An 82,545-nucleotide genomic window follows, 5' to 3' on the forward strand; every position below is an offset into this window, starting at 1 on the left:
GTTTGGCACAAGCTTAAACACATCATCGTAGCTTAGGCAGGTAAATGTGGCTTTTTGTGCTTTTTCGGCAAAAAAGTACATTTCTTTTTCTGGAAAATAAGGCTTTTTATACTTACCAAATGGCACGTTAAAAATGCCTTTAAGATTATACCTGCACAATCCATTGTAACCATGGCGATTCATGTATAAAAAGAGCATTGCGCGCTCATATACATCATTGCTTTTATTAAACTGTACACGGTATTCGTAGTAAGCGTCTGGATGGTTATTTAAATCAACAAACAGCTTTTTAGAGTCACTTATAAACTCATCAGGTGAGCGCTTGAGCTCTTTGTATAAGTTAATTAAGTCAGCATTTATGTCGTTAAGTAAATAGCGTTTAAAATTACTGTTTAAGAATACTGAGCCTGCACCTACAAACGGTTCTACCAAGGTTTCAGCATGTTTGCTGGCTTGAGATAATCGTGCATTAATATCTTCAACTAGGCTGTATTTACCGCCAGCCCATTTAAGGAAGGCTCTACTCTTTTGTTGCATTGGTTCTTAACTTCAATCTGCTGTAGCGCGATTTTACACTAAAGTGAGTCAGTTTACTGATCAAGTCGTGCAATTTCTTGTTTTATTTTGCTGATTTTTTTATAAAAAGGCTTGTTCTTTCTAAGCGTACTTGGCAAGGCAGACAACGCACTTTTAGCATCAGCGAGTGATACATAACTGCCAAGAGTAGCTACCCACCATACTTTATTGTTCCGCTTAGTTTTATATACCCTAGCCCGCTGGCTTAAACTATGTTGAATAATAAACTCACGAATGATTTTTTCCTGTGTCACAGCAAGCAGCTGCACAGTTGTATTATTATCTGGCTGAGCTAAATACCACGCGTTATCTGATACGTTATTTGAGGTTTTAGACTGTGGGCTTTCTTTATCGTCACTTTCAATTGGCTCAATAGCCTCAGGAGTGTTTGAGCTTTGTGGTAACGCCTCGCTTTGCTCACTTTGAGCGCTTTGTTGAGCCTGACGCGTTAGGCTTTGCATTATCGCCGGCACATCGTTTTTATGTGGCGCTTCACTCCCTTGTGATTTATCGCTGACCGGCTCTAAAGGCAAATCCGCTTTTGAAATATCAGCATTGTCATTACTGACTTCTTTATCCGCTCTTGGGATAGCGGTAATTTTAGAAGCAGGAATAGCGGTATCTATGTCTTGGCTTTGTTGATTTTGATAGTACGTTTGCCACCATTGGGTCATGTCATTTTTATAGAGCAGCCCAATAATTAGTAACATAATAATAATTAACAACGAGATTAAATGTATACGCCATGACACTGTATCTTTTTTTACAATATCAGCCACATGCTCCGTTGGCTGCCATGCTAATAATAAGCTGGGGTTGCCTTTTGCTTCATTTAAAAATGCGCTAAATACGGGGTCTTCATCGTACGGTAAATTAGGAAAATACCAGCTCATCAACTGTTTAGATTCTCTGGAAGATAAAGGCTCTAAGTAAATTTCAACGGCATTATTAATAGCCAGCTTTGATTGCGAGGCTAGCATAATATAAAGCGTTATAGGGCTATTTTTGGCAAGTAACTCTAACTCTTGTAATAACTCTTCAGATAAATGCCTTGCATTATCGAGCACCCATAAACAGGCCTCGCACGGCTGTTGTTCTAGCAGTTGGTAAAAGTTTTCACTTAACGATAAATCGTGGTCAATCAGCGGAGAGTTAAAGCTTTGCTCTAATATATCACTCATCAGTGATACATCATTTACACTGGCACTTACTTGTACAAATGCTTTATTAAAACTGTTGTATTTGTCGGTGATGAAGGTTTCGAGCATATAACTTTTGCCAAGGCCTGAGGTGCCTAGCAATACAATTAAGTTTTGCCCATATTCAAATTGCAGCGCGATTCTATCCACCAACGCCGCACGGCTTGGTAAAATTTGCGCCTGCATTATTGCTCGATTAACGCTCTAACGTGGTCATCTGATACGTCATCTACTAATGCGCATTGACCAAATTCTGTCGGTAAAATAAAACGGATAGTGCCCTTTTTATTTTTTTTGTCTTTGCGCATATGCATCAAAAACTGCTCAGCAGTCATTTCTGCTGGGATCTCAGTAGGCAAATTATAAAGCTTGAGTAGCGTTACAATTCTATCTACCTCATCTTGCGACAAATCACCGCGTGTATGGGCTAATTTAGCAGCCAGTACCATTCCGGTCGCAACAGCCTCACCATGCAGCCATACGCCATACCCCATTTGCGCTTCAATTGCGTGAGCAAAGGTATGCCCTAAATTGAGTAACGCACGAAGGCCATTTTCTTTTTCATCTTGTGCAACAATAAGCGCTTTAATTTCACAACATCTATAAATGATATGCTGCAAACTGGCTTCGTCTAATTGCTGTAGCTTTTCTGCATTTTGCTCAATAAAAGCAAAGAGCTCGGTATCGTAAATCAGACCATACTTGATAACTTCGGCCATGCCCGCTGCAAATTCACGCGCCGGTAATGTATGAAGTGATTCAGTATCAATAAAAACAGCTTGCGGCTGATAAAATGCCCCAATCATATTTTTACCCAGTGGGTGGTTTACAGCTGTTTTCCCCCCAACAGAGGAGTCAACTTGTGATAGTACCGTGGTAGGAATTTGAATAAACGGTACACCGCGTTGATAGCATGCAGCTACAAAGCCTGTTAAATCGCCAATAACACCGCCACCTAATGCTATTAAGCAGGTATCTCGACCGCAATTATTTTGCAATAAAAAAGCAGAAATTTTCTCAAACCATTCAAGTGATTTGTATTGCTCACCATCTGGAATGACAAAAGAAAGAGGGTCTAGCTCAGCTAACGAATCTAGCAGTCCTTGCAAATATAAAGGGGCAACTGTGTCGTTAGTGATAATGATAGGCCGACAATCACCAATGTGGTGAACAAGGCGGCCATTATCTTGAAGTGCAGATTGACCAATAAAAATAGGATAACTTCGCTCGTCCAAATTAACAGTTAATTCAAGCATGCTTTGTTATTTCCTTTATTATTGGTTTTTAAAAATCTAATTTCTCGATGATTTGGTTAGCAACAACTTTAGCGCTTTGCTCATCGGTGCGTACAACAAAATCAGCAACTTCTTTGTATAGTGGCTCGCGTTCTTCTGCTAAGCGCTCTAGTACATTACGAGGTGCTTCTTCAGTTTGCAGTAATGGGCGACGCTTGTCGCGTTGCGTGCGTGCAACTTGCTTTTCTATAGGTGTCTCTAGGTATACAACGATACCGCGAGCCGAAAGCTTGTTTCGAACTTCTTTACTCATTACTGACCCACCACCGGTTGCAAGTACAATACCTTGCATTTCGGTTAAGTCGCCAATAACAGATTCTTCACGAAGTCTAAAGCCTTCTTCACCCTCAAGATCAAACACCCAGGCAATATCTGCACCGGTACGGCGTTCGATTTCTTGATCAGAATCGACAAATTCAAGGTGTAATTGGTCAGCGATGTGACGACCAATCGTGCTTTTGCCAGCCCCCATGGGGCCAACTAGAAATATATTACGTTTCTCAGCCATATCTTTTAGTACAAACGAACTCTAAAATTTGAAATAAAACCCCGCCTAACGACCTGGCCCCAAAATTAAGGAGGGGATTATCTCAGTAATTGGCCGGGTATTTCAAGTCTATTACAATAAAAAGCCATATAACGAGCAATTATTATCAATAAACACTCGTTGGCGAACATAAAACCACTAAATTTTAGTCTATTTGTATTTTCGGTGTCACGAAAATAAGTAATTCACGTTTCTCATTAAACTCGCTGGTGCTCTTAAATAAGCGTCCAACATAGGGAATATCACCAAGTACAGGTACTTTATTTGTGGTATTAATTATTTGCTGCTGAAAAATACCACCCAGCACAACGGTTTGGCCGTTATCAACCAGCACTTGTGTTTCAATTTGTTGAGTGTCTATCGACACCGCTTCACCTGTTCCGGTTTGGACCGTTTCGCCACGAGTATCTTGTGTAATAACTAAGTCTAAAATAACTTTGTTGTCAGGCGTTATATGCGGTGTAACCTCAAGGCTCAATACCGCTTTTTTAAAGCTTACAGTAGTAGCACCACTTGAGGCTGATTCGGTATAGGGGATTTCAGTACCTTGCTCAATACGTGCTTTTTGCTGATTAGCCGCAGTAATGCGCGGGCTCGCAATAATCTCACCTTTATTTTCTTCCTCTAAAGCGCTTAGCTCTAGATCAATTAAGGTGCCATTCGCCAACTTTGCTATGTGTAAACCAATACTCGCCGCAGGGTTAGTAATAGGTAGGTTTACATTAAGACGGTCTGATAAGTCAGGAATAGTACCATTTGAGATAGACTCTGCACCTTCAAGCGAGCCTGAAATACCATCACTATCTTGTTGGTCGCTAAATCCCCAACGTACACCTAAATCTTCTGTGACGTTATCGCGTACCGTTACCATACGTGATTCAATAACAACTTGTTGCACTGGGATATCAAGTGTTTCAATCATACGACGGATACTTTCAATACTCTTCGCTGTATCTTTAATAAGTAAGGTATTGGTACGCTGGTCGACCGATACACTGCCACGAGCAGAAATGATACTGTTCGTGTCGGTTTTAAGTAAATCCGCAAAGTCTTCAGCTTTAGCATAGTTTAAACGAATATACTCACTGTAAAGCGGCTCTAAATCTTCGACCTTTTGTTTAGCTAGTAAATCTTTCGCTTCACGGGCGGCTAGCTCTTCAGCTGGCGCCACCATCAATATAGAGCCATCCATGCGCTTATCAAGGCCTTTAATACGCAGCACAACATCTAAAGCCTGATCCCATGGAACGCCATCTAAACGAAGCGTGATGTTGCCGGTTACTGAGTCACTCGTTACTAAGTTAAACTCGTTATAGCCCGCTATTATTTGCAGTACAGCTCTAACCGAAATATCTTGGAAGTTTAAGGTCATTGGACGACCTTGGTATTCTTTGCCCCCATCTAAATAAGCATTTTGCGTTTCATCTTTTTCAATCGTTAACGTTAAAATGTTATCTATTTGCTGGTAGGTAAAGGTAAAAGCAGCATTAGGCTCAATAACCACACGACTTAGGCTATCTTCTTTAAAGGTTTCAATGGTACTTACAACAGTGCCAAAATCTAATACATCTAGTTCATACAGTAAGTCGTCTAAAATATCTGTATGATGAAACTCTGCAATTATTTTTCCACCGCTTTCATGTACTTCTATTGCAGCTTGCGTGTCTTGCAAAAATACTAAAACTTTTGCTTCACCTTTTTCACCACGGCGAAAATCAATAGATTGAATCCGGTTAATATAAGCGCTTGAGGCATCATAACCATTGCTGCTTTCATCAGAAGCTTGTTCAGTAAGTGGGTTATCCGATACGCGCAACGACACTAAGTTATTATTAACTTGAGTTTCGTATATTTTTAAACGTTCCAAATTTACCGTAACTTTTAAGCCTTGCTCTGTCTGTACGCTGCTAACACTATTAATACCTGCGTGATCGACCGGTACATTTTCAAGGCCCTGCTCTAATTCAACACCATCAAACAGCATCTCTATACGCGCTGGTGTATTATGTACCTGAATTTTAGGTTGTTGTGTTAGCTCTTCGTCGAATACAAGTTGTAACTCGGTCTCGCCTTTAAGCAATGGGTTATAGCGTACATCATAAAGTAATGGCGCTGCACTAGCTGTTTTTGCAACAAAAAGAGCCAATATGACAAAAAACATCGTTTGAAAACGATGATGCCAAAGTACATCCTTATGCATGTGTGTTTCACCTTTTTTATTATTAATTTGCGCCATTATTTGCCGCCTCTAACATTTCCAATTTAGTCAGCCGCTCTTTCCAACAACCCGACCCATCAGGGATTAATTCAACTAATTCTACATAATCACTACTTACAGATTTAACCTTACCGTCGTATGTCCCTAAGTAGTTATTTACCGTTACCCTATGCAGCGTCTCATCTGCTGCGGTGATCAATGCCCACATTTGTCCGTTAGAGCCTAACGTCCCTTTCATAGATAGGTTATCGAGCGGGTATTTTTCTAGCGGCTCTCTCACTCTATCAGGGTCAGGGTGTAAACAATTTTTAATTTGCGTCAGTTTATTTTGAATAATTTCAGGCTGTGGTGCTACAAAAGGGCTTCGCAATTGCGATGCGTTATATTCAAAATGTTCAAACTGAGTTAATTCAGGTATTTCTTCAACTTTAGCCGTGGTACTGGCTTTAACTTGGTCAATAAACTCTTTTTGCTCAGACGTATCGTCATTACAACCTGCTAAAAATAAAATAGACAGCGATAATAAAGGGACTAATCTCACTTTTTAACCCCTTCTTCATAACGATATGTTTTTGCTACTACACTGAATGTTAGTTGCTTTTCCCCAGATGATACAATCGAAAAGTCATGTAAACTAACAATTCGTGGTAATTGGGCTACTTTTCCAACAAATTCACCGAACTCATGGTAAGTACCTATTACTTCAATTTTTATAGGGAGCTCTGTGTAAAACTCTTTTTCGACTTCCGGTAACCAACCTATTTTTAAAAATGTTAAACCGCTAGTAGTCCCTACATAAGATAAATCATCAAGTAGACCCGGTGTTTCATTTGATGTGGGTAGTCGCTTTAACAATTGAGAAAACTTATCTTCCATATCAACCATCTGCTGACGGTATATATCAAGTTTACTTGCTACAGCATATTTAGTTCTATAAGTGCTACGTAATTCCACTTCTTTTGCTACAGCACTGTGGTAGCTGTCTATTTCGTCAGATACCAATAAGCTGTAGCTAAAAAATAACACTAAACCGGCGACAAATAAGCAACTAATTGCTTTTACTGCAACAGGCCACTCACCAATATTGTCGAGCTCAATTTCATTCCAATCTATTTCATTTAGAGCTTTTAAATCAAGGTTCATCACTTACCTCACCAATTTCATCAAATGGTTTTACATAAAACTCCATATTAAAATCACTGAGTAACCGTGATGTCTGATCGCCCGCTACAATACCTTGCATGGTGGGTCTTTCTAATAAGTATGAGCCTTGCACCTGACGCAGCATCGTAGATAAGCGATTGTTTGATTCACTTCGACCAAGTACATGTATTTGGTTACCACGACGCTCAAGCTTAGTGAGATATACCCCTTGAGGAACAATTTTCGCCACCTCATCCATAATTTGAGTGCCTAAATTACGACTGCTTTGCAACTCTTCGATTAATCGCATACGTTGTTGTAAATTTTCTTTTCGTTTATCAAGATCTCGAATTTCACTAATTTTTTTATCAAGCATGCTTATTTCTGAACTGAGATAGTTATTTTTTAAGTTTTGGCCATCTTTTAAACCAGCATAAAAAGAACTAAGCAGGTACATACATGCAAAGCAACCAATTACTACCGCAACTATAATTGTGATGAACTTCTTTTTAGACTCTTCACGTTGCAACTCGCGCCAAGGCAGTAAATTTATATGTGGCATGATGAAAAGCTCCTTAATGCCAAACCAGTAGCAATTGCAAACTGTGTTCTATTTCGCTGCATAATATTTCGATCTACTTTTGGTGAAATTTCCATATTTGCAAACGGTTCAGCTACAACAGCATGAATACCCAGCTCTTCTATTAACAAACGATCGAGCCCTTCGATCATCGATGTGCCACCGGTTAGTACAATATAATCAACTTGATCTTTACCTGTGGTTGTTAAAAACATTTGTACCGCACGCCGCACTTGCTGCAATAATGATGTTTGAAACGGTGCAAGTACTTCAAAGGTATAGTTAGGGGGTAAATCACCTGTTGTTTTACCTATCTCAGCCTCATCAAAGCCCTTGTTGTAGTATGACACGATACTATTGGTGTATTGGTCACCACCAAACACTTGGTCGCGGGTGTAAATTGTTTCACCGGCTTGCACCACACTTACCAACATCAACACCGCGCCAATATCTACCACTGCAACACACTTATTAAAGGCGTCACTTGGAAGTTGCTGATAATACACATCCATCGCTCGGCTCAATGCATAGCTTTCAACATCAACCACTTTAGCGGTTAAGTTGGCAGCTTCAAGTGCACCTACACGCGCCTCAACGCTCTCGGTACGCGCAGCAGAGAGTAGTACATTCATTTTACTGGGATCGGCTTCATTAGTAGAAAGCTTTTCGAAATCTAAGCTCACTTCGTCGAGGGGATATGGGATTAAGCTGTCAGCCTCAATTTCAATTTGTGACTCTAATTCAGCGTCACTTAATGAAACATCCATAAAAATTACTTTAGTGATAACGGTTTGTCCTGATACAGCGACTGCCGCAGATTTTAGCGATTTTGGTAGTTTTCTTTTTAATTTTGTAATCACATTACCAATTGCTTCAATATCTTGAATTGAGCGCTCGCTCATCGCGCCTTTAGGCATAGGTTCAATTGCAAGTGCTTCTAGTCGAAATCCCGTTTCAATTTCACTTAAAAGCACTGCTTTGATAGAGTGCGATCCGATATCAATTCCGACCATCGCAGCTGATGGCTTTTGAAATAGTTGACTTAGCATGTTTGCAACTTGACCTTTGTTTTAATAATAAACAAGTTATAATTTTTTTAGTAAAAAATATTATTCATTTTTTAATCAATATATACTAGCAGTCTAAACTCGCAATTGGGAGTCCATTTAGGGAAATATAAGTGATTTTATTAAAACGAACATTACAATTTTTTATCATTTGCACGTTAATTGGTCTGATCACTTTAATCAGCCTTTATTATTACGTTAAACCTGATATCCCCAGTGTGCAAGTTTTAAAAGACGTGCAATTACAAACCCCTATGCAGGTCTTTACAAAAGATGGACTGTTAATCAATCAATTTGGTGAAAAACGCCGCATCCCTGTCACCATAGACGAAATTCCGCAACCTTTAATTGATGCCTTTTTAGCAACAGAAGATAACCGTTTCTATGACCATATAGGCATTGATCCCATAGGTATTGTTCGATCCGCTATTGTCTTAATTTCAACAGGTGAAAAAAAACAAGGCGCGAGTACAATCACCATGCAGCTCGCTCGTAACTTTTTCTTAACACGAGAAAAGGCATATATTCGTAAAGTTAAAGAGATTTTTATAGCGCTACATATTGAAAGTGTATTAACAAAAGACGAAATTCTTGAGCTTTACCTTAATAAAATAGAACTAGGTAATCGTGCATTTGGTATTGGTGCAGCTGCTCAAGTTTATTACGGTAAAGAGCTAAAAGACCTCACTCTTGCACAAATGGCAATGATTGCAGGTTTACCTAAAGCGCCCTCTGCGCTTAACCCTATTCGTAACCCCATAAGAGCTAAAGCACGTCGTAATGTAGTGCTTGGTCGCTTACTTACAGAAAACTATATAACACAACAACAATACAACGAAGCAACCAGCCAACCTATCACCGCGTATTTTCACGGAGCCGAGATAGACCTGTACGCGCCTTACATCTCTGAAATGGTTCGTGCAGAGATGGTTAAGCGTTACGGTGTAGATAAAGCATATAATTCTGGTTTTAAAATATTTACCTCTGTAGAGTCTAAAGTACAAAAGGCTGCGCAAACGGCTTTAGTAAATAATTTACATAACTACGATATGCGCCATGGCTTTCGTGGGCCTGTAGACGTGCTATGGGACCCAGAAACACAACCAGCCTTAGGTGAGCAACAAATCCTAGAAAAGCTAAAACCAGTTAAAGAAATTGCTGATTTGCACGCTGCGGTGGTATTAAACGTATCTGAAAAAACCGCTGACGTTATTTTAAAAAATGGCCAATACACCACACTTAATTGGGATAATTTAAAATGGGCGCGCAAATATATTACTCGCTACCGTCAAAGTTTTGCTCCTAAAGCCGCTACTGACATTCTTACCCCAGGCATGCAAATATGGCTGCGTAAAAATAACGACGACAGTTACCTGCTAAGCCAAATACCTGAAGCGGCCAGTGCACTTGTTTCACTCGACCCACAAGATGGTCGTATTAAAGCCATAGTGGGCGGTTACAGTTTTGAACAAAGCCAATACAATCGAGCGGTACAAGCTAAACGTCAAGTTGGCTCTAATATCAAACCCTTTATTTATTCTGCTGCGCTTGAAAATGGCTATACATTGGCCTCTATTTTAAACGATGCGCCAATAAACCAATGGGATAAAAGTTTAGGTGTAGCGTGGCGGCCAAAAAACAGCCCTGCGGTTTATAATGGCCCTATACGTATTCGCCGTGCACTAGCACAATCTAAAAATGTTATTTCTGTGCGTTTGCTGCGCGGTGTAGGGCTGCAGCGCACGGCCGATCACTTACTTAAGTTTGGCTTTAAAGATGAGGACATTAACCGCAGTGAATCCTTAGCATTAGGGAGTGCATCAATCACGCCATTAGAGCTTGCTCGCGGCATGAGCACATTTGCTAATGGTGGCCACTTAATTGAACCTTACTTTATATCTGAAATTCAAGATGCCTATGGTAATGTACTATTTAAAGCATCCCCTGCTCTTGCTTGCGATGAAGACGAGCTATTACCCGTCTCTCAAGCAACGGATAGCTTTGCCAACAATAACCTAGATACCGATACAGCAGATGAGCAAGCCATACAACCACGTTGTGCACCGCGTGTTATATCAAAGCAAAATGCTTTTTTAATTGCTGAGGCAATGCACAGCGCTGTATGGGGTGGCGGTAGTTGGACACATAAAACAGGCTGGAGCGGGACTGGTTGGCGTGCGCAAGCATTAGATAGGCGCGATCTATCGGGTAAAACAGGCACAACGAATGACTCTGTTGATACTTGGTTTAGCGGCTTTAACCGCAATGTAGCAACGTCTGTATGGGTGGGTTTTGACAACCCAGGAAACTCGTTAGGACGCTCAACCTATAATAACAACCTAGATAGTAGCCAGATCTCTGGTGCTGAATCAGGTGCTAAAACGGCACAACCAGCTTGGATTGATTTTATGAAAGTGGCCCTTGAGGGCACACCAGAAGCGCCAATAGAGCCCCCTGAAGGACTCGTTTCAATTCGTATCGATTTAAAAACAGGTTTGTTAAGTCATAAAAACGACTACACCAGTCGCTTTGAATATTTTGAAAAAGGCACAGCCCCAACAAAATATGTACTGTCTCAGCCAACTGATATTTTTGAAGAAGATACAAAAACAGAAGAAGAGTTATTCTAAAAATCAAAAATGGCAGCTTATACCAATCCACATAATTAAGTGATCTATTTTGAGGATGGATAAACGTGTTGATAGCAAGGCAAAAAATTCGCTATTTAGTTGTTCTAAATGAGAACTTTTTTAACGCAGATAGCGACACGTTTAGCCCCTGAAAATGATTAAGTGTTATTGCGGATTGGTATAGCACACGCTGCCGTTTTACTATTAATATTTGGCCCCGCTATTTTAGGTTTTTAACTAACCAAAATAAATCAGAGTGCACTCCCGCGGCGGTCACTTCTTTGCCTGCCCCAGGGCCTTGTATTACTAAGGCGTTTTCGTTATACCACTGGCTATTAATAACAAAGATATTATCGCCAGGTGTTAAGTTAGCTAAGGCATCCCCTTTAGGCGCGTAAGTTATACCTACCTTCGCCGTTACTTTTCCCGGCTCTAATGCCAATAAGCCTGTATACCTAAGTACAGCATTTTGCGTATTTGCCGCATCGCCATGGTGCTTAATAAAGGCATTTAACTTATCTTTATTCGCTAAAAAATCATCCCATGAGCCTTGGGCTAACTCATCAGGCATCAATGCTTGTAAGCTTATATCATCTAAATCTAATTCAATGCCAAGCTCGCGCGCAAGTATCAGTAATTTACGTTGCATATCGCGACCTGATAAATCCTCGCGCGGATCAGGCTCTGTAAAGCCCATTTTTTGCGCTTCAAGAACAAGATCAGAAAATGCCACACTGCCATCGTACTTACTGCACAACCACGAGAGTGTGCCCGAGAAAACACCTTCAATCCGCGTAATTTTATCGCCACTATTTTGTAAATCGGCCAATGCAAAGTTAATTGGTAGCCCAGCCCCTACACTGGTGTTATAGCGCCAATGCAAGTTACGCTCGCTAATACTTTGGCGCAGCGCGTTATACCAATTTGTTGCAGCCGTGCCCGCGTACTTGTTAGCACTTATTAAATGACAGTCTCGCTCTACAAAGTCGGTGTATAATTGGCTAAATTGCTCGCTTGCCGTTATATCAACAACAACTTTGTGCTCGTAATCAAGTTCGTTTAATGCACTTAATAAATCCGTCTGCTCATAAGCAACGGCATTATGCTGCCATTGTTTTTTCCATTGCCCAAGCGTAATACCCGAGGCATTAAATAGCATATGTTGCGAGCGAATTAACCCAACTAGCTTAATACTATAATCGCCCGACAAACGCTTAAATTGAGCTTCTAGCTGGCTTAAAAATTCATCGCCTACATTACCTAAACCAGCCACAACTAGGGCAATCTCTTGGCCTTTATTAATTAATTTTTCGTGCAATAAACTAAGTACATCGCTTTCTATTAACTGATCAGTTAACAGCAATGTATAGCCTGTATCTTGATGAATAAAACGAGGGTGAATACTTTGCTGATTTAAAACCTCAGCCGCTAATGTACTTAGGGTGTAAACATCTTGCGTAGGTGCAACAACCGCGCAGCCATTTAAATTAGACTCGCTTATGTTTGCTCGCCCAGCAAAATAACTCACTACTTGATGCGTTGCTCCCGCGGGCACAACTAAGTATGTATCGCCGTTGTGTATAAAATGATGAAGGCTGTGTTGAATAAGTTGGCTAACATGCGCCACTTCACCCGCGTTAATACCTTCTACAAGTAGTAAATCAACGTTTTGTAATGTAGTAATGAAACGTTTTTGCTTAGCTTTGCCTTGTTTTACAATATTGGTAGGGGCAGTTTGCACATCAAAACTGCTACGCACAGCCAGTTTAATATTACTATGTTTTAAAGGCGAAAGCGTTTTTGCATGTAACACAGGGTTACCCAACCGAGCTAATAGGTTAGCTTGTTCACGGCACACCTTGTTGTACTTAATCGCCTTTTCAACTTTACGGGGATCTGCACTAAACACGCCAGGTGTATCAGTCCAAATACATACATTGTGTGCGTCGCAATAATTGGCTAATAAAGTGGCGCTGTAGTCACTGCCATTACGCCCAAGCGTAACTGTTTCGCCATCAGCACTTGCTGCGATAAACCCTGTTACTACATTAATTTTATTTTCATCAATAACTTGGCTGCATTGCTGCTTGTTTTGCGCATGCAAAAGCTCCCCGCTTGTTACACTAAACAGCGCTCTAGCATCATGAGCACACGCTTGAATGTTTAATTGCGTTAAATAGGCCGCCAATAACCGCGCAGACCACAGTTCGCCATGCGCCAGTAGCGCCGCCTCTTGCAACTGCTGCTCATTGGCTTGCTCTGCCACATCACTTAGCTCTTGCGCTAACACAGCTAAAGCTGCGTGTTTAGCATCGGCTTTTAATAACGCTTCAATTAATGCTGTTTGGTGGTTACTCAATTGCAGTAAAATATCAGCAACGGCTTGCTTATCTTGTTGTTGATAACTTTGCCACAGCGAAACCAAGGTATCAGTGGTTTTACCCGCAGCAGATACAACCACGCAGTCGCCTGGCTGTGTGTGAGCAATAATAATTTTTGCCACGCTCTGATAGCGCTCGCTCGAACTTAAGCTCGAACCACCAAATTTATGTACACTATTTACCATACTCAATCACCACAAAGCTGGATGGGCAGCCTGCTGCTTTACATCACCATTGGCATTGCCTGCGGCTTTACCAACGCGCCCTACATTTTTATTTTGTCCAGGTTTAACTAAGTTAAAAACACGCTCAAAATCAGCTAATAGATCTTCTACATCTTCAATACCGACCGAAATACGAATTAACGTATCGCCCACTCCCGCTTCTAGACGCGCTTTTGGCTCCATACCTGCGTGAGTCATGGTCGCAGGGTGACAAATTAAACTCTCAACCCCACCTAGCGATTCAGCTAAGCTAAACTCTTTAAGGCTTGTTAAAAACGCCGCAGCATCATCCACATCCCCCTTAATATCAAAGCTAACCATGCCACCAAAGCCAAGTTGTTGGGCTTTAGCAAGCGTATGTTGAGGGTGCGATTCAAGGCCAGGGTAGTAAACTTGGCTAACATACTCAGAGCTTTCAAGGTATTTAGCAATCGCCAGAGCATTTTCTTGGTGCTGCCTTAAGCGCACATTTAAAGTACGTAAACCACGTAACGTTAAATAGCTATCAAATGGAGCGCCGGTAATGCCAATGTTATTGGCCCACCAAGCAAGCTCATCACCAAGCTCTTGTGTTGCAGCAACAACTGCACCGCCTACAACATCAGAATGGCCGTTGATATATTTAGTGGTTGAGTGCACCACAATATCTACGCCAAACTTAATTGGGTTTTGTAATGCCGGTGATAAAAAGGTGTTATCGGCAGCCACTAATGCACCGCACTGTTTTGCTATATCCGTCACGGCTTTAATATCCGTTAGGCGCAGCACAGGGTTACTGGGTGTTTCTATCCAAATTAATTTAGGTTTGATGGTTAAAATTTGTTCTAGGCTTTCTGGTTTAGTTAAATCAAGTACTTTAAGTTTAAGCAAGCCGCGCTTTTCTAACGACGTAAATAAACGGTAGCTGCCGCCATAACAATCGTGAGGGATAACCAAGGTATCATCGTTATTTAATAACTGTGTGGCTAAATGCACAGCAGCCATGCCCGTAGCAGTAATAATGCCCCGCGCGCCACCTTCAAGCTCTGCTAGCGTTTCTGCTAAAATATCGCGATTAGGATTGCCACTGCGCCCATAGTCATATGCGCGCTTAGTATCAAAATCGGCAAACGAATACGTCGTCGATAAATAAATTGGCGGTACAACGGCGCCATGATGTTTATCGGCATCAACCCCATTTCGTACAGCAATGGTTGCTTTGTTTTTTTCGCTCATATTCGTCACCTGATTAATTTGGATGTTTAGACGTCTAAAAGAGTAAGTTATCCATTATAATAAGTCAAAGATTTTAAAGCTCTAGATGGCTAAAAATAATATACGTGTAAAGCCCTCATAAATCTTTATTTGCCGTTACAACCAGCTTATTAAGATAGATTGCTATCTATTATTTGACTATCTTTTTTAAAACGATAGAATTTCACGCATATTTACACGCTTTTTACGCCGTGTGAGAAATTAATAATCTGAGGCAACGATACATCTTATGGCTAAATGGAATGGTGAGTATATTCACCCATACGCAGAACACGGGAAAAAATCAGAGCAAGTTAAAAAGATCACCGTTTCGATCCCGCTAAATGTATTAAAAGTATTAACTGATGAGCGTACACGTCGTCAAATAAACAACCTGCGTCATGCAACAAATAGCGAGTTACTATGCGAAGCGTTTTTGCATGCTTTTACAGGCCAACCATTACCTAATGATGATGACCTACGTAAAGACAACGCAGAAAAAGTACCTGAAGAAGTTAAAAAAATAATGCAAGAAATGGGTTTAGAAGTGCCTATTTTAGACGAAGAATAAAACGTCTTTTTAAACAAAAAAACCTCAGCATGCTGAGGTTTTTTTGTTTAAGCGCTATATATTATGCCATGTAATTTTCAGGTAAGTCGATTTGTGCCACGCCCGATTCAACAGCCGCAATCGCAACCGCCTTGGCTATACGTGGTAATAAACGCGGGTCCATCGGCTTAGGAATAATGTAATCTGCACCAAATTCGAGCTTTTCTACACCCGCTGCTTTTAATACTTGCTCAGGCACTGGCTCTTTAGCAATACTACGAATAGCTTCAACAGCAGCTATTTTCATTTCATCGTTAATTGCGCTTGCACGCACATCTAAAGCACCACGGAAAATAAACGGGAAACATAAAACATTATTAACCTGGTTAGGGAAATCAGAACGCCCTGTGGCCATAATTAAGTCTTTACGTGCACTGTGCGCAAGCTCAGGTGCAATTTCAGGATCTGGGTTTGAACATGCAAATACCACTGGCTTATCGGCCATTAACTTTAGGTCTTCAGGTGCTAGCAAATTAGGGCCCGATACACCTACAAACACATCTGCATCAGCAATTACATCTTGCAGCGTGCGCTTATCTGTATTGTTAGCAAAAAGCTGCTTGTATTCATTTAAGTCATCGCGGCGGGTATGAATAACCCCTTTTCGGTCTAGCATATAAATATGTTCGCGCAGTGCTCCACACTTAATTAACAGCTCCATACACGCAACTGCTGCAGCACCGGCACCTAAGCATACAATAATGGCATCTTCTATTGATTTGCCTTGCACTTCTAATGCGTTAAGCATTCCTGCTGCAGTTACAATAGCGGTACCATGTTGGTCATCATGAAAAACCGGAATACTGCAGCGTTCAATAAGCGCTTTTTCAATTTCAAAACACTCTGGCGCTTTAATATCTTCTAAGTTAATACCACCAAACGTGTCGGCAATGTTGGCCACTGTATTTATAAAATCTTCGGTGGTGCGATGCTTAACTTCAATATCAATAGAATCAAGGCCGGCAAAACGCTTAAATAAGAGCGCCTTACCTTCCATAACAGGCTTAGAGGCTAGTGGCCCTAAATTACCTAAACCTAAAATTGCCGTACCATTACTGATAACTGCAACCATATTACCTTTACCGGTGTATTTATACGCATTGGCTGGATCTGCTGCAATTTCTCGCACAGGCTCTGCTACACCAGGGCTATAGGCTAATGCTAAATCTTGCACCGTTTCAGCTGGTTTTGTTAGCTCAATGCTAATTTTGCCTGGAACGGGGTGAGAATGGTAATGTAATGCTTGTTCACGAAAATCTGACATAACGCGATGGTATCCTGCAATTTAAGTTAAGTGAGAGGGAGTATGGGGCTAAGATACTCTTATTAATTTTAAATTCCAAGCAATATCAGGTCTATCCTGTTATATGCTATATCCGTTAATTTTAAGTGATTTATCAGCAACTTCGCTAAAAGTTATCAACATTAAAAAATAAAAATTCATTTAAAAAGTGCTTTTTGAGGTTCATTTTACCTAAACAATATTTTTAGTATTTTGCATGATATTAGTCTATCAAACTGCACCATTATGGCGCGTTAATCACTGTTAAAAACAAATATCGCCACGATTAGCGCTTTTAGCAACTTGGTTAAAAATTAACGTATAAAAAATATAGAGAAGAATTGTCTGTTTGTCTGCAAAGCTTTATGCATATTCAGAATAAGAACAGGAAATAGTTATGCAGTGGGAATATGGTAATAATTGGTAGTTTTCTACCCAAAAAGGTGAATTTTAGACACAAAAAAAGCATCCGAAGATGCTTTTTTTACTAAACAGCAATAATTATTTTTTGCTGCTAAGTGCACCGAAGCGCTTGTTGAAGCGATCAACACGGCCGCCAGTGTCTAAAATCTTTTGCTTACCAGTGTAAAACGGGTGACACGCTGAACATACGTCTAGGTGAATGTCTTTACAAAGAGTAGAACGAGTTTCGAATTTGTTTCCGCATGAACATGTTGCAGAAATTACTTCGTACTTAGGGTGAATACCTTCTTTCATAGGAACCTCTAGTTAAGGCCGCATCGCTCTCCAAACCCGAAGTCTGGCACCATACGTCGTTAAAACAAATTTATAGGCCGCGGATTTTATCCAACTAGCCTGCCCCGCACAAGCTTTAATTACGCTTTTTGTCAAAAAAGTAACCAACTAGCCTTAGAGCGACTATTTGAGTATAGGTTTTTAGCCTTATTTTTAGTACATTAAGCTATTACCCTTTATCACATGAGTTGTTATGCGCTTTGTTGAAGTTGCTATAAAAGTTCCGTTACCACGCACCTTTGATTATAAAATAGATGAACAACTTATCTCGCCCTCAGCGACAATTATGCCAGGGATGCGTGTTTTGGTGCCTTTTGGGAATCAAAAGAAAGTAGCTGTTGTTCTTGCACTTAAAACGCATACCGATGTACCCGAGAACAAAATTAAAGCGATTAGTGAAGTTATTGACCAAACCCCCATTTTATCATCGCAGCATTTAGAACTGCTTAGCTTTACCGCCCGCTATTATTGCTACCCACTCGGTGAAACTATACACATTGCGCTGCCTAGTGCGCTTCGCCAAGGTGAGCACCCTGATAAAACCAGCATAAGTATGGTTAGTCTTACCGAAAAAGGCGCAAAAATACCGTCATTAAAAGCGAAAACCCAATTAAACTTGTTAAAGCAGCTCGCACAATCAGGTAAGTCATCATTAACCGAACTAAAAGCGCTCGGCTTTAGTAAAAAAACAATAGATGCCTTAATAGATAAAGAATTTATAACCCAAAGCATTGAGCACGACAACCAATGGCAAAGCGTTGCGCCCACAGTCGGTACTAAGCCAGTACTGAATAAAGAGCAAGCCGTAGCGTGCACAACAATAAATCAAAGCGTTGGTTTTAATAGCTTTTTATTAGAAGGTGTGACCGGCAGCGGTAAAACCGAAGTATATTTACAATGCTTAGAAGAAGTCCTCAAACGTGGCGAACAAGCCCTAGTACTAGTACCTGAAATAGGGTTGACGCCACAAACCGTCAACCGATTTCGTCGTCGCTTTCCTGATACGCCAATTATGTTATGGCACTCAGCCCTCACCGATAACGAGCGCTTGCAAACATGGCGTTTTTGCGAAAAAGGCAGCTGCGCAATTGTAATAGGTACCCGTTCAAGTATTTTTCTCCCTTTTTTAAAGTTAGGAATGATAGTGGTTGATGAAGAACACGATTCATCATTCAAACAGCAAGATACCTTACGTTACCACGCACGCGACTTAGCAGCTTATCGGGCATTTCAGCATAAAATACCGCTTATTTTAGGCAGTGCCACCCCAGCACTGGAAACACTGCACAAAGCTATAAACAATAAATACCAACTTTTAAGCCTTACAGAGCGCGCGCAAACAGCAACCGATAATAAGTTTATGTTGCTTGATATGAAGGGTCAGCCCGATCAAGCGGGTATTGCTCATGCAAGCCTTGCCACTATGCGCCAACATTTAAACCGCGGTAAGCAAGTTATGGTGTTTTTAAATCGTCGCGGTTTTTCTCCTACGCTTATTTGTCACGAATGTGGGTGGCTAAGTGAGTGCAATCGTTGCAGCACTAGTGCCACCTTTCATAAAGCCATTGGTCAAATGATTTGCCATCACTGTGGTGAGCAGCACCCTGTACCTCATCAATGCCCTGATTGCGGTAGCACGCAAATTTTTCCTAACGGAAAAGGCACAGAGCAAATTGAAGAGTTTTTATCGAGTGAATTTCCCGATACGCCCGTAAGTCGCATCGACCGCGACTCAACCCGCCGTAAAGGAAGCTTAGAAAAAGCCTTAGAGGAAATAAACCAAGGTGGAGCGCGTATTTTAGTGGGCACACAAATGTTAGCTAAAGGTCATCATTTTGCCGATGTTAGCTTAGTGCTTATATTAGATGTAGATAGTGGTTTGTACTCGTGTGACTTTAGAGCTACTGAGCATTTAGCCCAGCTAGTGACTCAAGTTGCTGGGCGCGCGGGTCGCTCGGGGGAGCCTGGGCAAGTATTACTGCAAACGCACTTTCCAGAACACCCTCTTTTACAAGATTTAGTTAATAACGGCTATCAAGACTTTGCCCGTTTTGCTTTAAGTGAGCGAGATGACGCTGATTTACCACCCATCACTAATATGGCTATAGTCAGGGCACAAGGGCACAGTATTAAGCAAGTTGTCGATTTTTTGACGGATTTGGTTCCTGTTAACGGTGTATCTGGTATACAATTGCTCGGTCCAATCCCTGCTCCACTTGAAAGAGTGGCGGGTATGTATCGATTTCAATTACACATTCAAGCGCAAGACCGCAAAGTATTGCATCAGTATCTTGCGCAAATGGTTGACTATTTAAGCACCAGCAAACTCGCACAAAAAGTGCGCTGGAGCCTTGATGTTGACCCTATAGACATGATTTAGGTTAAAGCCAAATGGCACAGCACGATTATATTAATAAAAAACCATCGGGTAGAAAAAACACCAAGCAGACCCCTGCTAAAAAACCATTTCCTATACTTTTAGTTGTTATTACTGTTTTGCTTGTAGGTGGGTTTGCCTACGGCTTATGGTTTATTAAAAATAATGCTGATCCTGAGCTTGTTGAGCAGCAGGCACACCCTAAAACAGCTGAAAAAGTAGAAATAGCTAAACCTCGCGCCCCTAAGTTCATTGAAGAAATTAAAGAGCATGAGATCCAAGTAGAAGTGAGAGAAATTGAGCAAAAAGGCCCCTATGTTATGCAGTGTGGGTCGTTTAGAACACATGAGCAAGCTGAAACCCTTAAAGCTAAAATTGCTTTCGCGGGCTTAATTTCTGAAATTAAAAAAACCACCGGTACTAACGGGGTTTGGTATAAAGTGCGTTTAGGCCCATACAAAACAAAGCGCCAAGCCGAGAGCGACAAAAACAAACTCAAGCGAGTACACGTTGTTAGCTGCGGAATTTGGGGCTGGACTTGAAATTAGTGCATTCACCCATATAACCTCTTCATAATCGTTTTTTACAAGCTGCCCTCGCAGCTTGATGATGAGGAATAACATGACCACTATCGTAAGTGTACGCCGCGACAATAAAGTAGTAATTGGTGGCGACGGCCAAGTATCGCTTGGTAATACCGTAATGAAGGGCAATGCCCGCAAAGTTCGACGCCTTTATAATGGCAAAGTAATTGCTGGTTTTGCCGGCGGTACTGCTGATGCTTTTACCCTTTTCGAACGCTTTGAAAGCAAACTAGAAATGCACCAAGGTAACCTCACTAAAGCCGCTGTAGAAATGGCCAAAGATTGGCGTAGCGACCGAGCTCTGCGCAAGCTTGAGGCGTTGTTGGCAGTTGCAGATGAAACTGCTTCACTAATTATCACAGGTAACGGTGACGTAGTGCAGCCAGAGAACGATTTAATTGCTATTGGTAGCGGTGGTAACTTTGCTCAATCAGCAGCCACTGCCCTATTAGAAAATACCGATTTAAGCGCTCGCGATATCGTAGAAAAAAGCCTGACCATTGCTGGCAATATCTGTGTATTTACCAACAACTTCCAAACAATCGAAGAACTATAATAGGACCCATTATGTCTGCTATGACCCCAAGAGAAATTGTACACGAGTTAGATCAGCATATTATTGGTCAAGCTAAAGCTAAAAAAGCCGTGGCTATTGCCTTGCGTAATCGCTGGCGCAGAATGCAATTAAACGATGACCTACGTAGCGAAGTAACCCCTAAAAACATTTTAATGATTGGTCCAACCGGTGTTGGTAAAACTGAAATTGCCCGCCGTTTAGCTAAACTAGCAAATGCGCCTTTTATTAAAGTAGAGGCGACTAAATTTACTGAAGTAGGTTATGTTGGTAAAGAAGTAGAAACTATCATTCGCGATTTAGTTGATGTATCAATTAAAATGACCCGCGAGCAACAAACTAAAAAGTTTAAACACCGCGCAGAAGAAGCAGCAGAAGAGCGTATTTTAGATGCACTTTTACCACCCGCTAAAGATCAATACGGTGAAACGCAGCGTGATGACAACTCATCGACTCGCCAAACATTCCGTAAAAAATTACGCGAAGGTCAGCTTGATGATAAAGAAATAGAAATAGATTTAGCGCAAGCGCAGCCAAATGTAGAGATTATGGCACCACCTGGTATGGAAGATATGACCAACCAGCTGCAAAGCATGTTCCAAAACATGGGTGGCGACAAACGTACTAAGCGTAAGTTAAAAATTAAAGAAGCCTTCAAACTATTAACTGAAGAAGAAGCCGCTAAGCTCGTTAATCCTGAAGAGTTAAAAGAGCAGGCTATCTTTGCTGTAGAGCAAAACGGTATTGTGTTTATTGATGAAATAGACAAAATCTGTAAGCGTGGCGATTCGTCAGGTCCAGATGTAAGCCGTGAAGGTGTGCAACGCGACTTACTACCACTAATTGAAGGCTCAACTGTAAATACTAAGCACGGTATGGTTAAAACCGATCACATGTTATTTATTGCATCGGGCGCGTTCCAAATGGCTAAGCCATCAGACATGATCCCTGAGTTACAAGGCCGTTTACCTATTCGTGTAGAACTTGAAGCGCTCAGTGCTAATGACTTTAAACGTATTCTTACCGAGCCACATGCTTCACTTACTGAGCAGCAACGTGAGCTACTTAAAACTGAGCAAGTTAACGTTGAGTTTAGTGATGATGCAATAGATCGTATTGCCAAAGCGGCATGGCAAGTTAACGAGAAAACCGAAAATATTGGTGCGCGTCGCTTACATACGGTAATGGAAAAGCTAATGGAAGAAATTTCATACGATGCATCTGAGCAGGCAGGCTCTACCCTTACTATAGATGCCGCCTACGTAGAAAAACACTTAGGTGCACTTGTAGAAGACGAAGACTTAAGCCGCTTTATTTTATAAGGTAGGCAAAAATACTATACTAAAAGCCTCCATATTGGGGGCTTTTTAATGGGACATATAAAATGAAACACGTAACAAAAGTGCATTATCATAGCGTGAGTAAAAACCTAGATGTTTACTTTGATGATGACAGTATGGCTGTATTTAGCTGCGAGTTTTTACGCGTTCACTCCCCCTCTGCCGAAGTGCAAGGACATGGTGCAGAGCCAATGAAGTTGGTACTTAATAAACAACATGTTGGTATAAAAGAGATTGTACCGGTGGGGCATTACGCAATTAGGTTAGACTTTGATGATGGCCACAACAGCGGGCTATTTAGCTGGAGTTACTTTGAAGCACTACAAGCGCAGCAAAAAACCTTGTGGGATAAATACCAAGCGCGCCTTACCGAGCACGAACAAAACAAATATAGCGTACCAATAAAGTTTGTTCCCTAAACCTTATTGGCTTTTTAAACGCTACGCTGTATTACACTTTAAACTTATCAATAGCCGCAAATAATACGCGCGCTTGTTCAGAGACTTCTTCACTGGTTTGCGCATTATTCACTGCATGCTCAGAGGCATCTTGGGCAATGTCTCTAATGCGTACTACATTTTTGTTTACCTCTGATGCCACCTGACTTTGCTCATCAATGGCAACAGCAATTTGCGTGCTCATTTCCATTATGGTTTGCACATCCTCGGTAATAGCGCCGAGTAAATCACCCGCTTTAATAGCTTGTGAAGCACTCTCATCGCCTTGAGAACGACATTGATGCATAATGCTGACGACCTCTTGCGTGCGCTGCTGAAGCGTATTAATAATGCCTTCAATTTCACTGGTAGACTCTTGTGTGCGTTGCGCAAGCGAGCGCACTTCATCTGCCACTACAGCAAATCCTCGCCCTTGCTCACCAGCACGAGCGGCTTCTATCGCGGCATTCAATGCCAGTAAATTGGTTTGCTCTGCAATGCCTCTGATTACATCGAGTACTGAGCCTATGGTTTCACCGTCTTTTTCAAGTTGCGATACCACACTTGATGCATTGCCTAACGACGAAGATAAATCGCGTATGTGCATAACCGTAGAATCTACTTCATTGCGCCCTTGCTGCGCGCTTAGATTGGTTGACTCTGCTTTTTTAGCAGCAGCTTCGGTGTTATGCGAAATATCTTGAATCGTTGCCTGCATTTGCGTAGCCGCAGTGGCCACCATATCCGCTTCGTGTAATTGCTCTTGCATGCCTGAACTTGTTGCAGAGGTGCTTTCAGATAAGTGCTCTGTTGCTACATTTAACGTATTAAGCGCAGTATTAACTTCGTTTATGAGGTTTTTAAAATCGCCTATTAAGCTATTAAAGTCTGAGGTCATGATGGTAACTTCGTCATTACCTGTTTGCTCTATCATTACGCTTAAATCGTTATTGCGGCGTATGTCGTTTATGGTGTGATACACTCGTTCAATAGGTACAATGATTGAATGACTAGTTAAGTACACCAACGCCAACACGGTAACCCCTGAAAGAACAAAAACTATAATGGCTATAAGTTCTGCTTGTTCAACACTTGTTTCAACTTGTGACTTAGTTGACTCAACGATTTCACTTACAACTTTGTCACTTTTTTCTACGTTAATACGCATAACGCCTAGTGCACCTGAGTCTAAATCTAGTCCTAACTCAGTTTGTACTTTAACTAGGTTTTGAAAAGCGACCTGATAAGTATCTATTAACGGGTTTATTTGCGACTTATAACTACTTTGCAAATTAGCTTGCGTAATTTTTTGCTTAAACGTACTGATAAGGTTATTAAAGCGAGTTAAGTATTTTGCATCAAAGCGCAGCATAAAATCTTTCTCAGCACGTCGAAGCTGAAGCATTACTGATAAAAGCTCAAAGTTATCTTGCTCTTTTAATAGTTCTTCAACTTCATGTACTGCATTTCTAAGCTTGCCATATAACCCATCTTTAGGGTTTAAACCTATCTGCTGCTGTAACCTAACAACCTCTGAAAAATTGTTGTTGTAGTTAGTAATAAGCGTATGAAAATGCTCAACTTGCGCTGTGGTAATACCCTGCTTTTGCATTACCTCCTGCAGCTCTTTGATTTTAGTGCTTAGCTGTTTAAAATCCTTATCAAATGATGTAAGTGCTTCCTGCTGTTTGTAAAAAAGAAAGTTTTTTTCATACTTTCTAAGCTCTAGTGCATGTACGTTGAGCTCTTCTGCAAGCTGAATTGTTTTGTTCAGATTAAGTGTTACACGTGACTCATAAATTATCACACACAACAAAATGACCATTGCCAGACCGACTACCACTGCATTAAGTTGTAAACGTCTTTTAATAGTTAAGTTTTGTAAAAAATTCATTGAAAACACCTATATTAAATATGCACTATTAGTGTAGTACGTTATGGCGCTTTTTTTTAAACTTTTTGTTAATTTTATTGTATGTAAGTCATGCCATTAGATTGACACTACCCCATAAATTTTTATGCAATGAGTGAGTGTTATGCCATTGTTTTTTAAGCAACCAGTGCACTAGAGGAGCTGGATCACTGGGAAAGTTGATCTGCTTGTTTTGCGGAGCACTATTCCAGTCATCTAAGGCTTGGGGGTTTAAGTAGTTCATTACATGAGCCATTTTCATCGCCCGTAATGTTTGCGCATTTGCATCTTGTTCAAACTGGCCATCGAGTGGTTTAAGTAATAACTTTTTCCCAAGCTTTAAAGCCTCACTTGCCAGTTCAAAGCCTGCATTACCAATAACACCGCTCGTGTTTGCTAAATCGTTTAAAAACCCCGCCCGTGAAGGAGCGCGTAAATGAATGTGTCCAAGGGATTTATCTTGCGCGTGTGGGTGGTAACAATAAAACTCTTTTTCAGGGAAGTCCTTCAAATAATCAATAATGTTGTCGAGGTTTTCAAAGGGTAAGTATACAAGCACTTTATTCATAACCGCGACTGGGTTGCCATGGTTATGGTTTGCAATAAAGGGCGGTATAATATTATCTGCAAAAGGCTGCCAATGTACGCCTAAATAGGTGTTTGCTGGCGCATAGTGCTTAATAAGAGATTTTCTAAATAAACCTCGACCAAACATAGGCACACTATTAGATAAAAAAGCCGCCTGGTGACTAATACCAACTACAGGTACGCCTGAGCACTTTGCAGCCCAGGCTGAAATAGGCTCAAAGTCATTTAAGACAAAGTCGTATTTTTTTACATCAAATGATTTTATATCGTTAACCAACTCGCAGACACGGGCATTTTTTAATGTTTGATAGCTTTTTACTTGGCCGTTTTTAGTGCTGAACGATAACCCCCGAAACGTTTTGTAATCAGCAAAGTCCTGCATATCAAAGTATTCTTTTTCAGGGCGTCCTGAAAAAACGTAATCAACATTTATACCTAACTCTTTAAAACAACTTGCCATAACACGGGCACGCGTAATGTGGCCATTACCTGTCCCTTGTATGCCGTATAGTATCTTCATACTGGCACCACCAAAGCTAGCGCAAATAAACCACATGAACTGCCAATAACGGCGCCTATTATTATATCTGCTGGAAAATGTACGCCTAATACAACGCGAGAAACCGCCACACCTGAGGCCCAACTAAACCATAGCCATGCATACTCTGCAAAAAAGTGGCCCAATATTACCGCAACTAAAAAAGCAGCCGCACTGTGCCCAGAAGGTAAGCTGAATTTATCACTCGGGACAATATACGCATTGCTCACAAGGCAATCGCAGGGGCGGATACGGGCAAAGCTACGCTTTGCTAAAAAATATATCGGTCTTTCAATTGCAAACCCCAGTAACACCGATATTGGCAATAACTGATGCTGCTCATTGGTACTTAGCCACCAAACTGCGCAACACATAAGTAAATATAAACCACCATTACCACTTTTAGATAAACCAAGCGCAGCCGTTTTTAACCATTTGGGCGAGTTATAATTAAACAAAGTTAAAAACAGTTGTTCATCTATTCGAGCCATTTTTTTAAACACATTGTTGTCATTCATAATTCACCTTCAGCTGCACAATATCTAACCATAATGAAAGCTTAGTGGCAGAAAATAACAATTGAGTGACGCTTTTAAGACACTATTGTTTCCATTTCTAATTTCGTTATTTTTTGAATAAATTTACTGCGATTAAGTCGTTGTTATTGCATATAAGGAGGGTATACTGAGGGTAACTTATGTACCCTTTGAGGATAAAATAATGGATTACAGCACTTCTGACTTATGTGATTTTTTTGCCGATGTGGTTGATGTGCTTGAACCGATGTTCATCAACTTTGGTGGTCGACACACGTTTGGCGGCCGAATTAAAACCGTTAAATGTTTTGAAAATAATGAACTGATCCGTGAAATACTCTCACAAGATGGTACTGATCAAGTACTACTTATCGACGGAGGCGGATCAACACGACGCGCTCTTATCGACATTGAACTTGCAGAGCTTGCGCTTGATAATAACTGGAACGGCATTATTGTATTTGGTGCTGTACGTCATGTAGACGAGCTAGAAGAAATAGATTTAGGTATTCAAGCAATTGCATCAATCCCTGTTGCCGCCGACAGCGAAGGCGCTGGTGAAGATGGCATTGGCGTTAACTTTGCCGGTGTGTCGTTTTTTGATGATGACTTTATCTATGCAGATAGTACTGGCATTGTATTATCAGCCGAAGAACTTGAACTAGAAGTTATCGAAGAATAAAGTAACACGCTGTGCTTGAAAAAGCACAGCTTACTCCACCCCTATTTATTTACTGCTCAATACGGATTCAACACAGTGCACCCTACCTTAAAAGTGTATGATGAAAACGCCGTTAAACCCTATTGCTCCACACGCACTAACGAAACAAAAACCTGGCAGTCTGTTGCTCTATTAGACACCCACGTAAATGTACAACAAGCACTTAATGATGCAGCGCAATTTGGTATTCGCTACGTATTAATTGGTGTATGTGAAGATATAGGCCCTCGCGCTAATTTAGGCCGGGGTGGCTCGCATCAGGCATGGCCCGCTTTTTTACAATACTTTTTAAACCAACCTGTTAACCAGTTTAGTGCAGCACAGCAGGTACTGCTGTTAGGCGAAATTGACGTTGATGATGTAATGGCGCAAGCCCAAGGCTTAAATAACCAGCACACTGAAGAGCTGGCTCAACTACGCAAGTTATGCGCAACAATAGATGAGCGAGTAGAGGCGGTATTAATGCTTATATTTAATTCTGGCCTTGAGCCTATTGTTATTGGCGGCGGACACAATAATAGCTTTGGTATACTCAGTGCTTTAAGCAAGCATATTGGGGCTGCTGTTAACGCTATAAATTTTGACCCCCATGCAGACTTACGCCCTTGCGAAGGCCGTCATAGTGGCAATGGGTTTAGCTATGCTTTGAAAAAAAATGCATTGCAGCAATATCATATTATTGGCCTGCATGAGCAAAAAAATAACCAAGCCATTTTTGATTTGATCACGCAAAATCAATGTCGTTATCACAGCTATCAGGCCATTAATATACGTCGAGAAATATCACTAACTGATGCCGTACAGCACGCCTTAGCAGGGTTTAATAATGCGCCACTGGGTATTGAACTCGACCTAGACAGTATTTCATTTTTACCAGCCAGCGCTTACACATGCTGCGGTTTTAGTGTCAGTGATGCTGAGCACTATGTATATTTAACAGCAAAACACAGCACTGCCCGTTACCTACATTTATGTGAAGCTGCACCGATAAATCACCCTGCAGGGTTAAAAGCCGGTATGCAAAGCTGTGGGCAAATTATTAGTGCGTTAGTAAATGCATACTTACAGGCAAAATTAGTTAGCACGAAATAGTAACATTGAGTACTCTGAGCAATCTCATAAAGCGCGGTGATTAAACGGGCCTATCGAGATGATAAAGCGCCACTTTTAAAAATGATAACTCATTGTGCTTGATGAGCCTGCCACTGCTTCAGCCAACTCATTAAACCAATACTACTCAACGGGTGGCCAAAATAATAACCTTGTGCCGCATGGGCTTTTAAGCTTTTTACAAACTTTAATTGATCTAAGGTTTCAACGCCCTCAAAAATAACCTTGGTATTTTGTTGGTTATGCATTTCAACCATACCGCCAACTAGGCTGCGAATATTATTCTGATTGCTAAAATCGGCGGTTAGCGATGGTGCCACTTTAATGTACTCAACCGCTAAATTTGGCAGCTTAGAAAGCACAATTGGGTTATCGCCTAACCCATCAACACATATTTTTAAACCTAAATTGTTTAATCGCGCAATCATGGCGCGTCCCTTATTATCTAAATCTGTGAATATATGCAGAGGGCATTCAACAATTAAATCCCCATGCTGTAAGTTGTGTTCACTCACCACGCCATCAACAAACTCAATAAACTCTTCGTTAAGCATTTCAGGGCCAAATAAGTTAATGCTCAGTGGTATAGCAATACCCTCAATGCGAAGTGCCATGGCAAGCTCTGCAGCGCGCTCTATAACAAATTTAGCTAGTGGGTAAGCTAAGCCGGCAATACGAATATCATCAATAAATCGGTGGGCAGATAAAATACCTTGCTGGGGATGCTGCCAACGCAGTAGGAGTTCTAAAAATTCAATTTGGCCGTCATCGTTACGAATAATAGGCTGAAAATAAAGCTCAAGTTCGCTTACAAAATCAATATTAGCCAGCTCTTTTAAGCGGGCTTGCTGCTCGAGCTGTTCAACCATCATTTGTTGATGGTACACAACCACTGCTTTTTTAGGCTGTCTATCAAGAGCTAAGTAAGCACACGATACTAAGTTATCAAAGTTAGCATCTTGCTCATCGCAATTAACGTAACTGGCTCTTGCTTTTACCTCTACTGTACAATTAGCAACATTGAACGGCTTGAGTGTTGCGCCAATAATTTGCTCAATAATGTGTTCATGAGTATGTTTATGCGCAGCTAGGCTACAAATAAACGCAAAGTTAAGACCGCCTAAATGCGCCAGCTTCTCATAGCCCCCTAAATCAATCACATCGTCGTTATTTAGTAAGCCTTTTATTCTATTAGCTGATTGTGCCAACAACAAATCACCAAAGTCTCTACCAATATGTTGATTAACTTGCTCAAACCCTTCTAAACGCACAATTACCAGTGCAGCTTCTAGCTGTTTTTCTTTACACCAGCTGTAATAACCTTGACGTAACTGTTGTTTATCAGCAAATGCAGCAAGGGGAGAGTCATCTTGGTACGGTTCAGGCTCGTTGATATTATGCAAATCTTCAACTTTGGGCTCTTCTTCATCGTTCATTAGCCCTACAACCGCCTGCAGGATAATTGCCACCACCACCCAAAATAGAGGCACATTCATGAGTAAATGCGCCGAAAACAACACCACAAATAGCAAGCCAGAAACAGCACTTGTGATAATCATGCTCCAACTATTACGTTCAAATGTCAGCCATAAGTGAAAGCAAAAACCAAAGGCGAGCAATATTGCCAACCAAGCAGCGCCACTGCTTAAAATGGCTAAACCAACAACTGCTGTACATAAATAACTAAATTTAATACTGGTATTCTTAACCGCAACTAACGTAGCCACCATCGCCATTAACAGCGCGCCGCTAAAAAATATAGGAAAGTTACTATCAGTCAAAATACTCAAGCTTACGCCACTCCATTAGCTATAAAATTTAATAAAAGCATGTTTAATATGAACAAAAATAATACAAACTAATTAATTCTACCCAAAATCCATAGATTTAACAGTTTATTTACGCCAAATTGGTAACTTAATTGTGAAGGGTGACTTATTTGCCAATGTGCAATATCAGCCCTTGCACCCACCTTTAGTACACCTCTATCTTTCAACCCTAACGCTTGCGCTGCATTGCGCGTTACACCCGCAAGAGCTTGCTCGGGGGTAAGCTTAAATAAAGTACAAGCCATATTCATCATCAATTGCACAGAGCATAAAGGCGAGGTCCCTGGGTTAAAGTCACTGGCAATGGCGATAGGCACTTTATACTTTTGCAGCAAATCGATGGGCGGAAGCTGCGTTTCACGTAAAAAATAAAAAGCCCCAGGTAATAAAACAGCCACAGTACCAGCCTCAGCCATAGCTTTTACACCGTTTTCATCAAGGTATTCAATATGATCAGCTGAAAGGCCTTTATACTCAGCCACCAGCTGCGCGCCCTGCTGATTAGAAAGCTGCTCAGCATGGCACTTTACCGGCAAGTTATGTTTTTTAGCTGCATCAAACACCTGCTTTGTTTGTGCATGACTAAAGCCTACATTTTCACAAAACACATCCACAGCATCTGCAAGGTTGTTAGCCACTATTTGCTCAAGCATCTGTGTACATACTAAATCAATGTATTCATCTGCACGGCCTTTGTACTCAGGGGGTAACGCATGCGCACCTAAAAACGTGGTTTTAATATCAATAGGGTGATGCTCATTAAGCAAACGCGCCACTTCTAAAATTTTTATTTCGTTTTCAACATCAAGCCCGTATCCCGACTTTATCTCAGCAGTCGTCACGCCCTCGGCAAATAAAGTGTTTAAGCGATCTTTTGCATCAACAAATAATTGCTCATGGCTTGCCGCGCGAGTGGCTCTAACGGTACTGGCAATACCGCCACCTTGTGCAGCTATTTGTTCATAGCTTGTACCTTGTAAGCGCTGCTCAAACTCCTCTGAACGGGAGCCTGCAAATATTAAATGTGTATGGCAATCAATAAGCCCAGGTGTTAACCATTGCCCTTTAATACTTAATGTAGGGGTAGCAAAGGCATCAAAACTGGGTAAGTTTGATTGCTCACCTAACCATACAATTTCGCCATTTTTAATCGCCAGTGCCGCATTTTCTATCGCCCCATAAGGCGCAGCAACTGTGCTATCCATGGTTGCTATGTTGGCATCTGTCAATAATAAGTCGAGATCTTCTAAAGCGTAACCCATTGTTTTATTTTGCATACTTAGCTCCCTAACGTGCTTGAAATACAGTCTAACAATACACCTTGTATATACAAGACAATTATGCCATCTTTATTAAATAGTTTATTTTAAATACAGCTAATAATAAGTAATGACCACTCCTAAATTTGCACAAATAAAACAATTTATTGTCGATAAAATAAAAAATGGCGCATGGCAAGAAAACCAACGCGTCCCCTCAGAAAACGAGCTTAGCAGTCAATTTTCTGTAAGCCGTATGACCGCACGACGTGCACTGAGCGAATTAACAGATGCCGGTATTTTAACGCGCAGCCAAGGATTAGGTACGTTTGTAGCAAGTTTTAAATCGCAATCATCTCTACTCGAAATTAAAAACATTGCCGATGAAGTAAAAGAGCGTAACGGGCATTACAGCTGTAGCGTGCACGTGCTTGAATCTATCAATGCCGTTGCCCCCATCGCCATTGCGCTTGGCGTTGAAGTAGATAGCGTGGTGTATCGCAGTGTACTGGTACACAACGAGAACGACAAACCACTGCAAGTTGAAGAGCGGTTTGTGAACCCAGCTTTAGCCGCGGGTTATTTACAACAAGACTTTAGCACCCTTACACCGCATGAGTACTTATCGAGCGTAGCGCCACTCACACAAGCACGCCACACAGTGGAAGCGGTTATGCCTAACTCGCAAATGTGCCAATGGCTTAACCTGTATAACGAAGAGCCCTGCTTACAGGTCATTCGTCGTACTTGGTCAACAAAAGGCATAGTGAGCTTTGCTCGCTTAGTATCACCGGGCAGTAAATACCGCCTGGGTGGACACTTAACATTTAAAAAATAATAACAAGATAACGCTTAAGGGCGTTTTTTTATAGCTGACCATCTTGTATATACAACAGGAGAAATTCATGAACAACAGGCTCGACACACACCGTGAAATCCGCGCGCCCCATGGCGACAAAATTAGCGCTAAAAGTTGGCAAACCGAAGCCGCTAAACGCATGTTAATGAACAATTTAGACCCTGATGTGGCAGAACACCCTCATGCGTTAGTGGTCTATGGGGGTATTGGCCGTGCAGCAAGAAACTGGCCAAGCTTTGATAAAATAATTGAAACCCTTGATAGGCTCGAAAACGACGAAACACTGCTTGTGCAATCGGGCAAGCCCGTGGGCGTATTTAAAACCCACGAAAACGCGCCGCGCGTTCTCATTGCTAATTCTAACCTGGTGCCACATTGGGCAAATTGGGAGCACTTTAATGAGCTCGATAAAAAAGGCCTAATGATGTATGGGCAAATGACCGCAGGTTCTTGGATTTATATTGGCTCACAAGGCATAGTGCAAGGCACTTACGAAACCTTTGTGGCAATGGCAAAACAACACTTTGGCGGTAATGCAAAAGGTAAATGGGTTTTAACCGCAGGTCTTGGCGGTATGGGGGGCGCCCAACCACTCGCCGCAACCATGGCAGGTTTTAGTGCTCTAGTTGTTGAATGCGACGAGACCCGCATCGATTTTCGAATTAAAACCGGCTACGTTGATGTAAAAGCCACAACGCTTGAACACGCTCTTGAACTGATTACCGATGCGTGTATTAAAGGCAGCCCTATATCAGTAGGTTTATTAGGTAATGCTGCTGATATTTTTACTGCTTTGGCAAACAGCAACATTACCCCCGATATCGTGACCGACCAAACCTCAGCACACGACCCACTCAATGGCTACCTTCCCCAAGGATGGAACTTGCAAGATGCAGCAAAAATGCGTGAACAAAACCCACAAGCAGTAGTTAAAGCCGCTAAGCAATCTATGGCAGTGCAAGTAAATGCCATGTTAGTACTGCAAAAAGCCGGTGCTGCCACTACCGACTATGGTAATAACATACGCCAAATGGCCTTTGAAGAAGGCGTTACCAATGCGTTTGATTTTCCGGGCTTTGTGCCCGCTTATATCCGCCCATTATTCTGTGAAGGCATTGGCCCATTTAGATGGGTTGCGCTTTCGGGCGACCCCGAAGACATTTATAAAACCGATGCAAAAGTGAAAGAACTTATCCCAGAAGATAACCACTTACATAACTGGCTTGATATGGCCCGTGAGCGCATTCAATTTCAGGGTTTGCCAGCACGTATATGCTGGGTTGGTTTAAAGAATCGAGCCCGCCTTGCACTTGCTTTTAACGACATGGTTAAAAATGGCGAGCTTAAAGCGCCGGTTGTAATTGGGCGCGATCACCTCGATTCAGGCTCTGTAGCCAGCCCGAATCGTGAAACAGAAAGTATGCTAGATGGCTCAGACGCCGTGTCTGATTGGCCAATACTCAATGCTTTATTAAACACTGCAGGCGGCGCTACATGGGTTTCACTGCATCATGGTGGCGGTGTTGGTATGGGCTTTAGTCAACATGCCGGCGTTGTAATTGTTGCTGATGGTACTAATGAAGCAAAAGAGCGTATCGCCCGCGTGCTTTGGAACGACCCTGCCAGCGGTGTTATGCGTCATGCCGATGCAGGTTACGACATTGCAAAAAATTGTGCGCAAGAGCACCATCTCGATCTCCCTATGCTAAACAAGGAATAGCCATGATTTCACACACTCTCACACCAGGGCAGTTAGACTTAAACACCCTAAGAAAAATTAATGACTCAGCTGTCACGCTTAACCTTGTCGATGGCGCCAGTACACAAATAGCCGCCAGCGCACAAACCGTTCAAAACGTAATAAGCAAATGCCAAACGGTGTACGGTATCAACACCGGCTTTGGCTTATTAGCCAATACAAAAATAGCGGATGACGAGCTTGAGCTACTTCAACGTAGTATTGTCCTTTCGCACGCTGCCGGTATAGGTGAGCTCATGGACGACAGCACAGTAAGGTTAATGATGACCTTAAAAATAAACTCTCTATCTCGGGGCTACTCAGGAATACGCCTTGAGGTGATTGAGTTTTTTATTAAGCTACTATGCAGTGAAGTTTACCCGTGCGTACCAGAAAAAGGATCTGTGGGTGCTTCGGGCGATTTAGCGCCGCTTGCTCATATGTGTCTACCGCTGCTAGGTGAAGGTAAAATGCGTCACAAAGGTGAAATTATAAGTGCTGCTCAAGGGCTAAAAATTGCAAACCTTTCCCCCCTAACTTTAGGTGCAAAAGAAGGGCTGGCGCTGTTAAATGGTACACAAGCTTCTACCGCACTTGCGTTACAAGGGCTTTTCAAAGCAGAAGATTTATACACACAAAGTTGTGTTATAGGCTCTATTAGCATAGAAGCTGCTAAGGGCAGCCGTGCCCCCTTTGATGCACGCATTCACGAAATACGGGGGCAACGCGGCCAAATCGATACAGCCAGTGTATTTAGAGAGCTACTTGGTACTCAATCACAAATTAGCCAATCTCACGTAAACTGTGAAAAAGTGCAAGACCCTTACTGCCTGCGTTGCCAACCTCAGGTATTGGGCGCGTGCTTAACACAAATTCGCCAAGCTTCAGAAGTGCTACTGTGTGAATCAAATGGCGTTACCGATAACCCGCTGGTATTTGCCGATGTGGGCGATATTATCTCCGGTGGTAATTTTCATGCAGAGCCCGTTGCTATGGCAGCTGATAACTTAGCCATAGCGATTGCCGAAATAGGCGCGCTGGCAGAGCGAAGAATCGCGCTACTTATTGATTCAAACCTCTCTACACTGCCGCCTTTTTTAGTTGAAAATGGCGGAGTTAACTCAGGCTTTATGATTGCCCAAGTAACTGCGGCGGCACTTGCTTCCGAGAACAAATCGCTTGCGCACCCCGCCTCGGTAGACAGCCTGCCAACATCTGCTAATCAAGAAGATCATGTCTCTATGGCAACCTTTGCAGCAAGGCGCTTAAATGAAATGGCCAATAACACCCGCGGGGTATTAGCAATTGAATGGCTTGGAGCTGCTCAAGGGCTTGAGTTTAGAGCCCCGCTAAAACCCTCACCGCAAGTAGAAAAAGCAAAAGCACTGCTGCGCGAGCATGTAAGTTACTATGATAAAGACCGCTACTTTGCCCCCGATATAGACGCGACCAATACGCTTTTATCTCAGGGGGCGTTGTGCGACTTTATTAATCTCAACCCGCTACCATCGCATGCTAAATTCCATGCTGATAGCTAAAACCTAACGCCTCAATTGCTGAGCCAAGCACCTTGCGCTCAGCACTTTCATTACTGGTAAAGGTTGGCATTTCACCGCCATGCTCTGCACACTTTTGTGCATAATAATTCGCTTTAGTGGGGTGCGATGGATTCACCACGTTATAAATATTTTGCCCCGAATTATAGTTTTCTATTACCGCAAAAATAGCGTTTATCACATCTTGTTGATGCACCATATTAACCACTTGCTCGCTAGATGAGTTTAATTCTTTACCAGCCACAAAGCGTCCAGGCTCACGGTTAGGTCCTAATAAGCCCGCTAAACGCAGCACCTTACCGTCTTGTTCTAGTACTTTTTCTTCGCTATCGAACAGTTTTATTTGTCGCTCATTGGTGCAGCTTATTTCACTGCTTTCAGTGTAAACACCAGGCTCTTGGTCGTACACACCGGTAGATGAGCATAAAATAAAGCCTTTGGCAGTTAATTGTTTAGAAAGAGTAAGTGCAGCACTAAGTGTTTCTGGGTAGTTACTTTCACTGTGTCTGCTCCGTGGGGGGATTGCACACACCCAGTAAGCATCGTGTAAATCTATTTGGTGTGTTAGCAGCCCTTCATTGAGGACAAATTGACGCTGAAAATCCTCTGTATGCTCATCACTTCTATGTGTACCTTGTACTTGCCAACCGGCTTGCTTAGCTTGTAAGCATAAAGCATGACCCAACCAGCCTGCGCCTAATACTACTAATTTATTAGCTTTTGTTTCCATTTTTGCATAACCCTTCATTTTAAACGCATAATTAGTGCTTTTTATCTAACTTCATAGAGATTTAAAGTAAGATATGATTAGATATCACCTACTAAATAACAATAATACGTGCACTCATGCTAAATAATTTATCATTACGGAAGAAAATATTATTATTGATTGGTGGTACCATCACCATTTTGCTAATTATTGCTTCAACATTTTTTGTAAATCACATCGCTAACCTTTCCAGAGTAAACATTGAGCGCGAAGCTCAAAGCTACCTACAAAGCGAACAACTTTCAATGCAAAGCTATTTTGCAAAGTATGGCAAGCTGGTATCTACGTTCGTTAATAATCCCCACTTAGTTAATTTTTTTGAAAATTGGGATACTCGAAATCAGCCAATCAAAAACGCTCCGGGATACAACGAAGTTAATCAAGACTTTGTCCGTATTAGCTCAAATGACGAAAATATACTGTCGGCGTTTTTTGCCTCAGCAACCACCGGCGAATACTTTAAAGAAAACGAGCGTACCAGCCATTACAATGGCCAACCTTACTACGCCTATAAGCGTGGTTGGTGGCAAGAAGCCCTGCAAATAAATAAACTTTACGTGGGCCCTATATCAGTCGATTTAACCACAGGTGTTGCCTCGGCAGTTGTACAGCAGCCGGTATACAACGCACAGCGTAAACTTATTGGTATGGGCGGCGTTGATTTACAGCTTAATAAAATCAACGACATGGTAGAAGGTATCCGCTTTAACGGCCAAGGCTATGGCTTTTTACTCGATGGCAATCAAAAGGTGGTGCACTTTTCAAATGCCACTGGCCATAAACTGTCTAACACCGATGAAGGCCCTAAAGGTAAAGAAGGGCTAGATGGCCTTGAAAGCCAGTTTAGCAATACATCAGGCTTTACAGAGCTTAATACCCAAATGCGTAACAACCTTGAAGGCAGCCAATTGGTGACTTTAAAAGGCGAAGCGTATTATGTGGTGTATCATCGCTTACAACTAGAACAACCTTATCTTGACTGGTATGTAGGTATACTCATTCCAACCAGCATGATTGAAGCCCCCGTTAATGAAGCGGTTACCAGCACAACCACCGCAGTGGTGATTATTTTAGTGATCATTTTAGCGATGATATTATGGGCAACCCACATGATTTCGCAGCCTATTACCACGCTAACTAATATTATGCGTGATATTGCATCGGGCGAAGGCGATTTAACCCAAAAGATTACTATTAACAGCCAAGATGAGGTTGGCCAGCTTGCCAATCACATGAATACATTCATTGATAAGCTGCGCGGCATGATGTTAGAAACAGCCGCACAAGCTGAGCAATTGACCAATGCCGCAGCGCAGCTTAAAAATGTATCAGCCCAGACCAATACCGAAATACAGCAAGAAAAACAACAAGTAGACAGCGTTAGTGCCGCCGTGACCGAAATGGCCAGCACTGTACTTGAAATATCGCGTAACGCACAGCATACCAACAGCGCCGCCGAAGAAGTACAAGCCATTACTGCCGAAGGGGCTGACCGCTCAACTCAAGCACAACGTGTGATGACCGAACTTGCGCTACACATAGGTGAAGCGTCTAAAGTGGTGGCAGGGCTTGAGCAAGAAAGTAATAACATTGGTGCATTGGTGGATGTAATTAACTCCATTGCCGATCAAACCAACTTACTTGCTCTTAATGCCGCCATTGAAGCTGCGCGTGCTGGTGAGCATGGCCGTGGTTTTGCGGTAGTTGCCGATGAAGTGCGTTCACTTGCGAGCCGTACGCAAGAATCAACAGACGATATACGTAATATGATTTCTCGCTTACAGCAAATTGCCCAACAAGCATCGGTAATGATGCTGCAAGGGCAAGAGCAAACAGAAGGCTCAGTATCGCAAACCAAAGAAGTGCTAAGTTCATTACAAAACATTGCTCAGTCGGTAACTAAAGTGCAAGACCAAAGCCACCAAATTGCCACCTCAACTGAGCAGCAAACGGTTGTAGCAGAGGACATTAACACCAGCCTTGCAGCAATTAATGGCTTAGTAAACAGCACAGCTGATCACGCCCACATTTTAGCAGATGAAGCGCGTGATTTAAGCGACCTAGCCGTTGCCTTAAACAAAACGGTTAATCAATTTAAGCTTTAAATACACTACGTCATAGGGTGGGTTACTCAGTATAAAACTTACCCACCCTATACTCTTGTTTTTAAATTTTTTAACACCATATCTTCACAACTTGCTGCTATTTTTTAGCGTAATAAAACTAGTTTTTTGCGCATCAGATCAAATTTTTCTGTTTTAAATACACATCTTTTTATTGAGATAGTTTGTTGTTTGGCAGAGTCTGGTATAGTAGCACACGTATTAAACAGTGCTTTTAATGCTCTTTAATACAAAATTGCTAATTAATATGTTCTACAGGTTATGTAAAAGTACATATTAATTACCAATTGTAAAAAATGGGTTAGCCGACACTCGGTTAGCAAAGAATACATTGTAACGGTTTTATCATGATATCTAATTTATTTACCAAGATTTTTGGTAGTCGCAATGACCGCACTATTAAAAACCTAAGAAAGACGGTCGCGCTAATTAACGCGCTAGAAACGCAATTAGAAGCGCTTTCTGATGAAGATTTAAGAGCTAAGACAGCTGAGTTTAGAGAACGTTACGATAACGGACAAAGCCTTGACGACATTCTACCAGAAGCATTTGCTGTGGTACGTGAAGCGTCAAAGCGTGTAAATGGCATGCGTCACTTTGACGTACAGCTATTAGGCGGCATGGTTTTACATCAAGGCCGTATAGCAGAAATGCGTACCGGTGAAGGTAAAACACTCACAGCCACACTTCCAGCCTACTTAAATGGCTTAACAGGCAAAGGCGTGCACGTAATTACCGTGAACGACTACCTTGCAAAACGTGATGCTGAAACAAACCGCGAGTTATTTGAGTTCTTAGGCTTAACTGTAGGCTGTAACGTACCAGGCATGATGCCACAACAGAAAAAACAAGCTTACAGTGCCGATATTACTTACGGTACTAATAACGAGTTTGGTTTTGACTACCTACGTGACAACATGGCATTTAGCATTGATGAGCGTGTACAACGCCCACTGTTTTATGCGGTAGTAGATGAGGTGGATTCAATCTTAATCGATGAAGCACGTACGCCACTTATAATTTCAGGCCCAGCTGAAGATAGCTCTGAGCTATACATCGAAATCAATAAAATTGTGCCGCTTTTAGAGCTTCAAGAAAAAGAAGACGAAGAAGGCATTGAAGGCGATGGCGATTACACTATCGACGAAAAGTCTAAACAAGTTCATTTAACAGAGCGCGGTCAAATTAAAGTAGAAGACCTACTTACTGAACGTGGATTAATTGAAGAAGGCGATTCGCTTTACTCAGCCAGTAGTATTACTCTACTAAGCCACGTGTATGCTGCGCTTCGTGCTCACAAGCTTTATCAAAAAGATGTGGATTACGTTGTTAAAGAAAACGAAGTCATCATTATTGATGAGCACACAGGGCGCTCAATGGAAGGTCGTCGTTGGTCTGAAGGTTTACACCAAGCTGTAGAAGCGAAAGAAGGTGTAAAAATTCAAAACGAAAACCAAACACTGGCTTCTATTACTTTCCAAAACTACTTCCGTTTATACGAAACCTTAGCTGGTATGACAGGTACAGCCGATACGGAGGCATTTGAGTTTCAATCTATTTACGGTCTAGACACGGTTGTTATGCCAACTAATAAGCCGATGATCCGTGATGATCGCGCTGATTTAGTTTACCTAACACAAGAAGAAAAATACGAAGCTATTTTAGCTGATATTAAAGATTGCCAAGAGCGCGGGCAACCTGTGCTAGTAGGTACTATTTCAATTGAAAGCTCTGAGTATTTATCGCAGTTTTTACGCAAAGAAAAAATTAAGCACAACGTACTTAATGCTAAGTTCCATGCGCAAGAAGCTGACATTGTATCGGATGCAGGCTTACCTGGTACTGTAACAATTGCTACCAACATGGCCGGCCGTGGTACCGATATTGTGCTTGGTGGTAACTGGAACAGTGAAGTTGAAAAACTAGAAAACCCAACAGATGAACAAATTGCTGAAATTAAAGCAGCGTGGAAAATTCGTCACGATGCAGTAATTGATGCTGGCGGTTTACATATTATTGGTACTGAACGTCATGAATCGCGCCGTATAGATAACCAATTACGTGGCCGTGCTGGTCGTCAGGGTGATGCCGGCTCTAGCCGTTTTTACTTATCGATGGATGATGCGCTAATGCGTATATTTGCTGGTGAGCGCATGACTAACATGATGCGTAAACTAGGCATGCAACGCGGCGAAGCCATTGAGCATCCATGGGTTAACCGTGCAATTGAAAACGCTCAGCGTAAAGTAGAAGCACGTAACTTTGATGTTCGTAAGCAATTACTTGAGTACGATGATGTAGCAAACGATCAACGTCGTGTTGTTTACGCCCAGCGTAACGAGTTGCTTGAAGAAGGCGATATTTCAGAAACAATCACTGCAATTCGCGCAGATGTACTCAATGGGGTGATCGATCAATACATCGCACCACAAAGCCTTGCTGAAATGTGGGATATCCCTGGGCTTGAAGAACGCTTAAAACAAGACTTTCTTATTGAGTTGCCTATCGCGCAATGGCTAGCTGATGACAATAAATTATACGAAGAGAAACTTCGTGAGCGTATTGAGCAAGCGGTTGAACAAGCTTACAAGCAAAAAGAAGAACAAGTTGGCGACTCTGTACTACGTCAGTTTGAAAAAGCGATTATGCTACAAAGCCTCGATCAGCACTGGAAAGATCATCTTGCTGCAATGGATCATTTACGCCAAGGTATTCACTTACGTGGCTATGCACAAAAGAATCCTAAGCAAGAATACAAGCGCGAGTCGTTTGAGCTATTCACCGAAATGCTTGAAAACTTAAAAGTTGATGTAGTGGGCATTTTAAGTAAAGTACAAGTTCGTGCCGAAGAAGATGTTGAAAAAGTAGAAGAGCAACACCGTAAAAGTGAAAATGCCCCTCGCGAGTACCAACACGAAGAAGCAGAACACGTAGGCGGTGAAGCCCCTCAAAGCGCAACTGTAATGGCAAGAACAGCGCCTAAAGTTGGCCGCAACGATCCGTGCCCATGTGGCTCAGGACAAAAGTTTAAGCAATGTTGTGGTAAATTAAAGTAACGACGCATTGTATGTAATTAAAAAGCGACGCTAGCGTCGCTTTTTTTATGGAGAAAAAATATGACAACAAAAATAGTTAACGTAGCGGTAGGCGTAATAAAAAAAAATAATGCTATATTCATTTGTAAGCGCGCTAATGAGCAACATCAAGGTGGCTTATGGGAATTTCCAGGCGGGAAAGTAGAAGCTGGTGAGAGCGTATTTGCCGCCCTTAAGCGTGAGCTCAGTGAAGAAGTTGGCATTACCATTCACAGCTCTAGCCAACTGATGGTGATTGAACATGACTATGGCGATAAATGTGTAAAACTTGATATTCACGTTGTAAGTAACTTTAGCGGTGAAGCACATGGAGCCGAAGGGCAACCTAGTGAATGGGTCGCTATTAATGAGCTTAGTAACTATGAGTTTCCTGCTGCTAACGCCGAGATTATTGAAAAAATACACGCGCGATACGCGTAAAGCACATGAATACAGCAATACAAAATAAATTAAGTGAGCTATTAGCGCTAAACCCTGAGCTTACTCAGGTGAGCTCTTTAGGCAGCGGACATATAAACACCACCTGGCTGCTCACCAATGCTGGTCAGCAATTTGTTGTTCAAAAGCTCAACACTCATGTATTTGAAAATCCAGCACAACTGGTCAATAACGCCCAGTTAATTGAGCAGCATTTAAGCGCTAAACAACAAGCAAATACTTACCCGCTCGATATTGTTAAGCATATAAGTACCCACCAAGGTGAACACCTTATAATAATTAATAACGCGTACTACCGCGTGCTTAATTTTATTAGCCAAAGCGCAAGTGAAGATATCGTCAAAGAGCCTAAACACGCAGAGCAAGCGGCATTTGCATTTGGCACATTTACACGTGCCTTGCTCGATTTTGACGCATCAAGCCTCTACCCTGTTATTGCAGACTTTCATAACTTAGCCATGCGTTTTGAGCAGCTTAATACAGCCATTGCCACAGCCACTAATGAGCGGCTGCAACAGTGTAAAACCGTTATTGACTACTGCATTGCACAACAGCATTTGGTAAAAGAACTGGCTGAGGTAACAGCTGATTTGCCTACCCGGGTGTGCCACAACGACACTAAAATAAATAACATGCTGTATTGCAGCAATACATATAAAGCAAAAGCAGTTATCGATTTAGATACCTGCATGGCCGGCTTTTTACTTTATGACTTTGGAGACATGGTGCGCACATTTTGCTGCGCTGAGGCAGAAGATTCAACTAACCTTGGTAAAGTGGTTATTCGCAAAGAGGTATTTACAGCGCTTGTTAAAGGCTACCTTGCCCCCCTTAAATCGGCAATTAGCAACAAAGAGCAAGCAAGTTTACTGCTAGGCGCTAAAGTTATGCCGCTAATGCTTAGTGTGCGGTTTTTAACCGATTACTTAAATAACGACGTGTACTTTAAAACCACCCATGCAGAACATAATTTAGAACGTGCGCAAAACCAACTCGCTTTGTATAAAAATATTTTAAGCAATCAAAGCTGGATACATAAAGCCCTCATGCAATAACTGCAGTGTTATTAGTATAAAAAAACCAGCAATCTAAACACTTGCTGGTTTTTACTAAGTTAACCAAAAAGCATAACAATTACCAAATTTTTACGCGGTCTTCTGGTTTGATATACATCTTGTCGCCTTCTTTTACGTCAAACGCGTCGTAAAACTCAGGCATGTTCGACAAGATACCAATAACACGGTAGTGACTTGGTGAATGCGGATCTGTCATTAAGCGGTTACGTAATTCTTCATCACGGTACTTACGACGCCAAATTTGTGACCACCCCATAAAGAAACGCTGATCGCCAGTGTAACCGTCAATTACAGGCGCTTTGTTATCGCCTAGCGATAATTGATACGCTTTGTAAGCCACCGTTAAACCACCTAGGTCGCCAATGTTTTCGCCAAGCGTAAGCTCGCCGTTCACACCTGCATCTTCAAACGGTTTATATTTATTGTATTGCGCCACTAACGCGCCGGTACGCTCTTCAAACTGTTTAAGGTCAGACTCACTCCACCAGTTACGTAAGTTACCGTCACCGTCGTATTTAGCGCCTTGGTCGTCAAAACCGTGGCCTAGCTCATGGCCAATTACTGCGCCAATTGCACCGTAGTTTACAGCGTCATCGGCGTCTAAATTAAAAAACGGTGGCTGTAAAATAGCAGCTGGGAATACAATTTCGTTATTTACTGGGTTGTAGTAGGCATTAACGGTTTGTGGGGTCATGTGCCACTCAGAGCGGTCAACTGGTTTGCCTAATTTAGCAATCATATCGCTGTAAGCCCACTGGCTATAACGTATGTAGTTACCCACTAAATCATCAGGATTAATTGTAAGCTCAGAGTAGTCTTTCCATTTATCTGGGTAGCCAATTTTTGGGGTAAATTTGTTTAGCTTTTCTTGGGCTGCAAGCTTGGTTTCTGGGCTCATCCACTCAAGGTTTTCAATAGCAACGCCGTAACCTTTAATAACGTTATCTACCAGCTCTTCCATGCGCGCTTTTGCCTCAGGTGGGAAGTTATCTTTTACGTATACTTTACCTAAAATTTCGCCAAGTACGCTGTTAGATGCATCCACCGCTTTTTTCCAAAGAGGCGCCTGCTCTTTTACGCCGCGTAATGTGGTGCTATAAAAATCAAATTTAAGATCAACCAAGTCAGTGCTTAGTAACTGTGCGTAACCACTTACAAAATGAAACTTTAAGTAGTTTTTCCACGTGGCTAAATCTGTTTCTTTGTACACATCAGCAAACCCTTCTAAATAGCTTGGCTGACGTACAATAATGTCTGAGGTATCTACCCCAGCGCTTTTGAAAAACGCAGCTAAATCAAAGTCGCCTGTTAGCTTACTTGCCTCAGCTACAGTCATTTTATTGTATGACTTAGTGGCATCACGGCTTTGTACACGGCTCCACTGTGCCTGTGCTAAAGCGCTTTCAAATGCGATAACGCTTTTAGCGGCATCAGCGGCATTTTCAACGCCCGATTTAGCTAAAATATCTGTGATGTATTGCTCGTAAGATGCACGAATTTTAGTAAATTTTTCATCATCTTTTAAGTAATAGTCACGATCTGGTAAGCCAAGCCCAGATTGCGATAAGTACAGCGCGTATTCACTTGAATTTTTAGCATCGTTATTTACAAACCAGCCAAATGGTAAGCTAGCACCTTGCTGCTGAATTTTAGCCATTAAAGGCGCAAGATCAGCTTTTGAATCTAGGCTATCAATGGTATTTAGTGAAGGTTGTAAAGGTGTAATACCTAACTCATCACGTGTGTCTTTATCCATGTAGCTTTTATAAAAAGCACCAATTTTGTACTCGTCGCTGCCTTTTTTAGCATTACTATTTTTAGCGGCACTTTCAAGTGCTGCTTTCATCGCTTTTTGCGACTCTTCATACAACTGTGTAAACGAGCCATAGTTAGACTTGTCGCCAGGGATCTCTGTTTTAGCAAGCCACTGCCCGTTTACATGGTAATAAAAATCATCTTGCGCACGAACTGACTCATCCATATTGGCAAGGTCTACACCTAGCTCAAGGTTTTTTTCTGCAGGTGCTGCAACAGTAGCTGTATCGGCTACTTGTGTTTCTTGTTGTTTTTCACCGCAACCTACTAGGCCCAGCGCAAGTGCAATACTTGCGGCGGTAATAGTTACTTTTTTCATAATTATTCCGTTTGTTAGTAAAGAATAAAATATCTATTTCATTAAGCTATGGCGCCACAGAGAAAGATAAAAAGCGCCCTGCGATGCTTTCACTTAATGAAATTAATATTTAGGCGGTTAAAACAACACGCCGAATTTGTATGATAAACCCCATTAAAGAAACAATAAAATAGAATATGTAACAAAGTATTTGCCGTGAGACGAGATAACAAAATAGCCCTACCAACAACCATATTCGGGCTTTAGCGAGTTATTTTTTACCATGGCGAGCAAGGCGCTCTAGCTTTTCTTTCAGCGAAGGGGGCGCTGATGCGGCAATGGCATTAAGGTAATCTGAGGTTTGCTGGCTCATTTTTCTTGAATTGCCAGGTGCTTTGCCTACGGGGCCTCGTTTATCTGTTGTTGGGCTTAAGCGCGCTGTTGCTTGAGGGTTTGCGACAATTTTAATTTGGCCGAGCTCTGCCATGCCCGCCGCTCTAAAATGCGACTGCATATCCATTTTTAAATAATTAAGTTTAAGGGCAATTGCTGCCGATACAGCTTCAATCATCAGCGTGCCATCGCGGTAATTACTTACACGGCATTTTTCAGCAAGCTTTGGGCCTAAAAACTCTTTAAGCAATACTTGCTGTTTATCTAGCGCTTGGCTTTTACCTGCATAAGCAGATAAGCGATTATTAAGGCCTGCCATAATGTCAGTTAGGGGTTTTGGTGCGTACCTATCTTTAGCCATTCAACACCTCATCAATTTAAATAAAACACGCTTAAGCCAAGCGTTTAAATGCTCGGCTTTAATATATGCTTTTATATTATACCAATTCGCTTAATTACGTATTATTGCAAATTGCTATTATGCGCCTGCTACTTGCATTTGCTCTATAAGTACTGAACCCGTTTGAATACCGCCTCTGCGCTCAATATCGCCCCCTATGGCCGAAATACCTTTAAACATGTCTTTTAAATTTCCGGCAATGGTAATTTCACTAACAGGGTACTGAATTTCACCGTTTTCTACCCAAAAACCAGCTGCTCCACGCGAGTAGTCACCGGTAACGGTGTTTACGCCTTGCCCCATCAGCTCGGTAACTAATAAGCCTGTTCCCATGGTTTTTAATAGTGCGGTTAAATCGTTATGCGTTTGCTCTACTAACCAGTTATGAATACCGCCTGCATGGCCTGTTGGAGCCATATTTAATTTACGTGCTGCATAACTTGCCAATAAATACGTTTGCAGTTCACCGCCTTGAATAATTTCACGGTCAATCGTTTTAACCCCTTCACTATCAAAAGGTGATGATGCTAACCCTTTTAATATATGTGGACGCTCAGCAATATTAACGCTCTTACTAAATACTTGGGTGCCTAGGCTGTCGAGTAAAAAGCTCGATTTACGATAAAGCGCCCCACCGCCTATAGCCGATACCAAATGTCCAAACAATGAGTTAGCTATATCGGCTCTAAAAATAACAGGTACTTTCATAGTCCCTAGTTTTTGGCTGTTTAACTTAGCAAGTGTTTCGGTTGCAGCTTCAAGGCCCACTGCTGCAGCATCGTTTAAACCAGCTTGATCGCGCGCAACAGTGTACGCCGAATCGCGCTGCATGTGCTCGCCTTCTTTGCCTATTACCATAGTACTAATACTATGGCGCGTACGTGGAAAACCAGCAATTAAACCATGGCTATTACCGTATACACGTAAACCTTGGTGCGATGAAAAACTTGCACCATCTGAATTTACAATGCGCTCATCAGCATTTAAGGCGGCTTGCTCGGCGGCATGGCAAAGTTCAATACCTTGCTCTGGGCTTACATCCCACGGATGATATAAATCGAGATCTTTAGGGGCAAACTCAAGTAGCTCTTTATCCGCAATGCCATTAAATGGATCATCGGAGGTAAACTTGGCAATATCAATGGCTTTTTCGACTACAGTGCGTAGTGTTTTTGGGTTGAGATCTGCAGTAGATGCCGACCCTTTATTATTCCCTACATAAACACTGATACCTAAACCGCCATCTTGGTTAAATTCTATGGTTTCTACTTCACCCATGCGTGTACTTACCGATAAACCCGATGTACTCGACATAGCAGCTTCTGCGGCAGTAGCACCCAATTTTTTTGCATGCTCGAGCACTTCAGCTACGGCATCTTTTACTTGAGAGATTTGAGAATAAATTGGATCGTGTTGTTGGCTTTTCATAAATTAAGTCCTGAGCCTTAAGGCAATATTGCACGCATTTCTTATCTTTAAATGCTAACACACTCACTGCACCACATCAGCTAATATTAATCACTAAAAGAATCGCGTATAATGGCAAAAGTTATTTTTACTTAAGAGCACCCCATGGCGAAGAAAAAAGGCAAGCCTGCTGAAATTGAAGAAGAAATTATTTACGTATCAAAAAGTGAGCTAAAGCGAGACGCGCAAGAGTTTCACCAGTTAGGTTCTGAAATTGCTAAAATGGGGAAAAAACAACGCGAACGCTTACCACTCAATGACGATTTAAAAGAAGCCATGGTGGTTGCTGATAAAATTAGCAATAAAAGCGATGCGTACCGTCGTCATTTAAATTACATTGCTAAAACGCTGCGCACAGTAGAAAACGTTGAAGAAATTAAAGCAATTATTGATGTAATGCTTAATAAAAATAACCAAGCTGAGGTTTTAATTAAAAAAATTGAGCAATTACGTAGTGACTTAATTGAACAAGGCGACGATTTAATCAACGAAACCATTGAGCAATACCCGACCCTTGAGCGCCAAAAAATGCGCCAATTGGTTCGCAATGCCGCCAAAGAGGTTAAAGCCGAGAAGCCAGGCAAGGGCTATAAAGAATTGTTTCAATACCTAAAAGATGCCCACAACATAACGTATTAACAAAAAATACTCTTTTAAAAGGTGCTTAGGCACCTTTTTTGTTGTAGATCAAAACCCCTTCCTTAAAAGCTTTTTATACTCACCACCTCATTAATATATAAGGTGCGCGTGATGATAAAGCTTCCAAAATGGGATCAAACTCTTATAAATAAGTATAACGTGTCAGGGCCGCGTTATACCTCCTATCCTACCGCGTTATCTTTAAGCGAGGGGTATCAGCAGCAAGACCTAGTTAGCGCTATAAAATCATCATCGAGTCGCTCACTCTCTTTGTATATTCATATCCCATTTTGCAGTGAGCTTTGCTATTACTGCGGTTGTAACAAGGTGATTACGCGCCATCAGTCTAAAGCCGATGTGTACTTAGATTATTTAGCAAAAGAAATAGCAGCGCATGCCCCATTATTCAAACACTACACGGTAGAGCAATTGCATTTAGGCGGTGGTACACCAACTTTTTTAACTGTAAAGCAAATGACGCGCCTAATTAATTTGCTAGAGCAGCACTTTCATTTTACCCGCAACACTGAGCGTGGCATTGAAATAGACCCACGCTCCCTTGCTAAAGATATGCTTATACACTTACGGGTTTTAGGTTTTAACCGCGTATCCTTTGGTATTCAAGATTTTAACGATGAGGTACAGCAAGCAGTTAACCGCACACAGCAAGTTGAGACCGTTAAAGCACTGATAACCCAAGCCCGCGAGCTGGGCTTTAAGTCAATAAATGCAGATATGATTTATGGCCTACCTAAACAAACACCCCAAAGCTTTGAGAAAACAATAGCGCAATTAATTGCCTTAAGCCCAGACAGAGTCTCTGTATTTAATTACGCGCATTTACCGGAGCGCTTTGCTGCGCAACGTAAAATAAAAGAAGCTGATTTACCCAAAGCCCACGACAAGCTAACAATGTTTAAAAACACCTTGTCGCAAATGACATCAGCAGGTTATCAGTTTATTGGTATGGATCATTTTGCAAAAGCCGACAACGAACTGGCAGTTGCGCAAAACAAAGGGCAGCTACATCGCAATTTTCAGGGCTATACCACCCACGGTAATTGCGACTTGTTAGGCTTAGGGGTCTCGTCCATCTCACAAATTGGCACAGCCATTTTACAAAATCAAAAAGTGCTTAAGCATTATTATCACGCCATTGAAACGCAAGCTGGGAGCGCTATACATAAAGGAATGCATTTAACGCATGATGATGTAATACGTGCAGAGGCTATTAAATCCCTTATCTGCCAGTTTGAATTAGACACACAGGCTTTTACGAAAAAACATACTATTCAATTTAATGAGTATTTTGCAGATGCCCTGTTGGCACTACAGCCTTTAATAGACGATGAGATGGTACATATAAATGATAACGTAATACGCGTCACGCCTCGGGGGAACTTGTTTATTCGTATTATATGTATGTGCTTTGATGCTCACTTACAAAAGCAAATAAGTAAAACCCGTTTCTCACGGGTGATTTAAAGCAGGCATAAAAAAAGCAGACCTAAATCTGCTTTTTTTATTTTTGAGCTTAATTAAACACTATGTTTTCGCTGCCCGGCGCAGCTTTAAACTCGACAATGATTTTGTCGCAATCGGCTTTAATCTCATCGCTAAAGTTTTCTTCTGCTCGCCAACGAGCTGTATCTTGTTTAAAAATCTCTTTTTTAGAGTATTTTTTGCGTGCATCGTGAGTCGGCATTTCTTTAACGACATTATACATTTTATAAATGCCTGGGTACGCCTCGGTTAAATCTCGCTCATCTTCAAAAGCGTACTGAGACATTAACACCCAAATCCGTAAACAGCCTTCAGAATACTCACATTGCTTTTCAGCCATTGCACGAGCAATTAAATGAATGCTATCGGCAAGTTTAGCGTTTCGCTTTAAGCGCGACTGCTTAAGCTTTTGCTGTTGCTCTGCTTGCTTTTGCGCAATTAACTTTTTTTGCGCGTTAAGCTTATAGAGTAACTGACCTGCATAAAATGCTAAGCCAGCAATAATAACAGCACCTACAAACAAGGCTACAATCACTGCGGTACTCATTAAGCGCCCTTACTATTTATCGTCATCATCTAGCCACTCATTGGCTAAATCATCTGAAAGGTATTTATCAAAGTCTGAGTTACCGTTGCTTTGGACATTGTCTTCAAAATCATCTTCAAACTCGTCCTCATCCTCATCTTCTATACCCAGTAACTTACAAAGCACTTGGTGGCGTGCAATACGGCTATTAAAGTACTTTGCATCTTTACCTGTCAGCATTTCACCTTGTTCATGACGCTCAACGAGCTTAAGTAAACGCTCATCGTTTTCAAGCGCTTCTAGCTCTTGCTCTGGTGTCAGCTCTGGCTCTGTCGCCTTTTTAAGCTCGGCCATTGGCTTTAAGTTACGCTTCATTTCTACTTGTGGCTGTGGTGCGGCAGCCACTAAAGGTACCGCTTTTTTACTGCCTACACGTTTATCTTTCGGTGCTGAACTTACTTTTTTAGTGTCGCTATCTAATAGCTCTGGTGCATTTCGAGAGCCAGGTTTAGCGCCCTTTGGCTTTTTAACACGTTGCTCCTTTAACGCACGCATTTCTCTAAGCTTATCTTGGCTTAAACGAACAGGGCCGTTTGAAGGAATTTTACGTGACTTTTTCTTTCTACTCATATCTTGATCATCTCACTTAAGAGGTTTTGAGCGAGGCACATAACATGAGCATCGCAGTGCTGGCCTAGCCAGAAGAATTCGATTTGCGCATTAAAGCTTGGGTTGCTTGTTGAATTAGCGCATTAGCTTATTGCTAAACGGTGGGTATTGTAACAGGACAAATAAAAAGGCGGTAGAGAAAACATCTCTACCGCCTACTAATCTGAGCGCCATTATCTGGACACTTCTCCCTTCGACTTTTTTAGTCTTTATTATTTTTATTATTATCAGTCCGTATTGTTATTATTTTAACCTTCCTTGTTACATTCCATTTTGTTTTTATTTTTAACTTCCTTGAGATTTTATTATTTACGGTCATCCTGACGCTTTCTTGTTATTTCCTTTTGTAGCACCTTCAGTGTGCTATTCAGTCGTGCCGCGCTATTTTCCTTTAGCATAATCCATGTTGTTATTGTTGTTTTGCGACAGTGGTTAATTTACCCATTAATAATTTTGTTACAACTGGTTTATATAATTTTTCTGACATGTCACACATATAAATTCATTAAAAACAATATAAATTAATAAGTTACACACTTAAAAAGTTTAAAAATAAGTTATTTCTCACAATTCGGTATGGCAAATATCTCACAAGCTAAAGGGTGATATCGTTAAATTACGGACACAAAAAAAGCAGCGTAAGCTGCTTTTTAATCATATTTCATAGTATTACATTAGCAAATACTAAATAAATACGACTTTAGTGTAAACCACCCAAGTATTGAGAAAGTACTTCAATATCTTTGTCTGTTAGCTTTTTCGCTATATCTTGCATCATACCGTTATGGTCGTTTTTACGGGTACCATCACGGAATTTCTCTAGCTGAGCTTTGATGTACTCTGGGTGCTGGAAAGAAATTTTAGGAAACTTAGCAAGTGACGAACCATTGCCGCGCGGACCATGACACGCCGCACAAGCTGGAATACCACGCTCAGCATCGCCTGCTTTGTAAAGCTTTTGACCAACTTCAACCACGTCTTTAGGGGTGGCGCCTTCAGTCATGTTCAATGAAGAAAAATAAGCAGATAGGTCTTTCATGTCTTGTTCGCTAAGTGGCATAGCCATCGCGCTCATTACAGGATCCATACGACCTTCTTTACCGCCTGAAGTCATACCTAGTTTTAAATCCTTAAGTTGTTTAAGGATGTAATCTGGATGCTGGCCTGCAAGTTTAGGGTAAATATTAACCGGTGCATTACCGTCTGGGCCGTGACAAGCCGCACACGTTGCTGATTTTTCTTTACCTGCGTTTACATCGCCATCAAATGCTGTTGCGTTGCTTGCTGACAACGCACCAAGCAATATTGTTAAAGATAGTGCTATTTTTTTCATGGTGAATTCTCTGTTTCCGACCCTGTATCATCTACAATATGGATGTTGTAATTCATGTATTCTACACGATAAAAAATTCTCTGGCACGTTTTCTACTCATATTAAGCTTATAATTTATAGGGTTTTGACCTAGATTAACCTTTAAGCAGCTTTAATAGTGCCATTTATAGCATTTTTAGGTGTTTAAATACGCTTTTTAATACATCCTTTATAGTATAAAATACGCGCCCTGAGTCAATTTAGCTCAATAAGATTAACTTTTACGTTTTAGGAGAGCCTGTGCTCAAATCTCGTATCAAATATAATACTGCGTCTTTTGTTACAAGCGCGCCAGACATCACTAAATTACCTGCTGATACGGGAATTGAAGTCGCGTTTGCAGGTCGCTCTAATGCCGGTAAGTCGAGTGCTCTTAATGCACTTACAGATCAAAAACTTGCTCGTACCAGTAAAACACCGGGCCGTACGCAATTGATCAACACGTTTGAATTAGGTGAAGTGGATGATATGCGCTTAATTGACTTACCTGGTTATGGCTTTGCTAAAGTGCCCATTGAAATGAAAAAGAAATGGCAAAAATCACTAGGTGAATACCTACAAAAACGTCAAAGTTTAAAAGGCATTGTGGTATTGATGGATATTCGCCACCCATTAAAAGATTTAGATAAAGATTTAATTAATTGGGCTATTGGCAGTGAAATCCCTGTATTGGCGCTTTTAACTAAAGCGGATAAGCTTAAGCAAGGGGCGCGCAAAGCACAAGTATTACAAGTACGCCGCGAATTAAGTGAACTAGACGGTGATATTACTGTTCATGCTTTTTCATCACTTAAGGGGACGGGTTTACCGGAAGTCGCCAAGAAATTAGATGAGTGGTACTTAGGGCCAATCGTGGCTGTTGCACCACAGCCAAGTGATGAAGATAACTCAGACGCTTAAAAAATAAGCACCTATGAGAGATAAAACCTTTCACCTGCAGATTTTATAAAATAGCCGCGCTCATCTGCGTCGGCTATTTCAGCCCACTGATAAAACACATTTCGTGATACCCGCGCATTACATCCATAAGGCAATTGCAAATAAGGCACCGCTGCATTTTTATAGTTTTTTATATAAAGAGGCTGCTCAGCACTAACTAACCATTGTCGTGCTAAATTATCTACACAACACATAACGTGCCCCTGCGCTGTGCTCTCTATATGCCAGCTTACGATAACGAATGGCGCATCTTGTACTTCTATCGCTATTTTTTCGATGGGTGTTTTTAAGTAAAACTGCTCGCCTTCTTTGCATAAAACACTGGCAAACAGTTTTACCATAGCGGAGCGAGTAATTTCGCTGCCATCGTAAAACCACAGCCCTTGTTCGTTAATAATAATTGGCAGTTCACCACACTGGGTTGGCTGCCAACTATCAAACGGTTTACTAGGCTCGCTTAATTGCTTACTAAGCGCCGCTAAGGAGATCACTGTTTTTTTAGTGTCAGTGCAAAAGTAACCGGGACGGCTGTAGCAACGGCCGGTAAGCCAGCTAATTGCTGTAACTTTTTAACGCCTTCGGTCACCCCAAAGTCTTGGCTATTTATAATTACTGGCGTAAACGACGATACGCTTAAATCGCCATTTTTTGAACTGCTAACAAGTACATTTATTTTTAATGGTTTTTTATTACCATGAAAATCAAGCTGCGCATCAACCGCTTTTAATACATGTTGGCCTGGTTTTTTAATATTACTTAATTGCTTTTTTAAATCTGCGGTTAAAATTGCGTTAGGGAATTTTGCCGCTTCAAATACAAATTGAGTTAAACGTTCATTGCGAATGGGGATTAGTGTTTCTGCAGAGGTTAAGTCAATATTTACACTAAAAGCACCGCTGTCTAAAAGTGTCCCTTCTAGATTAGTAAAATGATGCGCCTCAGCAATCGTGTCTTTCTTTATAGAAACAAAACTTAATTGGCTTTTATCATTAACGAGCTGCCAATCTGCATGAGCGGCATTAGACAAAACAAGGCTAGTTAACGATAAACCTACAGCGGCTAACGTTTTAAACATAACGCACTCCTTAAATTTAAATGAGAATAATAGCGCTTTCGATACTACCACTTGCGGTATACGCATACCAACTCAAAATAAATAATAAAGGGGATTGAAAAGAAAAAACGGCCTGCTTAAAACAAGCAGGCCGGTATAGCAAACTGGGGAGAAGCTATCAATTTGTTGCACCTTTTCAGATGCATCATCAACAGGATGTCCTACAGGATGAGGACGCGCGCACTTTAACAAAAGCGCGCATAAAAATACAATCATATTCCGCCAAAATAGTTCGAATTGACGAACATATAACTATTTAATACAAATAGTTGCTTAAATTAACCTACTTTTAACTAAACTTTGTTTACACACAGAAATACGTATATCGATTCGCCTAATTGGGTGAGTTATTTAGAGGCAATAAAAAAGCGCCTTGCGGCGCTTTTAAACTATAAGCATGTTTTGAGGTTAATGGGCTTGTTCCCAGTTTTCACCTTCGTCGGCTTCAACAATTAAAGGCACATCTAAACTCGCAGCTTGCGACATTAGTTCACAAATTTGCTTGGTGTAAGCTTGTGCGCAGTCGGTTTTAATTTCAAATACCAACTCATCGTGTACCTGCATGAGTAATTTAATCGTGTTAGGGGCTTGCTCACTAACCCATTGATGTACACTCAACATTGCTTTTTTAATAATGTCGGCGGCTGTGCCTTGCATTGGTGCATTGATTGCTGCACGTTCGGCGCCTTTACGACGAGCTCCATTACGTGCATTAATTTCTGGTAAGTGTAAACGACGACCAAAAATAGTTTCTACATACCCGTTCTCAGCCGCTTTCTCACGCGTTGTTTCCATGTAATCAAGTACCCCAGGAAAACGCTCAAAGTATTTATCTATGTAGTGCTGTGCTTCGTGACGTGGCACATCAAGCTGACGCGCTAAACCAAAGGCGGACATGCCGTAAATTAAACCAAAGTTTACTGCTTTCGCTTTACGACGCATATCGGTGGTTACCTTACCAAGCTCAACACCAAATACCTCAGCAGCGGTTGCACTGTGTACATCTAACCCATTAGCAAAGGCATTTAGTAGCCCTTTGTCTTGCGATAAATGCGCCATAATACGCAGCTCAATTTGGCTGTAATCGGCAGCCACAATTTTATAACCTGGTGCCGCTACAAACGCCTCACGTATTCGGCGCCCTTCTTCAGAGCGAATAGGAATATTTTGTAAGTTAGGATCGGTAGAACTCAAACGCCCTGTGGCCGTAACAGCTTGATGATAAGAAGTATGCACGCGTTGTGTTTTCTCATTTACCATCAATGGTAATTTATCGGTATACGTTGATTTAAGCTTAGATAAACCACGATGCTCAATAATCACTTTAGGTAATGGGTAATCATGGGCAAGTTCTTGTAGCACTTCTTCAGCCGTTGAAGGTGCACCTTTAGGTGTTTTTTTAATGACTGGCAGCTCAAGTTTTTCAAATAAAAGTACTTGCAGCTGCTTTGGCGAGCTTAGGTTGAATGGTTCGCCAGCTATTTCAAACGCTTCTTTTTCAAGCTCAAGTAAACGCTCGCCTAAACGCTGACTGTGTGCGGCAAGCATATTGCTATCTATAGCTACACCAGTGCGTTCAATATCAGAAATAACATCAACTAGGGGCATTTCTATGGTTTCAAACACTGACTTTAACTTCTCATCAGCTTCTAATTTTGGCCACAGTACTTGGTGTAAACGCAGTGTAATATCGGCATCTTCTGCTGCGTAAGGCGCAGCTTTTTCAAGCTCAATTTGATTAAAGGTAAGCTGCTTTTTCCCTTTGCCGGCAATATCTTCAAAGCTAATGTTTTTATGGCCTAAGTATTTAAGCGCTAATGAATCCATGTCATGGCGAGTGCCCACACTATTAAATACGTACGACTCAAGCATAGTATCAAACTTAATGCCATTGAGTTCATAGCCGGCATTAGCTAGTACACTCTTGTCGTATTTTAGGTTTTGCCCTACTTTAGCTTTGTTAGCATCGGCCAGAATTGGCCCAAGCTTTTGCATTACATATTCAAAGCTTAATTGCTCTGGTGCACCCGGGTAGTCATGTGCAATGGGTAAGTAAGCGGCTTCGCCTGCTTTTACAGCAAAGCTCATACCTACTAACTGCGCTTGCATATAATCAAGGCTAGTTGTTTCGGTATCAAAGGCAAATAACTCAGCGCTATTTAGCTGCTCTATAAGCGCATCAAACTGTGACTCGCTTAAAATAGTTTCATAATGAGCGTCTTCTACTTTTGGTAGTTCATTTTCCTCAGTAGGGAGCGCTTTTTCTGCATCTTTTGGATTATCAAGTAGCTCAGCTAACCAGCGGCGGAACTCACACTCACCATACAGTGCAATAAGCTCATCTTTATTTGGCTCTTGTACTTTAAAGGTATCTAGGTCTGACTCTACCTCAACATCACATTTAATGGTGGCAAGCTCATAACTTAGTGGTAAATGATCTAGGGCGTTTGCGAGTTTTTCACCAATCTTGCCTTTAATGTCGCCGGCATTATCAATAACACCTTGAAGTGACCCATATTTTTGTAGCCATTTAACAGCTGTTTTAGGCCCACAACCTTCAACACCTGGGATGTTATCAACTTTATCACCCATTAATGCTAAATAATCGATGATTAGCTCAGGTCCTACACCAAATTTTTCAACAACGGTTTGAGGATCTGAAATGCTATCGGTCATGGTGTTTATTAGCGTCACATGCTCGTTAACTAGTTGAGCCATGTCTTTATCGCCGGTAGAAACCAATACATGGCGCTTTTGCTCAGTCGCTATTCGTGAAAACGTACCAATCACATCGTCGGCTTCAACACCTTCTATACTGATCAGTGGAAAGCCCATTGCTTTAATAATACTGTGCAGTGGCGCTATTTGCGTTCGTAAATCGTCAGGCATAGGCGGACGGTTAGCTTTATACTCGCTATACATGTCGTTTCTGAACGTTTTGCCTTTGGCATCAAACACAACCACCATGTGACTCGGATCATATTGTTTGATCAAACTCTTAAGCATGTTAACCACGCCATAAATAGCGCCTGTTGCTTCACCTTTTGAGTTGGTTAAATGCGGTGGCGAGTGATAAGCACGGAATAAATATGAAGAGCCATCAACTAAAATTAGCGGGTTTTCGGGGATCTGAGCCATGGTGAATTTGGATCCTAAATACAAAAGAGTAATATTATTACAAGCATGCCATAAGGTTGTGAATAAAACGACAGTGAATTACGCTTAGTAGCTATAATTATTGCAGAGCAACCTGTGGATAACTTTGTAGATAACAGCCACGAACTATTCCTCCAATACATAATTAAATGCTTAGAAAAATAAATAACTGCTTGTTTTGTTTAAAAAAGATAATACGAGGTTCTTTTTTTATTATTTTAAAACCAATGTGGAAAAAGGTTTTCTAACTGATACATCTGCTGTTAGTCACTTTAGTTATTTGCATCCATTTAAATAACCGGAGGAGTATTCTAGCATAATGGATCAAAGATCATAGCGATCCTTTATAATTTTTTTTATAAGCGCACTGGCAAAAATGGCATAAACCGCAATACAACTTGCACTGCGAATACTTTTTAAGCTAAAAAATTATTTTAGTGAGTGTTTTGCCCCGTGTTAAACTTCACCCAAACGACTTATTTAAAATACTTAAGGAGCACAAAAGCATGAAAAAGATAGCTGTAATATTAGCCGGCTGTGGTGTGTACGATGGCAGTGAAATAAACGAAGCAGTATTAACATTACTACACATAGCTAAAAATGGTGCTGCATATCAATGTTTTGCTCCTGATATAGAACAACTTCACACGATTAATCACCTCACCGGTGAAGAAATGCCAAGCAACCGTAATGTACTCACTGAGGCAGCACGCATTGCCCGTGGTGATATAAAATCTTTAAGCGAATTAAAAGTATCTGAATTTGATGCGTTAATAGTCCCTGGGGGATTTGGCGCCGCTAAAAACTTATGTGACTTTGCCGTTAAAGGCGCTGATGCGCAGATAAACGAAATAGTTTTAGCAGCGTGTAAACAATTTGCCAGTGCACAAAAAGCGGCTGGCTACATGTGTATTGCGCCGGCTTTAATTCCGTTTATATATCCCAAGGCTACTTTAACCATAGGTAATGATGAACAGACCGTAAACGCTTTAACCCAGCTAGGCTCTACTCACGCAGCCTGTGCAGTTGATGATATTGTGATTGATGAAGACAATAAACTCGTTACCACCCCTGCTTATATGCTGGCGCAGTCTATTTTAGATGCCGATGCGGGGATCGAAAAATTGGTTAAAAACGTATTAGCATTAGCTTAAATAGTGATTTACTAAGCCACCGATTATAAAAGTTTATTAACTGAAACATGCAATTTTATTGCGTTAACGCAAAAATTAGACAGTTTTATTGATAAAAACACCAGTGGGCGTTTTATAAATTGTTACACAGAGGTATAATCGGTTTAATTTCCGTCATCTATAATCGTGATTGATCACGTTCAAATCGAAGTGAGCAAGGCAAAATGAAAAAACTATCAGCTGCAGCATTATTAGTGCTAGCAACCACCGCATACGCACAGCCATATGATAACTCTATGACTGAAGATGCGATTAAAAAGCGTTTAGATCCAGTTGGCGCTGTTTATCTTGAAGGCGAAAAAGCTGCTGCTGCGGCAGCGCCTAGTGGCCCTCGTTCTGGTGAGCAAGTTTACCAAGGCGCCTGTTTTGCCTGTCATGGTACTGGCGCATTAGGTGCACCTAAATCAGCTGATGACTGGGCACCGCGTATCGCTAAAGGTAAAGATGTGTTGCTTGATCATGCTATCAATGGCTTTAATGCGATGCCGCCAAAAGGAACATGTATGGATTGTTCTGATGATGAGATTAGCGCAGCTATTGATTTCATGACATCTAAATAATTTAATTAACCCTCTGATAATTAGGGTGATTATTTAAAAAAGGTCTATTCTTATAATAGGCCTTTTTTTGTTGCTAAAATAATGTTTTAGTGGCAGTTTTAGGGCATTAGTTACTTGACGATCACAACTAAAAGTGAAATTATACGTTTAATAAACATACAATAATAAAATAATATGATTCATGTCATCGGAAGATAAGGCCGCTAACCTTAGTAAATTAGCGCATCAGAATAAACGTCTCAGAACGCTATTAGAAAAGTATAAGCAATCTCACCACTTACAAAATGCCTTGATTCAATTATCAGAGCAAGCGAGCTCTGTTGCCGAATTAACCTTACTTTACCCCGCAATCCATGACATTTTACAAGCATACCTACCTAGTAAAAGCTTTTATGTGGTACTTGCTAATCAATATACTCATGCTCTTGAGCTTTCTTATTTTTGCGATGAAAAAGATGGTATATCAGTTGCCCTTAATCAGGATAATAGTTTTGAAGAAGGCGCTACAGGCTATGTTTATAGACTTGGCAAAACCACGTGCTTTACCAAGCAAGAAATGCAAAGCGCTGCTCAAAATGGCTTATTTAAAGCGCTTGGCTCACCTGCAGAACATTGGGTAGGCGTGCCTATCTACCAAGAGCAAAATATTATTGGTGTGCTTGCTGCGCAAAGTTACGACAAACAGCAAGACTACAGCAGCCAGCAGGTGCACTTACTCGAAGTAATGTCTTTATATTTAGCGACAGCAATAGAGCGGGTTAAAAAAAGAGAGTTACTCGAATCAGAAGTGAAAATTCGTACCCGCGCACTGACACAAAGTAATGAGGCATTAAACCTAGAAATTGAACAACGAAAACGCGCACTACAACGCCAACAAATTCTGTTTAAAATATCGGAGTTGGCAACGCAAGCGCAAAACTTAGATGATGCCTATGTGAAAATTCATCAAATAATAAAAACCATTACATACGCAGAAAACTTATACATTGCACTTTATAACAAAGAAACAGGCTGGATCAGCTTCCCATATTGTGTAGATGAATTTAAAGACAACACCGAGCCTAGAAAGTTTGCAAAAGGTTATAGTGAGCTAGTTATTAGTAGCGAGCAAACCCAACTTATTCACCCAAGTAGAGCTAAAGAGCTGTTAGAAAGTGGTGACGTACAGCGAAATAACCCAATACCAGAAGAACAAATGGCCACCAGCTGGCTAGGCGCACCACTTAAAACATCGCAAGGTGTTATCGGCCTAATTGCATGTCAAGCGTATAATAATAAACATATTTTTAGTAAAGATGACTGCGAACTTATTACATTTGTTTCGCATCAAATTGCGACAGTTCTGCAAACAAAGTTAGCCACGCAAGCACTTAAATCTAGCCACCAAGAGTTAGAGTATCGCGTTAATGAAAAAACAAAAGCGTTGCAGCAGGCCAACTTACATTTACAAATGCAAATTGATGAGCGTAAAAAAGTAGAACAACAGCTTTATCATGATGCACATCATGACTCATTAACAGGCCTCCCTAATCGCAGCCTGTTTTTAACCCAGCTAGAAAAAACATTGCAGCATTACCACCGCTTTCCTGAGCACCACTTTGCTGTTTTATTTATTGATTTAGATAAATTTAAAGATATAAACGATCAACTAGGGCACCATGCTGGCGATCAATTTTTAATAAGTGTGGCTGATTTATTTTCCCATTGTATTCGTGAGCACGACTTGCTCGCCCGCCTTGGTGGTGATGAATTTGTCATTTTGCTTACCCACTTAACAGAGCTTCAACAAGCAGAAGATGTGGCTGATCGCATTATTAATATAATGAAAAAGCCATTTTGCAGTAAAGGTACCTGCGTTCAAAGTGGTGCAAGTATTGGTATAACGTACTCAAATTCGAGTTATCAGCATACCGATGAAATTATTCGCGATGCCGATGCCGCTATGTATTACGCTAAAAATGCCGGCCGCGACCGCTATGAGTTGTTCCATCCATTATTAACGCAGACACTAACAAGTGCAGAATCTCCAGCACAGCACCATCTTGATTCACTTCCGATGAGCTTTAGAAGTGCTGATATTATAAACCTTGATGAGCAACAGCAATCAGAGTCATTGTTTGAAGCATTTGGTGAGCACCCTGTATTAGGTTATACCAGTTTTGAAGTGCTGAAAAAGTTTGCAACCGATAAAGAGCAACACCTACAGGTTGAATTAGAGCTATTGCAACACGCTTACGCCCATGCCCTAGCGGCCAATGTGGCCATGGTATTGATGCCGTGCTCAGGGTTGCTTTTAGAAGCGCTTGAATTTAATTTATTTACCGAGGTATTAAGTAAGCTGCAAGGACAGAGTCAACTGTGTTTACTCTTTGACGACCAAGAAATACGTTATGCCTGTGCAACTCAGCTAGAAAACCTTAAAAAGCTCTCGCAGCTTGGTTACAGTATTGGCTTAAATAACTTTGCAAAAGACCGTTGTGAGTTAAATGCGCTGACCGACATTAACTTCGATTACATACTCCTTAGCTCCACCTTTAGTAAACGCGTATTACAACAAGAAAGCTTTAACTTGCAATTACAAGGCGTACTGGCAATTACTCAGCTTAAAGGCATAAAAGTCATTGCCAAAGGCCCTTCTATACTCAACTTTAGGGCCTTGCTTGATAAGTACGGGCTGAGTTTATTTGTCGCAAAGCAGCAAGGCTTATCGCAGTCAATAGAGGCTACTGAGAACACCGCACAATCTATTAACTAGGTTTTTTAAGCATCGCCCTTAAGTTAGCGACCCGTGCTTGGCCTTTTTCCATGCGCTCAGCTTGCGAACTAGGGGCTTTTTTGTTTTCAAACGCTAAGTCATCTTGTGGTAACTCTTGCACAAAGCGACTTAGCTCTGTTTGCGAGGTTTCACCAAACTGGCGTCGTATTTTTGCATACGTTAAGGTCAGCTCTTGCTGGGCCCGTGTGATCCCTACGTACGCTAAACGGCGCTCTTCATCTACGTTTTCTTCGTCAATACTTACTTGGTGCGGCAGTAACCCCTCTTCCATACCAACCATAAATACGTACGGATACTCTAAGCCTTTGGATGCATGCAGAGTAAGTAACTGTACCGCATCGGATTCATCTTCTTCCTCATTACGCTCTAACATATCGCGAAGTGTTAGTTTGCTGACCACTTCTGGTAAGGTCATTGGTTCGTTATCGGCATCGCCGGTGAGCATATCGGTGATCCAACGATACAACTCAGAGACGTTTTTCATACGCATTTCAGCTGCTTTGGCACTTGGCGATGACTCATATAAATACGCTTCGTAATTAATATTACGCACTAAGTCTTTTACCGCTTCGAGTGTATCGCTACGCACTGCATTATCTGAAAGCTCAACAACCCATCGTGCAAACCCCGAAAGCGCATTTAAACCACGGCCTTTAAGTCGGTAGCCTAAGTCGTTATCAAAACAAGTGGCAAATAAGCTTTGGTGTTTTTCGTTTGCAAGCGTGCCTAGCTTTTCAAGTGTAACGGTGCCTATTTCACGGCGCGGTGTATTAACTATGCGTAAAAATGCGTTATCGTCGTCTTGGTTAACCAATAAGCGTAAATAAGCCATAATATCTTTGATTTCTGAGCGCGAAAAAAACGACATACCACCGCTGATTTTATAAGGGATGCGGTTGCTCATTAATGACTTTTCAAAGCCACGAGCTTGGTGATTACCGCGATACAAAATAGCGTAATCTTTATAGCTGGTACGTTTCATAAATTTATGGGAAATTATTTCAGCTACAACACGCTCGCACTCGTGCTCTTCATCCCGGCAGCCAATCACTTTAATTGGCTCACCGTAACCAAGCTCACTAAATAGCTTCTTTTCGATATCGTGCGGGTTATTGGCAATTAAAATATTTGCAGCTTTTAAAATACGCTGCGCACTGCGGTAATTTTGCTCAAGCTTTATAAGCCTAAGTCCGGGGTAATCTTTACCTAGCAGCACTAAGTTTTGGGGACGGGCTCCGCGCCATGAGTAAATAGATTGGTCGTCATCCCCTACCACTGTAAAACGCGCTCGCTCGCCTACTAATAACTTAACAAGCTGGTACTGGCTGGTATTGGTATCTTGGTATTCGTCCACCAGCAAATACCTAAATCGTTGCTGCCAACGCTCTCGTGAGGTGGCATTATTACTAAGTAACAAAGTGGGGATCATGATTAAATCGTCAAAATCCAGTGCGTTATATGCTCGCAGCTGATTTTGATAACGGGCGTAAAGCTGCGCAAATAACGCTTTTTGCGCATCACGTGCTTCGCGTATGGCTTGCTCAGGCAAAATTAATTCATTTTTCCAGCTGCCTATTTGCATCTTAAGTAGGTTTAGTAGGTCTTTATCTTTTTTAAGCTCATCTTCGGTTAGCTCACCTAACAGCTGGTTAGTATCTTGGTCATCAAACAGTGAAAAACCTTCTTTAAAGCCTAGTGTTTTGAGCTCTTTTTTAATTATTTCAAGCCCTAGGGTATGAAAAGTTGATACCCACAACCCTTTCGCCTCTTGCTTATTAAGCGTTTGTAATACACGCTCGCGCATCTCTTTGGCCGCTTTATTCGTAAACGTTACCGCAGCAATATTACGTGCTTTGTACTCGCACTTTTGCACCAAATAAGCAATTTTGTTAGTGATTACGCGCGTTTTACCTGAGCCTGCACCCGCGAGTACTAAACACGGACCACTAATATATTTTACTGCTTCATCTTGTTTTGGATTGAGTTTCATAACGACCATGGAGTTTTAAAAGGCAGCTAATTTTACCGTAACCACAGATACAGGCATAGCCATTAGATTAATTAATTCCATTATGGTGATCATGTATTAAATGCCTTAGGTATAAGGTAATATTAGTCATTATCATTTTAGGGCAAAAGCAAGGGACGATTATGATCAATCCAGCAAAACTTGAAGAAATTGCTAAGCAAATCACCAATAACATGCCGCAAGGTGTAAAAAACCTAGCAGATACACTCGAAGGTAAAACCAAACAAGTTTTACAAAATAAGCTGGCTGAAATGGACTTTGTTAGCCGCGAAGAATTTGATGTGCAAAGCCAAGTACTTATTCGTACTCGTGAAAAACTCACGGAGCTTGAAGCAAAAGTTGTTTTACTAGAGCAACAATTAAATGCTAAAAATAACGCCGAGTAGCACGTATTTACGTATGTATACTCAGCCAAAAAAAAGCAGCCAAGGCTGCTTTTTTGCTTTTAACTTAAACATTTATCCACTATGCATTAAACAATGCATCTAATACATAGTATTGCAGGGGTTGTTGCTGCGCCAAACTCACAGCACACATTTTTTGCGCCACTTGCTTGCCCGTAATAGGTTTATAACGTTTTAAAAAAGGAAGTTGTGTAATAACAGGTAACACAAATGCGCCTATTTGCTCAGCTAAACGAGTATCGCTTCGCTCACCCATTAATAAAGACGGCTGAAATATACTTACTTTTGCAAAGCCCAGCGTTTTTATATGCTGCTCAAGCTCGCCTTTCATTTTTAAGTAAGGGCTGATGCTGTGTGCATTAGCGCCACTTGATGACACCAAGCAATAATGGCTCACTGCATTGTTTGCTGCCATTTGCGCCGCAATAAACTGATAATCAAAATCAACTTTACGCTGCGCCGCGATTGAACCAGCCTGCTTTTTAGTTGTGCCTAAACACGAAAAAAGCACATCCCCTTTAAATAACGCGCAGTAGTTAGTTAAACAATCAAAATCAATAACATGATTAGTGAGCTTAGTATGTTTAATGTCTAGCTTACGGCGTGTAATAGCAACCACTTTACAAAACGCAGGGCTTTGCAGTAAAAGCGTTAATAGCTCACTCCCCACAACCCCTGTTGCCCCTATGATTATCGCCGTTTTAGTCATTACTTAAATTACTCGCAACCGGCTTTAGCGAGTACATGTGCAACGGCTTTTTTATACACCTCGGCTTCTTCATCGGCGCAGGTTACAACCGATGATAAGTCGTGTAAGTGGCCGTTCTCTAATCCATATACCCAACCATGAATCGTGAGCTCTTGCCCTTTATCCCATGCATCTTGCACTATGTTTGTTCTACACACGTTGCGTACTTGTTCAATAACGTTTAACTCAATTAAGCGACTTAAACGCTGTTGCTCACCCATTGCATTAAGCTGCGCTAAGTGTTTTTCTTTTACATCGCCAACATGGCGTAACCAATTATCAATAAAACCAAATTTGGCGTTATTTAATACCGCTTGTACACCGCCACAGCCGTAGTGTCCCACCACCATAATATGCTTTACTTTAAGCACCTCTACCGCGTACTGCATTACCGATAAACAGTTATGGTCAGTATGCACCACTACATTAGCCACATTGCGGTGTACAAATAGTTCACCTGGTAATAAATCAACAATTTGGTTTGCAGGAACACGCGAGTCGGAGCAGCCAATCCACAAATACTCTGGGTTTTGTTGCATTGATAATATTTTAAAAAACTCAGGGTTGGCTTCGGTTGTACGTGCAGCCCAACGTTTGTTGTTTTCGAATAAATTTTTTAGCTTTCTCATTGCATCTCTTATTTAGATTGGGATAGGAATTACACCCCAAAAAAGACAAATAATGAGCGCCTTTTTAGTTGGTGTTTGCAAGAATTAAAATATTGCGAGGAGTTAACTGTTTCTCGCAAAAGGTGCTAACTGAAACGTGATAACCTTGCTGTTGCAAATATAAAGCACGATCGAGCACAAGCCAAACTTCTATTGCTCTTCTAAACACATGTCGAACCAGTTCGATTCGCTCTGTTACTTTTTTACGCGCCTTACCTATTAGTAAAAACTTATCGTAATCAGTATCTTGAGGAATAATTAGAGACTTTTTATCACCCGCCCAAGCACAAAACTGTGCAAATGTGCCAGAAAATACCGCCTTATTAACCGATGGCACGCTTACGTAAAACTGCTCATTAGTAATTGACTTTCGAAGTGCGTCAAACCCTAAGCGCCATTCCACCTCAGTTTTTCGTATTTTAGCCACACGTGAAGGGGCTGTAACTGTCTCTTGCAGCGCCAACTTTAAATCGCGGTGTGTTAAATTCAGCTTACTGGTAAAGGCAAGCTCACTCATTGGATGGTACTTATTATCAGTAAATAAGTGATAACAGCACGGCGAAAAACTAATACGTTTTACCCTAGCGGCACTGGCGTGTTGCATAAATGTTTGGTGCAGTGCGCCACATGCATGCAGTGCCACCGCATGTGTGTCGGTATTAAAAAAGTGGCTTATATCATCTTCAAGTACATTTGCTTGGCTAAATTGCATCGCTAAACCTTGCTTACGTGCACTGTGCTCTCCTTGCTCACATAGGTGTGCTTGTAGCTCAACACTTCGCACACTTTGCGCCCCGTTATAAGCAAGCATACGCCCTAAGTGGCCTTTGCCCGCGCACCACTCTAAAACAGGTTGCGTTGTAAAAGGCAATGCTGAAACAAAGTCTTGTAGTTGCTCAAACTTACGCCCTTTAATACCGTTACTTATCCAAAACGGGTATTCACTGCGTTGCTGCTGGTTTTTTGGTAAATTACACAGCTCAGGTAGCTGCTCTACCCCGGCAATAAATGGGCTAAAAAATTGATAAAGCTGTTGCTGATCGTTATCAAGCCTTGCAACATCTTCATCTGATAAGTTATGTAACGCCGCTTGAAGCTCAGGCCACGGTAATTCATCAAAATCAAATGCCGTACATTGCCAATATTCGCGGGTATTCATTAGCACTGCATCGAGTGCTGCAAACTGCTCAGCTAGGTTCATAACAACTTAAAATAGTAAAAAGACGTTTAATTATACCAGTTGCGCAGAGCTGCATTAAGCGGTTATTTTTTTGCGAGGATTAACCGCAAATAAAGGGGGATCGAAATAATACTTACAATGAAAGCGGCTATTAGCATCCACGACAGTTGTAATTGCTCCGGCTCTTGGTATTTATACACAAACCTCGCTTTGTGCTCGTCAAATTGGGTTTGCTTAATACCATAATAATCTGCAATTAAGCGCCATTTGGCCATCGACATATTCCCTAATTGAGTCGTCGGCGGCAATATGTAGTCTTTCAATACTTCGGCCTCGTAGGCTAGCTGATGAAAACTTTTATTTGGCGCATACACTTGCTGAGTAATAGCTATGGCTTCATCCATATTCATTAAGGCATAACGCCAACCTTTTAAACTCGCTTGATAAAACTTTTCGACCGTTTGAGGGTGCTTTTTAAGCATTGATTCGCTGGTAAATAACACATCACCGTATACATCCATACCATAACGCTGTGGGCATATAAGGCGATGCGATACCCCTTGCTGAGTCATTAAATAGGGCTGAGTTGTAATATACACTTGCATTGCATCAAGTTTGTTTTCTTGCCACGCTTGCAGTGCAGGCTCATCGCCTTCAAAAACGTCTAAAGTAGTTGTGTCAATGCCGCTGCGTTTTAGCATGACTAACAACTCGGTACTGTCTTTTTTACTTACTTCGGTAATACGTTTAGCGGTAAAATCGCGAGGGTGAAAAATATCAGAGCTGTCTTTTACCATCCAACAGTACGGGGAAAACTGCAAAATAGCCGCCATTGCAACAAGCGGTTGGCCGTTTACTCTTTGTTGTAAAATCCCCGAATGCGCCACCCCAAACTGAGCTTCTCCGGTTGCTACAGGAGTAAAAGTATCAGGCATTTTAGGATTGGCTTCGCGTATGGTCACATTAAGTCCGGCGTCTCTGTAGTAGCCTTTTTGCTGAGCCATGTAATAGCCAGCAAACTGAAATTGGTGGGTCCATTTAAGTTGTAAAGTGACTGATTCTTGAGCCATTAGCTGGCTGCAAAAAAGCAAGCTTGCAAGTATTAATCCTTTAATAAGCAACTGAGTGTTCCAAATAGTAGTCATTAGGTGTAACTATATTTAAAACACACAATAAAGCAAGCATGCAAAGGCGCATACTTGCTTATGAAGCCTTAAGCTGAGGCTACGTTATCAACGTTTGAGCTGTTTGGCTGAGAGGTTAAAAACTGCGTAAAACACGGGTTATGTGTTTCGTCTTGCACACTGTAACCTAAGCGGTTTAAGTGCTCGTTAAACATCTCAAATTGGCTAGGCTCAATCGCAAAGCCCGCCAGTACATTTCCGATAGACCCCCCATGATTACGGTAATGGAACAAAGTAATATTCCAATTGCTACCTAGGGTATCTAAAAAGCGTGCTAGAGCGCCTGGGTATTCTGGAAATTCAAACCGTAATAACCTTTCGTGCAACTGCTCAGGTGCTTTGCCCCCTACCATATAACGTACATGTAATTTTGCGAGCTCATTATCTGATAAATCGCAAAATGGGTAGTCGTTGTTAGTTAGGTCTTGTTTTAGCTCGCTGAGTTCTTGCTCACCTTGGCGCAGGGCTATACCCACAAATATTTGCGCTTCACCAGGGCCTGCATAACGGTAGTTAAACTCAGTAATAGCACGGCCCCCTAAAGAGGTGCAAAACTGCTTAAAGCTGCCTTTTTCTTCTTTAATGGTTACCGCAAGTAACGCTTCGTTTTTTTCACCAAGCGCGGTGCGCTCTGCAACATAACGTAAGCGGTCAAAGTTTAAGTTAGCTCCCGAAAGCACCGCTGCTAAATGCAGCCCTTTTAGACCAGATTGTTGGCTCCATTTTTTAAGCCCTGCGGTGGCAAGCGCACCTGAGGGCTCCGAAATTGCGCGAGTAGAGACAAAAATATCTTGCATGGCGGCACAAATTTCATCGCCACTGACAGTTACAACTTCATCGCAAAATTTTTGCGCTAGGCGAAATGTTTCACTGCCAATAATTTTAACCGCTACGCCATCGGCAAAACTGCCAACACGGTCAAGCTCTACTGGCTCGCCCGCTTTAAGCGCAGCTTGTAAACACGCGCTTTCGTCGGCTTCTACGCCAATCACTTTTATATCGGGACGTAATGATTTGATATAAACCGCCATGCCAGCAAGTAAACCACCACCGCCAACAGGGATAAATACCGCATCAAGCTCATTGAGTTGCTGCATAAGCTCGCGAGCCACTGTGCCTTGCCCCACAATTACGTCAGGGTCATCAAAAGGCGGTACAAATACACCATTACGTTGCTCTGTTAATTCAAGAGCGTGTGCTTTTGCTGCATCAAAATGATGGCCATGTAAAACCACTTCACCGCCCAGTGCACGTACCGCACTAACTTTTATTTCAGGCGTAGTAACAGGCATAACAATAGTGGCTTTATGGCCAAGATGTGAAGCACTAAGCGCCACACCTTGCGCATGGTTACCCGCAGATGCCGTAATAACCACGGACCCTTTAGGTAACTTGTTTAATTTATTATAAGCACCGCGTAACTTAAACGAATACACAGGCTGTTGATCTTCACGCTTTAACCAAACATGGTTGCCTAATTTATCACTGAGGTCGCGCATTTCGCTCACCTCAGTTACTTTAGCGAGCGGTTCCATATTGGCTTGAATAATAGCGCGAAAATAATCGAGCTCTTGAGAAACCATAATTAGCTAAGCTCCTCCAGTTTGGCTAAATCACGTACTGCGCCTTTATCTGCACTGGTTGCAAGTAATGCATACGCTTTTAATGCCGATGATACATAGCGGTCACGATCAAGCGGCTTATACGCTTGTTTGCCACGTGCTAATTGCTTTTGTTTTCGCGCTTCCAGCTCTTCATCACTTAATGCAAGGGTAATCTCACGTGAAGCAATATCAATGATAATTTTGTCGCCATTTTCAACATATGCAATAGCGCCGCCACTTGCCGCCTCTGGCGATACGTGCCCGATTGATAAACCAGAGGTGCCGCCCGAGAAACGGCCATCGGTGATCAAGGCACATTTTTCAGCAAGGCCTTTTGATTTTAAGTAGCTAGTTGGGTAAAGCATTTCTTGCATGCCAGGGCCCCCTTTAGGACCTTCGTAACGAATAACCACGACATCACCGGCTTTAACTTCATCGTTTAAAATGCCTTCTACTGATTCATCTTGTGACTCATAAACCACAGCGGTGCCTTCAAAATGAAGCATTTCGTCAACAACACCTGCACTTTTAACAATACAACCATCAACTGCTAAATTTCCTGAAAGTACAGCTAAGCCGCCATCTTGCCTAAAGGCGTGTTCAACACTGCGAATACAGCCATTCTCACGATCATTATCACCTTCATCCCAACGACACTCTTGGCTCATCGCTTTGGTCGTGCGAATACCAGCAGGACCTGCACGATAAAACTTTTGTGCAGCTTCGTTGTTTGGATCCGTAGCATCCCATTTTTTAACAAGCTCACCCATTGTCATACCTGCAACATGGTTTACTGATAAATCAACTAAACCAGCTTTGCCAAGCTCACGTACTATTGCCATCATGCCACCAGCGCGGTGCACATCTTCAATATGGTATTGCGCTGTAGCAGGCGCCACTTTACATAAAAACGGCGTTTTGCGAGATAGCTCGTCAATGTGCGACATATCAAAATCTACACCGGCTTCTTGTGCCGCTGCTAATAAGTGCAATACGGTATTAGATGAACCACCCATGGCAATATCAACCACCATAGAGTTCATAAAGGCTGTTTTGTTTGCAATTGCGCGTGGTAGTACGTCGTGATTGTCTTTTTGATAGTACTCGCGGCATAAATCAACAATACGGGCGCCCGCTTCTACATAAAGCTGCTTACGATCTTTGTGGGTTGCAAGCGTTGTACCGTTACCCGGTAGCGCAAGACCAATAGCTTCTAATAAACAGTTCATTGAGTTGGCAGTAAACATACCTGAACATGAGCCGCAGGTAGGACACGCAGAGCGCTCTACTTGCTCTGAATCGGCATCACTGACTGTTTCATCAGCGCCTTTAACCATGGCATCAACTAAGTCGAGTTTAATATCGATGTTAGCAAGCTTTGTTTTACCTGCTTCCATTGGGCCGCCCGATACAAAAATAACCGGTATATTTAAGCGTAGCGCTGCAAGCATCATCCCTGGGGTGATTTTGTCACAGTTAGAAATACAGATCATTGCATCGGCGCAGTGGCCGTTAACCATGTACTCAACCGAGTCGGCAATTAAATCGCGTGAAGGCAGAGAGTAAAGCATGCCACCATGGCCCATTGCGATACCATCATCAATGGCGATGGTGTTAAATTCTTTTGGTACACCGCCCGCTTGGGTGATGGTTTCAGCCATTAGCTCACTAAGCTGATTAAGGTGTACGTGCCCGGGCACAAATTGCGTAAACGAGTTAACTACAGCAATAATAGGTTTACCAAAGTCGGTGTCGGTCATGCCTGTTGCGCGCCATAATGCACGTGCGCCTGCGCGTTTACGTCCTTCAGTTGTTGTTGCACTTCTTAATTTAGCCATAGTTACCTCTGTTTTGCCGCTGTGTAAGCGGGCATTCCTCATTCTAAAAATTGTTGAGTTACTGAAGGTTATACTCAGTAACGCGTAAATGTGTTTCGTTGGCAGTTACACTGCTTGTTGCTGTAAATTTTCTAAGCTGATTTCTTTCACGTCTACCAACTTGTTTAGCTGGTTGGTTAATAGATGAATCGGCTTATCGCTATCGACCGTCATTGCTATCGTATAATGAGCTTCATCTGTATTAAGCTGAAAATGCGTAAGGTCAAAACCACGGTGACGCACAACACGTAAAAAGCGCTCCACCGCAATACTTTGATTTTTAAGTGCAATCGTTAAGCTGTGTTTCATTGTGCTTTCTCCGTAATCATTTCGTCATTTGCAGCCCCAGGTGGTACAAGCGGCCATACGTTTTCTTTATCGTCTATACAGGCATGTAAAATATACGGGCCCTTGCTATTAACTAATGCTGTTATTGCATCGTCAACTTCGTTGGCTTTGGTGATCGTTTGCCCAGGAATACCAAATACTGCGGCTAATTGAACAAAATCAGGGTTATCTGACAGGTTTGTTTCCGAGTAACGACCTTCAAAAAACAGCTCCTGCCATTGACGAACCATACCTAAGCGTTGGTTATCTAATATGAGTATTTTTACCGGTAAATTATTACGGCGAATAGTGGCAAGCTCTTGAATATTCATCATGATTGAGCCATCCCCCGACACCGTTATTACAAAATCATCTGGGCGTGCTACTTGCGCGCCAATAGCCGCTGGTAAGCCAAAGCCCATAGTACCTGCGCCACCACTACTTAAATGATTGCTTGGGTGGTTAAATTTCATGTGTTGCGCTACCCACATTTGGTGCTGGCCCACGTCGCAGCACACTACGCCAGTTTTTGGCATATGCTGACTTAATTGGTTCAATAAATACGGGGCAAATACTTTTTCGCCTGGGTAGTCGTAACGCCATGCATGCTTTTCGCTCATGAGTTTATTTGTATCGCACCATGCTTTAGGTGTTACAACACACTCAAGTGCGGGTAATGAGGTTTTTAAATCAGCAATTAAAGACGCTTTAGCGGGTTTGCGTTTACCTACTTCGGCCGCATCAATGTCTAAGTGGATTACTTTTGCTTTGGCAGCAAATTTAGCTAAGTTACCGGTTACGCGGTCATCAAAGCGCGCGCCTATACATACAAGCACATCACACTCTTGTACTGCTATATTAGCTGCTTGTGTGCCGTGCATGCCCAGCATTCCTAAGTAATGTTCGTAATCAGGTAATACACTGCCTAACGCTTTTAATGTTGATACCGCTGGCATTTGTGTTTTATTTAAAAACTGCATTAACTCATTTTGCGCATCAGCGGCTTGCACGCCACCACCTACATACGCGACAGGCTGCTTTGCCTCACTTAATAGCTGATTTGCAATGGCCACTTGGTTTAGATCTAGCTGGGGTAAATATTCATCAGCGGCTAACCACGGTTTAAAAGGCACTTGCGCCATTTGAATATCTTTTGGAATATCTACAAGCACTGGGCCTGGTCGACCACTTTGCGCTAAGTGCATCGCTTCTTGCAGTACTTCGGCTAAGTCTTCTGGGCGCTCTACCATATAGCTGTGTTTTGTACACGATAGTGACATACCTAGTACATCGACTTCTTGAAATGCATCTGAGCCAATAGCGGCAGTGGGAACTTGGCCGGTAATTGCTAACAATGGTACTGAGTCCATCATCGCATCGGCAAGTGCGGTTATTAAGTTAGTAGCACCTGGGCCTGAGGTAGCAAAACAAACACCTAATTTGCCTGTGCTGCGGGCATAACCCACTGCGGCAAAGCCAGCACCTTGCTCGTGACGAGTAAGGTAATGCTTTACAGGCGCGCCATACAGCGCATCATAAATGGGCATAATAGCTCCGCCAGGGTAGCCAAATACCTCATTTACGCCGTGCTTGGCTAATAAATCGATTGTTAGTTCTGCGCCTGTCATTAATTAATCCTCATTCCTCAGTGACAACCCAATTACCTGCTTACTTAAAACTTATAGCTAAAATCTTTAAAACTTTGTGCTTAAAACTAAAAAGCCCTCCGAACGGTTAGGTGCGGAGGGCTTTTTAATGCTTAAGTTTATAGCACTACGAAGCCCTCGCGGGAATAATCACCACGATAATAATCAGGACTAGGTTAAGTGCATTTGTAAGCATGTAATTAATACCAAAATGTGTTCATTTGTTACGAAGTAATACTCTTCGCTCTGTATTTGTATTTGTACCGCGCTGAGGCGAGTAAGTCAACACCAAACTTAATTCAACAAAAGTTCGAAAATTGACTTTAAAAGGGTTTTTAATTCATAACAAAAGGATTAACTGAAAAATTTATACCTTAATTTGCATCAAGTAAATTCACTAACCACATAATAGCCATATAGGGCTTGATTAATTTTTGATACATTGCAGTACAAATAGCAGCACAGCACGGTAAATAACTTAAAACTTCACTAATCAGGCAGGGTTAATTCACTAGCGCTATTACATTCTGCTCAATCACATTCAGTCCACTTAAATATGGCTCTTAGTGCAACTAAACTCAAAAGCGCATTTAAAAGTGTTTAATATAACCAAATAGGTTTATTAAAGCGCTTTAATTTAAGCTAGTATTTATGCAATTCAATTAAATTTAAGGACAAACCATGCAAGCCCTCACTCGAATTAGTCAGTTTTTTATACTGGCACTTTTTATAGCAACTAGTTTTAATAGTGTCGCAGCGCCGGCACTGTTCAAAGTAGAAAAAAACGGTACTAGCTCTTACTTGTTTGGCACGGTTCATGTGGGTGACGCAAGCATGAAAGGTTTACCAGAAAAAATAACGAAAGCTATAGATCAAAGCGAGCAAGTTATTGTTGAAGTAGATATTAGTAAACTCACACCACTGCAAATGCAGCAGCGTTCAATGCCCTTTATGATGCTTAAAGATGGCAAAACATTACAAACAGAACTATCAAAACAAAACTACAATAAGCTTAAAGAGTACTTTGCTAAAAAATCGATTGATATAGCTATGTTTAATGGCCTAAAGCCTTGGGCTGTAATGGTAACCATGATGCAAATTGAATTTCAAAATGCAGGGTTTTCCGACCAAACAGGCATAGACAAGCAAGTACTTGCTTACGCTAAAAAGCAAAATATCACGATTGGAGAGTTAGAAACGCTAGAGCAGCAACTGCAAATGTTTGATGGTATGGCGCTATTAAGCAACGAAATGATTGAAGAAACCTTTGAGCAGCTTGCCGATATTAACACCTACTTTATCAAGCTCGTAAACGCGTGGAAAAATGGTGATATGGAAACCCTTACCGAGTACTACAACATGAGTTTTGACGATAGTAATTATGGTGAAATAAGCGAGCAAGTAATGCTAGTAAACCGTAATGATAAATGGGTGGAGCAATTAGTGCCTCGCTTGGCTAACGAAAAACTCTTTATTGCGGTAGGTGCACTTCACTTGCCAGAGCAACACGGTTTAATAAAACAGTTAACTGATGCAGGCTTTACTATTACTCGCCTATAAAGTGATGCTAAAGGTTGGGCATAATAAGCCCAGCCTTTAATTAAAATCTTCCATTTTTAAGTAATTCTCTATTCCTTTAATTTTGTCTGCCGCATGGTGATTCACGTAAATCACAGTACTTGTTTTGGCGGCACACACTTTCTCGATTAATACTAACACCCGCTGCCTATTTGCTTCATCAAGCCCTAGGCAAGGCTCATCTAAAATAAGTAACGTGGGGTGTTTTATCATGGCGCGCACAATTAATAGCATGCGCTGATCGCCATACGAAAGTTGCGTAAATGGGCTATTTTGTTTATCGCTTAATCCAATCAGCGCTAACCATTGCTTAGCTGTATTTACCTGTGACTCTGTTGGCTTTTGATATAAGCCAATGCTGTCAAAAAATCCAGAAATAACCGTATTAAGCGCTGAAATACTTACTCGATAATCCATATGCAGCGCATTTGATATAAAGCCAATATGCTGTTTTATATCCCAAATACTTTCACCCGTACCACGTTTAAATCCAAATACTTCAATATCGTTGCTATAGCATTGAGGGTTATCGCCGGTTATTAAATTTAATAAGCAGGTTTTACCTGAGCCATTTTTACCACTTAATTGCCAGTGTTGATGTTTATTAATTTGCCAAGTGAGTTTTTTAAATATATTAACCCCAGCGTAGCTAACCTTAGCATTAGTAAGCTTAACCAATGTATCGGCGGTATACTCTGCTCGAGCTTGGGAGTCATCTGGTTGAGGTATTTCTAAAGTGGTATGAGTTAAATGCAGTAGCTTGAGCAAATCAGCACGCTGCTCTGCAGTTGGCTTATTGAGTACTTGCTGCAACTGCCCCTGATTTACATATGCGTAGTGAGTAATAAAGGGCGGAATTTCATCAAGCCTATTTAACACAAATACAAAGTTAATTGTTGAGCTAAGTGTTTCTAATAAAGTGTTTAGCACCTCACACGAATGTTTATCTAAGCCGTCATATGGCTCATCTAGCACCACTAAATCAGCATCACTACTCAACGCATTTATAAGAAGGAGTTTACGGGTTTCGCCGGTAGAGAGATCTCTAAAATTCCTCTTTAAAAGGGCGCTGTAATTAAAAGCATCTATTAGCTTTATGCGTAGCTCACGGTTGTAACTAGCATTTTGAGGAAAAATAAAATCTTTTACTAAGCTGTGGTGTTCATGTTCAATTTCATGCTTGATTAACTGTTTTTGCACATCAGATGACACAAGCTGCGTGTTATTAAATGTACTTTTAAAAGTACCACTTTGCTGCTTAGCCCCTCCCGTTAATGCGGCGCTCAATGCCGATTTACCTGCGCCATTAGCCCCTAATAATAGCCAGTGCTCGCCGGCATTCACTTGCCAACTTAAGTCATTAATTGTGTAGCGGCTTTTACCTTGCCCCTGTAAATAACCATTAAATTGTTCAAATACAATACTTTGCACAATACTGCCTTCACCATAAGCTAAATAAACAACTTAACGTATAGTAAATTACTTTAGCAAGCGTATTTAATTGCGTATTAATTTATTTCATTAGCTATGCAAACATTTACCAATGCATCAGCCACTGCCTGCTTACTTATGGGTTTATGAATATGCTCACTCGCGCCATATTCATAAATTAAGTCCATGTCTTCGGCTGAGGTATTTGCAGTAACCACTATGATGGGCATGGTTTTATTTAGCTCTTTGCGTATTTTTTTAGTTGCTTCAAAGCCATCCATTATCGGCATGTTTAAGTCCATAAAAACCACATCATAGTCAGTTTTAGATACCTTTTCACAGGCTTCTAGGCCATTTACAACGCATTCATAGTCCACGCCTAACGTTTTCAAAATACGTGTGAGTAACAAGGTATTTAATTCGTTGTCCTCAACTACAAGGCAAAAAAGCTTTTTTTCGACCCCTTTTTCTGTTTGTTTATTGGTAATTTCAATTGGTAAATTGAGCGTAACGTGTGCACCGTGCATTGCATTGTTTTTAAATGCGAGCGTGCCATGAAGGGCTTTAACAACATACTGCGCCCGTGTTAATCCCGTTCTTAATCCTTGAAAGTGGTTAGTTTGCTTAAATGAATCAAACTCCAGTTCGGTTATTTCATTAGCAAAACCACACCCACTATCGCTGACTGTAAAATGTAGCTGCGAGCTTTGCATGTGTGCTGTAACTTCAACTTTCCCCTTCTGCGTAAACTTAATAGCGTTGCTAATTAGCTCAGTTAATACATGCTGTAAGCGCTGATGATCTAACTTGCAAAAACAATTAAGGGAATCATCAAAATGAGTAATTAACTTAAGCCCTTTTTGCTGCGCTGCGTATTCATACGCTAACACCACTTTGTTTATTGACTCTAGAAGGTTTTCGTTTTTAAGAATTGGCGCCCACTTACCCGTGCTGAGTGCTTGTAAATCTTGTAGCTCATCTAACATAGATAAAAGTCTGAGAGCGCAATAGCTAGCTTGCGTTTTAATATTTTGTTGGTCGGCATTGATGGTGAGCTCATCTATCGATGTAATTAAGCCTTGCAACGGGGTTCTAAACTCGTGACTTGCTCTAGCAATAAAGTGCTCTTTGTTTTGGCTCATTTGCGCTACAAAGTCTTTTTGTTTTTGAAGAGCGACCAAAGTGCGCTCTACCTCTTTTTCCATAGGCATAAACACAAACCTTAGCTCAATAAGCAGTAACACCATGGCCAGTAGCCAACATAACAGCTCTAAATTAGACACGCGGTTAACTTTTTTTAATGCATGCTGTTCAAATAAAGTCACTGCGCGGTCAAGTTTGACAAGTAGGTTTTCTACATGTGCTACGCTGAGCACCTGTGTGTCTATTTCTCCTTTTTGGTATAGCAACCAACTAGCCTGGGTAATAAACTCATTCACTTCGTTATCGAGATTAGCTGGTTCAGAGAAATATAACTTTACTAATTCTGGCGTTAGGTAGCGATAACTGTCGCCTTGCTTTGTAAGCAATACCGCATGAGCTGTTTTGAATTGGGAGAGAGATTGCTCGAGTGAAAAGGTGTGGGTAGCCACATCGATTCGAGACGAAAGTAGTGCATTACTATGCCAAGCAATTTTTTGCGAGAGCATACGCTGCTTACCTGCCATATTAATTATTTTAGCGTCGTACTTTTGTACAGAAAAACCATACTGCAGCAATAAGGCTGAGCCACTTATTAATAATGCTATAGCGATTAACGCCCATCGGTAGCGCTGTCTCAGATTGGCAATTATTTTAAACATACAAGGCCGCTTTTTATTTTAAGTGTAGCCTATATATACAAAACTCAACTTCAGCTTTAGTAATTATATAAATAAAAAGCCCAGTAAATTACTGGGCTAAATGTATTACATTAGGCGCAAATCTCTCATTAGAGAGCGCTACGATTATCGGTTTTCTAAGCGGTTATAATCGAACATACCAAACTCTACACCGCGATAATCTTTAGCTACCTTATGCAGTATGTCGCTGTATTTCCAAAATTCGGGGTGTGAACGGCGAATACCAAATTTTACTTTTAAAGCGGCATAATCAGCTTCAATTTGCATCATAGGTAATAGCTGTGCAAATTCACCCACTTCATTTTGATCATTTAAATACCAAATAGCCGCAGGGTAATCGCCAATAAAGCCTGGCACTAGGGTGGCGGTATCTTCATCATAAGCGCGCTGACCATCTTCATTTAATAAGCTGGAAATATTGTAATGCGCGTTGTGGTGAATAAGCGTGTAAGCTTTATGTGAAGCATCGTCTTGCTTAACCAAAATATACGATAACTGCGGTAATAAATTTATCGCTTTAGCGGGCATATTGTTTAGTGCATTTAATGGCGTGGGTACTTTTGTGTAATCGTAGTGCTCACTCAGTACTGGCGCTAAAGTTTGCTTAACTAAACCATACAGCTCATGCTGTGGATCATCCGTTTTATATTCAATACCGCTAGGTTGGCTAAACTCTCGGTTGTTTTTAAAAAACTTAGATAAGCTTGGTGGCGACTTTCTATACCAACTCTTTTTAATTTGATGGCGCTTAGCTTCAGGTAATAACGCTAAAAAGTTTTGCTCGCCTTCTAAACGTAAAAAGTCCATGTACAAACGGGTCACTAATTGGTGGCCGATATTTCCATAGACATCAAAGCCAGCAACAAGTAGGTAATGAATACGCTCAAACAACGCATAGTCTAAAACCCACATAGTTTTAGGCTCTTGCCCAATAAACCCTTTTACTACAGTAGCACTATCAAAATGGCGAAATATGGTAAGCGCAGCATTTTTGTTATGGCCTTCACCTTTCCATAATAGGTCGGTGGTTAAATGCTCTCCATTTTTAAACATTTCGTTAGCAAGCTTAACTTTAGCCTGTAAGTACTTTTTCTCGCGCACCGAATATTTAACCCAGTTGGAGATAGGCAATGCATTGCTTTCCTCTGCTGCAGGCAGCTCAAGTGCCTCTTCATGTTGTAATAACATATCTTCAACAGCGGGCGTCGCGACTTTTTTCGGGTCTGCAAAAGCCACCCAAAAGTGATCGTTAATCACATTAAGTGCTATTTGCCCCCGACACACAGGCCCCTTAATAAAGCCCATTATGATTAGCTCAGCTTCATCAAGCATAAACTGATACTTAGCATCAATAGGGATCACTTCAAACGTTTTAAAAGGGTTAGATGCTGATTTAGGCTCGTAACTAGGCATTTTAGTTACCGTATACTCAGGGGCAATAAATTGCTCATAAATACGTGCAAGCTTGGCGTCATCAAGCCTTAATGGCAAATGTGTTTTTGATAAAACGGTTGAGCGATCTTGTAATAAGCGATAGTAAACACGACTCACTTTTGGATCATCATATGGTCGGCGCGTATTAATTAGCTTAATTTCTTCGCCTGGCGGCGTACTTGAGCGAACGAGTTTAAAAAAGTTCTGAGGGTTATCAGAATCAAAGTAAATATGGGCTAAAAACCAGTGCTCGTAAATATAACGTGCAGCTAATTGGTATTTTAAGCTGTCTTGATTTAAAAAAGCTTCCCAGTTTTTAACGTTTGTTAGCTCGGTTTCGGTGGGCGGTTTAATATGCGCCATTTTTCCACCCTCTTTGAGCCACTTTTGTAAATGATAAAACTCTTTACTAGACACCCCTGGTAAACCGTAAGGCATGCCGCCGTGAGGCTGCTCAGCTGCTAAACGATCAAATTCGCCAATAGTCGCGCAGGTTTGTGAACGGCTAAGTGAAAAGTCAAATTCATCATCGAGAATTTCATTTTCAGGTAAAGGGGCGCTTTGTTTTAAAACCAGTGAATTAAATAAAACACCGCCGGCTAAATTAGCTTCTGGGCTTTGGTTACGCTCATTTAATACGGGTGTAAAGCCTTTATCGCGCCATTGCTGAGTTGTGGTTGCATCAAATAATAACCGGCTTGGCGTACTTGCTAACAACCGTGTACCATCATAAACCAGCTCTTTGCTCAGCCCCCTATCTATCCCTTCAGGCGAAGAAAGTTTTAACTGGCAAGGCGCATCATAACAGCCATGACACACCACACAACGTGTATCAAGTACTGGCTTTACGTTTTGCAAAAACTCAGCACCAGCACCGGTATCGTGTGGCACAATTCGCTGCTGTGTTTGTTCATTACCAAATAAATCATTGTAATGGGCATTACCTAAATAAGCACACCCACTGAGAATAATAAGGACGAGTGTGCTGATCAGAATTTTTTTCATTCTTCGTCCTCATCACCGAGGTCGAAGGTTGGCATCATGTCCATTTGCGGAGAGACAAAGGTCTGGTTGTCCTGGGTATTTAACACCACACTTAGCAGTGGGCCGTGGGTCAGCGTTATTTGTGCATCGTGCTCGTGATTTAATACTCCATTAAATTCACTACTATGCAGCTCAAGTGCATACTCTTTTAAACTAATAGCAATACTGCTATCGGGTGCTGGGTTTTGGCATATCTGCGTCAGTAGCTCATCATTAAGAGCGAAGGAAATGTCTAAATCAGGCTTTTCTACATCTCGCTCACTAAGCGACTCATTTAAAATAAATAACGGTAAGGTTAATTTACTGTCTTGTTCAAATTCCATTATGCTCTCTTGCTAACTGACGGTGTAATTACCCGTCATTATAGCAAAAAAGAACATAATTACTGCGCCTAAATCACCACACTAAAGTTTAAAATTTAGCCGCAAACGTTGCTGATAGTTAAGTTTTAATATCATCCATTACCGATTCAATGATAGAAAAAACAGCGCCTTGAGGGTCGCAAATAACACTAAAACGCCCTACATCAGGAATATCTGTAGCAGGTACGCACACCTGCCCTCCAAGGCTCGCCACTTTTTTTACATAGCTATCGCAGTTATCTACAGCAAAGTAAATCATCCAGTGAGGAGGGACGTCTTGAGGCCATTCATCAGTCATTTGTAGCATGCCTGCTACAGGCTTGCCCGCAACTAAAAACAAGGTGTAATCCATCCCCTCCATTGGCTTTATTTCGCTTTGCCAACCCAGTAGTTCACAATAAAAATGACGACTCGTTTCACTATCGCGCGTTGCCATTTCATGCCAATAAGGCGTGTTGAGCTCGCAAGGACGCTTACACCCTATATGCTCTTTACCTTGCCATAACGCCACCGTGGCACCCGCAGGATCCTTTAGCATTAACATACGTCCCGCATCCATCACATTATGCGGGCCTGCTATAATTTTAGCGCCGAGCTCTTGCGCCTTCATTGCACATGCATCAACATCATCCACTGCAATATAGGTCAACCAGTAGCTAGGTATGGAATCAGCCACTTGCTCTTTAGGCATTTGATACATGGCTGCAATATCGTCACCTTGCTTTTGTAGCATAGTGTAATACTCATCATCGCCAATGGGTTGATCGTCACTTCCCCACTCAAACAACGCAGTATAAAAAGCCTTCCCTTCTTGCCAGTTGTGAGTACACAGTTCAGCCCAGCAAAATACACCTTGTGGATAGTTATTTTTATTATTCATTGTCCATTTCCTGTTGTAAATTTAAGCCATTTTTAGCTTAGGCTAATACTCTGTAAGTGTCGATAGTTATTCACTGAATAAGCCCCCTTACACACCAGTGACCACTTCCACTTGGGATTTGTAAAGCCGACCCAAACAACATTATTTACATTAACGCCAAGCAGCTAAAAGCTGATAGCTAAAAACTAATCACTTTTATTCAGGCATTAAAAAACCCGAGACTAAGCTCGGGTTTTTTTAGTATTAATCAGCTAGGCTAATTATTACTCTACGATAGTTGCTACAAAG

Annotated in this window: 66 protein-coding genes (1 of these 66 cut by a window edge); 24 read left to right on the forward strand and 42 right to left on the reverse strand. The window is 41.5% G+C overall.

What is annotated here, in order from left to right:
• The 9 genes from AN389_RS06960 to AN389_RS07000 all read right to left on the reverse strand — a co-directional run.
• Positions 1–537 carry the 5' portion of a Dam family site-specific DNA-(adenine-N6)-methyltransferase gene (locus AN389_RS06960; RefSeq protein WP_055014599.1) on the reverse strand. The gene continues 330 nt to the left of window position 1, outside the view, so 537 of the gene's 867 nt are visible here — the first part of the coding sequence; it begins with the start codon at positions 535–537; its stop codon lies off the left edge, out of view.
• Between the two features lie 53 nt (positions 538–590).
• Complete coding sequence (locus AN389_RS06965; RefSeq protein WP_055019502.1) at positions 591–1,961, reverse strand: AAA family ATPase; 1,371 nt, start codon at positions 1,959–1,961, stop codon at positions 591–593.
• The gene (aroB, locus tag AN389_RS06970; RefSeq protein ID WP_055014597.1) at positions 1,961–3,031 is read right to left on the reverse strand and encodes a 3-dehydroquinate synthase; all 1,071 of its coding nucleotides are present in this window, start codon (positions 3,029–3,031) and stop codon (positions 1,961–1,963) included. The genes AN389_RS06965 and aroB overlap by 1 nt, the downstream gene beginning before the upstream one ends.
• A 28-nt stretch (positions 3,032–3,059) precedes the next feature.
• Positions 3,060–3,578 carry a shikimate kinase AroK gene (gene aroK / locus AN389_RS06975; RefSeq protein ID WP_004589350.1) on the reverse strand — a complete coding sequence of 173 codons (519 nt, stop codon included), beginning with the start codon at positions 3,576–3,578 and terminating at the stop codon, positions 3,060–3,062.
• Positions 3,579–3,762: 184 nt separating this feature from the next.
• Positions 3,763–5,853: a type IV pilus secretin PilQ gene (locus tag AN389_RS06980; protein ID WP_055019503.1), complete on the reverse strand. Its 2,091-nt coding sequence runs from the start codon at positions 5,851–5,853 to the stop codon at positions 3,763–3,765.
• Entirely contained in the window at positions 5,840–6,376 is a 537-nt protein-coding gene (locus tag AN389_RS06985; protein ID WP_055017775.1) for a pilus assembly protein PilP, read from the reverse strand. Before AN389_RS06985 ends, AN389_RS06980 begins: the two co-directional genes overlap by 14 nt.
• A complete protein-coding gene (locus tag AN389_RS06990; protein WP_055017776.1) occupies positions 6,373–6,978 on the reverse strand; it encodes a type 4a pilus biogenesis protein PilO in 606 nt (201 codons plus the stop codon). The genes AN389_RS06985 and AN389_RS06990 overlap by 4 nt, the downstream gene beginning before the upstream one ends.
• Positions 6,968–7,540: a PilN domain-containing protein gene (locus AN389_RS06995; RefSeq protein ID WP_055017777.1), complete on the reverse strand. Its 573-nt coding sequence runs from the start codon at positions 7,538–7,540 to the stop codon at positions 6,968–6,970. The genes AN389_RS06990 and AN389_RS06995 overlap by 11 nt, the downstream gene beginning before the upstream one ends.
• Entirely contained in the window at positions 7,528–8,607 is a 1,080-nt protein-coding gene (locus AN389_RS07000) for a pilus assembly protein PilM (protein ID WP_055014592.1), read from the reverse strand. The genes AN389_RS06995 and AN389_RS07000 overlap by 13 nt, the downstream gene beginning before the upstream one ends.
• Before the next feature lie 131 nt (positions 8,608–8,738).
• Between AN389_RS07000 and AN389_RS07005 the strand changes: the two genes are divergently transcribed.
• On the forward strand, positions 8,739–11,255 hold the full coding sequence (locus tag AN389_RS07005; RefSeq protein ID WP_055014591.1) for a penicillin-binding protein 1A: 2,517 nt from the start codon (positions 8,739–8,741) through the stop codon (positions 11,253–11,255).
• A gap of 220 nt (positions 11,256–11,475) precedes the next feature.
• Here the strand turns inward: AN389_RS07005 and metL are convergent, their stop codons facing one another.
• Positions 11,476–13,821 (reverse strand): bifunctional aspartate kinase/homoserine dehydrogenase II, encoded by a 2,346-nt coding sequence (gene metL, locus AN389_RS07010; RefSeq protein ID WP_055014590.1) that lies wholly within the window; start codon positions 13,819–13,821, stop codon positions 11,476–11,478.
• Between the two features lie 6 nt (positions 13,822–13,827).
• Positions 13,828–15,075 (reverse strand): cystathionine gamma-synthase, encoded by a 1,248-nt coding sequence (gene metB / locus AN389_RS07015; protein ID WP_055014589.1) that lies wholly within the window; start codon positions 15,073–15,075, stop codon positions 13,828–13,830.
• A 268-nt stretch (positions 15,076–15,343) separates the two neighbouring features.
• Between metB and metJ the strand changes: the two genes are divergently transcribed.
• Complete coding sequence (gene metJ, locus AN389_RS07020; RefSeq protein ID WP_004589341.1) at positions 15,344–15,664, forward strand: met regulon transcriptional regulator MetJ; 321 nt, start codon at positions 15,344–15,346, stop codon at positions 15,662–15,664.
• Positions 15,665–15,725: 61 nt separating this feature from the next.
• Here the strand turns inward: metJ and AN389_RS07025 are convergent, their stop codons facing one another.
• Together AN389_RS07025 and rpmE are read right to left on the reverse strand one after the other, a co-directional pair.
• Positions 15,726–16,967, reverse strand: coding sequence for a malic enzyme-like NAD(P)-binding protein (locus AN389_RS07025; protein WP_029771819.1), 1,242 nt, complete (start codon positions 16,965–16,967; stop codon positions 15,726–15,728).
• A gap of 519 nt (positions 16,968–17,486) precedes the next feature.
• Positions 17,487–17,702 (reverse strand): 50S ribosomal protein L31, encoded by a 216-nt coding sequence (gene rpmE / locus AN389_RS07030; RefSeq protein WP_008115018.1) that lies wholly within the window; start codon positions 17,700–17,702, stop codon positions 17,487–17,489.
• Positions 17,703–17,934: 232 nt separating this feature from the next.
• On the opposite strand from rpmE, the gene priA reads away from it, so the two are divergent.
• The 5 genes from priA to AN389_RS07055 all read left to right on the forward strand — a co-directional run bounded on the left by priA (position 17,935) and on the right by AN389_RS07055 (position 23,035).
• Entirely contained in the window at positions 17,935–20,121 is a 2,187-nt protein-coding gene (priA, locus tag AN389_RS07035) for a primosomal protein N' (RefSeq protein WP_055019504.1), read from the forward strand.
• Between the two features lie 11 nt (positions 20,122–20,132).
• Positions 20,133–20,660 (forward strand): SPOR domain-containing protein, encoded by a 528-nt coding sequence (locus AN389_RS07040; protein ID WP_055014587.1) that lies wholly within the window; start codon positions 20,133–20,135, stop codon positions 20,658–20,660.
• Between the two features lie 79 nt (positions 20,661–20,739).
• Positions 20,740–21,258 carry an ATP-dependent protease subunit HslV gene (hslV, locus tag AN389_RS07045; RefSeq protein ID WP_004589336.1) on the forward strand — a complete coding sequence of 173 codons (519 nt, stop codon included), beginning with the start codon at positions 20,740–20,742 and terminating at the stop codon, positions 21,256–21,258.
• An 11-nt stretch (positions 21,259–21,269) separates the two neighbouring features.
• On the forward strand, positions 21,270–22,598 hold the full coding sequence (gene hslU / locus AN389_RS07050; RefSeq protein WP_055014586.1) for an HslU--HslV peptidase ATPase subunit: 1,329 nt from the start codon (positions 21,270–21,272) through the stop codon (positions 22,596–22,598).
• A 62-nt stretch (positions 22,599–22,660) separates the two neighbouring features.
• A complete protein-coding gene (locus AN389_RS07055; protein WP_055019505.1) occupies positions 22,661–23,035 on the forward strand; it encodes a gamma-butyrobetaine hydroxylase-like domain-containing protein in 375 nt (124 codons plus the stop codon).
• A gap of 31 nt (positions 23,036–23,066) precedes the next feature.
• Here the strand turns inward: AN389_RS07055 and AN389_RS07060 are convergent, their stop codons facing one another.
• From AN389_RS07060 to AN389_RS07070, 3 genes are all read right to left on the reverse strand, one after another.
• Positions 23,067–24,947, reverse strand: a complete 1,881-nt coding sequence (locus tag AN389_RS07060) for a methyl-accepting chemotaxis protein (RefSeq protein ID WP_055019506.1) — start codon at positions 24,945–24,947, stop codon at positions 23,067–23,069.
• Between the two features lie 88 nt (positions 24,948–25,035).
• On the reverse strand, positions 25,036–26,073 hold the full coding sequence (locus AN389_RS07065) for an MJ1255/VC2487 family glycosyltransferase (protein ID WP_055017782.1): 1,038 nt from the start codon (positions 26,071–26,073) through the stop codon (positions 25,036–25,038).
• The gene (locus AN389_RS07070) at positions 26,070–26,609 is read right to left on the reverse strand and encodes a phosphatase PAP2 family protein (protein WP_055014582.1); all 540 of its coding nucleotides are present in this window, start codon (positions 26,607–26,609) and stop codon (positions 26,070–26,072) included. The genes AN389_RS07065 and AN389_RS07070 overlap by 4 nt, the downstream gene beginning before the upstream one ends.
• A 202-nt stretch (positions 26,610–26,811) precedes the next feature.
• Here AN389_RS07070 and rraA point away from each other — a divergent pair, with 202 nt between their 5' ends.
• Together rraA and AN389_RS07080 are read left to right on the forward strand one after the other, a co-directional pair.
• Positions 26,812–27,309 (forward strand): ribonuclease E activity regulator RraA, encoded by a 498-nt coding sequence (rraA, locus tag AN389_RS07075; protein WP_004589330.1) that lies wholly within the window; start codon positions 26,812–26,814, stop codon positions 27,307–27,309.
• A gap of 75 nt (positions 27,310–27,384) precedes the next feature.
• On the forward strand, positions 27,385–28,440 hold the full coding sequence (locus tag AN389_RS07080) for a formimidoylglutamase (RefSeq protein ID WP_055019507.1): 1,056 nt from the start codon (positions 27,385–27,387) through the stop codon (positions 28,438–28,440).
• Between the two features lie 89 nt (positions 28,441–28,529).
• Here the strand turns inward: AN389_RS07080 and AN389_RS07085 are convergent, their stop codons facing one another.
• Positions 28,530–30,194, reverse strand: a complete 1,665-nt coding sequence (locus AN389_RS07085) for a GGDEF domain-containing phosphodiesterase (RefSeq protein ID WP_055014646.1) — start codon at positions 30,192–30,194, stop codon at positions 28,530–28,532.
• A 122-nt stretch (positions 30,195–30,316) separates the two neighbouring features.
• Positions 30,317–31,564 (reverse strand): imidazolonepropionase, encoded by a 1,248-nt coding sequence (hutI, locus tag AN389_RS07090; protein WP_055019508.1) that lies wholly within the window; start codon positions 31,562–31,564, stop codon positions 30,317–30,319.
• A 112-nt stretch (positions 31,565–31,676) separates the two neighbouring features.
• Between hutI and hutC the strand changes: the two genes are divergently transcribed.
• The 3 genes from hutC to hutH all read left to right on the forward strand — a co-directional run bounded on the left by hutC (position 31,677) and on the right by hutH (position 35,681).
• Positions 31,677–32,384 (forward strand): histidine utilization repressor, encoded by a 708-nt coding sequence (hutC, locus tag AN389_RS07095; protein WP_055014579.1) that lies wholly within the window; start codon positions 31,677–31,679, stop codon positions 32,382–32,384.
• Between the two features lie 67 nt (positions 32,385–32,451).
• A complete protein-coding gene (gene hutU / locus AN389_RS07100; protein ID WP_055019509.1) occupies positions 32,452–34,125 on the forward strand; it encodes a urocanate hydratase in 1,674 nt (557 codons plus the stop codon).
• A gap of 2 nt (positions 34,126–34,127) precedes the next feature.
• Positions 34,128–35,681, forward strand: coding sequence for a histidine ammonia-lyase (hutH, locus tag AN389_RS07105; RefSeq protein ID WP_055014577.1), 1,554 nt, complete (start codon positions 34,128–34,130; stop codon positions 35,679–35,681).
• Here the strand turns inward: hutH and AN389_RS07110 are convergent.
• Entirely contained in the window at positions 35,659–36,429 is a 771-nt protein-coding gene (locus AN389_RS07110; RefSeq protein WP_055014576.1) for an NADP-binding protein, read from the reverse strand. The genes hutH and AN389_RS07110 overlap by 23 nt on opposite strands.
• 116 nt (positions 36,430–36,545) lie before the next feature.
• On the opposite strand from AN389_RS07110, the gene AN389_RS07115 reads away from it, so the two are divergent.
• The 4 genes from AN389_RS07115 (at position 36,546) to AN389_RS07130 (ending at position 43,179) form a co-directional block, all read left to right on the forward strand.
• Positions 36,546–38,573 carry a methyl-accepting chemotaxis protein gene (locus tag AN389_RS07115; protein WP_055014575.1) on the forward strand — a complete coding sequence of 676 codons (2,028 nt, stop codon included), beginning with the start codon at positions 36,546–36,548 and terminating at the stop codon, positions 38,571–38,573.
• A gap of 365 nt (positions 38,574–38,938) precedes the next feature.
• On the forward strand, positions 38,939–41,647 hold the full coding sequence (secA, locus tag AN389_RS07120; protein WP_055014574.1) for a preprotein translocase subunit SecA: 2,709 nt from the start codon (positions 38,939–38,941) through the stop codon (positions 41,645–41,647).
• A gap of 60 nt (positions 41,648–41,707) precedes the next feature.
• Positions 41,708–42,106, forward strand: coding sequence for an 8-oxo-dGTP diphosphatase MutT (mutT, locus tag AN389_RS07125; RefSeq protein ID WP_055014573.1), 399 nt, complete (start codon positions 41,708–41,710; stop codon positions 42,104–42,106).
• Between the two features lie 5 nt (positions 42,107–42,111).
• Positions 42,112–43,179 carry a phosphotransferase enzyme family protein gene (locus AN389_RS07130; RefSeq protein WP_055019510.1) on the forward strand — a complete coding sequence of 356 codons (1,068 nt, stop codon included), beginning with the start codon at positions 42,112–42,114 and terminating at the stop codon, positions 43,177–43,179.
• A 79-nt stretch (positions 43,180–43,258) separates the two neighbouring features.
• Here AN389_RS07130 and AN389_RS07135 read toward each other — a convergent pair whose 3' ends face one another.
• From AN389_RS07135 to pmbA, 3 genes are all read right to left on the reverse strand, one after another.
• Complete coding sequence (locus tag AN389_RS07135) at positions 43,259–45,334, reverse strand: M13 family metallopeptidase (protein WP_055019511.1); 2,076 nt, start codon at positions 45,332–45,334, stop codon at positions 43,259–43,261.
• A 250-nt stretch (positions 45,335–45,584) separates the two neighbouring features.
• Positions 45,585–46,067: a DUF721 domain-containing protein gene (locus tag AN389_RS07140; protein WP_055014570.1), complete on the reverse strand. Its 483-nt coding sequence runs from the start codon at positions 46,065–46,067 to the stop codon at positions 45,585–45,587.
• Positions 46,068–46,184: 117 nt separating this feature from the next.
• On the reverse strand, positions 46,185–47,534 hold the full coding sequence (pmbA, locus tag AN389_RS07145) for a metalloprotease PmbA (RefSeq protein ID WP_055017786.1): 1,350 nt from the start codon (positions 47,532–47,534) through the stop codon (positions 46,185–46,187).
• 144 nt (positions 47,535–47,678) lie between these two features.
• Here pmbA and yjgA point away from each other — a divergent pair, with 144 nt between their 5' ends.
• Together yjgA and hemN are read left to right on the forward strand one after the other, a co-directional pair.
• A complete protein-coding gene (gene yjgA / locus AN389_RS07150; RefSeq protein WP_055014568.1) occupies positions 47,679–48,212 on the forward strand; it encodes a ribosome biogenesis factor YjgA in 534 nt (177 codons plus the stop codon).
• A 111-nt stretch (positions 48,213–48,323) separates the two neighbouring features.
• Positions 48,324–49,697 carry an oxygen-independent coproporphyrinogen III oxidase gene (gene hemN, locus AN389_RS07155; protein ID WP_055017787.1) on the forward strand — a complete coding sequence of 458 codons (1,374 nt, stop codon included), beginning with the start codon at positions 48,324–48,326 and terminating at the stop codon, positions 49,695–49,697.
• 49 nt (positions 49,698–49,746) lie between these two features.
• On the opposite strand, the gene AN389_RS07160 is transcribed toward hemN, so the two are convergent.
• The 3 genes from AN389_RS07160 to AN389_RS07170 form a co-directional block, all read right to left on the reverse strand.
• The gene (locus tag AN389_RS07160) at positions 49,747–50,262 is read right to left on the reverse strand and encodes a DUF2489 domain-containing protein (protein WP_055014566.1); all 516 of its coding nucleotides are present in this window, start codon (positions 50,260–50,262) and stop codon (positions 49,747–49,749) included.
• A gap of 12 nt (positions 50,263–50,274) precedes the next feature.
• On the reverse strand, positions 50,275–50,871 hold the full coding sequence (gene yihI, locus AN389_RS07165; protein WP_055017788.1) for a Der GTPase-activating protein YihI: 597 nt from the start codon (positions 50,869–50,871) through the stop codon (positions 50,275–50,277).
• A 739-nt stretch (positions 50,872–51,610) separates the two neighbouring features.
• Complete coding sequence (locus AN389_RS07170) at positions 51,611–52,243, reverse strand: cytochrome c (RefSeq protein WP_055014564.1); 633 nt, start codon at positions 52,241–52,243, stop codon at positions 51,611–51,613.
• Positions 52,244–52,522: 279 nt separating this feature from the next.
• Here AN389_RS07170 and yihA point away from each other — a divergent pair, with 279 nt between their 5' ends.
• Entirely contained in the window at positions 52,523–53,182 is a 660-nt protein-coding gene (gene yihA / locus AN389_RS07175; protein ID WP_055017789.1) for a ribosome biogenesis GTP-binding protein YihA/YsxC, read from the forward strand.
• 11 nt (positions 53,183–53,193) lie between these two features.
• Here the strand turns inward: yihA and AN389_RS07180 are convergent, their stop codons facing one another.
• The 3 genes from AN389_RS07180 to polA all read right to left on the reverse strand — a co-directional run bounded on the left by AN389_RS07180 (position 53,194) and on the right by polA (position 57,473).
• Positions 53,194–53,712 carry a DUF1285 domain-containing protein gene (locus AN389_RS07180; RefSeq protein ID WP_055014562.1) on the reverse strand — a complete coding sequence of 173 codons (519 nt, stop codon included), beginning with the start codon at positions 53,710–53,712 and terminating at the stop codon, positions 53,194–53,196.
• Complete coding sequence (locus tag AN389_RS07185; protein WP_055014561.1) at positions 53,709–54,296, reverse strand: YceI family protein; 588 nt, start codon at positions 54,294–54,296, stop codon at positions 53,709–53,711. The genes AN389_RS07180 and AN389_RS07185 overlap by 4 nt, the downstream gene beginning before the upstream one ends.
• Before the next feature lie 447 nt (positions 54,297–54,743).
• A complete protein-coding gene (gene polA, locus AN389_RS07190; protein ID WP_055019512.1) occupies positions 54,744–57,473 on the reverse strand; it encodes a DNA polymerase I in 2,730 nt (909 codons plus the stop codon).
• Positions 57,474–57,997: 524 nt separating this feature from the next.
• On the opposite strand from polA, the gene elbB reads away from it, so the two are divergent.
• The 3 genes from elbB to AN389_RS07205 all read left to right on the forward strand — a co-directional run bounded on the left by elbB (position 57,998) and on the right by AN389_RS07205 (position 61,999).
• A complete protein-coding gene (gene elbB / locus AN389_RS07195) occupies positions 57,998–58,645 on the forward strand; it encodes an isoprenoid biosynthesis glyoxalase ElbB (RefSeq protein ID WP_055017791.1) in 648 nt (215 codons plus the stop codon).
• 203 nt (positions 58,646–58,848) lie between these two features.
• Positions 58,849–59,244 carry a cytochrome c5 family protein gene (locus AN389_RS07200; protein ID WP_055019513.1) on the forward strand — a complete coding sequence of 132 codons (396 nt, stop codon included), beginning with the start codon at positions 58,849–58,851 and terminating at the stop codon, positions 59,242–59,244.
• A 181-nt stretch (positions 59,245–59,425) separates the two neighbouring features.
• The gene (locus tag AN389_RS07205) at positions 59,426–61,999 is read left to right on the forward strand and encodes a diguanylate cyclase domain-containing protein (protein ID WP_055014557.1); all 2,574 of its coding nucleotides are present in this window, start codon (positions 59,426–59,428) and stop codon (positions 61,997–61,999) included.
• Here the strand turns inward: AN389_RS07205 and rep are convergent.
• Positions 61,992–64,010, reverse strand: a complete 2,019-nt coding sequence (gene rep / locus AN389_RS07210; RefSeq protein ID WP_055014556.1) for a DNA helicase Rep — start codon at positions 64,008–64,010, stop codon at positions 61,992–61,994. The genes AN389_RS07205 and rep overlap by 8 nt on opposite strands.
• 161 nt (positions 64,011–64,171) lie before the next feature.
• Between rep and ubiK the strand changes: the two genes are divergently transcribed.
• On the forward strand, positions 64,172–64,435 hold the full coding sequence (gene ubiK, locus AN389_RS07215) for a ubiquinone biosynthesis accessory factor UbiK (RefSeq protein ID WP_004589302.1): 264 nt from the start codon (positions 64,172–64,174) through the stop codon (positions 64,433–64,435).
• 79 nt (positions 64,436–64,514) lie between these two features.
• Here the strand turns inward: ubiK and AN389_RS07220 are convergent, their stop codons facing one another.
• The 8 genes from AN389_RS07220 to ilvG form a co-directional block, all read right to left on the reverse strand.
• Positions 64,515–65,162, reverse strand: coding sequence for an NAD(P)H-binding protein (locus AN389_RS07220; RefSeq protein WP_055014554.1), 648 nt, complete (start codon positions 65,160–65,162; stop codon positions 64,515–64,517).
• 8 nt (positions 65,163–65,170) lie between these two features.
• Positions 65,171–65,830, reverse strand: coding sequence for a carbonate dehydratase (gene can, locus AN389_RS07225; RefSeq protein ID WP_055014553.1), 660 nt, complete (start codon positions 65,828–65,830; stop codon positions 65,171–65,173).
• 64 nt (positions 65,831–65,894) lie between these two features.
• The gene (locus AN389_RS07230; protein ID WP_055017793.1) at positions 65,895–67,070 is read right to left on the reverse strand and encodes a methyltransferase; all 1,176 of its coding nucleotides are present in this window, start codon (positions 67,068–67,070) and stop codon (positions 65,895–65,897) included.
• Positions 67,071–67,132: 62 nt separating this feature from the next.
• Positions 67,133–68,119, reverse strand: a complete 987-nt coding sequence (locus tag AN389_RS07235; protein WP_055014645.1) for an ABC transporter substrate-binding protein — start codon at positions 68,117–68,119, stop codon at positions 67,133–67,135.
• 143 nt (positions 68,120–68,262) lie between these two features.
• The gene (gene ilvA / locus AN389_RS07240; RefSeq protein WP_055014551.1) at positions 68,263–69,816 is read right to left on the reverse strand and encodes a threonine ammonia-lyase, biosynthetic; all 1,554 of its coding nucleotides are present in this window, start codon (positions 69,814–69,816) and stop codon (positions 68,263–68,265) included.
• 2 nt (positions 69,817–69,818) lie between these two features.
• Complete coding sequence (ilvD, locus tag AN389_RS07245; protein ID WP_055014550.1) at positions 69,819–71,675, reverse strand: dihydroxy-acid dehydratase; 1,857 nt, start codon at positions 71,673–71,675, stop codon at positions 69,819–69,821.
• A 105-nt stretch (positions 71,676–71,780) separates the two neighbouring features.
• Complete coding sequence (gene ilvM, locus AN389_RS07250) at positions 71,781–72,023, reverse strand: acetolactate synthase 2 small subunit (protein WP_055014549.1); 243 nt, start codon at positions 72,021–72,023, stop codon at positions 71,781–71,783.
• Positions 72,020–73,669 (reverse strand): acetolactate synthase 2 catalytic subunit, encoded by a 1,650-nt coding sequence (gene ilvG / locus AN389_RS07255; RefSeq protein ID WP_055017794.1) that lies wholly within the window; start codon positions 73,667–73,669, stop codon positions 72,020–72,022. Before ilvG ends, ilvM begins: the two co-directional genes overlap by 4 nt.
• Before the next feature lie 699 nt (positions 73,670–74,368).
• Here ilvG and AN389_RS07260 point away from each other — a divergent pair.
• The gene (locus AN389_RS07260) at positions 74,369–75,247 is read left to right on the forward strand and encodes a TraB/GumN family protein (RefSeq protein WP_055017795.1); all 879 of its coding nucleotides are present in this window, start codon (positions 74,369–74,371) and stop codon (positions 75,245–75,247) included.
• 36 nt (positions 75,248–75,283) lie between these two features.
• Here AN389_RS07260 and AN389_RS07265 read toward each other — a convergent pair whose 3' ends face one another.
• The 5 genes from AN389_RS07265 to AN389_RS07285 form a co-directional block, all read right to left on the reverse strand.
• Positions 75,284–76,696 carry an ATP-binding cassette domain-containing protein gene (locus AN389_RS07265; protein ID WP_055019514.1) on the reverse strand — a complete coding sequence of 471 codons (1,413 nt, stop codon included), beginning with the start codon at positions 76,694–76,696 and terminating at the stop codon, positions 75,284–75,286.
• Positions 76,697–76,773: 77 nt separating this feature from the next.
• Positions 76,774–78,498 (reverse strand): response regulator, encoded by a 1,725-nt coding sequence (locus AN389_RS07270; RefSeq protein ID WP_055017797.1) that lies wholly within the window; start codon positions 78,496–78,498, stop codon positions 76,774–76,776.
• A gap of 144 nt (positions 78,499–78,642) precedes the next feature.
• Positions 78,643–80,976 carry a fatty acid cis/trans isomerase gene (locus AN389_RS07275; protein WP_055014539.1) on the reverse strand — a complete coding sequence of 778 codons (2,334 nt, stop codon included), beginning with the start codon at positions 80,974–80,976 and terminating at the stop codon, positions 78,643–78,645.
• Positions 80,973–81,338 (reverse strand): hypothetical protein, encoded by a 366-nt coding sequence (locus AN389_RS07280; RefSeq protein WP_055014538.1) that lies wholly within the window; start codon positions 81,336–81,338, stop codon positions 80,973–80,975. The genes AN389_RS07275 and AN389_RS07280 overlap by 4 nt, the downstream gene beginning before the upstream one ends.
• A gap of 118 nt (positions 81,339–81,456) precedes the next feature.
• Entirely contained in the window at positions 81,457–82,257 is an 801-nt protein-coding gene (locus tag AN389_RS07285) for a VOC family protein (protein ID WP_055017798.1), read from the reverse strand.
• Between the last annotated feature and the right edge of the window lie 288 nt (positions 82,258–82,545).

This window comes from Pseudoalteromonas sp. P1-7a (assembly GCF_001401855.1).
In the GTDB taxonomy this organism is placed as follows: domain Bacteria; phylum Pseudomonadota; class Gammaproteobacteria; order Enterobacterales; family Alteromonadaceae; genus Pseudoalteromonas.

Excerpts from the sequence above, each read along its gene's own strand:
- AN389_RS07200 (WP_055019513.1), top strand. The coding sequence starts at position 58,849 with ATGAAAAAACTATCAGCTGCAGCATTATTAGTGCTAGCAACCACCGCA.
- metB (WP_055014589.1), bottom strand. The coding sequence starts at position 15,075 with ATGAGCGAAAAAAACAAAGCAACCATTGCTGTACGAAATGGGGTTGAT.
- AN389_RS07085 (WP_055014646.1), bottom strand. The coding sequence starts at position 30,194 with ATGGCGATGGTGGCTACGTTAGTTGCGGTTAAGAATACCAGTATTAAA.
- AN389_RS07140 (WP_055014570.1), bottom strand. The coding sequence starts at position 46,067 with ATGGCTAAAGATAGGTACGCACCAAAACCCCTAACTGACATTATGGCA.
- hutH (WP_055014577.1), top strand. The coding sequence starts at position 34,128 with ATGATTTCACACACTCTCACACCAGGGCAGTTAGACTTAAACACCCTA.
- AN389_RS07115 (WP_055014575.1), top strand. The coding sequence starts at position 36,546 with ATGCTAAATAATTTATCATTACGGAAGAAAATATTATTATTGATTGGT.
- AN389_RS07260 (WP_055017795.1), top strand. The coding sequence starts at position 74,369 with ATGCAAGCCCTCACTCGAATTAGTCAGTTTTTTATACTGGCACTTTTT.
- AN389_RS07060 (WP_055019506.1), bottom strand. The coding sequence starts at position 24,947 with ATGAATTTTTTACAAAACTTAACTATTAAAAGACGTTTACAACTTAAT.
- hutI (WP_055019508.1), bottom strand. The coding sequence starts at position 31,564 with ATGCAAAATAAAACAATGGGTTACGCTTTAGAAGATCTCGACTTATTA.
- metL (WP_055014590.1), bottom strand. The coding sequence starts at position 13,821 with ATGGTAAATAGTGTACATAAATTTGGTGGTTCGAGCTTAAGTTCGAGC.
- AN389_RS07130 (WP_055019510.1), top strand. The coding sequence starts at position 42,112 with ATGAATACAGCAATACAAAATAAATTAAGTGAGCTATTAGCGCTAAAC.
- AN389_RS06965 (WP_055019502.1), bottom strand. The coding sequence starts at position 1,961 with ATGCAGGCGCAAATTTTACCAAGCCGTGCGGCGTTGGTGGATAGAATC.
- AN389_RS07285 (WP_055017798.1), bottom strand. The coding sequence starts at position 82,257 with ATGAATAATAAAAATAACTATCCACAAGGTGTATTTTGCTGGGCTGAA.
- AN389_RS07160 (WP_055014566.1), bottom strand. The coding sequence starts at position 50,262 with ATGAGTACCGCAGTGATTGTAGCCTTGTTTGTAGGTGCTGTTATTATT.
- AN389_RS06990 (WP_055017776.1), bottom strand. The coding sequence starts at position 6,978 with ATGAACCTTGATTTAAAAGCTCTAAATGAAATAGATTGGAATGAAATT.
- AN389_RS07170 (WP_055014564.1), bottom strand. The coding sequence starts at position 52,243 with ATGAAAAAAATAGCACTATCTTTAACAATATTGCTTGGTGCGTTGTCA.
- AN389_RS07220 (WP_055014554.1), bottom strand. The coding sequence starts at position 65,162 with ATGACTAAAACGGCGATAATCATAGGGGCAACAGGGGTTGTGGGGAGT.
- yihI (WP_055017788.1), bottom strand. The coding sequence starts at position 50,871 with ATGAGTAGAAAGAAAAAGTCACGTAAAATTCCTTCAAACGGCCCTGTT.
- AN389_RS07280 (WP_055014538.1), bottom strand. The coding sequence starts at position 81,338 with ATGGAATTTGAACAAGACAGTAAATTAACCTTACCGTTATTTATTTTA.
- AN389_RS07000 (WP_055014592.1), bottom strand. The coding sequence starts at position 8,607 with ATGCTAAGTCAACTATTTCAAAAGCCATCAGCTGCGATGGTCGGAATT.
- AN389_RS07275 (WP_055014539.1), bottom strand. The coding sequence starts at position 80,976 with ATGAAAAAAATTCTGATCAGCACACTCGTCCTTATTATTCTCAGTGGG.
- hutU (WP_055019509.1), top strand. The coding sequence starts at position 32,452 with ATGAACAACAGGCTCGACACACACCGTGAAATCCGCGCGCCCCATGGC.
- AN389_RS07230 (WP_055017793.1), bottom strand. The coding sequence starts at position 67,070 with ATGAACCTAGCTGAGCAGTTTGCAGCACTCGATGCAGTGCTAATGAAT.
- ilvG (WP_055017794.1), bottom strand. The coding sequence starts at position 73,669 with ATGACAGGCGCAGAACTAACAATCGATTTATTAGCCAAGCACGGCGTA.
- pmbA (WP_055017786.1), bottom strand. The coding sequence starts at position 47,534 with ATGAAAAGCCAACAACACGATCCAATTTATTCTCAAATCTCTCAAGTA.
- polA (WP_055019512.1), bottom strand. The coding sequence starts at position 57,473 with ATGGCTCAGATCCCCGAAAACCCGCTAATTTTAGTTGATGGCTCTTCA.
- hemN (WP_055017787.1), top strand. The coding sequence starts at position 48,324 with ATGATAAAGCTTCCAAAATGGGATCAAACTCTTATAAATAAGTATAAC.
- elbB (WP_055017791.1), top strand. The coding sequence starts at position 57,998 with ATGAAAAAGATAGCTGTAATATTAGCCGGCTGTGGTGTGTACGATGGC.
- aroK (WP_004589350.1), bottom strand. The coding sequence starts at position 3,578 with ATGGCTGAGAAACGTAATATATTTCTAGTTGGCCCCATGGGGGCTGGC.
- rpmE (WP_008115018.1), bottom strand. The coding sequence starts at position 17,702 with ATGAAAGAAGGTATTCACCCTAAGTACGAAGTAATTTCTGCAACATGT.
- rep (WP_055014556.1), bottom strand. The coding sequence starts at position 64,010 with ATGAAACTCAATCCAAAACAAGATGAAGCAGTAAAATATATTAGTGGT.
- secA (WP_055014574.1), top strand. The coding sequence starts at position 38,939 with ATGATATCTAATTTATTTACCAAGATTTTTGGTAGTCGCAATGACCGC.
- AN389_RS07235 (WP_055014645.1), bottom strand. The coding sequence starts at position 68,119 with ATGGCTCAAGAATCAGTCACTTTACAACTTAAATGGACCCACCAATTT.
- AN389_RS06980 (WP_055019503.1), bottom strand. The coding sequence starts at position 5,853 with ATGGCGCAAATTAATAATAAAAAAGGTGAAACACACATGCATAAGGAT.
- mutT (WP_055014573.1), top strand. The coding sequence starts at position 41,708 with ATGACAACAAAAATAGTTAACGTAGCGGTAGGCGTAATAAAAAAAAAT.
- metJ (WP_004589341.1), top strand. The coding sequence starts at position 15,344 with ATGGCTAAATGGAATGGTGAGTATATTCACCCATACGCAGAACACGGG.
- priA (WP_055019504.1), top strand. The coding sequence starts at position 17,935 with ATGCGCTTTGTTGAAGTTGCTATAAAAGTTCCGTTACCACGCACCTTT.
- ilvA (WP_055014551.1), bottom strand. The coding sequence starts at position 69,816 with ATGGTTTCTCAAGAGCTCGATTATTTTCGCGCTATTATTCAAGCCAAT.
- ilvD (WP_055014550.1), bottom strand. The coding sequence starts at position 71,675 with ATGGCTAAATTAAGAAGTGCAACAACAACTGAAGGACGTAAACGCGCA.
- can (WP_055014553.1), bottom strand. The coding sequence starts at position 65,830 with ATGAGAAAGCTAAAAAATTTATTCGAAAACAACAAACGTTGGGCTGCA.
- ilvM (WP_055014549.1), bottom strand. The coding sequence starts at position 72,023 with ATGAAACACAGCTTAACGATTGCACTTAAAAATCAAAGTATTGCGGTG.
- AN389_RS07065 (WP_055017782.1), bottom strand. The coding sequence starts at position 26,073 with ATGAAGATACTATACGGCATACAAGGGACAGGTAATGGCCACATTACG.
- AN389_RS07270 (WP_055017797.1), bottom strand. The coding sequence starts at position 78,498 with ATGTTTAAAATAATTGCCAATCTGAGACAGCGCTACCGATGGGCGTTA.
- hslV (WP_004589336.1), top strand. The coding sequence starts at position 20,740 with ATGACCACTATCGTAAGTGTACGCCGCGACAATAAAGTAGTAATTGGT.
- ubiK (WP_004589302.1), top strand. The coding sequence starts at position 64,172 with ATGATCAATCCAGCAAAACTTGAAGAAATTGCTAAGCAAATCACCAAT.
- hutC (WP_055014579.1), top strand. The coding sequence starts at position 31,677 with ATGACCACTCCTAAATTTGCACAAATAAAACAATTTATTGTCGATAAA.
- AN389_RS07040 (WP_055014587.1), top strand. The coding sequence starts at position 20,133 with ATGGCACAGCACGATTATATTAATAAAAAACCATCGGGTAGAAAAAAC.
- AN389_RS06995 (WP_055017777.1), bottom strand. The coding sequence starts at position 7,540 with ATGCCACATATAAATTTACTGCCTTGGCGCGAGTTGCAACGTGAAGAG.
- AN389_RS07110 (WP_055014576.1), bottom strand. The coding sequence starts at position 36,429 with ATGGAAACAAAAGCTAATAAATTAGTAGTATTAGGCGCAGGCTGGTTG.
- yjgA (WP_055014568.1), top strand. The coding sequence starts at position 47,679 with ATGGCGAAGAAAAAAGGCAAGCCTGCTGAAATTGAAGAAGAAATTATT.
- AN389_RS07055 (WP_055019505.1), top strand. The coding sequence starts at position 22,661 with ATGAAACACGTAACAAAAGTGCATTATCATAGCGTGAGTAAAAACCTA.
- AN389_RS07185 (WP_055014561.1), bottom strand. The coding sequence starts at position 54,296 with ATGTTTAAAACGTTAGCCGCTGTAGGTTTATCGTTAACTAGCCTTGTT.
- aroB (WP_055014597.1), bottom strand. The coding sequence starts at position 3,031 with ATGCTTGAATTAACTGTTAATTTGGACGAGCGAAGTTATCCTATTTTT.
- AN389_RS07070 (WP_055014582.1), bottom strand. The coding sequence starts at position 26,609 with ATGAATGACAACAATGTGTTTAAAAAAATGGCTCGAATAGATGAACAA.
- hslU (WP_055014586.1), top strand. The coding sequence starts at position 21,270 with ATGTCTGCTATGACCCCAAGAGAAATTGTACACGAGTTAGATCAGCAT.
- AN389_RS07135 (WP_055019511.1), bottom strand. The coding sequence starts at position 45,334 with ATGAAAAAAGTAACTATTACCGCCGCAAGTATTGCACTTGCGCTGGGC.
- rraA (WP_004589330.1), top strand. The coding sequence starts at position 26,812 with ATGGATTACAGCACTTCTGACTTATGTGATTTTTTTGCCGATGTGGTT.
- AN389_RS07025 (WP_029771819.1), bottom strand. The coding sequence starts at position 16,967 with ATGTCAGATTTTCGTGAACAAGCATTACATTACCATTCTCACCCCGTT.
- AN389_RS07205 (WP_055014557.1), top strand. The coding sequence starts at position 59,426 with ATGTCATCGGAAGATAAGGCCGCTAACCTTAGTAAATTAGCGCATCAG.